Source organism: Vibrio sp. SCSIO 43132 (genome assembly GCF_019904195.1).
GTDB lineage: Bacteria > Pseudomonadota > Gammaproteobacteria > Enterobacterales > Vibrionaceae > Vibrio > Vibrio nigripulchritudo.
The window spans coordinates 1,326,443-1,441,785 of the sequence record NZ_CP063200.1; the positions used below are offsets into that span (position 1 = coordinate 1,326,443).

The following is a 115,343-nucleotide window of genomic DNA, read 5'->3' on the forward strand; positions in this document are numbered from 1 at the left end:
TAATAGTTCATACAAGGCCTGTTCCTGGTCATTAATACTGTGAATCACGCGCATATTTGCCAAAAGCTTTTCAACCAGATTCTGACGCTTTTCTTTTTCGAGTTGCCACTCAATTTCCTGACGTAATGGGCGTAACTCTGAACCAATATCCTGATGGATCCACCGGATTTCTCCGTTGAGCAAGGAAAGCGTCCTTTCCTTATCGATGTGTTCAAGAAGCATTTCACCAAACGTTTGGATTTGTTGAGACAAGACCTGATACCCCGCAAGAAGGGAGTCGGTTTCGCCATTGCGTGTCAGAGTCGCCAGAATGGATTCAATGGTTGTAAGCTCAGATTGGAGAGACTGCATGTAGTCTTCAAGAATCGATTTGCTTTCAATTTGAGGGGCATAATCAATGGCACTTCGAATTTGAGAACTGCTGCTTTCCACTTGGTAGCTTGCGTTGTACTTAGGAACATTATCTTTCAGTAAATCGCCAACCTGTTTATCAAGCAGGCTCCAGGTTCCCCAAGAAACCGCCATTACAACCGCAATTAAACCAGTTGATGCTGAAAACGCCAGAAGTAACTTAGTGCCGATGGTGTGGGAGCGAAGCTTCATTTCAAGCCCCCTGAAAGCATCCGTATCCTGTCTGCGACGATCTCCAGCGTATCTTCTCTAATCACCCTGATGTTGTGCTGCCATTGAGCGAGCAATGCACTGATTTCCGCGTTACTTTTTCCTGTATTGAAAATGTTATCCATTTGCTGGCTAAACATCTCAAGGGACACTGGTGGAGCAAAGAGCAGGCTTTCAATTGAATCCAGCTCGTGAAGCGCGGTGGTATCGAGATAGTACTTTTCCCGTGCGCTAATAACTCTTAACCACGCATCTTGCAGGGCAGGGAGCTGCTTGGTTACCGTAATATCAAAGAGAAGTTTTACCCCTTCTTCACGGGAGCTGATCGTATCCAGATTGAGTTGAACGTGATCGTTAGAAAGTAACTCCGTATTCAAAACGGAATACTTTGCAAAGGCATTTTCCTGAATAGAAGCCTGAACGTTTGGGGAAAGCAAACGCTCAACAAATGAGGTTAAGTAAGCATCCTGAGACTCTCTTTTTACCAGACCAATATAGGTAGGCATTAAGGTGAGTCTGGTGTCGTGAACAAAACCAACATAATCCAGCTTGCGCATCAGGATTTTCGCATAACTGTCTATGGTCGGTCCCAGACCTAAACTTCCGCTGGCAATGGCATCACTGACACCAAAGCTGCGTGACGACAGAGTTCCTAAATTCGCACCAATGTTGTTGATTACAGTCCAGCCTTTGTTCCAGCCGTAGTGTTCCAAGGTGCTTTCGATCATGAGCTGAGTTGTTCCTGAGCGGGAAGGTGTGCTCATCGTAACGTGGCCAAAATAGGCAGGATCTGCGAGGCTGAGAAACCCCTGAGGCTGGGGTAACTGATGGCTGTTTAAATAGTCGCTGTTCCAGACAACACCCGCCCCTGAATATCCGATAGTGACGACTGAGTCTGAACTAGGCAAGATGTAAGGTTTGAGCACTTCTGGCGCACGCATTTCATCCGGCACATTCGCCAGTTTTCCCTGCTTAGCCAAGCTGGAAATCACCAATGGCGATGAGGTAAGGACAAGATCAATGTCTTCAACATAACTCTTACTGAGTAACGTCATACTTGATGTTGTGGGGCGATGAATTACCTTAATTTTTGCGTTTTTATGTTCTTTACTGAACTGCTCCACTAAGGGGATCAAAGGCTCTCTTGAAAATGTAGTCAGGATCACCAGTTCATCCGTTGAAGCATGAACGCCAAACGGAGAAATACAGGTAAGCAGAAGAGCAATCTTACAAGCCAAAATCTGGAAATGACTTCTCATATCACAAATCCATTAAAAGTGTGCGTTTAATCAAATATGAGAAAACTTTTGGAAAAATGTTTTCTTTTCTTCATGGGTCATTTGTGACGCATTTACTTTGAGAATTCTATCAGCAAAAACTGAATTACCGACTTCGGAATTCCCATTATTGACCCGCCCGAATCATCGAAATGAGTCAAAACTGCCTCAATTCGCCATTTTTGAGCTTGAAACCGTGTTTTTGGATGATTCGCTCCGTCAACAGAATTTCGTCTGAAATCGACGACTCACTTGAACGGAGCACAATATGCTTAATTTCTTTAAAACTCGACCGGACTTACCGTTATCGGATGGTTCAAAAGAGGCAATGCAATCTCGCTTTAAGCGCTACCAATGGCAGGTATTCCTAGGGCTGGTATTTGGTTACGCCGTTTTCTACGTTGTAAGGATGTCCTTAGGCGTAGTGAAAAAACCCATGCTCGATGCTGGGATAGTATCCATAGAAGAACTGGGGATCATGGGGTCTGCGTTCTTCTTCACTTATGCAATTGGTAAGTTCTCTAACGGATTCCTGTCCGATTACGCCAATATTGGACGATTTATGTCGTTCTCTTTACTTCTTTCTGGTTTAACCGCCATTGTTATGGGGCTCAACACCACCGCCTTTTTCTTTGTTTTACTTTGGGGCTTAAACGGATGGTTCCAGTCTGTAGGGTCTGCACCTTCGTGTGTTTCTTTGTTCCAGTGGTTCTCGCCAAAACAACGAGGCAGCCGCTACTCCGTGTGGGGAGGCTCTCGTAACATAGGTGAAGGTATTACCTGGATCCTAACGGCAACGCTGGTGAGCTATCTGGGTTGGAGAGCCGGATTCATCGGTGCAGGTATCGCAGCCATTGCCGCCGCACTGTGTATGTTCCTGGCACTGAAAGACCGTCCTCAGACTTACGGTTTGCCGGATGCCGCAACGGCATTTGATGAAGAACCAGAAATCAAAAAGCAGAACGACCCGACTGAAACACGCCGCGCTCAGCTTTTCATTCTGAAACAACCAACGGTGTGGCTGATTGCAGCAGCGTGTGCGGCGATGTACATATCGCGCTACGCAATGTCTTCATGGGCGGTTCTCTATCTTCAGGAAAGCAAAGGCTATTCACTGATTGACGCAGGTTTTGCAATGTCTACCTATCCAATCGCCGGTCTGGCGGGAGCCATTCTATCTGGCATCGTTTCGGATAAGCTGTTTAACGCAAACCGCCATATTCCTACTTTGCTATACGGGATTGCCAACATCGCAGGCATGTGCTTGATGTTCTTCGGACCAGATAACCGTTTCATTGATGCCGTCGCATTGGGTCTTATCGGTTTTGCAATTGGTGGTCTTGTTGTGTTCCTTGCAGGTCTTACTGCTTGCGATCTTATGCCTAAAAACGCGGTCGGTGCGGTTAAGGGATTCATTGGATTGTTCTCTTACATTGCAGCATCTGGTCAGGAAGTGGTTTCGGCGTCTCTGATTAAAATCGAAGAGATTGATGGTGTGAAAACCTATGACTTCAGCCAGGCACAGTACTTCTGGCTTGCGGCTGGCGTTGTGTCGCTGCTGCTTGCGCTGACGGTGTGGAACGCGAAAAAAGTCACTGATATCGACTAATCAACCAAAGCTGGGAGGAGACTCCCAGCTGACTCATTTTATTTCTCTTTTAGATTATTCGGTTACAGGAACTCAAAGATGTGTAAAACAAAAATCGTCGCAACACTTGGTCCCGCCAGTCAGGATGAAGGTGTTCTATCGAAAATGCTGGATGCGGGCGTAAACGTTGTTCGTCTTAACTTTTCTCATGGTACGGCTCAGGAACATATTGAAAAAGCTAATCTAGTAAGAAAGCTCGCCAGGCAAAAAGGGAAAACCGTTGGAGTGCTTGCCGACTTGCAGGGACCTAAGATTCGAATTTCGACCTTTTCAGATTCAAAGGTCCATTTGGTGCAGGGACAGACATTTTTCTTGGATGCGTCATTAGGTGACCAGCAAGGCAACGCTGAGCGGGTTGGTCTGGATTATCCGGATCTAATCCGAGATCTCGAGACAGGGAATATTTTGTTGCTTGATGACGGTCGCATTCAGTTAAAAGTGCAGGAGCTTGATCCAAATCGTTCTTGGGTAAAAACCGAAGTGCAGAATTCTGGCGTTTTGTCAGATCGTAAAGGCATCAACCTTCTGGGCGGTGGTCTTTCTGCTCCTGCATTAACTGATAAGGACATTGCCGATATTGATATTGCGGCTGCTATTCAAGCAGATTTCATTGCGATTTCTTTTCCAAGAAACGGCGCAGATATCGATTACGCTCGCTCATTGATCAGAAAAGCTGGCTCCCAAGCTGATGTCGTTGCAAAAATCGAGCGCGCAGAAACAGTCGCAAGTAATGAAAGCATGGACGACATTATCGCCGCTTCCGATGCCATCATGGTGGCAAGGGGCGACTTAGGGGTAGAAATTGGCGATGGGCGGTTACCGACGATTCAAAAGCGCCTAATCAAACGAGCAAGGCTGGCGGGCAAACCGGTAATTACTGCAACGCAAATGATGGAATCTATGATTGAGAACCCATTACCCACGCGTGCTGAAGTGCTCGATGTTGCCAATGCCATCTTAGATGGGAGCGACGCCGTTATGCTCTCTGCAGAATCTGCGGCTGGGAAATACCCTGTTGAGTCGATTGAAGCGATGGTTCGGATTACAGTGGGTGTAGAGTTTGACTCCGGTTCTTCGCAAGAGCACTGGGATGAACTTGATTCCTTGTGCGATAACCCAAACAAAAGTTTTGCCATTTCATCCATCATCTCAGCGACAAAAGCAAACAGAAAACTGGGCGTCGCCATTTTAACGAGCGACGGTCAAACGCCAAGACTTATGTCCCGTTGCCAGAGTGATGCACAAGTATGGGGGCTATCTTCTAATGAAAAGGTGTTAGGGAAGATGACCTTACTGCGTGGCGTGATACCCACTCATTTTAACCTGGCGCAGCAAGACGACTTATTGGAATCTGTTACCCAAATGCTGTCCGACCATACCATTCAGTTCGATTTAGAATCGCTGCTTATCGCGAAACTGTCGAGCTTGGAAGGACAGGGGGAAGTAAACACATGCTGGATGGTCAATCTTGGCGCGACAAATGCAATACCAGCATAAAGAATTTGTAGTAAGTGTAGGGCTTTCTACAAATACGTTTTGCAGCGAGTACATGGCTCCCCCTAACACCATGTACTTGTAGCAAGACATTTGCATTGTTAAAGGCTCACAATGCGCAATAGCATCGTTACATTCCTAAAGTATTGATGTTTGAGTTAATGACACCCTTGCTCCACAAGGTTTGACCCGCATTTATGCGGGTCTTTTTTGTTTTTTCTCTATTCAAAGTTAAAACTCATATTTCATAGTCAAAAGTTTACACTTCTGTGAATTTATATATGCTTGAAAGGTAAGCATGCAACAGTAACTCTGTTTAAAACTTACCCAACCATAAAACTAAAATTACAGGTGATTTTACATGCAACCGTATTTTGCAGAAATTACAGGGTGGGGGAAATGCCTGCCTCCTGCCAAGCTCTCCAACCAAGACCTGAGTACATTCCTTGATACTTCTGATGAGTGGATCCGTACCCGTACGGGTATTGAAGAACGCCGCATCAGTCATGTTAATACGTCTGACCTCGCAACCGTAGCGGCTCAGCGAGCCATTGCGTGTGCAGGCATCAACGCTGAAGATATTGACTGCCTTATCGTCGCAACGTGTTCTCCTGATACGTTAATTCCAAATATTGCATCCAAAGTTCAGACCAATCTTGGCATCAAAAGCTGCGCTTCATTTGACTTAAATGCCGCGTGTACCGGGTTTGTATATGGGCTGGAAACGGCGACCCGTTTGATTCAGGCAGGCAACTATCAACACGCACTGGTGATCGGTGCTGAGCGGCTGACATTTTATTTAGACTGGACTCAACGCGATACTGCCGTTCTGTTTGGTGATGGTGCCGGTGCGGTTGTCTTAAGCAAAACCGATAAACCGTTGGGTTTGCAACAAGCGCAGCTTGGGTGTGACGCTGAAGGACGCGATATTCTGGCGGTTCCTAAGTACGGCACAGCAATGGATCGATTTGCTGCGGACAACGGGTACTGGGAATTTAATTTTGTAGGCAAAGAGATTTTCAAACGCGCTGTACGCGGAATGGGTGCTGCCGCTCAAACGGTATTAAAGCGCTCCCAACTGAATACCAATGACATAGACATCGTCATTCCACATCAGGCTAATGTGCGTATTATTCAAACCTTGTGCGATCACGCGGAAATCGCTCAAGACAAAGCATTTGTGAACATTCACAAGTACGGGAATACATCCGCGGCAACAGTCCCTATTGCATTATGTGAAGCTGTGGAATCAGGAAAAGTGAAGCCGGGCAGTGATATTCTGACAGCGGCATTCGGAGCAGGATTGACCTGGGGTGCCGGGCACATCAAATGGGGTGACAGGGTAACTCCATTGCAAGAAAGTAATGCAGAATTACCTGATTGTGATTCCACTGCACTAGAACTGCTTTCCGAAGCTATAGAGCATTGTAAAAACAAATAGCAGAATTAAAAAATCAGCCGCTTTAAGCGGCTGATTTTTTGGTACTCAATCTGACTTCAGGTTAATTTATAAACTCATTTAGTGCATCAATGGTTGGCAATGCCGTCATTGCGCCTTTTTGAGTGGTTGCCAGCGCTCCACACCCATTCGCCCATTTAACCGCATTTTTGGCATTGTCTAACTTAGACCAATCTTCAACCTGAGCCAGGTAAGACAGCAGCCCCCCGACAAACGCATCACCAGCTCCGGTCGTATCAACAGGAGACACGGCTTTTCCGCTTATCAGCTCTTTACCTTCTTCAGTAACCAGCAGCGCACCTTTTGCCCCCTGAGTCACCAGAATCATAGGTAGCTGATACGTCTTTAAGCTATCAAGCCCCTCAGAGATTGAGGCCTTCCCCGTCAAAAATGCCAGCTCATCATCAGAGAACTTCACAACATCCGACATTCCAATCGCTTTCAACACAGTTGGGATGATGTCATCCTGGTTTGCCCATACTTCGTGACGAAGGTTGGGATCAAAGCTGACATATCCACCAGCTTGCTTCATCTTTTCCATAGCAAGTAGCGTCGTACTTCTCGTTGGCTCGTTTGCTAGTGCGATAGAACAGATATGAAGCCAGTCTCCCTGCTGAAACGCTGGAATGTCTTCAGGTTGAGTGAACTGATCCGCACTGGGCTTCACCATAAAAGTAAAGCTTCGCTCACCGGAATCATCTAGATCGACAACGACTGTTGATGTTCTTCGGGCAGGGTCGAGCTTTAAAGGAGTAACATCGACACGTTCAGACTCAAGGGTTTCACTGAGGAACTTACCAAAAGGATCGTCACCAACCCGACCAAAGAACCCGCTATCCACACCAAGTCGAGAGATTGCTACAGCGACATTGGCAGGAGCACCGCCAGGGCACTTTAAGTACGTCATCTCAGTATCTGGAATCAAATCCACCACTGCATCCCCAGTAACCCAAACCTTACTCATTATCTATTCCTTTAAATAATTATTTTCATATTGAAGCTAACCAATTGGCTCAGCGCAAACAAGCAACAAAAATGTGTGATTAGCATTTAGCTTGTCTTTAAGAATATAAGGCAGGCGGAAGCGTGTTAAGGGCAGGAATGTATAAATATGACTCAGATTTTTTAAATTTTCCTGAAAAGCCATCCATATATGTGACACTGTCACGCATATCATTTAACCCTCATAGCCTTATTGATATTTAGGTAAAACTAATATTGATAAAACTATTTTAGTTTTTTCTCATATAAGTATTGACTACAAATATAATATTAGTGCAATCTAAATTAGATTTATTTGAAAGAGAAGGTTTAATATGAATCTTGACCAAATGAGAACAAATTCTGCTGAAGTTGCCGAAATTCTAAGAATCCTCTCTCATCCAGAAAGACTGTTGGTACTTTGCCAGCTAATGGAAGGAGAGTTGGGCGCAGGGCAATTGCAAAACAGCTCGACATTAAGCCAATCAGCATTTTCGCAGCACTTAACCGTTCTCAGGAAGCACAATCTGGTGAAGGTACGAAAAGAATCTCAGCAAGTCTTCTATTCCCTTGCCGATGAGAGAATAGCGGCACTCATTCATAACCTACATAAGGTTTTCTGCGAGTAATGGCGAGAAACATCTCAACCCACTCATCACCTTCAAGCGGAAATATTCAAAAGGACAGTCAATGAGAGCCAGTTCTTCGCAAGGCTTTGTTCATTCGGTAATGAACAGTTTTTTCCCGCCAATACTCATCGCATTTGCCTTGATACTTGGTGGCATCGCGCTGTGGCTAACACCTAAAGAGGAAGATCCACAAATAGTTGTTCCAATGGCTGACGTACTGATTGATGCCCCCGCTCTCAGTGCGAAGCAAGTTGAAAAGCAGGTAACAGAACCTCTTGAAAAACTACTCAGCCAAATCGACGGTGTAGAGTACGTTTATTCTGCGTCCATGGAGAATAAGGCGCAGGTCATTGTGCGTTTCTATGTAGGCGAGAATCGCGAAAATGCTCTTGTTAAACTGTATAACAAGCTGTATTCCAACCAGGATACAATCCCTGCTTCCGTCTCAAACTGGGCTGTTAAGCCGGTAGAGATAGATGATGTGCCTATCGTTGTCGCTGCACTCTACTCAACGGATCCCGATGAAATTGGAACCTATGAGTTAAGGCGGATCGCGACACAGGCAACCCAGCGCTTAAACTCGCTAGACGACACCAATATCGTGAAAGTCACCGGAGGTCAGTCTCGGGTTGTAGAAGTAGCACTGGATGCGTCGGCGATGGCGAGCCGAAAAACAACTATCGATGATTTACAACGCGCATTTAACGTAAGCCATGCCAAACAAAGTGCCGGGTATTTACATCAGCAGGGACAGGTCTTCTTACTAGAATCCGGGCAGTTTTTCCAAAACGCTCATGAGATCAGTCAGTTAGTCGTCAATGTCATTGATGGTAAACCCGTCTATTTAGGGGATGTGGCAACCATTACTGATGGTCCGGAAGAAGCTTCTACAGACACCTGGATTCAATACGGTCATGGCGATTTCCAATCCTATCCTTCTGTTTTTATCTCCGTAGCAAAACAAAATGGTTCCAACGCCGTAGGTGTTGCCAACGAAGTGCTTAAAGAGTTAAACACACTCAAAGCCGAGCAATTTCCAGAATCAGTTAAACTGGATATCATCCGAAACTATGGTCAGACAGCCAGCGACAAGGTCAACAACTTAGTATCGAGCTTAGGTATAGCAATTGTCACCGTTGTGGTGTTTGTCGGCTTATTCTTGAACTGGCGCAGCGCATTGGTGGTGGGTATTGCCATTCCTATCAGCTATGGTGCAGCAATTGGTATGGATCTCGCGTTTGGGTACTCCATCAACCGAGTTACGTTGTTTGCGTTGATTCTTGCTCTTGGTCTGATCGTGGATGATCCTATTGCCAGTATCGACAACATTGAGCGTTACCTAAAACGCAAAGACTTGTCGAAAACCAAAGCCATTGTTCTCGCAATGGGGGAAATCCGTTCAGCACTTTTGATGTCCACGGTGGCTATTGTTATCGTGTTCACGCCGATGTTCTTCATTACCGGGATGATGGGGCCCTATATGGCTCCGCTGGCGTTTAATGTGCCCATCTCAGTAATATTCAGTACCCTAGTTGCATTCCTAATCACGCCTTGGCTTGCCCGAAAGATCCTTCGTGCTGCGCAGGACAAGGGGACATACAACATTGAATCTACTTTGCTTTATCGCGGTTACAACAAGCTGCTTTTACCTTTGCTTGAATCGCGGAAAAAGAGCTGGGTATTCCTGGGAATCGTCGCGATGCTGTTTGTTGGAGCAGCCATGTTACCCGCACTTCGACTGGTACCCTTGAAGCTTCTACCTTACGACAACAAGAATGAGTTCCAGTTGATCGTCAACATGCCAGAGAGCACTGACTTTGTTACCACATCAAATGCTCTGCGTGATTTCTCAAGCTATCTGGTTGAGCAACCGGAAGTGTTGTCGGTTTCTGGGTTTTCTGGTGTTGCTTCACCAATGGATTTCAACGGCATGGTTCGTCATTACTTTATGCGAGACCTACCACACCAGGGAGAGCTACGAGTCGTTCTTGTTGATAAAAATGCACGCAGTTTTCAGTCGCATCAGATTGTGACCCGAATCAGAGATGACATTGAATCAATCGCTACCAAGCACAATGCGAAAATTCAACTGGTGGAAGTGCCTCCCGGTCCTCCGGTCATTGCGACCCTGACAGCCGAAGTATACGGTCAGGAAACGACGTCATACGAAAGACTGCAACAACAGGCTTTCAATGTTATCCAGCGTTTAGAGCAAGAGCCATTTGTATCCGAAGTCGATAGCAGTATTGAAGAGCCGACAGAAGTCTGGCAATTCATCGTAGATCGGGAGAAAGCAGCGTTGTCTGGCATTTCCACCGCTGACATCAACCAGACCATACTGGCTGCGAATAAGGGGATAAAACTGGCCAACCTGAAAATGGAGAGAGAAATCGATCCTCTGCCAGTAACCATTAAGCTTCCGATTTCGCAGCGTGATAATCTCACTAACTTAGAAGCGCTTTATGTTCGTGGGCAGACAGGAATTGCGAAACAGAATGTGAAGGGAAGTCTGGAAGATGCACCTCAACCGCTTGTCCAGTTATCCGAGCTGGGAAGATTTGTTAAGCGCACTCAAGATCAGCCTATCTATCACAAGAACCTTAAACCTGTGGTTTACGCTTATGCCGAATCCGCGGGGCGGGTACTGGGTGAAATCGTTGCTGATGTTATTGCAGACCAAGGCAAAGCCTACTCGAATGAATCAAGAGCGCTGGGCGAGAGAAGCTACTTAAGCAATGGTGGTAATCAAGGCTGGTCAGTGGATGACGATATTCAAGTCGTTTGGAGTGGCGAGGGAGAATGGAAAATTACCATAGATGTGTTCCGTGATCTAGGAATTGCCTATGGCGCGGCGTTGCTTGGCGTATTCATCGTCATGCTCATCCAGACTGGGTTGCCTGCGGTTTCTGGCATCATCATGCTCGCGATTCCTCTAACCGTTATTGGTATCATGCCGGGGTTCTGGTTCCTGAATCTTCTTGGAGATGACATTAATGGCTACCCAGATCCTGCTTTGTTTACCGCAACAGCCATGATTGGAATGATCGCACTTGCCGGGATTGTAGTTAGAAACTCCTTAGTTCTTATTGAATTTATTCAGCAATCTCTAGCGGCGGGTAAACCTCTTAAAGCGGCTTTAATCGAATCCGGCGCGGTTAGAATGCGCCCGATCTTACTGACGGCAGGCACAACATTGCTCGGAAATATCGTGATAACACTGGATCCGATATTTAACGGTCTGGCTTGGGCAATCATATTCGGAATAACGGCATCAACCATATTTACTTTATTAGTCATCCCAGTGGTTTATCACTTGGCGTATTCAAATGTAGAAGGGCATGGTCTGCCTGTAAGCAACGAGGAAGAATCATGAAATCATCAAAACTCCTGTTAGGGATCAGTCTTTTTTCAGTGCTGATCGTATTGTTTATTTTCATGGCTGGTGGTTTTACAGAAAAAGTGAATCAGAAAGCACTGACCACAACAGATACTTCTGACATAGAAACCGTCACCTTGAGGTATCAGGAAACGCCTCAAATCAGAGAATTTACGGGCACAGTGATTGCCGATCAAAAAGCTCAGCTTTCTGCACGTGTTACCGCGAAAGTAGTTGAGGTGTTGGTGGATATAGGTGACAGCGTTACCAAGGATGATGTCATTATGCGCCTTGAGAGTGACGACCTTGATGCCCGAGTACAGCAAACAGAGCAGGGGCTATCTTCCGCTCAGGCTAATCTGAATGCTACGCGTAAGGAGTTTAAGCGGATATCAGAACTGGTGGAAAGGAAGTTACTTCCGCAATCAGAATTTGACCGTGTGGAATCCCAGCTTGAAACGGCAAGAGCCGGTTTTAAGCAAGCACAAGCTGCGGTAAAAGAAGCAGAAACAACGTTTGGCTTTAGCATTATTACCGCACCTTTTGATGGCGTGGTAACTCAAAAGCCAGTCAATGAAGGGGATACTGCCACACCAGGTGCTTTGTTGGTTTCCTTATACAACCCAGAATCATTGCAACTTGAGGTCAATATTTCTGAGTCTTTGATAGCAAGTATTGCAGTGGGTGATCAGCTTAACTTTAATTTGCCAACTTCAAGGCATACAGGGCGGGCAAACATCGTTGAAATTTCACCTTCCGCAGATCAGTCCTCACGCAGTTTCTTGGTTAAGCTTGCGTTACCTGTAAGCCCTTCAGTTTACCCTGGGGTGTACGGAAAGGTACATGTACTTAGCCACAGTGAATCTGTTTTGACTCTGCCTGAAAACAGTGTGTATCAGGTTGGGCAGCTCGACTATGTACGAATTGTCGAGGAAGGAAAAATCAAAACTCAACTCGTTCAGCTTGGACAAAACAATCAGGTAAGAAAAGGACTTCATGAAGGGGATGAAGTGATTCTAAATCCATTGAAATTGAATTAGAAAGTAAAACGGAAGCGACCCAATCGGGTCGCTTTCTTGTTTAGTATCCAAAAAACCTTGCCCACTTACACCAGACTTTCTGTAGTCCTTCCAGATCGCCTTTTACAAACTGGATTTTCTGACCGGGCTTGGCTTGCGCAAGTCTGGGCAAATCAATTCGGGCAACGCAGCCTAGTTTTGGATAACCGCCCAGAGTCTGCCTGTCATTGAGCAGAATAATCGGATTTCCATCCGGTGGAACCTGAATGGATCCCAGAGCAATACCTTCAGATATCAGGTTTCCACTTGGAGGATTGATGGTATCTCCCTCCAGGCGATAGCCCATGCGGTTACTGTTCTGACTAATTGAAAACGATCCGCTATACAGTTTTCGCAACGAATCCGGATGGAAGCTTTTATTCTGGTAACTCTCGATAACACGCAAGGTCAACGGCAGGTTGTAGTCAGGGATGAACCGGAATGTGACCTGTTTTGAGGTCAACTTCGTTTGCTCATCGGAGAATTCAACTTGATCCCCGACTTCCAGCGCACTTCCATCTTGCTGCAATCCGCCAACCATTTCCCTTTGAACCGTCGAAGCACTCCCAAAGTGGGGGGTACATTTGAACCCACCTTTTATTGCAAGGTAAGCCCTCAGACCGTTACGTGGTAACGAAAAAGAAAGTGTCTGACCGCGTTTTATCCAATGCCTTGACCAGTTTGCCACGGGTATTTGGTTGATTCTTGGTTGCAAATCGCCGCCGCAGATGGCAATCATGGCGTCTTGCTCAAAAGTAAATAACGCCTGGCCAAGAGTGATTTCAATCGCAGCGGTGTTAAGGTCGTTACCCAGTAAGTAATTAGCCCAGCTAAAAGCATAGTCATCGACCGGTCCACCTTGCGTTAGCCCCAACTGGCTACACCCATATCGACCAAAGTCCTGAATAAGAGAAAGTTGCCCAGCTTTAGTAACCGCCATTACACCCATTGTTCACCCCCTAAAGAAACGAACTCTTTCTCTGTAATTGAGTAGAACTGAACAACATCACCAATATTGATGTCAGATGTTGAGTCCGGATTTTTGGAATCCCAAAGTGGTGTTGGACAGTTCCCGATAATGTTCCAGCCACCTGGGGAACGGGATGGGTAGACTGCCGTTTGATTAGATGCGATACCGACACTGCCTGAAGGAACAAATACTCTGGGAGTATCATGCCTGGGTTTGGCGATTTCATTCGGTACTTCAGCTAAGAATGCGAAACCGGGAGAAAAACCAATGGCACAAACCCGAAAGGAACTCTCTGTATGCAGCTTTATCACATTGTCAGACGTGATTGCGGCAAACTCGGCAACAGCCTTTAAGTCTGGTCCGGTATCTCCACCGTAATAGACTGGCAACTTATGTAGGGTAGATTTGCTCTCGATAGTAAAAGCCTGACTTTGCTCGTTCAGCAAACTTCGCAACTGAGTAATAAACTGCTCTTGATGGACTCGAAACGGAAGATAATCAATCAAAATAGAGGTGTAGGAAGGGGTGACATTCATAACCTGATCCGAAAATCTTCCCGCAATGCATTTCGCAGCCTCGCCAATAAAAGGGGCTAGCTTAGGGTCAATACGACTACCGAAATACACAATAAGACTGCACTCAGCGACAGGCTGGATTTCAAACTTTATCATTTCAGTCTCTCTTACAGCGCCGCTAAGCTTTGGGATATTCTTTGGACCATGGCAACGGATTCAGGGTTATCACCATGAACACAAACCGTGTCCGCTTCAATCTGAATCTTGCTGCCATTGATACTGGTGATGCTGCCGTAACGGGCAAGCTGCATCACCTGATGATAGATATCATCTTCCTTGTGGTACACGGCATCAGGGTGACTGCGAGGGACGAGAAGTCCGTTGTCTAGGTAGGCTCTGTCGGCAAATGCCTCAAAGAGTAGGGGAACATTAAACTGATCCGCAAGGTCAAGATATCTAGAATTATCGGTGCCAGCCAAGATCATAACAGGCAAAGAGAAGTTTTCAGCTGCCGCCAGAATGCCAACAAACACTTCTTCACTTTTCATCATGTCGTTATAAAGCGCGCCATGGGGCTTTATATATTCAACTTTAACGCTATTGAGGTTAGCGAGAGATTGAATTGCTCCAACTTGGTACACCACATTGTGTACGATTTCATCCTGTGACATGGGGATACTTCTGCGACCAAACCCATTCAGATCCGGGTAGCCCGGATGGGCACCAACGCTAACCCGGTATTGCTTTGCTAACTTTAGGGTGGTGGACATAACATTCGGGTCGGATGCGTGAAAACCGCAGGCAATATTTGCCATATCGACCCATGGCATTACTTCTTCGTCTAAGCCCATCTTCCATGAACCAAAGCTTTCGCCCATATCACAATTTAGTTTCAACCTTTCCTTGGTCATTTGTCTGCTATCCCACTGATGACTTACCGTTAAGGTTAATTGTATTCCATTAAATTGAGAAGCTTTAGAGCCCGAGTTTCATTTTTGCTAACAATTCAATAAATTTGCGGAAGCTTTTTCTATAAAATCCAATTACTTTGAGATATGAGACTACAAATCGCCATGCAGGTTAAGTAGAATTACGTTAATTACACCATTTAGGAAGAACCATGAAAGTACTTGTTACTGGTGGCATGGGCTATATCGGCAGCCACACTTGCATTCAAATGATCGAAGCTGGCATGACGCCAGTGATTCTAGACAACTTGTACAACAGCAAATCCAGCGTATTAGACCGAATTGAAAAGGTTTCTGGAACCCGCCCAGTTTTCGTAGAAGGTGACATTCGTAACAAAGACCTTCTTGTTAAAACCATGAAAGAGCACAACTTAGAATCCTGTATTCATTTTGCCGGGCTAAAAGCGGTAGGGGAGTCGGTAGAAAAGCCGCTGGAATACTACGACAACAATGTTCATGGCACTTTGGTCTTGGTTGAAGCAATGCGCGAAGCTGGTGTGAAGTCATTGGTATTCAGCTCTTCTGCTACTGTGTATGGTGACCCGGCTTCTGTGCCAATTACGGAAGATTTTCCAACTAGTGCCACTAACCCGTATGGTCGCAGCAAACTGATGGTGGAAGAGTGTTTAACCGACTTCCAAAAAGCAAACCCGGACTGGAGCATTACACTTCTTCGTTACTTCAACCCGGTAGGTTCGCATCCGAGTGGCGACTTGGGCGAAGACCCGCAAGGCATTCCAAACAATTTGATGCCTTTTGTTTCCCAGGTTGCAGTTGGTCGCCGTGAGTTTTTGTCTGTTTTCGGCAGTGACTATCCAACAAAGGATGGAACGGGTGTCCGTGACTACATTCACGTGATGGACTTAGCAGACGGTCACTTAGCAGCACTCAATGCCGTTGGCAGGAAAAACGGTCTGCATATCTATAACTTAGGCACAGGTAATGGCTACAGTGTTTTAGATATGGTTAAAGCCTTTGAGAAAGCAAGTGGTCAGGAAATTCCTTACAAACTTGTAGATAGACGACCAGGTGACATTGCAGAATGTTGGGCTGATCCAAAGAAAGCAATAGACGAGCTAGGCTGGAAAGCAGAACGTTCTTTAGAACATATGACTGTAGATACCTGGCGATGGCAGTCACAAAATCCGCAAGGCTATCAGGATTAGCAAAATTGATAAAAGAGGCTTTCGAGCCTCTTTTTTGATCTGAATCGATATTTTTCGTAAAAATCTCGTTAAGGGGTTTCGTACATTCTATAACCTGCTAGAATAAGTCCGAAGCTTATTTTTGAACGTTAAAAAACAGTTTGTTAACGATTCATTGAACATTTTCTAATACCACTTTCAGGGGACACTGATGGAGCTAGCGCTTATCATCACTTTCATCATTGCAGCAGCTGTAATGGTTAAGAAAGAGATGGCAGAAAACAAATAATATCGAAATAATTCAGTCACTTTTTGATAGCCTTTTTGAATATTTCGAACTTGATAAAATCCAGCTTAAAGCTGGATTTTTTGTATTTAGCCATTTGCAAATTTGTTCTTATAAACGCAAAAAAGACCGATTTCTCGGTCTTTTTCTTTTGCATCAAATATTAAGCTTAGAAATCGTATTTTGCAGTAATCGCAAAGTTACGTTCTGGTTGTGATCTATTCACATCTTCTGCAGATAGAGAGCGAACATCATTCCAGTTGTAGTACTGTCTGTCTGTTAGGTTAAATATGCCAGCTCGTAACGTTAGGTCTTGAGTAGGCTTATAGTAACCAGTTACATCGAAGATAGTTGCAGACGTCATATCAAACGAAGGACTTGAAGATGTTTTCTTACTTGCTGTGTAAACCATTTTTAAAGACGTACCCCAACTATCAGAAGGACTGTCGTAGTTTAACTTCGCCAGAGCTTGCCAAGGGTTCACAGAGTCAAGTCTTTCACCTTCGCCATCACTGCCTTCTGTATAAACACCCGCAATACCAGACTTGAAGCCTTCAGGAAGACCTAACACAGCTGACAGGTTTTGCTTTGAAGAAAGCTCCACACCCTTAATAGTCGCTTTATCAACATTTACGTGCTGGAATACGTGAGGAACCGGACCACCTCCAGCCTGAACAGTTTTAGACTCAATAAAGTTATCGTAGTCGTTGTAGAATACGACAAATTCAGTGTCAGCATTTTCAAAGCTAGATCTTAAACCTAATTCGTAAGAGATACTGGTTTCAGCTTTCAGATCAGGGTTAGGGATGTTTTTGTATTTAAAGAAAGGACTATTTAAGTTACTGAATGAGTAAAATAGTTCTTTGAAGTTAGGCGCTCTGAATCCTTGGCTTACTTGTGCAAAAGCTTTATGGGTCTGATTCAACTCATACACGGCTCCAACTCTACCAGTAACTGCAGAATCACTGTATTTAGTGTAACTATCTGGTGTGTATCCACCGGAGTTCCCAGTGGCGACATTGCCATTAGGATCCGTATTGTAAGAGTCAAATCTAATACCTGGAGTCAATCTCAGCTTTCCATCCAGCATTAACATGTCGTCTTGCAGGAATGCGCCATAACGTTGCTCTTTAGCATTTGGCATGTAATAAACTGTTTTATCCGCGCCAATACTATTAATCTCATCGTTTTGGTTATGGATGTCTTTGTTTTTAAATGACACACCGTAGACAATGAAATGATCAATGCTTTCACCTGAGATGAACTTATCGCCCTGTATCTCGCCTTGGAATCCGCGTTCACGATAAATGTAGTCTTTATGTTGGACGTTTCCGTTTGAGATCTTTGTACGGTGGGTGTCTGATTTCTCTTTTTGACTAACCCAATCCACATGCCAAACTAAATTGTCAAAAAGAGCTAAATTTGTATTCCATGTATGTTTGATTCCAAAGCTCTGTGAGTCAGAAACATCATGACCATTGTACGGTTTGTATGATTTATTGGTAACATCTGTCTTAGTGTCACCTTTCACATAGCTACCACGGACTTCGAATGAATGTGATTCATTCAGATCATATCCAAGCTTAACTAGAAGATTATCAGAAGAATAATCTTGGTTGTCTGGCTCACCGAAGTTGTTTAACTCATTACCATCTTTACGGGTATAAGCAACTAAAGACTCAAGGCTGCCAGAGCGATTTGCAAGAGCAACTGATTCACTGAATGTTTTATCAGCAGAGTGATAACCTAGTTTAACGTAGCCGCCAAAGTCATCACCTGTCGGCTCCAAAAAGTCGGAAGCGGATTTAGTTGAAAATGCAACGATACCCGCTATTGCATCACTACCATATAGACTTGACGCTGAACCCTTTACAACTTCAACAGATTTGAGCATTTCAGGGTCGAAGTTCAAACGCCCAGATCGGATAAAGTCACCGCCTGGATCGTACTGGTCTGGTTGAATTACACCATCAACAACAATCTGTACACGGTTGCCCGAAAGACCGCGGATATTAATACCTTGAATACCTTGGCGACCTGCGTTTTCGATCGTAACACCTGGTGTGTAGTCAAATACGTCAGCGATATTGTTGGACATATTTGATTCAATTTCGGCATCGGTAATCACTGCTACAGACGCTGCCACATCTTCAAGGGCCTGGTTTGTTTTTGTAGCAGTTACTACGACAGTTTCATCAACTTGCTCGTTTGCCAAAGTAGGCGCAGAAAGGGCAATTAAGATTGAAGCCGTGAGCAAAGGCTTCTTAAAGTTAGGTTGCGACATTTTTGTTTTTCCATGAATCGCTTTAAATGGTGCGAGGATTGTAATTGATCAAAATGATAATAACTATCATTACACTTCTCATTACGATACGAAAACAGCTAATAGAGGAAATATGCAAATACGCTAACTCTTTGTTTTAATTTCAGTATAAAGTTCGGTATTCGAAGTGTAAGAAAGCGTAAATTTTCAGTATTCGTGATCTTAATCACGCTTATCTAACGCGTTAAAACAATGAAAAGTAAGGTGTCGTATTGTAAATAGGATAATCCTCAAACAGAGATCTCTTCTTGAACAGCCCAATCACCTTAGAAGCATTGCATATTCTTGATGCAATTGACCGTCGAGGCAGTTTCGCAGCGGCGGCAAATGAATTGAACCGAGCGCCATCTTCTCTTAGTTATCAGATTCAGAAACTAGAACAGGATCTCGACTTAGTTATCTTTGACCGGTCCGGGCACAAAGCAACATTTACTCACGCGGGTAAGTTGTTGCTGGAAAGAGGTCGCATGCTTTTAAGCGCGGCAGAAGATATGGTCTCTGATGCGAATGTTCTGGCTCACGGGTGGGAGTTAGATCTTACCATCGCTCATGATGGCATTGTTCCAGGTAATACGTTTTTTCCATTGGTCGAGCATTTAGGTGCGGTAAGTAAAACCAGAGTAAAGTTACAGGAAGAAATTCTGGCGGGGTGCTGGGAATCACTCGCTTATGATAGAGCAGATCTTCTTATTTGCCCAAAACCAGAAGTTTACCCGCAGGATGTAAAAGCAGAGCCAATAGGCACCATGTCAATGACTTGGGTTGCGGCTTACGATCACTATATCCACCAGCGAAAAGGCGAATTCGACAATGATTCGCGCAGTCACTACAGAGCCATCGTAATTGCAGATACTGCCCGCGAAGCTCCGGCGCTAAGTAGAAACATTCTAGACGAACAGCCACGTTTAACCGTTACAAGCTTCCATGCAAAAATTGAAGCTCTGATTGCTGGATTAGGTATTGGTACAATTCCGACACATATCGCCAATGAAATGATCGAGAAAAAGCTGCTTCGAAAAATAGAAGGGACAGAAGATGCCCCTGTTGAAATTGTCCTTGCGTGGCGAAGAAACAAAATGGGCAAAAGTAAGTCCTGGTGTATTCAATACATCAAGAAGAACTGGAAAGTCGATTACTCGTTTAAAGGCAGCCTCATATCCGCAATGCCGTCTTCAAACTGAATATCGAGCTCGAATCCCATTTTTTGAGCCAACATGAGCATGCCTCGGTTAGTAGGCATGGTCATTCCGGACATTTGTTTGGTTCCACGCTCTTTGCAGTAGCTTATTAATTTTTCCATCAAAACTCGCCCCAGACCCATACCTTTCAGATCAGAACGCACCAAAATGGCAAATTCAGCGTCGAAGTTTTCTGGGTCAGAAAGTACCCGGGCAACGCCTATAATTCGCTTTTCTCCCTCAAAGCTTTGTTGCGCGACAAATGCCATTTCTCGGTCATAGTCGATTTGGGTGAAATTGGCCAGCGCCTCATGATTGAATTCTCCAACGTCGCTGAAAAATCGCTTGTACAAATCTTCTTTGGAAACATTGGAAATGAATTCAGCGTGGTCGGGTTCATCTTCTGGCAGAATAGGGCGGAGTAGTACATCGCTACCGTCTTTAAGCTTTACTTTTTCTTCATGCTCCACGGGATAAGGTCGGATGGCGAGTCTTTGATGAGAGCTTCCTTCAAATTCGCACAACGTCAGATCGGCATCCAAGATGGTAAAGTCTTCTCCATTCGCCAGCACTGGATGAATATCCAGTTCACGTATCTGTGGGCAATCTATGACCATCTGAGAAATGCGGACTAAAAACTCACTTAGCCCATCAATACTCATAGGGTTGGGTAGCTGCTGAACACGTAATTTGTTTCGTTTGATGGCTCGGATAATCAGATAACGAGCTAGCGTCATGTTTAGTGGAGGAATGGCTGCCGTGGCATCCAGCGCCTCGTTCCATTCCGATCCACCTTCACCGATCAGTATGACCGGACCAAAAGTCGGATCAGACTTCACTTTAATCCTGATTTCCTGAGCACCGGCGCGGCTTGCCATGCCTTGAACCAGCAGACCATGAATTCTGGCAGACGGGTAGGTGAGAGAAACTCGATCCAATATCGACTGAGCAGCCGAAGCGACCTCGGCACTGTTTCTTAGATTCAGCATAACGCCTTGCACATCGGACTTATGCGCAATATCTGGCGAACGCAGCTTAACTGCAACAGGATAGCCAATCTGCTCGGCGATATGCACAGCTTCACTCTGATCGCTGGCAAGCCAGGTTGGAAGCACCGTAAATCGATATTGTTTTAGTAAAAAGGCAATCTGGTGAGTATCGAGAGTGGTACTTCCTTCTGACAACTGTTCATTTATCCAGTTACGCGCCAAATCCACATCATTCAGTTCTATTTGCCCCGCAGAGGCTGGGGTTTCCATCAACTGTTTTTGGTTTCTACGGTATTCCACTAAATGCATGAATGCAGTGACGGCGCTTTCAGGTGTTCTGTAGGTTGGAATACCTGAAAGCGTAAACAGCTTTCTGGCTTCTTTTGTACTCTGCTCACCACACCAGTTGGTAAGAATATTGAATCGCTTATAATTGGGATGCGATTTGACGCAATCAATGATCGCTTTTGCTGTATCGGTTGAATGAGCGACAGCAGATGGACTGTGCATAATAAGCAGAGCATCAAACTCGTCGCCGTCCATCAGAGTATTGATGGTATCGATATATCTCTGGCTATTGGCGTCACCGATCATGTCTATGGGGTTACACCCCGACCAGCTTGAAGGCAGGTGACGGTTTAACTTTTCAGTGGTCTCCTGACTCAGTTCCGCGAGTTTGCCCCCTTTGTCCATCAGCGTGTCAATCGCCATGATCGCAGGACCGCCGCCATTGGTAACTATCGCAAGACGTTCCCCTCTGAGGGGGACTGAGTGAGTCAAGGTTTCTACGGCGGCAAACAATTCATGTGTATTTTTTACCCGCAGCATACCGGAACGTTGAATCGCAGCATCATAAATCACATCAAGGCTTGGGACACTTCCGGTATGAAGGGTTGCCGCTTTTTGCCCGGCGATAGAACGACCGCCTTTTAAGACCAGAATCCGACGGTTTCGACTAGCCGCACGAGCAGCTGACATGAAGCGTCTCGCGTCTTTTATGCTGTCTACGTAGAGCAATATGGCTTCGGTTTTACTGTCTGTACATAAGGTATCCAGCAGTTCATCGAAATCGACATCCGCTCCGTTCCCTATAGAAATAAAAGCTGAAAAACCAATCTGCTTGTCGTTCGCCCAGTCGAGTATTGTTGTACACACCGCCGCCGATTGCGAAATGAACGCGATTTTTCCGGGCAGCGCGGTTACTGGTGAGAAAGAAGCGTTAAAGTTATGCCAGGGTAATATCAGACCAAGGCTGTTAGGGCCTAGGATTCTTACGTTAAATCGTTTAGCAATCTCAAGACACCTAGATTCATAAGAGATGCCTTCGGCGTCTTTGCCATGCATATCGGAGGAAAGAATGACGACCGCACCTACACCTTTTCTTGCAATTTGCTCAAACAACTCGACATTACGATCAGCATGAGTACAGAGAATGGCAAGGTCGGGGACGATGGGTAAAGACTCAACATTCGGATAAGCTAGTACACCGCAAACCGATTTATACTTGAGCGTAACAGGCATGATTGCGCCCTGAAAACCGCTTTGGAGAAGGTTCTTCATAACGATTTCACCAGCTCGGTAGGGCTTCTGAGAAGCGCCAATTACGGCGACAGACGTCGGTTTTAGCAGCTTATCCAGTCGGTTCATTCACACCTCAAATACGTTTAAGCGGTTGATTAGACTCACCGCATAGTAAAGCATCCATGTTTATTATCGCTGATCTGAATACAGCGGATGTGATCTGTCACAGCAATTGGTGTTGTCGGTTCCACAATACTCGCAAAAAGTTTCAACACTTTGGTTTGACACGTGAATTATGTGGGAATCGTCACGAGATAGTTTACAATTAATCTAGAGCTGCACTTGATTCTCTTTGAATCAATGTGCATGATTTGGAAAGAATTAATTAGCGTAATAATGACCCATGAAAAAGATATCAATTATCAGTCTCTCTATGCTGCTAGCAGCTTGTGCATCGGACACGTATGAAAAAGAAGTGACATCTGAATCCTACAAAGAGGATTACAAGGTAGACTCAATACAAGCTCCGATTACTCAGCAAGCACAAATAAAAGAAGAAACGGTGAAGGAAATCATGCCTATGGCAGAAAAACCTGATACCGCTATGGTGGCTGCTGCACCAATGCAAGAAGAGAAAAAAGTGGTGAAACTTGCGCCAAAACCTCAAGTTCAAAAGAAAAAGATCAAGATTCTTCCTCCAACAGACAATCAGCTAAAATCGAATCCTCGTTACGGTTATACGATCCAAGTAATAGCATTGGACCGTGAAAGCAAGCTTGAGCACTTCGCAAAACGCCTGCCTGTGGGTCAGCCAATCTGGGGTAACTACAAGCAAGTGAAAGGCACTAACTGGTACACCATTCTTTATGGTGACTACGCAACATCAGCGGAAGCTAAAGCTGCCATCGCTTCACTGCCAGAAGAGTTCCAGAAGCTTAAACCTTTCCCGAAAAGTATTGATGCGATTAAAAACTCTGAATATCCGGTAATGGATAAGCTAAATTAACAAAGAAGGGCGTCAGCCCTTTTTTGTTGCTCATCACTTTGAATTTAACGTTTAATATTTACCCAACGTCGCGGGCTATTGCGCTAGCAGTAACCGTTTAGACGAGATTTGACTCAAAAATTACTGATAATTAATAGTCAAACTATTAGAATATTGGCATGCAGTTTTTCATGGAAAGAACCCATCAATGACTAGAAAAAACATCCTTTTGCTATGCGGCGGGGGCTCAAACGAACATGAAGTCTCGTTAGTTTCCGCAAACTATGTTCAGCAACAACTTCAGTTAGATCCAAGCTTCAATGTCATTCGAGTTGAAATGACTAAAGACGAGTGGCGCCTAAGCTCTGGAGAAAAAACTGAGCTGGACATTTCGCATTCAAATCTTAAAGGTGAATCTCACGAAATTCATATCGACTATATCGTTCCTTGCCTACATGGTTTTCCGGGCGAAACTGGCGATGTTCAGTCTATCTTTGAGCTGGCAAAAATTCCATATCTTGGCTGCGGACCAGAAGCGAGCATCAACAGCTTCAATAAAATTACCTCTAAGTTATGGTATGACGCATTAGGCATTCCAAACACGCCATACGTTTTCCTATCTTCAAACAATGAAGATGCTCATGAAAAGGCAAGAACAGCATTTGAAGAGTGGGGAGTTTTATTTGTAAAGGCTGCGCGTCAAGGATCTTCAGTCGGATGTTACAAGGTCACGGAATCAGCAGAAGTAAGTGAAGCAGTAAACAAAGCGTTCACTTTCTCGGATCAGGTATTAATCGAAAAAGCCGTGAGACCAAGAGAGTTAGAAGTCGCAGCGTTTGAACATAACGGCGAACTGATCATCTCAAAACCTGGAGAAGTCATCGCACCAGAGAATGGGTACTACACATACGAAGAAAAGTATGGAGCAGACAGCCATTCACTCACGGTAGTTGAAGCAGAAGGGCTGACCAACGCACAGATAGATGAAATTCAGTCATATTCCAGAAAAGTCTTTCTTCAAATGGGTTTGAAAGATCTCTCCAGAATTGATTTTTTCCTAACTGAAGATAATGAAATCTACCTAAACGAGGTGAACACCTTCCCAGGTATGACGCCAATCTCCATGTTCCCTAAAATGGTTGAACACCATGGCATCAGCTTCAAGGACTTCTTGAGTAACGCTATAAACAATGCCTTATCTAATCCCACGGCTTGATCGAGATAAACTTTAATTTTTCAGCACTGGATTTGCCCGTTCTTCCAAGATATTGAGCGGGCATAACCGGGCTCAACCAACGCCCAAAATCTTGAATATCTTTAAGGCGGTATCCTTGAGAAGCAAGTTCCTGCGCCGCACCAACTCGACTAGATTGCCCCGATAGCCTCTGATTTTCAGACAAGCCAAGCAAATCACTTGCCCTACGAAACACGCGATAGATTGAAGAATCGTCGAGCCTGGAGTCATAAAGGTTTTCGTGTTTATCGATACGACAAAAAGGGATGCCCGTCGTATTGTGGCTCAACCAACGTTTCAATGTCGTCGAAGCTTGAGAGCTCAATTCATACACTTTGTCTTCCACCTGTATATGAGCAAGACTATTAGCGTAAGAAATGTCTTCAAAACCGAGTTGCCTTAGCTCTGAACGCTTCAAAGCACATTCAAACATCACGTGATAAATCGCCAAGTCACGCATATCTTTAAGCAGAATTGAGGGGGAAAGCAGTGTGTGCAGTTTGTCTAGATACGCCTTGGTAAAGGCACTTGCGCTTTTAACGTCTTCACTTTTGGATGCGCGAAGCTCGTTCAACAGAAACTTTATCTGGCGATGGTTTGCCGGGTCTTTCAAGTCGTGAATTTTGTGGATGGTTCCAATCGTCAACGCGAATCTTTTAATGGATGGAAATTTTTTCTTTTTACTCTCAGTACTAAGAAACAACCTGGTGGCGGTGACAGAAGCGGGCAGGGGAGAAACATGTCTATCTTGGCAAAACGCTACGAACGTATTCCAATCGTTAAGCATGGATTTCAAGGAGTTAACCGAGTAACACCCTTGAGTCAAGCTGTCTAGCATATCTAAGTTAACTGCATCGGAAAATTGCCTTATGCTTGCAGTCTTAATTTCTAGATTTGTGATCGGAGTGATATTTTTTCTCAATTTAACGCACCATAACCATGCATTTGTTAAGTAATTCTACTTGCGAATCCAAGGATTACAATTATTATTAATAGAAACAAAGAACTAAGAGTTCACTATTATGGCAAATAGCATGCATCGCGGATTTACTTTGCAGTCATCTAATGGACAGGTCTGGCAAGTAAAGATTAAAAACAGAGTACTTTCTGGAAGCTTAGCATCTGTGAAAAAGAGCATTGACTGGTGGTGTGAAACTGCGTCACTGATTGATCCGAAGGAATTCGCTTCTCTTGAAGCGAAACCCGTGGCAGCTGGAACTGAAGAGAACTATAACGGTTTTCAATTAAAAAACGATACTGGTGCACCTAACGCATGGTACTGTTTTTTCAATGGTCGCCTAATCAAAGGTGGTAAGCTGGCTATTCAGAAACACATTGATGCGCACTTGGCTGCCGCCGCCAAAAAAGGCTAAAATACTCAACACTATTTGAAATCGAGAAATTGAAATGTCTCTTGTATATTCAACAGAAGTTGGAAGAATTAAAGCCGAAGAAGCCAAGCCAGAACGAGAAAAAGGAGACGGCATTGTCCGTATCCAACGCCAAACAAAAGGCAGAAAAGGCAAAGGCGTTTGCATCGTAACAGGATTGGACCTTGACGATGCACCTTTAAAACTATTAGCAGCAGAATTGAAGAAGGTTTGCGGATGCGGTGGCTCTGTAAAAGATGGCAACATCGAAATCCAGGGTGATAATCGCGATAAGATAAAAGCGCACCTTGAGAAAAAAGGACACACCGTTAAGTTAGCCGGCGGTTGATAGAATTCAGAAGAAGTTAGAGCCAAGCAAAGCGCTTGGCTTTTTTGTGCCTGACAAACAGTTAATAGTATGGACTCACAGCTAATAGTCATTGCTTAATCTCTGATTAAAGAAATGACTATTAGCTATTTTATGGTAAATAGGATTATGGTTAAATTGCATGGCTTTTGAAGGGAAAGGGAGAGCTGAATGCATCAGAATCGACGTAGACTGACACTCCATTTAACATAAGATAGATAATGCGCACTAAGAACACCAAAAAAGAAAGCTAATAACTTAAATAAATCAAATGATTAGCTTTACTTTCTGTCAGATACCTAAGCGGCATCATATTTCTCTAGAATCTTTTCTAATTTCTCTACGACGCGTTTATTCTTGGAGCGTTCTGCAATGATGGATAACAAAACCAATTCAACATCTAAACCTAACAAATCAGCCACTTCGCAAGCGACTTCTTCACTCATTGTTCCGCCGTGGCGCCATTTTTGAACGGAAGTATGGTTTAAGTCTAAAAACTTAGCTACCTGCCTATCGCTATCTAATTGTTTTTCAACACGTAATTTATTCAACAACTGTAATGTCGTTATCATATTTTCCACCTCCATCGATAGCATAATTGATCATGGCGGTTGGTTGCTACCAGCCTCCAGAAAGTATTAAATGCGGATGTCGAAACCGAGATGGTTCTGATATCTATCAAATCGCTCCTTTCTCTGCCTGACATGGTGAGATATGAACGGCAGTTTAAGGAGCACCCGACTGATAGATGAATGAAACTACGGTGAGACCGGGTAAAAATTTGTTAGAACACAATAAGTTGAAATGCTATCAACTTGTTCATGAATTAAACATGAACTAAGCATTACATTCCGACTCTCTGTCCTCGTTGGCTCTAACAGATTTCTTTTAAATACAACTCGCAGACAAGTCTAGCAGGCTTATAAGCCTTTGACTTACGATTTTTAAAGGAAACGTCATCATGGAATCACCAAATTCCCTCGACTGGTCAAGTGTAACCAGCATAGAAACCGGACGAAAAGAGCTCACTGCCAAACAAGCCGCAAGCCGTATACAGCAAGCTCGAAAGCTTGCAGACCGTTGTCTAAACATCACCTTAACCACTGAACACGATGTCTTTTTCCAGTTCTCAGCTCATGTTAAAGAGCTTTCATATACAATCCATGAAAATGGATACAAAACTGATGATTTTTGTCCTCGTATATCGGTTTATTTGGATGACGAGACTAAGAAAGTAACCGATTTTTTTAAAGCCGCGAATGCTGAACTTGATGCACTGCTAGAGCTTTAATTTTATATGCTTGTCAAGAACTTACATCCAACCTTTGAGCCGAATCAGCGGAGCGACACACGCCCCAAGCTGATAAAGGATGCATGTAAGTTCATTCAAAACAACCCTGTTCATCTTTGGTCTGGCTTCCGACTATGGGGTCAATACGCTAACCGCCAGCGTGGTTTTAACCTCCACCTAAAACGCTCAATCCAGGCAGGGTTTGAAGCCCTCGCCTACCATGCCAACCTGTTAACGGGCGTTGTCCATTCTTCTTGTACCGAGATGTCCGACATGTGCGGCTTATCGACCACCGGCCCAAGCGGTCAAAAGTCGATTTCACGCTTCACACGTATGATTAACATGATCGAGAAATACAACCTTGTGAAAACAGAGCGCATCTGGGACAGAGAACAAGGCATGTGGATACCCAAGCTAATTCAAGTCACCCCACTCTTCTGGGAAGTCTGCGGCATCTCTGAAACACGGCTAAATGGTGAACAGAGAAAAGCCTTGGGACGACTGCGCAAAGAGAAAAAACTGGCAGGGTTTAAACCCGACGAGATCGCTAAATTTGGCATCTCCGAAGCAGAACAGGAAGCGCGCCGAAGCTTTATCCGTTCTGCTTTCAAGGCACGCAAAGCCGACAGCGAGAAACGCGCGGCAAAACGCAGAACTAAGGCGCTCCAGGACAAAGATTACCACCAACAATTAGACGTCTACGCACGTGACATTTTGGCAAACGCCACACCATTAGAACTTGCCTCATTAACCCCGAAAGAGTTACGCCGTCAAGCTCAGTATCTACGCGGCAAACATCTCAATCAATCTCTTGAATAGCCCATCATTACACTGTAACGTCCTTAGCTGGGCGTGAGTCTATATGCCCGTTGTTTACCAGCGGGCTTTTTAGTGCCTATACAGGCGCTTACAGCGCATTTGAGGAGGCATTGAGAGGTATATTTCTTCTAATACGTGATCCAATTAGATCGTTTTCCCCAACTTTGTGCAAATGGATAAAAGACTTAGCTGCTCGCTAAGGCTTATATGCAAAATTACAGGGTATTAGTAGAGAACAGAAAAGACCTTACACGTCCACAAATTTTGTGGACAGGGTAATGAAGTGCCAATTCCTAGCTAAAGCTAGGGGCTACTTCAAGAATGAAACGGAGCATCTTGCTCGCAAGCGAGCTGGCTCCTTAGCCGCGCGGTAAAAGGTGGCATATTCCCTCCCCTCACAACGAACGCTGGCGAGACTCAAGACATAATATGTTCAGGTTCAAAGACAATAAGCTTTCACGCACTCAGAGAGTGTACAGGTCGTTTCTATCGCTTCGCGATGGCTTAGCAAGAAAAGGGGTTCGAATTTAACGAGGTGAAAAACAAAAGCCATATCGTGATGATATGGCTCTGTTGCATATGGGTATGGTAAAGTTCAGGTTCTCAATCAAAACAATCCATTACCTACAGGACAGTATGATCAATGACTACTGAATATGCAATCTATAAACATTTAAAAACAGGTTTTGAAATGTTCATATCATGGTTTAAAAAGAACGAATGCTTAGATCCAGATGCGATGGATGTTGAACTAGATTCAATACGCTTGGTCAATCATGGAACGGCTGTAGCCGTTACCCTAGCGATACGCAATCATGGTCACAGTGAATTGAAGATCAACCAGGTACACACTGAATTGAGTATCGCGAATTATGCTTGTGAATCAAATCCCGTTATTACCAATCTCGTTATCCCTTCAAAAACTCACCAGGGCGCAACACTTAAATTTATTGTTCCAACCCCCTTTTTAACCAGTAAAAGAGCCATCAAAGACATTAGCCAAGTAATTGAACACGACTTGGTGACATCTGATACGGACGTTCAGTTTGGGGTCAATTTTCTAGAGCTTAAAATATCCAGAGGCTACTTTAAGCACACGGTATTACTGGACGACATTCGCAACCATACGCATTGGAAACAGCCCGTTAGAGGTTTACATTACTATGCAGCTTAAACCACATTGGGTCTTTGATCTTTCTTTGACATGATAGTGAACACCAATTGAAATCGATTGCATATTATTGGTAATATTTACCCGATAGATAAAGAAAGTCCGGTTTCCTAGCTTTTAGTTAAGGAAACAACATGAAAGAAACTGTCCAAAGGATTGCTGAAAATGCTCAAGAGATTGAGCAATATTCGCAGTCCGATATCAAAGTCCCATCCTTTATCCCAAAAGGCTTTATTGACCAACTCACCAAACCATTCACCCAGGTGCGAAACTGGGCGAAAGCCGTTACCGATTTTTGCGTCGAGTCCAGTGACAACCAGGACGAAGCCAGCCGCGCAATCAGTAAATTGGAAACCGAAGTCCAAGACCTGGAGCAACGTTTGGCTCAACTTGAGCAAACCTGTGTCGATAAACTCCGCGATTTTGTGGAGGCGAACCAATGAAAAACCCCAAGTGTAAGCACCCTATCACCGCTTCGCTTATTACCGAAGCTCGCGCCGAAACGGGGCTCACTCAAGCTGAATTTCTAGAACAGCATGGCATCAACGTGACTCAAGCTACGTTGTCGCGCTGGGAAACAGGCGAAATCCAAGTGCCTTTGACAGTTCTGATTGAGCTGAATCTGGTGAAACCCGTCAAACCAGGGAAAGCCAGCCATGAATAAAAACCAGCAGCTTACGATCATATTAGAGCGCCTGATTGAGATGTCTTCACAGGTGTATGCAACCCCTAAGCAGCACGCGCAAATCATGATGAAAGCGTTAGAGCACGCGATTGCTGAAATCCGGTTCTATGACATCACCTGCGGCGAGCTTGTATCAACGCTTGAAGATTTCAAAGGTGAGTACACCAATCGTCAGTTTCTCAGTCAGGTGATAGGGAAAGACCTGGTTAATGAGCACTCAAGCGATTTGAGAGACTTACTGCAAACGTTTCAGCAATTTGACTGCCATTGGGATAAGACCGTTAGGCACCTCAAGATAAAAGCGGCGATAAAGCAATGTGTTAGCGAAATTCAGGGGACATGGCTATGACGGTAAGTAATAAGAATCCCATTTTGGGCTATATCGCCTGCCCTGATTGCTTAACACCAAAATCCATTCGCCAGGGAACGGGTAAACGCAAAGCGTATTACGTCGGCCGGTGCGAATGCGGGACAGACAACCGCACCGCTACAGTCCCACAGCAACTCATGAGCCAGTACAAACCGCTCGAAGAAGTGGAAGCCGAGCTGGCAATGATGCGCGCAAGGCTTGACCAGGACACACCCAAAGAGAGCGATAGCTCATCGACTGCGGATGATTCACCAAAAGGTGAACCAACCGATACCAAACCGTTGGCAAATGATAAGCCAAAAGATGAGCAAAACAGCGAGCCTCCCAAAGAAGAAAGCAAGCTATTAGTGACCACGCTCTGCGTGGGCATTGGCAGTGTATTGGGATGGGCAGTAGGCAAAACAATTACAGTAATCAGGGCGGCAGCATAATGAGCGTAGTAGACACAGAATTAATGGATCAGATGATTGACGAACACGAAGCGGTGGATACCCACAGCACCGATGAGGAGCTGGCGTTAATCCAGGCAATGGGCGCCGAAGACGACGAGTTTAACCCCGATGCGGCGGTCAGTGCAGCGGCGTCACCTCCCCCAACCAAAGCGCAACAAATCGAAGCGCTGGAAGAAGACGCCGCCATGTTGGTGGGCGGCGCGGAGTATTTGATTCAGCAAGCGGTACACCCTGCTTTGAGTTTTGGGGAGCCCCACTCCGCAGCCCTGGCAAAAGCGACGGCGCCAATTCTGCACAAATACGGCGGTGAGCTCCCTCCCTGGTTAAAGCCATACAAAGAGGAGCTGGGTTTTGTGGTGGCGCTGGCAACGGCCGGCGGCTCAATGTTCTTCCAGTACCGCGCCATTAAGCAGGCAGAAGAAGCCGCCAAAGCCAAAGCGAGCGAGGAAGAAAACCATGAGACCGATTAACGCCAACAATGCGTTAGACAATCACCATGTTTACGTGTGTGGTATGTCCGGTTGTGGCAAGACCTCAGCCGCTAAGAAACTCTTTATCAAATCGTCTGACCAGGTGGCGATTTTTGACCCGCTTGGTGACTACCACGGCGAGCTGTGCAACCGTGTGGTGCGCGGTTACACCAAGCTGCGCGACTTTGCGGCGGCGCTGATAGCCGGACGTAAGACCAATAAGAGCTTTAAGATTGCGTATCAGCCCAACCATGAGACCACACCGGAAGATTTTGATCGCTTCTGTCGTGTGGTCTGGGGCGTGGGCAATGGCAAGCGAAAGCCCTTGAAAATCATCTGTGAAGAAGTCGCAGAGCACAGTCTGAACGCAGGCAAGGCAACGGGGTATCACGGCAAAATACTGCGCCTGGGCCGTAAGTTCAATCTGCACAGCATCAACATGTTTCAGCGGGGCCAGGAGGTGTCCAAAACCATCATAGACAACTGCCATTTTGCTTGCATCATGATGCAAAAGACGGTCAAAAGCGCCATCTATCTGGAGAACATGACGGGCATTTTAGCCACGGACATCAATCAACTGAGCAAACTGGAGTATCTCCTGCAGGAAGGAAAGCCCTATAAGCCAGGCAAAATACGATGGTAGATGTGAACCAAAGCCCACTTATTACGAACCCTTAGCTAATCCCTATTAGGAATGATTCGCCAAGGTTAGGCAAAGATGAAACCGCCCTATTTCTGGGCGGTTTTTTATTTCACTAATCAGGACATCATTTTTATGAAAGTAACACCGAAAAACATTGCGATTGTGGGCGTTGTGGCGCTGGTCGTTTCCGTGGGCGTGGTTTGGGCATCCAACAACGTTGACGCCGTTGAAGACACCATTGGTTAAGGGGTGACTATGGAAATTCTAACGACGACGTTCGCTCCTCGCCCTAAAGAGCTCGACCCGATTGAGGGCGTTGGCTGGGGTAATCGTGCCTCTTTGCGCATGGTTGCCGGCCCTACCTATCACTCTATTGAGTTGATCACCAACATCACTAACCCCGCCGACATTGAGCGCGTGGAAGTGGCGCTTAATGGCTCCGCAAAATACAGCATATCAGGTGAATCCCTGGTGAAGCTCCAGGCACACCGCAAGAACTTTGCTGAGTCTGGTCGCTACATCATTTCATTTGGTGATCCGACTCTGCGCACCAAAGTCGGCGTCCGTCAGACTGACCTGGTCACTCTGCCTGGCGAAGTGTGGTTTGTTTACATTCAGCTTAAACAAAAAGCCGCTGACGCCAACGGAAATCTGCCAGCGGCGCCAGTGATGCGCGCTCGTGCTCACGTGCTGCCCTCACAATCCATCCGTTACTACATGCCTCGCCTGTATGAAATGACCTGGTTTGCGTCGGCGTCCGGTCGTACCCCGTTCGACTTTGCCGAGCGCAGCCCGGAATACTGGCTCAAGCGCATTCACTTCTTAAGCGACACCATTGATCGCGTTCGTGTGCTGCGTGACAACCTGGAAGAGTTGAACGTAACCAAAGAAGACAACGCGTTTGACCTGGCGCAGGCCAAGAAAGAGCAAAACGCCGGATGGTTCAGCCTGGACTTTATCCGCTACGGGTTTGGCTCGGATGGCATGCTCAACACTGCGGCGCAGTCCCAGCTCGCGTTTGAGCTCGACAAAAGTGCCATTGGCTCTGTTCCTGTCGTGGTCGAGTCGGTTCAGCAAGTCACGCCACTGCCAACCAAAGCCAAGAGCTAAGGAGGCGCCATGCTAGATGATTGGGGCGAATCCCTGGCAGGACTGACCGACTCCGTGATAAGCGGCGGCGAAAAGTTTGTTCATGCCTGGTTCGAAAATGAAGCCGACAAGGTGAAAAGCGCCGCTCCGGAGGAGCAGCGCCCTCACTATGTGCCTGCGCAGCAGCCCAACGGTCAGCCGATTGTTTACAAACAGACTTTGCCCATCAATACCACGCACATCCTCTTGGGTGTGTTGGTGGTTGGCGGGATTGTCTATCTCGCAAAACGGGGGTGAGTCATGCCATTGATTGTATTGCTTCCCCTCGCGGCGGGCGGCGTCGGTTTCGGGGCGGGTCTGTGGACAGGCTCCGGCGCCGGAAAGCTCGTCAAACTCGGCGTGATGGGCGGCGGGGCTTACCTGGCCTATCGCGTGGCTAAGGAGGTGACCGCATGATACCTCCATTTACTAACAACGGCGCCATGCCAATGGATTTAAGTGGCGGCCCAAGCGCTGCGAAAAGCTCCAACAGTATTGGCGGCGCATCTCAGGGCGCCATCAACATGGGGGGTAAGGCGTCAGCCCTGCCCTGGATTTTGTTGATCCTTGCTCTGTTCTACATAGGAGTGAAAAAGAAATGAAGTTCACTCTCATCAAACCAAACCGCGCCGACATTGAGGCGCAGTTTGAACACCTGCGGCCTGCGTTTGGCGGGCTGTCCGATGCCGATGTGGAATTTGAGCACACCACTCGCCTGGTCAGGGAGAAACGTGCCTGTTTCTACCACCTTGAGGGCGATGGTGTCTCACTGCGCTTTGTGGGTGAAGCCCAGCAAGACGGCAGTTACTACGTGTCAGCGCTGTGTGGTCAGGGTTTAGAGAAAGGATTACCCGTGTTTATCGATACGGTGAAAGGTCAGGGTTACGCTAGGCTAAAAGGTCAGGCTATCCGCCCAGGCATCATCAAAATCTACAAGAAAATCGGTTTCTCCGAAGTCGTCGAAGACGGCATCACTCATCTGACGCTAGAGCTGGGAGGTGACCATGGGCGGACGTTCTAGCAGCAGTAACACCACCAACACCGAACAGACCAACGGTCAGAACGCCATCCAGGGGGACAACCTGGGCGTGGCGGTTTCTGGGGTCAGCAATTCCAACATCAATGTGACGGCCACCGACCACGGCGCCATTCAGGCCGCCAAAGACTTGGGTGAAATGGCCATCAATGGCAATACGGAAGTGACCACCGCCGCCATTGATATGGGGGAAAACGTTGCCGAAGGCGCGATGGAGCTCAGCCTGGAAACGTCTGAAATGCTCAGCGATGCCCACAGCGAAAACCTGCAATACATTGCGGGGCTGGCGGGCAACCAGGCGGCGCAAAACAGCGAGAACCTCAAAATGATGGGTCAGCTCATCTCCAAGAAGATGGACGGCGGCGCGGAGACGCGCACCAAATACATCATCTGGGGTCTGGGTCTGGTTGTCGGTGCGGTTGTCCTGGTCACCGTTGCAAAGGAGATCAATTAAGTGAGCTTCAAACAAACCTTAGCGCCCCGTCAGCGGGCGCAATTTCAAGCGATTGGCGAATTTCTGTATGTGGCGAATTGCCCAGGAGAAGTCTCGATAGAAACTCAGCGCGGTAACTACCGTCTGCGCCGCGGTGCTCAGATTCTGGATAAAGCGCTGGGCGGTCTGATAACCGTTGAGAACCTGGGCGAACACGGTCTGATTGAAATCGAAGTGGGCATGGGTCGCTATGTGCCGCCCGCCGATGGGCAAGAAGTGATTGTGGGGCAAATGCCGCCTATGGTCATGGCGCCAAATCAAAGCGTAGCCGTCAGTGGTCTGCCCAAAATTGAGCTAGAGAGCGGGCAGCAAATTGACATCCGTTCCCTACCCGCCATTGAGCTGGCTAACGGGCAGCAGTTGGTCATTGCCAGCCTGCCGGCCGTTGAGCTGGCGCCAGGGCAAAAAGTCGGGATGTCTGGCGATGTCATGGTGCGCACTAAGCAGACATTCACCGTGCGCCAGCGTACAAGTACCAGCTACGCCACGGGCAAACATGCCCTCCCTTACACCATCCCTGCCAAAAAGCGCGGGCGCATTCTGGTGAAAGCCCCCAAAGCCAATACCGGAGCCATTCATCTGGGTGACTTTGAGCTGGATGCTGGGGAATCCGTCGAACTCTTTGTGGAAGGTGCCATCGCCGTCACTGGCGCAGCCACTGACCACGTTCAATTTCTGGAGTATTAATTATGGGTGAAGTGAAAGACAACCTCCCACAAGGCAGCAGCCGAAACAAAATTGAATATCTGGCCGACGCGATAGACAGCGCCAAAGCCGACGCAAAAGGCGCCTCTGCTCCTCCTAAAAACCTGCTTTGCAATCCCGACTTTACTCAGTCCACGGTGGAATGGGGCTCGGCGCTTTCGGGCATCGCTCACGATATGAAATATGACGGCATGGGATGGCTGAAAGAAGTGTTTGGGTATGAAAACCAAAGCGCCACACAGATGCACCTTGGGCGAAGCTTGGGGCGTCCGGCTCCGTTGGGCTGGGGTGTGGAAATCATTGCTCCGAGTTCCAAAGACTCCGTGTCTCTAATCGCCCCCATTTACGACTCGTTCAATCTGTTTGATCGTCAGCATGGCGTTAAGGCGACAGGGGTGATGACGGACTCCATGAGCCGCACCAGTAAAACGGTGCATTTCTCCGTGTTTACCACTGCTCGCAATGATGCGGCCAGTGATGGTAACCCAAACGAAACCCTGTCATGGGAAGAGCCCGAAGTGTTTTACAGTGCCTATTTCCTCGGGCGCAAAAAAGGCGGCGTACGTTTCGGTATTGTCGAGCTCGATGTGGATGGCAACGCCACTCAGATTGTGGCTCAGCAAAACATTGCGGCGAATGACTGGGATAAATTCACCGAGCAGTGGATACACAATATCAAGCTGCGCGCGGGTCAGCTTTATGCCTACTTTGTTGAGTCTGACAGTGCGAATCACCGTCGGTCGGCTCTGCCTCTGGAAACGGGCGTATTCATCAACACCGAAAAGCTCGACATTGTGCCGGACATGACGCCCCACGCTCGCCCCACACACAAATCGTGTGAAAGTCTTGGGCTGTTACCTAGTGCCGACGTGCAAGCAGGGGTTGTGGTGCCTATCAAGTCGTATCACTCGCCGTTTGGTGTGGAAAAACACTTTGTGTTTGCTCACTGCGGTCAGGCGCTTGGACAGTATCGCCTCAGTATGAACCCGCTCAGCATCACCCGAAACGATGCGACGAGCATTCGGGTGCAAGGTACACCGCCCACTGGCGACGCCAATGTCCACCTCATGGCGTTCTACTCTGAAACGCCCCTTTACATCAACTTCTCAAATGCAACAGGGGTATAGCCATGCGCTATGCCCTCGCCTTGATTATCGTATTAGGAGCCCTTTACATGGCAAAACAGCACACCGTTCGCGGCGTTCGCAACAACAACCCGCTTAACATTCGCATTGGCAACAACTGGCAAGGCGAAGCCGCCATTCCACGCGACAAAGCCTTTGAAACGTTCAAGCACCACAAATACGGCTTCCGGGCCGGCGCCAAATTGCTGCGCAACTATCAGCGCCTGTATCACCTTTACAGCCTGGAACAAATCATCCACCGTTTTGCGCCGCCAAACGAAAACGACACCAAGAACTACGCTGGATTCGTGGCAAAACGCCTGGGTGTGTCAGTTCATGATCATATCGATTTATTCGACGATGAAACCCTTGCCAAAGTTATGCACGCCATGAGCATCATGGAAGTGGGCCGTTATTACAGTCTGGATGACGCCAGGCAGGGAGTGGCACTCGCATGACCCGTGACGATTTGAAGAAAATCGGGATAACGGTGGCCGGCGCGATTGCCGCCGCCTACTCCCTCAAACTGCTGAAACACTGGGGGCTGATATGACCTGGTTGGCTGCCCTTTTCTCGCCCCTGGTCGGGTTGTTTCAGTCGCACCAGGACTCCAAGCACAAAGCCAAAGAGCGAAAAGATCGTTTAGACGAAGCCAAGACCGTCGCCACCATCAAGCGACTGGAGCAAGGTGACGCCAACGCCACACGCCTGGACGAGCTCAGCCTGGCAAACCGTGGCTGGGAAGCCGATTACCTGCTTTTCATCACCACACTGCCCGTACTGCTGGCGTTTATTCCTCAGTGTGTGCCGTTCGTTGAAGCAGGCTTTGAGGCCCTGGAGAGCACACCAGAATATTACTGGTACGTGCTCGCCATGATTTACATTGATACCTTTGGATTCCGGCGCATGTTGCGCGTGGGCTTTGAGCATTGGTTAGACAAACGATTTGGGAGGCAATAGTGGAAGACCCTTACATCATTGCAATTGTGACAGGCTTAATCTCCAGCGTGGGCACTATCGCCGCCATTAAAGTGGACATAGGCTGGATTAAGCTCACTTTGAAAGAGCACGCCAATCGCATCAAGCAGTTAGAAAAGCGACTGGCAGACATAGAAAAAGGCGCGTAATGCGCCTTTTTGCTATCAGTTTTTCCGTCTCGAGACGAACCGGTGTCGTTAATCTGCTATCAAATCCAACTGATCGAGCCGGTTCCCGGACGTCTTTTTGCTATCACTCGCCACCTTTAACTGCTCCAGACTGGACAAAAAATTGTTACTGGCAGAGCGAAGCTGGGAAAGCTCTCTTAATGCCTGGCTCAGTTCGCGCTCCAGCTTATTGATCTCATTCTGCATCACTGGCACATTTGCCGCCGCTTTCAACACAGCCTTAGTGCTGGCAGATTCGCGGTAGTGCTTTTTCAGTGTATCAATGACCTCTTCTTGCTTATCGTCGAGCCTAATCGTCAACGTTCCCATATTCCTCTCCCTGAAATGCCATCAAAATCAAACGATACCGGCTTAAAAATTTCGAAGAATGCTATCAAACCAGCCAGCTGCAGCAACCAGGCAAGACGAATTTTGCTATCAGGTTAAAAGCCACAATGAAACGCAATGATATTGACTAATTAATTGATATTGTTGAAATATCATGTAATCACGTAGAAAACAGGTGAAGCGCCTCGAAGCGAGGGTAATGACGATTTACACAGGTAAGAGCCAAAGCGCAGGATAACCCCTTACAAACCTCCTTGCCCTCGCTTGCTGCACGGATGGAATGAAAAAGGAGCCGTAGGGCTCCTTTTTCCTATTAATGTTGTATGTTCTCGCAAAGTCTAAAGATTTCTGATACCTAAATTACATGCATTGTCTATTCTGTCTTTGCGTTGCAGATTAGCTACGATTAAGGCGGCACGCTCTATTACTCTAAGCTTTTCAAGACAATCTTTTGGGTCTCCTTCTATCTCAAAACCATCCCCATCATTAGCAACATAAACTATGTGCTTATTATTTAGAAGAATTTCACCCACTCTAGAAGATTGGTCTGTATCTATTTCTCTAAAACTAAGAGTGAAATCAGCATACTTTGCGCCAAATTTCAGCGTGATATACCTTTCAGTGCAGGACATTTCAATGTTAAGTAGGAGATTCTCTGATAGCTCCTCACAGACGTTGTAAAACCTATCATTAATAAATGATTCTAATGTCGGTTTAAAAAGTCTAATTGCGCTGTATTCTTCTATTTGGTTCCTTACATTACTTACCGTCATATTTTCGTCCATATCGGTAAAGTCATTGCAAAGAGTTAAAATGGCTTGGAGCATTGATAGATCTTGATCGTGTTGAATGAAGAAGTCATCAGAATCACAGTATGGTTCCACTTGATAAAGTAGCAAATCAACCTCTATCAAACCACGTAAGGCAACACCCAAACTAGTGGATTCCGGATGAAGAAGTCTGAAAGCATAGTGAGAACTTAATAAGTTTAAATTCGAAATGAAAAACTCAATTACTTCAATTACTTTATTGTAGCGTTCTAACTGCGATTGGAATTCATCGCGCTCTTTCAAGCCCATAAGATCTTCATAGATATCAAAGTGCTGGACTCTGCTTTCTTCAATAACATTTCTAATTTTTTTGATAACAGTTGTATCAACTTTTACTTCTTTTATATCGGTTATCTTGTGGTAACCGTAGAGCACAGAAAATATTGCCTTCAAATCAGTTGACTGTATGTATTTCCATTGTTCAAGTTCGATTCTCCGTTCAAAGAAGTATTCAAAATAATCCCTTCGTTCAAAATATGAATCGTATAAACGCGTAACAGTTTGGTGCTCAATAGATCGCTGCTGATTCTCTAGGCTTTTAGCTTGAACATCCAACGCGGCAAGTGTTTGCTTAGAACGGTGATTAGCGATAATCCAAGCACCAATAGGTAACGATAGTGATGCGACAGCTATCGGAAACTTCATATGCCTCCAAAATGTCTCTATTGACTTCGTTCCCGTGAAACTAAAAACTAAATCCTCAGCATGTATAACGGCTAAACCAATCGATATACCAACAATTACCGGAAGAGATACAAAAAATCGAAAATGCCAAGTCTGAAAAATGGTTTTACGCATTTATTCTCCATAAACAATTAGGCTCATAAAATACCTTGCTATCATACTATTTAGGGCGCAAAAGCGCCCTATTTTTATATCTACGCAACATCAAGTTACTTTTTCTGACACGGTTTTTTTTACGCCTGAATTCAACGACGTTTTGACCCAGTGAGACTTTGATATCCAGCTCTTGGAGATCATATGCTGAAAGCTCACGCCCTCCTGGCGTATAAAGCTTATCTCCTCGAATTTTGAAACCTCGCCACGCCCTATCAGGGGGTAAATACCCTCTGTGCATAATCAGCAACAGCCTAATAACCGCGACCGACCATTTACGCTTGTTTCTCCAGGATTGGACGGTTTTAGGGGTTACACCGAAGAAATTGGCAGCTTGCTTGTCATCGTCAAAGTGCCAAATGAAAAGGTCTAGAATTTGGTTAGTGTAAAAGCCTGAATTATATAGATCTTCGTTTATGTCTTTATTCATGTGATCTGTGTCCCATACTGCGAATTGGAACACAAAATCATATTTTTACTACGTATAGATAAGATAGTAATCAAAGCACTCATTTATGTAAGACTTCTTGAAAATAGACGTCATTCAAAGTGCATTCAATTGCTTGATATTAATAGTAATATCAAAATAACAGTGGTTTAACATAAACGTCAGATAATGCGCACTAAAGGTATTATAAAAGCGAGCTCTACCACATAGAACTCATGACCAATCTCGTAATGGCTGTTCCCTTGGATTTCATTCTAATATCGAACTCTTAAAAGAATACATGATTTAAGTATGCATGCTGTCCGCAAGTAATTTTACTGACAAGAAAATAATTACTAGGACATATTTAAAGCACTTGGAATTCACGCCGTGAATTATTCGCACCAACATCACAGTTCACAGTTGAAATACCTATACATTTCTTATGGCGAATCGCATACTATTGAACGAATATCCACTTTTATACAGAAGCAATTTTTCACGAGAATTATATGGAATACCGCTGGGTTTTGGCTGCCGGCATTTTAGCTTTGCAAGGCTGTGCTACAACGATCTCGGAGAAAGTTAATAGCTTAAGTTTAGATAGCTATGCCTCCGAAACACTTCAAGAAAGTATTGAATACTATCCCCACTCATGGATGACACAAAGATATAACGCCTATTTAGAAAAACCTGGTAATAAAGCGTTTGCTGTTTACTGGAAAGGAAAAAGAGCGATGTCCTTTGGTTTTGCGACCGACAAAATAAGTCTGGAAGCGGCTAAGAAAGAAGCTTTATTTTTATGCAGCGCTCGTGCGACTAACCCTGAGGGATGTAAAGTCGTCGCTTATGAGGAAACTCAGGTTACTGTCGATACAAACGGTTATCCGAAAGAAGTTTCAAGCATGCAGGATATTGATGTATTTGAACGCTTTAGTCAGGCAACTACTCATTCAGCAATTGCTGGTAACAAATTAGGTTTGCTTGGCTATTCTTCAGATGAAAGCTCAAAGGTTGATGCAGAGGAAGCAGCAATAAGGCTATGCCTAACGAAAACCCATTACACCTTACCTAACTGCAAAATTATCGCCTCAAAATAGTCATTACACTCCGACTTAACTATTTCATTTAGAGACCTGCATTAAGCAGGTCTTTTTTTGGTCCTACCAAAATCAAAAAGCATAAAGGTCGATAACATCCTGTGGATAACTCGCGCAGCACTTCTCTACAGTCGCAGTAAGTGCTTACTACTTGAACTTAGGCAGAATATCCACCTGACATATAACCTATTGTTTTTAAATGCAATTAAGCCAAATACAGCACTAATCACTACATCGGAATCCGTTGTTTTACTTAAAAGCTCAGGGTGTCACATATCTTCCCTGTCACTTTTATTGGGTTAAAAATACCGCTTGAAAAAACTAAAGGATTCTTAGTAAGGGAAATGTTGGCGTGAAAAAGCGAATTGGTAGGAGGAAAGTTAAGTTTGGCTGGGTGGAATTTACAGGTGCAAGAAAACAAAAAAGCTAGGGTCTCCCCTAGCCTTTCTTTTCATTTCTAATTTCGTCGGCAATGATTTTAATTGCCTCTGCAGTACTCACACCCTGCTCCATCAATTTTTGAATGCGCTCTACCGCTTCTTGCTGTTCTTCATGTGTGAGATTAGGTAAATCTTGAAACATTTCTACCTCCGTTTAAAGGAGGCAAAATTTACAGGATATTTTAATAGTTGCCAAGGAAATTAACGTATACACCCATAGAGTTTGCGTTGGTATAGCTCGCGCCTATGTCCATAGTAATAATGCCCAGTGGAGATAATCCTATACCCGCTGTAAACGTACCTTCATCGTTTTCTTTGGCTAAGTTGGTGTAGTATCCGCCTCGCAATTGTAGCTGCCTCATTAGATCAACTTCCAACCCTGCTCGAAGCATTTGGGAATCGTCGCCGGACATTCCCTGGAATTTCTTACGAGTAACCAGATCATAATCAACACTGAACGTATAATAGTCACCAACTAAACCAGCACCAACGGTGTAATTTGGTCGAAGTTCATAGGTATCACCAATTTGAACATTGCGTCCACCTGCGCTAACCGTTTCCTGCGCGGTTTCGATATCTCTAGTCATAATGTTCATGGCTGAGGCGCCTACGCGAAAAGGACCGTAGAACCATACTGCACCCAAATCCAGGTTGAATGCGGTCTCGCCTGATGTGGAATCTGTGATTCGACCAAACCCAAAGTTAGAAAACGATGCATGGCTTGCGACGGTATAAACACGCTGAATTTTTGGTGAAGCACCTATCGATACATGCTGACCGAATAGCGTGTAATATTTTGCGAAAGTAATTCCGAGCTCGGTAACACCTATTCCCATCACTTTAATCAGAGATTGGTCGAGTTTGTCTATATCCGGCACTGAGCTAGGTGCCATATCCGCTGTAATGTATGACTCTGTGTAGACCTTGCCAAAAACATTCATCGAAACAAACTGATTGGGGATAGCGAAGGCACCGACTACACCAATATCAAGTGCAATCTCATCCCCGACAAGGTCATCGTAAACGGATAAGATTTGAGCAGGGTCATTGCCATCAATTGCATCAGCGGCATTTTTAATATCGGCTAGCATCTTGCCGTTGTCGACATAGCTGACACCGACGCCTGGAATGATCATCCCTGCATTGTCATCACGACGATATAACGCAGCAAGTGAAGGGTTATAGAATGGTGCTGACAGGAAATCAGCTGATACAACACCCACTCCTCCCATCGCGTCCCCTCGACCATCAACAGAGTAATTAGCCGCAGAAACTGATGAAGTAGCCAGAGCTAACGCAACCGCAGTGGATATAGATAAACTGATTTTTTTCATAATCAAACCGTAACTTTGTCCTTTTAATCATTATCGGCTTAAATTATCAGATCTTTAGAATTTTTAATCCACCGAAATGTCGTAGGTTTTACTAATTACTTGTTGATCTTCAATAGAAACTGCACCTTGCCAGCGTCTATGAGTTATTGAAACCGCCAAAACATATCTATCGGGGTCTAAGTCTCTTAACGGAATGGAATTTGGGTAATCGCTTTCATAGTCTTGAGTCCAAACTTTTTGATATTTGCCATCAAGGTAATCAAACAAAGAAATGTTCAAAACAGGTAGAGGGCAATGTTTGTTCAGGAGACTCGTTTTCTCCACCTTCCAGTTGTCTTTTGACTGCCAGCGTACAACTTGCTTCGCTTGGGGTTCAGCCATAACAGCCCACGTGACCCAAGCCTCTTCGTTGACAGGCTTAATTTTCAACAGATACAAACCACTCGTAAGGCGAGTATTTAAGCTGTATCTTTTCTGATAGATACTTTGCTCGGATGTTTCTGAACTCAACTTCTCAAATGTGGACTCATTTGAAATGTTTTGTTCTCCCCATCGCTCTAATTCAATGGACTCAACGTCTTTGTTGCTTAGTACATCAATGATCACACTTGAGTTGTTTCTGCCGGGAGACTGGATCATTTGTCTTCGAATGACCACTTCATCTAACCAATCAGGAAGCCCTTCACTATTCAGCGACCGCCCACAGTCTTTTTCAATCGACTTTAGAAACAGGTGATCAAGATGATCGGAAACGTACTTGGAAGGATTTTGCTGCCAGACTTCCACGATCGCATCAAAGGTGCCTTCAAGATCATCCTCCAGCAACTTTTGATGCGCACTCGTTAAAGAAGTCTGCTGCTCAAACCACTGATTGGTGGCATTTCCAGTCAGTGGCAGTAGACAAACCAAGCTGGCAATTAGGTGTTTTACCATTAGCTTTTCATCTTATATCCAACACCGCGAAGGGTTTCAATATCGATGCCAGGTAGCTTTTGTCGTAACTGAAGAACATGCGTATCAACTGTTCGTGTAGTTGGAAAATGGTTGTATCCCCATACATGATCAAGCAACTCATCTCGTGTAAATACGCGTCCTAAGTTGGTAGCCAAAAACAGAAGAAGATCGAACTCTGTGCGGGTAAGAGTAACCGACTCGTCTTTGTAGATAACATCTCGTGTATTTCTATCGATGATCAGGTTATCAGTGGTAACGCGTGCTTCGTCTAGTTCTTCGCCATCCGGTGCTCTCATTTGAGCCCTAATTCGAGCGAACAATTCCGCTTCCGCAAATGGCTTGGTTAAGTAGTCATTTGCTCCCGCATCTAAACCATTCACTTTATCTTTAACGGAAACCAAAGCAGTCAGCAGTATGACTGGCACCTGTTTTATCTTTTTCCACTCAGGTAAATGACCAACAGAATCACCATCTGGTAACTGTCTGTCCAGAATTACGAGGTCAGCTTTGTCCCACAATGGGCTAACTTCCGCGATAGTTTCTGCATGGTGACATTCATATCCTGCTTGCTCCAGGCTAACAAGCAATCCGTCCGCTAAGTTTTTATCATCTTCAACCAGAAGCAGTGTCTGTTTCACAGGGTATCTCCAATTTAAATGTTGTAGGTGGGCCTTGCAGAGACATCTTGCCTCCCATTCGCTCAACCATTGATTCAACAATGGTCAAACCCAGCCCTAATCCACTCTTACTCACAAAAGGCTTTCTGAGTGTTTTCCAATCTTTCTTGGTCAAGTTACCTTGGTCGGTAACACTAAAAATGACGCAATTCTTTTTGGTATCGACCTTAAGTGAAACTGGGGCGACACCGTATTTGATCGCGTTATTGACTAAATTATCTAGACACGTGCCCAACCAATAAATATTAACTTTGATTGCGCTGTCCCTATCGAGTTCAATTTCAATTGGCTGTTCGAGATCTTCGAACCTAAAATCTAACCATTCTTTGACAGAAGGTAGCCATTCCGTAGAGAGCTGTTGGGTATCAGACTGAAGATAGTCTTTGCTTGCTTCTGCCAATTGACGCAACCTTCGGGAATCTTCACACAAACGTCTAAACTCGTCGTATACGGATTCCGGAAGATTCTCAAACTCCCTTCTGAAACCTTCAACCGTCAAAGACAAGCTGGCAATAGGTGTTCTTAATTCATGGGTTAAGATCTGAAGAACCAACATACGGCTTTTCATCTCTTTCCGTTTACTATTCCATCGAGTGACTGCCCAACCTAAAATCAATGCTACATTGAAAACAGCCAGTCCAATCATGACGTGAAGCAACAAATCGGAATGATTTTCTACTTCCCAACAAATGTTCCCACTTTTGACAAAGCAGTTACCTTTTCCGTTGTAGAGCGACGCCTGGATTTGAAGCTCTTTGAGAAGAGGATTCCAAATGTTCTCCTGATACAGTAGATACTCATCCCCTTGCCTTAACCAAAGTTCATTTTCACTGATCAGCATCTCTGAACCAGATAGCAGAGCCTTCATCGCGATGTAATCCATTCTCTGAAGGCGACCTAGTAAGCTATTTGGACTGGCTTCAGGTCTTTCCTCAATGTGCATGTAGTCTTCAAGTTCATCATACATTGCAGGATATGTTACAGCGTAGCGTGCAGCATAAGTGCCACCACCTGGGTGAATCAACCCAGAACGCGCAAACCACTTGATAGGAAGCCTCGTGCCTTTACATATTGCACGTGTGAATACCAGTGGTTCAGTGATCAGAGGGCTTAAAGGTAGTTTCCCCTTACAGGATTCAGACAGTTTGTATAAGCGTTGAATATCGCGAAGAGGATAGCTGGCTGTTTGAGGAAGCATTGACTCTGGTGTCAACAGTTTGTTTGGGAAATCCGATTGGATTACTCGCATGTCATAGGAATCTATTGCTTTGGAAGTGTCAAATTGGCTTTTGAACTCCTCGATTCTTTCCGGCAAGCTTTGTGCGTAAGCGCCCGAAGAAACAAGGCAGCTTAAAGACAAATAAACAAGGTTCCTTAGCAAAGCGGGTTCGATCTCTATGGCATTTGTAAATGGAGAGTCAATATAACACTAATAACTTTGCGATTATAACTGCGGCTCGGCGTTATTAACCAATACCTGACATTTGCTGTGTTTATGGTCACCCTTCTTACATTCATCTAACATTGTGACGGCGTCACCTATTTCAATAAGAAAAAAGGGAACCCGATGGTTCCCTTCTATTAATAGAGGTTTTCAGCGATTTATAGGTGTGCTGAAATCTGTAAACAAGATTCCTTAGCATCTCCGAACAGCATCTGTGTGTTCTCTTTAAAGAACAACGGATTCTGAACGCCTGCATAGCCTGTATTCATCGAACGTTTGAAGACAACAACATTCTGAGCATTCCAGACCTCAAGGACAGGCATACCTGCAATCGGGCTGTTTGGATCTTCTTGCGCTGCTGGGTTAACAGTGTCATTAGCGCCGATAACCAAAACTGTATCAGTTTCGGAGAAGTCGTCGTTAATTTCATCCATTTCTAGAACGATGTCATATGGCACTTTCGCCTCTGCCAGCAAAACGTTCATGTGACCAGGTAAACGCCCAGCTACTGGGTGGATACCAAATCGCACTTCGACACCATGTGAACGAAGCTTTTCAGTAATTTCATACACTGGATACTGCGCTTGAGCTACTGCCATACCGTATCCAGGAGTGATGATTACTGACTTAGAGTTTTTCAGCATTTCAGCTACTTCTTCCGCTGATGCCTCTCTGTGCTCGCCCTGTTCTTCGTCGCCACTAGAAATAGAAACTTCTTGACCAAATCCACCAGCAATGACACTGATGAAGGAGCGATTCATCGCTTTACACATGATGTAAGAAAGAATCGCACCTGAAGAACCAACCAAAGCACCAGTTACAATCAGAAGATCGTTGGCTAACATAAATCCTGCAGCAGCTGCAGCCCAACCTGAGTAAGAGTTAAGCATGGACACCACTACTGGCATGTCTGCACCACCAATCGATGCGACTAAGTGGTAACCGAAAACAAAAGCAATCAGCGTCATGACGATCAACGCAAGCATGCTTCCGTCTGCCTGAACGAAGTGAATCATCAGATAAGCAGAAACCACGATAGCAGCAAGGTTCATTTTATGCTTGTGTGGAAGGTTTAAAGCGGCAGAGTTGATCACACCTCGTAGCTTACCAAACGCTACAACAGAACCGGTAAATGTCACCGCACCAATAAACACACCTAGAAAGACTTCAACTAAATGGATAACGTGTTTAGCGTGTGCATCAACATCTGTTACTGCTATCGCCGGTGGATCGATGTAGCTGTTGTAGCCAACGAGTACTGCAGCCATACCTACAAAGCTGTGTAGGATCGCCACCAGTTCCGGCATTTCAGTCATTTCAACTTTTTTAGCGTAGTGGATACCAATTGCACCACCAATGATCATCGCTAGAATGATCCATACAACACCTGAAGTGTCAGGGCCAAATATTGTTGCGATAAGAGCAATTGCCATACCGGCAATGCCATAGTAATTCCCTGCTTTTGCAGATTCTTGCTTAGAAAGCCCCGCCAGACTCATGATAAAGAGAACAGCGGCAACAATGTAAGCGGCTTGTACTAATCCTGCAGACATTTCTTTCTCCTTTAATCTTTACGGAACATTTCAAGCATGCGTTTGGTCACGGTAAAGCCACCAAATATGTTAATGCTTGCAATCAATACGGCAATAAACGACAGGAAGGTGACGACACCGCTACCCTGACCTATCTGCAACAGAGCACCAACAACAATGATCCCTGAAATCGCATTTGTTACCGACATTAAAGGAGTATGGAGTGAATGAGATACGTTCCAAACCACGTAATAACCCACCACACACGCTAAGACGAATACTGTAAAGTGAGCGAGGAAATCAGCAGGTGCGACAGATGCAACCCAACCGAAAGCAAGGACACCTGCACCCATGGCGACAAGCTTCTTGAAAGGTGAACTCGGTTCTTCGACTTTTTCAACCGCTTGTGGCTGAGGCTTAGGTTTTGCCTCTGGTTGAGCAGAAACCTGAATCGGTGGAGCTGGCCAGGTAATTTCACCCTCTTTAATTACGGTTACACCACGCAATACAACATCTTCAAAATCGATATCGATATTGCCGTCTTTTTCTTTACACAGAAGTTTGAGAAGGTTAACCAGATTGGTTCCGTAAAGTTGAGAAGACTGGGTAGGAAGGCGTCCAACCATATCGGTATAACCGACAACTTTCACACCATTTTCAGTGGTAATTACTTGGTCCGCAACCGTATATTCACAGTTACCACCGTTAGCCGCAGCCAAATCAACAATCACGCTACCCGCCTTCATACTGTCTACCATTTCTTTGGTAATCAGTTTTGGAGCAGGTCGACCAGGAATTAATGCGGTAGTTACAATGATATCGACGTCTTTAGCCTGTTCAGCGTAAAGCTCTGCCGCTTTCTTGTTGAACTCATCAGACATTTCTTTAGCGTAACCGTCGCCGGAACCAGAATTTTCTTTGAAGTCTACTTCGAGGAATTCTGCGCCCATAGACTGGACTTGCTCTTTTACTTCTGGACGAACATCAAACGCTCTTACGATTGCGCCAAGGCTTCCCGCTGCACCGATAGCAGCCAAGCCCGCAACGCCAGCCCCAGCAACAAGTACTTTAGCTGGTGGTACTTTACCTGCCGCAGTAATTTGACCAGTAAAGAAACGGCCAAATTCATGAGCTGCTTCTACCACAGCTCGGTAGCCCGCAATATTTGCCATGGAGCTTAAAGCGTCTAATGCCTGAGCTCTGGAAATACGAGGAACTGCATCCATTGCCATTACGTTAATTTTTTTGGAGGACAACTTTTCCATCAACGCTTCATTTTGAGCAGGCCAAATAAAGCTTATTAAACTCGCGCCTTCCTTGATCAAATCAAACTCATCGGTCCCTGTACTTGGGTCGATGTCAGGAGCATTCACTTTAAGAATCAAGTCGCTGGACCATACTTCTTCTTTAGTAACTACTTTTGCTCCGGCAGCTTCGAAGGCAGCATCATCAAAACTCGCCAGTACCCCAGCCTGGCTCTCGACTGAGACATCAAATCCCAGTTTTAATAACTGCTCAACCGTTTTCGGCGTTGCAGCCACTCGCGTTTCACCCGCGAGCGTTTCTTTAGGCACACCAATTTGCATAGCTATTCCCTACTAAATGCACAATTAATATTCATTTTTTATCTAACGACAGAGCTAAGTTCAAGTAAAGTGAAAGAAAAATACAGTTTTTCATTACATATAACCCTATGGAATGAGATTTCCCTGCCATTAGTTTGTTAAAAAACAACGCAATTCAATTTGTTTAAGACGCTCGTCACTCAAAAAGTTTTGAAAAATTCAAAAACAAATAAAAGAGCCATTAAGCATACTGCTTAATGGCTCGCAAAAAGGTGACTAAAATCAATTCGATGTGCTGCAAAAAAACTATTTTAGTTGAAAATGCTGTCGCCCATTTGGTCAATAAACATCTGAGCTTTCTTTAGCATGAACTCATTTGCATCTTGTTCACTGGCTAGAACATCTGATCGTATGAAGGTGTGTGTTTTCACTTCTCCAGATTCAAACACCTTGGTGATTCGACCTGCGATTCGGTATTGACCACCTTCCGCTTTAGGCTCCTGATAAATCAGGTAACCTTTGTATTCCACTGGCTCAGCTTCCTTAGCAACTTGTTCTTTCGAACCGCCAAATAAACGAGAGAAGAGTCCCACTACTTACTCCTTAATCATCTTTCTTTTTAAGAATAGGTACTTCGTACCACTCTAATTCATCGTCATCGTGGCGTCTAGGTTTGGTAAAGACAACCGGAACGTTGTCTTCGGTTCGTCTTCTGCGATCGTCTTTGATCATGCTTTCAGAGGCTTGAAGCGCGTCGTTCACCTGTTTTCTCAGAACAACCAGCCGCTCTTCGGGCAAGGCTGAAAGAAAATCAATGTCGTGTCTTATGTAGATGGGACGGAGTTGGTTAAGCGCAATACAAGCCAAATCCGCTAGCTGTTCACTGTCGTATGCGTCTGCGTAATCAGGATCACCCAGTCGATTTCCCACTAACGTTTCCATATAGTTATGCACATCAACGCTTATTTTCATCTATGTACTTCCCTATCCTTCATTGACAATATTCCCAGTAATCACAATAAGTTACTCAAGTAAAAAGAAATTGTGGCTTACTGACATCCAGAATTATTCACTTTGTATCATAAAAATTGAGGCAAATGCGCGCTAATACGCTATTTTTCATAATAAGTTTAGCAAAACGCTTGGAAATTATGGGAATAAAAGTATCCTATTCCTTTAAGCTGATCCGGCTGTATGTGGCTGCTGTCGACGGATTTTTTGAACAATAATGACTATCCCTGCAATTAATGCAAATCTGGTTCGATTTCTCTTTCCTCTATTCCTGGTAACAGGCGTTTTGTATGGCATCGACTACCTCACTCCTTTAGTCAGCCAGAATCAGGGTGCAATCGGTTTTCTCCCTTATGTGCTGTTTTCTATCGCTTTAGTGTTGTGCCATAGCTTCAATCAAGGGCGTATGGGCATGATAGCGGTCGCCATGATGCTCGCCTATCTTGTTATCCAGGAAAGATTACAAGTTCCACTAAATACTGGAACAACGAAACTGGAATTCTCAATCTTGGCATTTCTAATGCCCGTTTCTTGTATGACGGTCTATCTGTTTCCAAATAAACGTTTTTTTTCAAATACCGGGCTTGCCTATCTCGCACTGCTTGGTCTTTTTATTGGCTGGGCTTTTCTTACTGTTGAGCACTTTTCAGTAAATGGTATGGAAGAACTGTGGGATGGCGTTCTTTTCAGCCTCCCCCAAGTATCCAAGCTGCCTTTTTTGGCTGTGCTCTATAGCGTGATTTTCGTGGGAGTCTCTGCCATCATGGTGTTAACACGCCGTGAAGCATTGGACTATGCCGTTTACAACTGCCTTCTTTTGTCCACCGTTACCTTTGGCTTTTTCCAGATATCTTTTATCTCTGCTGTGTTCTTTTCACTTGCCGGAGTCCTTTTGATCTACAACATCATGTCGACAAGTCATTCTCTCGCTTTCATTGACCAGCTTACTGAAATTCCGAGTCGACGTGCGTTAGAAAATGAAATGGGACATCTGGGTCGGAGCTATTCAATCGCTATGCTGGATGTGGATCATTTTAAAAAGTTTAATGACACTCACGGACATGATACCGGCGATGACGTTTTACGACTGGTTGCGAAGCAATTGAAAAAAGTCGAAGGTAAAGCGAAAGTTTATCGTTATGGCGGTGAAGAGTTTACGGTGTTGTTTAAAGGAAAATCAGCAGAAGAAACCATGCAATTCTTAGAAGACCTTAGAGAAAGCGTTGCCGATTACGATATGATTGTGCGTAACCGCTCAGACAGACCAAAAGACGACAAGCTTGGCTCAAAAAAGCGCGGTTCCACCAGTTCAGAGAAAACCGTAAACGTCACGATCAGTATTGGAGTTGCAGACAACTCTGAAATCAAGCACCCGAAGAAAGTACTGAAAGCGGCAGACGAAGCCTTGTATAAGGCGAAGAAAAAGGGTCGTAACTGCGTAGTTTGTAGTTAACTCTTTTGATATCTCTCTTTTTTTTCGCACATTCTATAACATTCTTACCACTAACATGGTCTAAGATCACACCTTTAAATTGTTCATTCATTATTCACTAGCCTCTATTCCGACTTTATTGTAAGTTCGATTTTGCAGCTAACAATCTGCATCAATTTGTATATAGAAGAGTTTAATTATGAGTCAAAAAGTCAATGGCACGGTAAAGTGGTTTAACCAAGATAAAGGTTTCGGATTCATCACTCCTGAAGCGGGTGGTAAAGACGTATTTGTTCATTTTTCTGCTATTCAGGGTACGGGACGTCGTAATCTGGAAGACGGGCAGAAAGTATCGTTTGTTGTGACAGACGGACAAAAAGGACCTCAAGCCGAAGACGTCAGTGCCATCTGATTATTATTAGCTTGCTGCTAGTTAGAAGAGCCACCTTATTGAGGTGGCTTTTTCATATCCACAATATATCTGCGTTTTTCACTTGCTACCCCTATGCTACGATGACGTCATCAGACTTTGCATGAGACCGCAGTATGCACACCTATAAAGGCGCTAAGCTCTCACACCCATACACCCATTTGCCTTCTCACTTTTTTTCTAAGGTAACACCGACCCCTCTTGAAAACGTTCGGTGGGTTGATTGGAACGAAAAGCTGGCTGTAGAACTAGGACTACCTGAATCACCAGATGGCGAGCTGCTGGATCTGCTCTCAGGTAATTCTGTATTAGACGCTTTCCCGCCTTTAGCGATGAAATACGTCGGTCACCAGTTCGGTGCATATAACCCTGATCTCGGTGACGGGCGCGGACTGCTCCTCTTTCAAGTTGATACTGATGGTAAAAGCTATGATATTCACATAAAAGGCGCGGGGTTGACCCCATACTCACGGCAAGGTGACGGACGAGCCGTTCTTCGTTCCAGCATTCGTGAATATCTCATGTCAGAAGCCCTGCACGGGCTTGGAATTCCAAGCACTCGAGCACTGGCCTTATTTACAAGCGATACACCTGTTTACAGAGAAGAAATCGAAACTGGTGCAATATGCGTACGCGTTGCAACTACCCATATCCGGTTCGGTCACTTTGAATATCTGTACTACACCAATCAGATTGAAGACTTAAAGCAATTTACAGGTTTCGTTATTGACCATCATTTTCCCAACATTACGGACGAACCCAACCCATATTTGGCAATGTTTCAGGAAGTCGTCTCCAGGACTGCATCAATGATTGCAAAATGGCAGTCTATTGGTTTCGCGCATGGGGTTATGAATACCGACAACATGTCTATATTAGGGGAAACTTTTGATTTTGGCCCTTTTGGGATGATGGAAAATTTCGATCCGAGTTTCATTTGCAACCATTCTGACTATCAGGGTCGCTATGCTTTTGACAATCAACCGTCTATTGGTCTTTGGAACCTCACTGCATTAGCACAGGCACTTTCACCGCTTATCGCTAAAGAAGATCTTCAGAAAACGCTGGATACCTACTACACCACTCTAACTAAGGAATACAGCGTTTTAATGAGGAATAAACTTGGTTTACTGGAATCAAAACCAGAGGATACTGAACTCTTCAATCGTCTTTTCGCTTTAATGAAAGAAAACCAAGCGGATTACACAAATACCTTCAGGGCTCTGTCAAACGTAGATAAGGTGGGTAAAAGCGCATTCTTGGCAGAGTTTAAAGATAGTGACTCCGCTCTAGAATGGTTTAGCTCATACCTAGAACGACTTAGAAGTGAGGAAAGTAATGAAAAGTTACGATGTAACCAAATGCGAACTCACAACCCTAAGTACATCTTAAGAAATTACATGGCTCAAACGGCTATTGAACGCGCTCAGGAAGGTGATTTTTCAGAAGTGAAACGATTGAAGAAGCTACTAGACTTCCCATTTGATGAGAATTCAGGAACTGAGGAAGATACTAAGCCCGCTCCAGAATGGGCACAAGGGCTAGCGCTGAGCTGTTCTTCCTAACTCATTAGGATCTTTGTTCGAAATCCGTGAATCTTACCCTGTCGCATATCTGTCTCGTCCCTCCGCCTTGGCTTTATAGAGTAAGACGTCTGCAGCACTGTAGACGTCTTCAACCGTCTCTCGTCCGGTAGGAATAAAGGAGTACACACCTTGTGACAGGGTCACATAGTTACTTGTAGAAGACTTAGAATGCGGGATACCCAACGAATGAATAGATCGATGAATACGTTCAGCTTGCTTTAGCGCATCTTCTTGATCGGCATTACTGACAATAACGATAAATTCTTCACCACCATATCGCCCCACCAATTCTCCTGAACGCGCAAAGCATTTATCTAGGGTTGACGCTATTTGCTGTAAACAGTTGTCTCCTTCAATATGCCCATAGTGGTCGTTGTAAGCTTTGAAATGATCGACATCCAGCAAAATGACCGTGAGTGGTAACTGATGTCGACCATGCCAAGATACCATGTCTCTCAATTCCTTATCGACATAGCGACGGTTATAAACCTGGGTAAGTCCATCTTCATTGGCTTGCTGTTGCAAATGCATATTCACTTGTTCAAGCTGCGAAGTCACCAGTTTAAGTTCTCGCCTCATTTGGGCGATCCGCTGCATCGCATTCATCTTTGCGCCTAAAACCAGTTTGTTTACAGGCTTAACCAGATAGTCATCGCCCCCAGTTTCAATGGCTTTAGCGATAGTCTCTGGTTCTTCATGGCTACTTAGGAAGATGATAGGAACCCACTCTTCAAACCGACTCCGAATCTCATGGGCAACTTCAAACCCATCCATCTCAGGCATGTTGATATCAAGTAATATGAGTTCCGGGTCAAATGAGGTGTACATCTCCAAAGCTTGTTGTCCGCTTTCTACTACTTCCACAATATGACCCAACTGTTTGAGGCGAATGGCAAGTTGCATTCGCTCAAATTGAAGATCATCAACCAACAGTACCCGCATAGACGTATTCGGAGATTTCATAAACTCTTGCTGTTATAATTTCACTCGGTATGAAATGAATATAGCATGCGACGCGCAACGCCCCCTAGATATTGTCAGTAATTTGTTGACTTTTATCGCGATATTCCTAGGATGTGCCCTTTTGAAGTAACAGGAAATTTTTATGTCAAACGAAACACCAAATACTGAACAGAAAGTCGACTTGTCCGCAGTGTCTGCAGAATTACGCCAAGTTATTGAGTTTGACAATGTTCCTGAAGAAATGTACCTGATGGTGACATCTATACATGAGGTGTCCGAAGAAGCAGTAAGAGAAGCTTGGGATGCCCTTCCTGCAAGTGCACAAAATGTACTAGATAACTTTGAGCAGTTTCATGCCCTGATTTCTGTAAGTCAGGCATTCGCAGGCCTAAATGTTATGGAAGAGTTTCCAACTCTGAACCTTCCAAAGGACATGACAGAGGAAGAAAAAGAAGACTATCGCGCCTCTCTTTTGGATCAAGTACTTCACAATTGCGTTAAGGACATGACCAAACAACTTAAGAAAGCACGACGAGATGCCATACTTAAACGTGACTTCAATCAGGTATTTCTTAAGTAAACACTGAAAACTTTCATAAAAAGGTCGCAATTCGCGGCCTTTTGTCTATTTTGAGCTGTAGAACAAAAGCGTCTTGATTATGAGATTGAAAATACAATTCTCATTGGGAGTTTTGCTTTCCTGAAATTGGATTCTCATAATGATGCCTGATTATAACAATCTGTACACATAATCGCATTGTATATTATAAAAAGGAATTATCTATGAAAAAGCAGTTAGTTGTTCTTACGCTACTTTCATCGTTACCGTTTACTGCCAGCTCTCAAATCTACATTGGTGGTAAAGCCGGGGCATCCTCTTTAAGCAATTCCTGTGCTGTCGACAGTAATTGTGATGATGCTAGCTCAGCGTTTGGTGCTTATGTTGGCTACCAACTATTAGACAATGTAGCCTTAGAGTTGGGTTACGATGACTACGGTAAATTTGTTTCTAATTACCAAAATGGTGGCACTCTGGATGTTATTGATGGCTCTATGACAGCCATTACTTTCGCTCCAAAGTTCAACATACCTCTAACGGACGATCTGGATTTCTTCAGTAAACTGGGTGCAGGATACTCACAATACGAAGAAGCAAAAGACGATTTAAATCTTTTGGCTGGATTAGGATTTGAAGGAAAACTAACGGAAGCACTGCGTGCGCGTATCGAATATCAACTTATGACCGAAATAAATGCAGGTCCTGCTGACGATACAGTTGCAAGCATGTTTACACTGGGTTTGAACTACCACTTCGGTGTTAAAACACCAGAGCCGGTTGCTAAGGTTGAACCACGTCCGGCTCCAGAGCCGAAACCTGAGCCAGCGCCAGTTGTTGAAGAGAAAAAACCAGAGCCGCCTAAAAAGCAGACTATTACATTCCAGTCACAGCAAGACGTTAGCCTGTTTGAAACAGGTAGCAGCAAGCTAAGTGCTGCTGGTACTCGTCGCTTTGAGTCTGTTGCCACTCTGCTAACCACTTACCCTCAATCTAAAGTGGATGTAGTTGGTCACACAGATAGCCGTGGTAGCGCTAAATTCAACCAGAAACTTTCTGAGCAACGTGCTCAGGCGGTTGCTGACTACCTGATTGCTAAAGGCGTAGATCCAAGCCGTATCACTGTTAAAGGTGAAGGTGAAGCTAACCCGGTGGCATCAAACGACACAGCTGCAGGACGGGAACAAAACCGTCGTGTAGAAGTGACAATCGAAGAATTTACTGTTGAAGAGTAAATTGACCTGAATAAAGTAACGGCTCCCATATTGGGAGCCGTTTTTTATTGCTTCTTCAGACTCTTTCCCAGATTAGAACTGGTAAGCAACCGACAGCTTCACATTTCGTCCTGGTTCTAAATCATCCAAAGCGAACTCCGAACCATTTCTTAGTTTCGAACTGCCAGTGGTAGACGCATGAGAAACGTAAGCAGCATCGAATAAGTTATCGATTCCAAAAGTCAGTGCTAGCCCTTCTACCTGACTAGGTGCCCATTGTGCGTAGAGTTTATGAACGTTGTAGGCCTCTTTCGCTGGTTTACCTTCCAGTACATTGGATTCTTCAAATACAAAGTTAGAGTTCCAACCTACCAACAGATCCAAGTCATAAGCAGCATACTCAAAGTTTAATGAAACACTGTCACCGATATCGGTACTTCTCGCCGAGCGATCTTGTGTATTGATAGGCTCGCCAGATTCCAAAAACTTGTTGTTAGATCGTGAGTAAGACACGCGTGTTAGCAACGCATCGTATGCATAATTAACGCTGGCTTCGAAACCAGTGAATTCTGCGTCATCAACATTTTGGAATTCGTAGCTGACTGCTCTTGAAGGGTCTACGTCACGCTTAAGAATGTAATCATTTACCCTTGTCTGGAACAGAGTCAGGTTTGCACCCAATGTGTGAGCGCCAAATTCCTGGTTGAACTTAACACCACCCTGATGGTTGTAACCTGTTTCAGGTTTCAAGTCTTGAGCGAGTTTTGCTTCGTAATTGATGAAAGTTTCAATGAGTTCTGGTGCTTTGAACAGAGTCTTAGTACTTGCAAATAGAGTGATGTTACTCGTGACATACCAATCTACTGCTCCTGCCCAAGTAACCTTGTTGTAAGAACTATTATCGAGCTTAGTCTCGCGATCGATGTAGTCGTATCTGGCGCCAATGGTCACATCAACACTCTCAACCACCTTAGTTTTGTCTTCTAGGTAGATGGCGTGAGAACTCAGACTTGCCTCATTTGTGTCACCTTTCGCATACTCGTTCTCAGTATCTTGTTTTTTATACTCATAGCCATAGACGAGAGTTTGATCGAGACCAGACAGTGCCAGGTTTGATTGACCTTTCACCTGGGCACCAGTATTCGTATTTTTGCCGGTATTTTCGCCGACACGATCGGCTGGCCAGAAACCTGAAACACCGACTTCATTACGGTAAAGATCGATTTTGTTCTGATACAAAGAGGCTTCTAAAAGATGCTTTTCTGTAGTCCACTCATAGCCAAGAGTGTATGTGTGACGAGTATAGCGAGTGTCGATCAATGCGTCTTTTGAGCGAGTTGCGTTCCCCGCAGCGCCCCAGTTAGGCCGAGGGTTGTAGTCACCATGATCTTTGTAGTAATCGTATGAGAACTCGATACGTTGAGTATCGCTAAGATCCCAACCCGCCTTGGCTAGCAAGTTGTTCACTTTACCCTCTGCACCGAAAGTTTCGTCTCCGTTACCATCTTTGAAGTTGTCGCGTTTGATGCCGTATAGGTAAACCAAAGCGTCTGCATTTTCACCCAGCTTGCCATAGGTTGTTAAAGACCCAGTAGCAAAAGCGTTGGAGCCATAACCACCGTAAATACGCGCTCCAAAAGTTTCGTCGTAGCGCAGAAGATCTTTAGCATCTTTGGTTTCAAAATAAACTGCACCACCAAGGGCTCCGCTCGTTACTGAGTTCGCACCTACCTGAATGTCAGCAGATTTAATGATATCTGGATTGAGCGTGAGATTTCCGACGTGGTGGAACATGTTTGCATTCTGTGAAGCACCATCGAGTCGAATATCGAGATCCGTTTCACCCATTCCGCGAATGTTAATACGCTGGTTAACCGAATGCGTACCGCCCACATCCACACCTGGGATGTCACGCAATAAGTCAGACATATGATCAGCTTGCTTTAATGCAAAATCGTCAGAGCTTAGTGCTTCAGAGCTACTGTTTACGCTTGCTCCCCATACCATAACTTCTTCAAGGTGAGATTTAGATTCCTCTGCCAAAACAGCAGAAGGAGCACAAATACCTGCTACAGCGAGGCTTAACATCGTTCTACGCACTTTTATTGAACGAAACTTGTCCATGATTTACCACATCCTAGTTCATAAATGATAATTATTCGCAGATATGGTATTTGCTGATATTATTATTGGAAAGAATAAACCCTTATCCAAAATCGCTAAAATATTATTAGGAATATACAAGATGACATCCGCTAATGATGTTTCCAAAACACCGTTACGCGAGCCAGTTGCTATCACCCAATTCGTAGATTCAGGTTCCGAAAAACAGAGCGTTATTACGTGTAATCAGTCTAAGCCAGACGTGCTTGTAGAAGGACAATTTGTCAGTTACCAGTCCAAGGATGGTATAACCGTTCATGGAGGCGAAACTTTAGATCTTGCATCACGACATATTGTTGCCACCTCGCCCTCATCTGTCATTATTACCGTCCTTTTGAAAGGCAAACTGGTATTCGGCTACGATGATTTGCACTTTGAGCTTGATGCCATTAATACGCCTCAGGCTGTTGTTACCAACCTTAAAAAGCCTGCCACATTTCATAAGCGAACGTTGAAAGGCAACTGCGTTGAGAAGATCAATATCGTGATCAAACCAGAATGGTTTAACGCAAGGCTAGAGCTGTCTTCCGACGACTCGCTCTGGGCATTTTTAAACGCTGACAAGTCGCATCAAATCATCAATATCGATCAGAATATTTTGTCCTTGATTCAACCAATTTTAGACATGCGAAAACCTCAGTCTCTAACCGAAACTTTGATGTTTGAGTCCCACGCACTCCAGGTAATGTCTTTGGTTTTTGAGCAGGTAGCTTCGGGGGTTCACGCATCCAATCAGCGCGAACAACCTTTTCAGTTTAATGGGGACATCACACACCTTATTACGTATCTGGAATCCAAACTGGATGAAGATCTTACGCTTGAAACTATCGCATCTTATGCGGCAATGAGTGTTTCTAATCTACAAAGGCGTTTTAAACAAGAGGTGGGATACACGGTTCTGGGTTACATACGCTATAGACGATTAGCAAGAGCGAAACAGGCATTAGATCAAGGGTACAAAACCATAACAGAAGCGGCGTATGACGCGGGTTACCAACACCCTTCAAACTTTACCAACGCCTTCAAAAAGCAGTTTGGCTACTCTCCCAGTGATAGCATGTCACTGGTCAATGCTGGATAACATCCCTTTGAGTAACACTCACGCCTTTGATTTGGGCGTAGACGGTATCTCCGACTTTTAACGAGAGATCGTCTGCAGCCCATTGGGTTATGTTGCACCAAAGTGAGCACTCTTCATTAAGTAAAAGCCGTATTGAAACGCTTTGTCTGTCAGGTGCCGGGCTCTGGGATTCGATCTCTCCTACTTCTGCTCTGATCACATTTCGAATGGACGTATCTTTAGGCTCCGTTAAGCACACTGACACATCGTTTGCCCTTACCTGAACTCGAACAGACGCCCCACATTCGGCATCAACTTTTTGCACCCACAGAAATCGGTTCTCGCACAACATAAGCTGAGAAAGTGAATATAGGTCGTGATGTTGTTTTACTGTGGCATCAAACAGCGTGCTTTGCTCGGAAAAAGACTGCCACGGTCGCATGGCTTTCGAATCCCATACCGAAACCAGCGGTCCTGAGGCTTCTAACATTCCGTTATTAAGAAGAAGCATGTGATCAGCAAGCCTGATAATTTCACTCAAGCTGTGAGTAACATAGACAATAGGAATCTGAATATCCTGAGCAAGCTTTTCTAAGAATGGCATAACCTCTCGTTTTCGAGGTAAATCAAGCGAAGCCAATGGCTCATCCATAAGTAACAGCGCCGGTTTTGATAACAGCGCTCGACCTATTGCCACTCTTTGTTTTTCACCACCAGACAGTGAAAAAGGCTTTCTGTCTAGTAAGTGGTTGAGTTCAAGTAAATTACAGATTGACTGAAAATGACTATGATCTGATTCCTTTACACCATAAAGAAGATTGCCTTTAACAGAATAATGAGGAAACAGGCGTGCATCTTGAAACACATAGCCTATGTTGCGTTTCTCAATAGGAGTATTTATTCGTTCCTGACTTGAATAGACGATGTCCCCATTTATAGACACCTCCCCTTCGTCAGGATTGGTCAACCCGGCAAGAACATTGATAAGAGAAGTTTTACCCGCCCCAGAGCGACCAAATACAGCCGTAACCCCTTTTTTGGGTAATTGAGTATCTACGTTGAGTAACAAGTCTCCGAGCTGGTGCTTAATTTTAAGAACAATCATCGGTTTGCCCTGCCAGCGTTTCCGATTTTACGATTAGCGCTTCTGGTCAGCGCTTCTGAAATGAGTAGAGATCCTAATGCGACAACAATGGAGATGACGCATAAACGGGCAGCCTCATATTCCATTCCGGGTGTTTCAATAAAACTGTACATGGCTAACGGCAGAGTTTGAGTCTCCCCTGGGATACTAGATACAAAACTGATGGTAGCGCCAAATTCTCCCAGGCTTCGGGCAAAAGCAAGCATCATCCCCGTGATGATCCCGGGTAGAATCAGAGGTAACGTGATGGTAAAGAACACTTTGATTGGTGAAGCCCCCAATGTTCTGGCTGCCAGTTCTAGTTTCCTATCTATGCTTTCTAAATTTAGTCGGATGGCTCGAACCATGAGAGGAAGTGAAACCACAGCAGACGCCAATACAGCCCCTTTCCAGTTGAAACTGAAAACTATCCCGAAAGTTTCATTAAGCCAGCTTCCCACAACCCCCTGTTTACCCATGACAACAAGTAGCAAATACCCAATGACGACAGGGGGTAATACAAGAGGCAAATGAATACAGGCATCGACCACACTTTTACCAAAAAAGTGTTTACGTGCCAGCAGCCACGCTATCCCCACACCAAAAGGTGTGAGCCATACAACGGCGTATATAGCGACTTTTAAGCTCAGAACAAGCGCTTCTAATTCAAAATCTGTCAGCATTAGTGTGATATCAAGAAACCGTATTTAGTCAGTATGGCTTTACCTTCATCTGAAAGTAAGTAACTTTGAAACAATCTAGCATCGTTCGAACCGGATACGTTGACCAATGGGTAAGTAATGTTGCGATGAAGTTGACTATCGAAAGCCATCAATTTAGTGACAGTGTCACTCTGCAAGGCATCCGTCTGATATACAATCGCCAAAGGCACTTCGCCTCTTTCGGCCAACGCTAATGCAACTCTCACGTTATTTGTTTGTGCAAGCCTGTTTTTCACTTCATCCCAGACATTCAGTGACTGAAGTGCTTCTTTAGCGTATATCCCAGCAGGGACGGCGTTGGGGTTGCCGATGGCAATACGGTCACTTTTAAGCACGGATTGCCACCACTTTTTTGAATCCAACTCTGCTGTTTCTATATTGCTATTGGCAGGTGAAACTAACACAAGTCGATTTTCAGCAAAGTCTGACTTTCTGTCTTTTGCTAGCTCTAGCTTATTCATCACGTAATCTGCCCAATTGGTATTGGCAGACAAATAAAGATCAGCAGGAGCGCCCTGAACAATCTGGCGCGCCAAAGAAGAAGAGCTAGAGAACACAGGTTTGATACTCAGACCCGTTTGTTCTTCATAGTTCTTTGCTAATTCGTTGATGACATTTGTCATAGACGAAGCAGCTAATATTCTGACTTCCGCACTAACCGCTCCAGTTGTTAAACAAACAATAAGAGCGAGTAATAACCTTAAACGTGTTTTGACCAATCTTTGCCCCAAAGCTTTTCTAAATCCATGTGATCTTCAATAGCGTCCGCAATGCGGTCTATCGCTTGCTCTTTGAGCAATTCAAAGTCAACAGGTGTTATCTCTTTACAACCCGCCCAATCCAAAATCAGTTGCATCGCTTCAGATTCTTCGAATATACCATGCAGGTAGCTGCCAAATATCTGATCGCACTTACTGATAACACCATCACTTTCGTTATTGTCTAGAGTAATTGGCTGAGATTCGTTGACTTGAGTCACGCCGGCATGAATCTCATAACCAGACACAGAAACAGTCTTGCCATTAAGGCTAAGTTGCCCACTCACGTTTTTAAGCTGTTTTTCTGGTAGTAGTATCGTTTCGGAATCAATTAGCCCCAAACCGTTACTGCTTCCTGTTTTACCTTCTATACCCTCTGGATCAGACAGTGTTTTACCCAGCATTTGATAACCACCGCAAATACCCATTATCTTTCCTCCCAGACGAATATGTCTGAGAATTTCTTTATCCCACCCCTGAGAGCGCAAATACGCAAGATCTTGGCGCACCGATTTCGTTCCGGGCAAAATGATGAGATCGGCTCCCTGCAGTGACTCGCCTTTTCCTACGTATTCAAAATCAATATCTGGATTGAGTCGAAGTGGATCAAAATCGGTGTGATTGCTGATTCTGGTAAGAACAGGGACTTTTACTTTAAACAATTGCTGATCTGAGCCTTTCACCTGTTCTGCGGTAATTGCATCTTCTGCTTCGAGATTCAGTCCATGTAGGTAAGGCAAAACCCCCAATACAGGTTTGCCTGTTTTTTCTTCTAACCAGTCCAAACCGGATTCCAAAAGCTTTATATCACCGCGAAAACGGTTGATGACAAACCCAACGACTCTGTCCTGCTCTGATTGAGAGAGTAAAGCAAGCGTGCCATACAAATGAGCAAAAACGCCACCACGGTCAATATCTGCAACAATGATGACAGGAACATCAGCTTTTTCTGCAAAACCCATGTTCGCGATATCATTTGCACGAAGGTTAATTTCTGCCGGGCTCCCAGCGCCTTCAATAACTACTGACTGAAATTCCTGTCGCAATCGACCAAACGAGTCCATGACACTGTCCATGGCAACTTTTTTGTAGTCATGGTAGCCCTTTGCTTCCATGTTGGTGATCGCTTTTCCCTGCAGAATCACCTGAGCACCAGTATCCGAGTTCGGTTTTAGTAAAACCGGGTTCATGTGGACAGTCGGTTCAACACGGCATGCCAGTGCCTGAACAGCCTGCGCTCTGCCGATTTCTCCCCCATCTTTGGTCACCGCACTGTTTAACGCCATGTTTTGTGGCTTAAAAGGGGCAACTTTTATCCCTTTTCTGGTAAGCACGCGGCATAAGCCTGCCACTAGTACCGATTTGCCGGCATCAGATGTGGTGCCTTGAACCATTAAAGCTTCAACTGCTGGGATCATAATCGCTTCATTTTATTGTTAATTTTGAATTGGCTAATAGTAGCTTCATTACCTCATAAGCCCAACCTAAAATGAATTCAACATGAATCCTGCGCTCACAGTTGGTTAAAACAAACGCTGTTTTAATTAACTTCGAACTCAATAGGAAAAAAGGATTCCAAGATGAAAAACACTGTATTAGCCATTGCTGCCACTATCATTGCTTTCCCGACCATTGCTTTGGCGGGCGACAAAGACAGAGAAGATACCTGCTTAAACTACAATGGCCCCGTTGATCTCACGCCCGTATCGCAAATGCTAGAAGACACTAGCTGGATGACCGAAATGGATGTGGTGACTGAAGGTCATATCGTTAAGCAAATCAGTAAAGACACCTTTATTTTTACCGACGGACAAGCCGAAATTCAGATAGAGCTGGATGACATTACATTGACACAACCGCTGAATGCTGAGTCAAAAATCCGTCTTTATGGAGAATACGAAGGTGGTTCAACACCAGAAATTGAAGTTGATCATCTACAAATACTCTAAGATCTTATTGAAATCTCATCCGTTTTGAATAATTGGTCTGCTTTTTGCAGACCTTTTTGTATACCTGTATTACGGCACTTCGCCAAAGCACTAAAATGGATGGATTACATATGTTTGGACGCAAACACCGCCTAGCACTTTTACTTACTGCACTAACCCCTGCGGCTGCTCTAGCAAACAACTTTAATTACTCTTCTGTAGAGTTTCGCGTGGGTGCTAGCCCAACATCATACGGTGTTGAAGGTAATCTAACCTTTACTGAAAATACACATTTTATTGGTCGACTAGATTCCCGATTTGAAGGCGACTACGACATTGCCGCTGGCGTAGGTTTCAATGGACCTGCTACAGGTTTTGCCGATATCTTTGGTCAGATGCTGCTTCACAACATCAAAACCAGTGACGACAAGTTTGTTGGTAACCAGTTTGTTCCAGAGTTAAACATCGGTGCCAGAATCTGGGTACTGGATAACATCGAAGCAAACGTTAAAGTCGGACAGTTGGTATACAGTGATACTACTGAGCTAACATACAGCTTTGGCGGACGATTCCATTCCACCGACCAATTGTCCATTGGTGCCAATATTGCCGATAACGGTGTCTATGGCTCCCAACTTATCATGGGCGCGAGATTCATGTTCTAGGGTCTGTTGACCTTAAGTACAGGTCAAATAGAAAGAAAGCCTTCATTTTGAAGGCTTTCTTTGTTTAGTTTACTTTCTTTTGTACATACTGCTTGCTGACATCTACAACGGCAACGTCTCGGAAGAAACTTCTTCCCAGCAATACTGGGAACGTAAGGTGGGAACGATCTGCAAGTGTAAATTCCGTGGAGGTTTTTAAATCTCCAATCTGGATTTCACCCTCAACCACCGCTCTCCTCTGATAACCTTCTCTGCTGGACTGTTTAATCCGCACCCATCTTTGAACAGGCAAAGTCAAAAGCTGACTTTTGGTTCCGTCATGGGCAATTCGAAAACGAACGTAGTCTTGCCCACCACTTTTAAACTTATCGATATCGACAGCACTGATGGATGAAGTCGTTGCACCAGTATCGACTCGAGCCTTAAAGCTCTCATCCAATCCTGAAATGTAAACCCATTCTTTTTCGCCAAGGATCAGCTTTCCATCCTGTGTTTTTAGCATACCTGCTACCTTCTCTTCCGAAACCGTTGCATCATCTACAACCAGAGGGACTCCACCCTGCTGAATGTTGATACACGCACTAAGGACTCCAGTTATTGCAAGAAAAATGATAGGTCTGCTCGACTTCATCTCCACCCTCTTATCGGTCTGCTACAGTAAATATCGCATTCGCTACGTAAGGGATGTCTTTTTCAGTTAAACCAGCGATATTGATTCGCCCGTCACCGACACCATAGATCCCATATTCTTCTCGTAAGCGAAGCATTTGCTCGGAAGAAAAGCCTAACACAGTGAACATACCCTTGTGTGACTGGATAAAGTCAAAATGGTCAGAGTTATGTGTATTTTTTAGCTCCGCGCATAAGCCCGAACGCAGGGAGACAAGACGGTGCTGCATTTGCTGCAACTCTTCACGCCAAATCTGGCGCAAGTTGTCATCACTCAATACCGTTTTGACCAGTGCCGCACCATGGTCAGGCGGCATGGTATAGGTTGCTCGTGCCAGCTGAAGAAGCTTGCCTTTAGCATTCCCTGATTCCTTTGCATTCTTACCGACTACGATTGCCGCGCCTGTACGCTCACGGTATAAACCGAAGTTCTTTGAACAAGAGGTGGTGATCAACATTTCTTCAACGCTGTTTACCATAAACTGAAGACCTTTTGCGTCTTCCTCTAATCCGTCACCAAAACCTTGATACGCGATGTCGACGAACGGAGTAAAACCTTGTTTTACTGCCATGTCGGTTATCGCTTTCCATGCATCAAAATCGATGTCTGCTCCGGTTGGGTTATGACAACAACCGTGAAGCAGAACCACATCTTCTTTGCCTGCTTTTGAAATGTCTTCCAGCATGCCCGGAACATCAACTTGCTTGGTAGATGGGCTAAAGTAGCGGTAGTGTTTTACTTTCAGACCCGCCGCTTCCATAACAGGTTGGTGATTCACGTAACTCGGATTGCTTAGCCATACCGTTGTGCCCGGCTGAGCTACTTTAAGGAGATCTCCAAGCATTCTAAGGGCACCGCTTGCTCCGGGAGTCTGGATAGCAGACACTCTGTCATACGCCGAAGTGCCTTTCAAAAGTAAATCAACCATGCATTGGTTGAAGTCTTCGCAGCCCGCAAGACCAACATAGGCTTTTGTTGTCTGTGTTGACGTCACTTTTTCCTGTGCCAGAGAGATTGCTTTCATAATTGGCGTTGCTCCTTCGCTATTGCGATAGACACCAATGCCCAGATCCACTTTTTCATTGCGGGGATCATTTCTATAAGCGACAGAAAGCGAAAGAATCGGATCCTGTTTAGGCTCCGGAAGATGAGATAACATGAAATTCACAACCCTTTGAAAGTCAATAGTGGTAAGCACGTTAACACTGTTACAACAAAAAATCGAAAGGAAATTGTGTTTGGTTTGAGCAAGTTAAAGCCAGACGCTGAACATCTGGTTTTACACTTTCATGTAGTGAATGATTTGGTTAGAACTTCCTCGCCATTCCAGCCTTGGATCGGCAAGCGACTGTTCGAATTTTCCATCAATTAATACATCTACAAAATCAACCACTTCTTTTTGAAGCGCATCGAGTTCAGACAGAAGATACCCTGTCCACATCCAAATGTCTTTGGACGGGCATTCTTCTTTTACACGCTTCGCCAAACGTAAAACATCAGGTACATTTTTAGGATGAAGCGGGTCACCTCCCGACAGAGATAACCCTCTTCTTGGAATGCGTGTGTCGCACAGATCCTCAATGATTTTGTCTTCCAGTTCTTGTGTAAAGGGATGACCAGAACAGAGAGACCAGGTGGATTTGTTGTAACAACCGCGACACTGGTGCACACAGCCGGACACAAACAGTGTACAGCGTGTGCCCGGTCCGTTTACCACATCAATGGGGTGATATTGGTGGTAGTTCATTAAAGGTGTTTGACCCTGCGCTTCACTTCTTCTTGCTTGCCGAAGTTAAACGGTCTTGCATCAGGGCTTCCCAAATACCCACAAACGCGACGTGTCACTGACACGCGAGTGGAATCATGGTTACCACAACTTGGGCAGGTGAAGCCTTTGCTAGTGCACTCAAATTCACCAGTAAAACTGCAATCGTAGCATTCATCAATTGGCGTATTCGTACCGTAGTATGGAACGCGAGTGTAGCTGTAGTCCCAAACGTTTTCCAACGCTTCGATGTTTCGCTGCATATTCGGGAATTCCCCATAACAGATAAAGCCACCACTGGAGATTTCAGGGTAAGGCATCTCGAAATCGATCTTGTCGTACGGGTTAACCTTCTTTTGAACGTCCAGGTGGAAACTGTTGGTGTAATACCCTTTGTCGGTAACGCCATTGATCACACCGTATTCTTTGGTATCGATACGACAAAAACGGCTGCACAGATTTTCGCTTGGCGTGCCATATAAGCTAAAGCCATAACCCGTTTCATCAGTCCAGGCTTGGACGCGCTTCTTCATGAATTTAACAACTTCGATTCCCTTGTTTCTTAGAGTATCGCTGTCGTACATGTGTTGATTTTCGCCATATAGCGCGACCATGGTTTCATGGATACCGATGTAGCCTAGGGAAATGGATGCTCTTCCATTTTTGAAGATAGATGCGACGCTTTCATCTGCTTGCAAACGCACACCGCAAGCTCCTTCCATGTATAGGATTGGCGCAACACGAGCTTTCACGGACTCAAGTCTCGATATGCGAGTCTCAAGTGCACGTCGTGCAAGTGTCAGCTTGCCCTCCAGTAGTTCGTAGAAACGCTTTTCACAACCTTCCGCCTGAAGTGCTATACGAGGCAGATTTAGACTGACAACACCAATATTGTTTCGTCCTTCATGAATCAGTTCCCCATTTTCTTCATAAGTGTTTAAGAAACTGCGGCAACCCATCGGGGTTTTAAACGAACCTGTAACTTCAACTACTTTGTCGTAGTTCAGAATATCCGGGTACATCCTCTTTGAAGCACATTCAAGAGCAAGGGTTTTAATGTCGTAGTTCGGATCCGATTTTTTATGGTTCAACCCATCTTTAATCGCAAACACCAATTTAGGAAAAACCGCTGTTTTACGATTTTTGCCCAAACCAGCAATACGGTTTTTCAGGATAGACTGCTGGATCAGTTTGGATGCCCAACTTGTGCCGAGACCAAAACCAAAAGTGACAAAAGGGGTCTGACCGTTCGCAGTGTGGAGCGTATTCACTTCGTATTCGAGCGACTGGAAAGCATCGAAACATTCTTTCTCGGTTCGAGCTTTGGCAAAAGCTTCAGGGTTATGGATGTCCCATTCTTTCGCAATGTCTAAGTGTTTTTCAAAACTTGCCAGTACATAAGGTTCAAGCACTTCATCAATGCGATTAATGGTGGTGCCGCCATAAATGTGGCTGGCAACCTGGGCAATGATCTGCGCTGTTACTGCTGTTGCGGTAGAAATTGATTTAGGCGTATCAATCTCGGCATTACCCATCTTAAACCCATGGGTTAACATGCCTTTTAAGTCAATCAGCATGCAGTTAAACATAGGGAAAAACGGCGCATAATCGAGATCGTGATAATGAATGTCCCCAGCTTCGTGAGCCTGAACAATATCGCGTGGGAGAATGTGTGTTTTGGCATAGTGCTTTGCCACAATGCCAGCCAAAAGGTCACGCTGAGTTGGAATCACTTTGCCGTCTTTATTCGCATTTTCATTGAGCAAGTCGGCGTTACTTTGCTCGATGAGTCCTTCGATTTCCTTGTTTAAAGCACTCGATTTTTCACGCGCAATGTCGCGATCATGACGATATTCAATATAAGAACGCGCAAGCCCTTTATATGGACCTTGCATCAGTTCGTTTTCAACCAAAGTCTGAATGTCCTGAATGTAAATTTCGTCTCGTTCTTCTAGCGAATTGTATACCGCACTGGCAACTTGCTGGGCATAACGGCTTAAGGCTTCATCAACGGTATGTGAAGCACTTTCAACAGCGGCAACGATTCTTTCCTTATCAAAAGGCGCTTTCGCACCATCCCTTTTAATGACAACTGTATTCACCGTATCCCCTTGTATTCGAGTAGTTCAAAAAACACACTATATGCACAACATGAACGCATACAGACACAATATGTTGTGGCGTATTAAAAGGGATGCCCTATTCGACTGTTTTGATCCAAATCAACAAACGATGTCTACAGTGCAAGATCAAATCGATCTTAGTGGCGAAGATCGCACATTTGAATTCTTTATTAAATTCGAACCAAACGTCATACTTTATCTATTAAAATTTCGTTATTATCTTTGAAAAATACCAATAACAATCGAGTCTATTTTGAAACGCTTTTTACTCTTTTTGCTTACCGCCATTCACTGCCCAGCTTTAGCAACTGAACTTACTTTATCCACCTGGAATATCGAGTGGCTGACAACCAATCCAAGTAAGCGAATTGAACCAAGCCAGCGTAAAGATCGCGATTTTGTTGCATTAAGAGATGTTTTTTCCAGAGTATCGGAACAACCAATGCACATTTTTTCTTTTCAGGAAGTAGACAGTGAAGAAGCGTTAATGAGGGTAACAGGACCTGGGTACCAATATTATTTCTCAGACAGGGCGAGAAAAAAGCATCAGGATCTTCAGTTTGAAGACATCAACCAATACACAGGGTTTGCAGTATCAGAAGGTATCGAGGTCAGTGACCCTGACGATTTGAATCTCCTTCCCGGTCAGTTCAACAAGCTTAGGTTTGCTACCTACATAGTGGCAAAGCCAAAAGCAGGAAAACCAATACACCTACTCTCGATTCATCTGAAATCTGGCTGTTTTGCCGCCAAAAGAAAGACCGATGCTTGCCGAGTACTGGCTAAACAGGGAAATAGTATCAACGCATGGATTACAGAAAGGCTCACCAACAATCAATCCTTCGTCATTATCGGCGACTTTAATCACAATCTCGCCTACCCAAACGACTGGCTGTGGAAGATACTGTCTAAAGGAACCAATGGGCGAGTCGTGTTAAACAGTAAAAAGACACCCGCTGAATGCAGAGTGCGCTCCCGAACCAACCCAACTAAAACCCACCAATACCGAAACCTAATCGACCACGTGGTTTCCAGCTCAGATCTGAATTTAAGTCAGTCAAAGCAAATCACGTTCAGTAAAAAAGAAGCGTTAAGCTATCGTTTGAGTGATCATTGCCCCCTTACTTCAACCCTGAGCTTTTAAAGGTTTGGTGACCCAGCGCCGAATTTCATTAACAAAACCGTAACTTCGCTAGAATAAAAGAGCTAAAGTTGGTCATATAGAGCTCTGTTCGCTTAAGCAAGTTGCCGTTATGAAAATTCGATGGAAAGGTATGGGGTTGCGCCTTGCGTTGGCAATGGCGATGTTGTCTCTGACTACTCTCATCGTGTCAGCACTCTCCTCTTACACGTTTTCGGACATTAATACCCGGCTGGAGCATCTGAATAACACCGACCTAAAAGCACTCGACTACGCAGCAAAACTCAATGATAAAGTCCGTCTAATCATTTCCACGGCACCTCTCATCGGAACCGCAGATTCCAATGTTGCTCGAAATCGCGCCATGGACGACATCAACCAGGCCATTGGCGAGATGAACCAGGTCATGGTTCAGTTTCCCGACTATCATGCTTACTTCAAAGATGTCATTACTCAAATCGGAAATAGCCTGAGTCTGCTGTTTCAAAGTGAAGCTCAGTCAGAGCAGTTGTCCTCTCAACTCAATTTTCTGCTTGAAGGGCTTTTCCCATTATTAGAACTCGCTGGTGAATCGCTGGACGAACTTTCAGCTCAGGATAAGGCATCCATTGATTATGCCACCTTCCGCTCGCTCCTCTATTATCAGTCTGGTCTGGCTGAAAAGTTGTACAACGATAACAGCTTCAATGAATTGGATGACACAATTCAGAGGCTAGAGTCCATTGGGGATCAGTGGTGGGAAATATGGAAAAGCAGTTCTGTTTCCCTACAAAACCCGACTCTGGACGATCAACTTACCGTGATCCACAATCTTACGTCTCGGGGTGGGCGTTTGTTTGCCCTAAAAGACGAAATCATAGATAGACAATATCAGCAACAGTTCTTTCTTGAGAACAGTAATACCCACCTTCACCAATTAGCTGTCCAAATTGAGCGCTACACAAACACGGTCAATTCGGATATCGACCACTCTTTGAATACGGCTCGGCACTCTCTGGCAGCGAATCAACGAATCGCCTTATTTTTCTCTCTCATCAGCGTAGCGGCTGCCATTGCCGTCTCATGGTTTTATGTTCAGCGGAACATTCTGCAACGCATAAGACAGCTTCAAATGAATATGAAAGCAATTTCGAGCGGGCATCTGCTCACTCCAGTGGCCATTTCAGGGGGCGACGAAGTAACAGAAATGGCCAAAGATCTTCAGTTCTTCCAGCAAACCGCCATTGAAGTGGAGCAGACCAACAAGCGTCTAGAACAGGAAGTCATCGAAAGAACGAACGCCGAAAGAAAACTCAGGTCAACGCAAGACGAGCTTATTCAAGCTGGAAAATTAGCCGCCCTCGGAGAGCTCAGTGTTGGTATTACCCACGAAATTAACCAACCTCTGACTGCAGCCACCAGCCATGTAAGAAGCGCCAAACTGTGGCTCGATAAAAATTCCCCTGAAAAAGCCATCACTAACTTAGAAAAAATTCAGGTGCTTCTAGCAAAAACGGCGTCAATCACCAAACACCTCAGAGCCTTCGCCAGAAAAAGTGACGGGCATATCGAAAAAGTCGAGCTAAAGCGCACTATTTCCGATGCCATACAGTTACTAGAAAGCCGGACACCTTCCAACATCATTAAGGTAAAAGATTTACCTGACGTAATAGTCAGTGCCAATGCTATTCGTCTGGAACAAGTTTTTGTCAATATTCTGGGGAACGCACTGGATGCCGTTGCGACCACGCCCGAACCAGATATATCGATTTCCGGCTCCCTTTCAGAAAATGGCGACGTTGTCGTTTCCGTCAGAGACAATGGAAGCGGCATTAAAGAGAGCGAGATCCCCCATATCTTCGACCCTTTCTATACCAACAAAGAAACTGGGGATGGCTTGGGATTGGGGCTTTCTATCGCGTATAACATAATTAAAGACTTTGGAGGATCCATTTCTGCCGATTCCAACCAAACAACTGGAACCACTTTTACTTTAACTCTACGACATCAATAACGATTACAATGAAGCACGCTATCTTACTTATTGACGACGAACATGACGTTGTCGACGCTGTCAGCGAAATGCTGGAACTTGAAGGGTTTGACGTTGATTCTTATACCGACCCGGAACTGGGATTAAAACAACTCAAACCAGAAAGCAATTGTGCAGTTTTATGTGATATAAAAATGCCGACACTTGACGGGCTGAGTCTGCTCGCCGCTATTCAGAACCGAGCACCTGGCGTACCTGTGATTCTGATGAGCGGTCATGGCGACATTCCTATGGCGATTGAAGCCATGAAAAATGGCGCTTATGATTTCCTTGAAAAGCCTCTTGAGCCTGAAACACTGACTGAAAAGTTACTCATGGCATGTCAATCTCGTCAGTTACAACTTGAGAAACACCCCCTTCCATCTTCAACTCATATCGAGGACGTAATTATTGGTGACTCCAACAAAATGGAGTTGATCCGTTCTCAGGTTCTCGCACTGGCTAAATCCAATGTCGACACCATCATCAACGGTCAGACAGGAACAGGGAAAGAAGTCATCGCCAGAGCGCTTCATCTTTTCAGTAAAAGAAGGAGCAAACCCTTTGTGGCGATCAACTGTGGTGGCATGAGCGAAAGTATTATTGAGAGCGAATTGTTTGGTCATGAAGCCGGAGCTTTCACCAGTGCAAATCGAAAACGCATTGGTAAAATTGAACAGGCCAACGGTGGGACTTTGTTTCTCGATGAAATAGAAACCATGCCGATTGCTATTCAAATTAAACTGCTAAGAGTGATACAGGAGCGCGTGATTGAGCGCGTGGGCAGCAACGAATTAATCCCGGTCAACATAACCATTGTCGCAGCAAGCAAAGCAGACTTGGCACAGCTCAGTGATACAGGCTATTTTCGCGCGGACCTCTTCTACCGGCTTAACATTGCGAGCATTCACCTGCCCCCTCTAAAAGATCGAAAAGAAGATCTTCAGAGTTTGTTTCGCCACTTTGTACTTCAAGTTTGTGAAAAGTATTCAACCCGTGCTCCGAGCCTGTATCCAGAGCACATACAGCAACTTCACAGACATGACTGGGCGGGCAATGTTCGAGAACTCAGAAACGTAGCGGAGCGTTTTGTTCTGGGCATCGTAGGTGATGGTTTCGACCTTCAAGCTCCGATTAATCAATCTAAAACTCAACAAGCTCTTGGGTTTGAAGAGCAAATGGATCAATACGAAAAAGACTTGCTGACAAAAGCACTGGTTAGTTCGAATGGCAACATCACCCATGTATCTGAAATATTGGATCTTCCAAGAAAAACGCTCTATCGGAAAATGAAAAAGCATCAACTCAATAAGGAAAGCTTTAAGGTATCAAAGTGATTAAGGTCTGTTGACCCTAAGACATTTTTGACCCAAATCATTCGATGGAATTTTTATCTCATTGTTTTTCAATGAAATTAATTTTGGCATATCCTCTGCAATTCTCCATTTGCACACAAGGTGCTATTAAAAAATGGAGATAACAATGAATAACGTACTTAAGGGATCGGCGCTTGTTTGCCTGTGTTTAACTGCTGGAATAGCGCAGGCTAAAGTCACCGCCGATTTAGGACCTCGTCCTATGTACTTAGTCGACAACATGGATGAAAGCTCTCTAAAAACCAAGCTTCAAGCCTGTGAAGCTGGGCCATTTTACCGAAGTGATTTTTCGATAGGTCATCGTGGTGCCGCGATGCAGTTTCCTGAACACACAAAAGAGTCTTATCTGGCTGCAATTCGCACGGGTGCGGGCGTACTCGAATGTGACGTAACCTTCACCAAGGATAAAGAGCTTGTCTGCCGACATTCTCAGAGCGACCTGCATACCACGACCAACGTGTTAGCTATTCCTGAACTTGCAAAAAAATGTACCGTTCCTTTTAAACCTGCCAACCTTGAAACAGGAGAAAAAGCACAGGCTGAATGCAGAACCTCTGATTTTACTCTGGCGGAGTTCAAAACGCTTAAAGGTAAGATGGATGGCTTCAACCCTATGGCAACCACTGTTGAAGAGTACATGGATGGGACCGCAGGCTGGCGAACCGATCTTTATGCCAGCACCGGCACTTTGATGACACACGCAGAAAGTGTCGCTCTTTTCAAACAGCATGGTGTTAAAGTCACACCTGAACTCAAATCTCCCGCCGTCTCAATGCCATTTAATGGGTTCTCTCAGCAAGACTACGCACAGAAGCTGATCGATGAATTGAAGGCTGCTGGAATCAAAGCGCAAGATGCCTATGTTCAGTCGTTTAATTTAGAAGACGTTAAATACTGGATTAAGCACAACCCTAAGTTTGGTAAGCAAGCCGTCTACTTAGATGACCGCGTCTACAATCAAGAAGGTTTCAAACCAGATTTGGCTGATATGAAAGCGCTTAAAGACTCTGGAGTTAATATCATCGCACCTCCGATGTATGCGCTGGTAACTCTTGATGAAAAAGGACAAATCGTCGCATCAGACTACACCAAGCTGGCAAAAGAAGCAGGGCTAGACATTATCACATGGACACTGGAACGCTCCGGTCCATTGAATAATGGCGGCGGATGGTACTACCAGAGCGTTACTGACAGCATCAACAACGATGGTGACATGATGGTTATGCTTGATACGTTAGCACAGGATGTTGGCGTGTTGGGCGTATTCAGCGACTGGCCTTCAACCGTGACCTACTACGCTAACTGCATGGGTTTAAAATAATTATTCTGAGAAGGCTGAGCATTTTCAGCCTTCTCATAAAGTGAATGCCCGTTTCAAAAAACGACTGGACAGATTTGACCCAAAATAGAAGAACCCAAGGGACAAATGTGACACAAATGTAAAAAGCAAAATACCACGCAACTATATATCATTGATATTAAAGAAATAATTAATTGGCACACTCCTCGCTATTGCAATAGTGACCCTTTACAAATAAACAAACAAAAGGTTTCAAGATGAAATTAGCATATAAAGGACTGCTCATTGCTACCTCCCTACTCCTGCCTTCCGTTGCGCTGGCAGATACCTGTAATCACAAAGGCGTTCTCGACGACAGATACTGTGATGAGAACAATGACCTTGTGGCTGACACGCCAAAAAATAAAGACGACTGGCGAGACCCAAGTACTCTAGTATTTACCTATACTCCTGTTGAAGATCCCGCAATCTACAAAGATGCGTTTGCTGATTTTCAGGAGCACTTAAGTAACATTACTGGTAAGCGAGTGATCTACTACACGGTGCACTCTAATTCAGCACAGGTTGAGGCAATGCGTTCCGGTAGACTGCACGTCGCTGGCTTTTCAACTGGTCCAACGGGATACGCCGTAAACTTAGCCGGCTACGTGCCAATTGCGGTAAAAGGTGACGAAAACGGATTCCAGGGATACAACCTGATCACAATCGTGCGTAAAGACAGCGGTATCAACACCATGGATGATCTTAAAGGCAAACGTGTTGCGCATACTTCTGCGTCATCTAACTCGGGTAATCTTGCTCCTCGCGCCCTGTTCCCTAGCAAAGGCATAACGCCTGACAAGGACTACAAAGTGCTTTATTCAGGTAAACACGATCAGTCAATTTTGGGTGTATTCAATGGCGACTATGATGCGGCACCGGTTGCTTCAGATGTGTATGACCGAATGGTTGATGCCGGTCGAGTCGACGCCGACAAGCTGAAAATCATTTACCGCAGCCCCCGCTTCCCGACTTCCGCGTTCGGATATTCACACGATCTAAACCCTGATCTTGTTTCCAAAATTAAAGAAGCCTTTTCCACCTACCGCTTCACTCCGGAAATGAGCGCAACTTTTAAAGGTGCTGACCGTTTCTCTCCTATTACCTACAAAGAAGAGTGGGAAGTGATTCGAAACATTGCACACGCAACAGGTACCGCTTACACCAAAACCGGGCTTAAAAAGCTGGCGGAAAAAGAGGCCGCTAAGCGCGCTAAAAAGAAAGCCGCTGAATTAGCAAAACAGGCAAACAACTAACCCACTAATCCTATATTCATTTATTTCCTATGCCCTTATGGGTAGGGCATAGGCTTTCTCAAAAACAAGGAAATAACGATGACAATAGCGAGTCCACGTGGCATTGCCATCAATGAGTTGCAACATTCTTATATCCAAGGAAAACCTATTTTAAAAGGTATCGACATTCAGATCGACGAACCAGGCATTGTGGCGATTATCGGTCCGTCAGGCACAGGTAAAAGCACACTGTTGCGCTGTATCAACCGACTGAACGATCCAACTTCAGGCGAAATTCTTTTTGACGGCAAAGACTTAACGAAACTTCAAGGTACGCCATTACGCATGTTACGCCGTCACATTGGCATGGTATTTCAAGAATACAACCTAGTCGAAAGACTCTCAGTGTTAGAAAACGTGTTAACAGGTCGCCTCGGCTACATGAGTGCATGGAATGCCTGGAGACGAAACTACACTCAGAAAGACATCAACAATGCGTTTGAACTACTTAAGTTTGTTGGTTTATACGATTTTGCAAATCAGCGAGCAGACAGTTTATCTGGTGGTCAGAGGCAGCGAGTCGGTATTGCCCGGGCAGTAATGCAAGACCCTTATATTTTGCTTGCCGATGAACCCACTTCTTCTCTTGACCCTAAAACAGCGGTCGAAATCATGGAATTGATGGAACAATTAGCAGAGAAGAACCAGATCCCGGTTCTGGTGAATATTCATGATGTGAATCTGGCCAAACGCTTCGCCAAGCGAATCATAGGAATGTGTGGCGGAAAAGTGCACTACGACGGTCATCCCGACGGTATTACCGAAGAGGACTTAAAAATCATCTATGGAGGGGAATCATGGCTGGACTAACTCATGACCATGAGAACCCATTTAAAAGCCATTGGTCTAGCAAAGCCATTTGGATTGGGGTTCTCGCGTACCTCTTTTACAGCTTTTCTTCTTTAGGCATAAGTATTGATCGAATAGTGATTGGTATTGGTGAAAGTGAAAGACTGCTGTCTCGAATGTTTCCGCCAGACTTTTCACGTACGAACTTGCTGCTGAGTGGTCTTGCCGAAAGCTTGCAGATTGCGATTATTTCCAGCTTCTTCGGGATTGTTATCTCCCTCGTTCTGGGTTTACTGGCAGCCAGAAACATGATGCCTTTAATCATCAACGCACCCGTAAGAGGATTTATCGCACTTTGTCGATCCTTCCACCCTGTGATAATTGCCATTCTGTTTGTAAAGGCAGTGGGCTTCGGTCCGCTTGCTGGGATACTGACTTTAGTATTTGCATCAATAGGCTTCATCGCAAAATTGTTTGCAGAGGCAATAGAAGAAATCTCCTTCAAACAAGTGGAAGCCATTCGCGCTACGGGAGCAAGCTTCGCCAGCGTCGTGTTGTTCGCGGTTATGCCTCAGGTGTTTTCTCGGTTCATTGGTTTTTCAAGTTACCAACTCGACTCGAATCTTCGTAACTCCACCATGGTTGGGATTGTAGGTGCTGGTGGTTTAGGAGGAACATTGTTCTCCGCTTTTCAGCGCTTTGATTACGATTTTGTTGCGGCAATTCTTATCACCATTATTTCGTTGATTTTGATAGGTGAATTCCTGTCAAACATTGTGAGGAGAATTTTCTGATGACCACCCAGAATATCGATCATCACTGGCAAAGATTTACGCTATCAGAAAAACTGATGCGCTTTTCCGCCTACTTTTGCTTTGTACTGGCTTTGGTCTGGTCGTGGCAAACCGTGGAGGTCATTCCTGAGTTTCTGTACGACGCGCCAGCTCAATTTGCGGACATGTTTGAGCGAATGGTACCGTTGGATTATCCCTTCTACCCAGAAACTGTTCACGCAGCCCTAATCGAAACCCTGCACACAGCTACGCTGGGCACCCTATTCACCCTAATATTTGCTGTACCGCTGGCTCTGCTTAATGCGCCAAACATAACACCGAGCAAAACACTCAACTGGATTGCGCAATTCTTCCTGGTGTCTTCTCGCTCTGTTAACTCTTTAGTCTGGGCATTGCTTTTTATCGCCCTCTTTGGACCAGGCGTTCTAGCCGGAATAATGGCCATTGCGATTAGAAGCATCGGCTTTGTAGGCAAATTGCTCGCTGAAGCCATTACCGAAGTCAATATGGGAACCATAGAGGCTCTCCGAGCAACCGGGGCATCAACAACAAGTATTTTGCTAAAAGGATACTGGCCTCAAGTAATGCCAGCGTTCTATTCCATTGTGCTATTCCGTTGGGACATCAATGTTCGCGAATCGGCAGTACTTGGATTGGTTGGTGCAGGCGGTGTCGGCGTTGTATTGAACGACGCTCAGAACCTGTTTGAATGGCAGAAGGTTTCAGTCGTACTACTCAGTATATTTGTTGTGGTTGTACTCGCAGAAGCTCTAGTTATCCAAATTCGTAAAAAGCTGATTTAAAAAGTAAAACGAATAAGCCCGCTGTTGTAAGCGGGCTTATCAAGATCAGTTTAAATTAACTAAAGCTAGATAGGTTTAGACACCCCGGCAATAAGCGCGAGTTCATCAGGGTATTGTCTCATTTTAGCTAGCTCAATGGCTCTGCCGACAACATCCGACTCCTCGATACCATCCAAAATTTGCCAGTTGAAAGATTGTTCACCTCGACCAACAAAGCCTTGCTCAGTCATGTGTCGAGCAATTAGATCGGCAGCTTCCAAGGCTGATGATCCTTTCACAATTTCCATTCGGGCGTAGTTACTCCCTTCAAATGATACGTCTGCCGCCCTAAGCGTGACATCATTTCCGGGCACTTGCTGCGCTCCAAACAACGGCTTTCCTTCACTTTTAGCACCAGAAAATGAGGGAATAAATTTAGACATATGTTGAATCGCGCGGTTTGTACGTTCCGATTGTTGCTCTACTGTCCAACCGTATTTAATTTTGTTGGAAAGATAACTCGGCAACTCTGGCTGCGAACTTTTTTCGGTACTGGCAACCAACCCATCATTAAACAAAGTAATAGATTCCGTCATTCCGTGGAGCTGAAATACACCATTGGCGTAAGGCGTTAGTTGCGCCATTCCTGCCGGAGTTGCTCTAGGACCATGAAAAATGACCTCTGGCCAAAGTTGTTCACACTCTTCCCATCTCGTCACGTAAGCGGCCTTGAACTCCACCAGACGTTGCTTAGGTTTGTTCACCCAGTCGTCAACTGTTCCCGTTTCATAACCACTTGCGTTAATGAGGTAGTCAATTTCAACCACTTCAGGTTTCAATTCATTACGGTGTACGTACGCTAGCTCCCATCCCGTATTTGCCTGTTTCACAGACTGTACTTCAGTTTCAAGAAAAACCTTACAGTGGCTTGAAGACTCTAAAGCCAGGTCAACCGTAGATGAGAGACGGAATACACTCCACCCAAACTCCTGAACCGCTATGACTGGAAACTTGATTTGTTCAAGATCGGTGTGTTGGGCAAACGGAATCATCCAGTCATCGAAGGTCACAGGTTCTTTTGGCTGGGTTTTGTCTTTCAAGGAAAGCAATTTTTCCTTGGAGTATTCAACAAAGTAGCTTTCTGGCTCCCCAAGCACTTTATTTGTGGGGTCCTGATTTACCAGAGATTGGTAATAAGCTTTGATTGCATTTAGGCGAGGCAATATCTCTGTCGCACTGCCCGAATCGCTGTTTGGAACTGCGAGAACGGTAGGTCGGATATTGATGGTGTGACGATACAATTTTGCTGTATCTATAGATTGCCTAAGCAGCTCAATACACTGGGCTTCAGAAATCTCCCGGTATAAATTGCCACCTGCATGTAAATGGCAGATGGGTGGACCACTTACTAAACTGTCTCGCTTCTCAAAAAGCGATACGTCTAACCCCATCTCAGATAATTTCAGAGCGGCAGTTGAACCTGCTATTCCACCACCAATAATGCCAACTTTAACTGATTCGTGTTCTTTGAATGCTTTGAGGGTCATGTCTTTGCTAAGTATTTTAATTACCTAAGTATTTTACTCAGATATTGTTTTGAAGAAAATCACATTTTTCTTGTACTTATTAGTTATAAAGAAGGATCAAAAAAAACTTAAAAAATACTTGACCGATAGGCTTGAAGATAAGGACATTTCAGTTTTGTGAATAACAAATTGCTGCAAAGTTCCTAAGCTACTGGCTTGGGCGAATATCAAGTGATATTTCGCCCAAAGTTATCCCAATATTTATCCACCGATTTTGTGGATAAGTCACCCTTAGTTATTCACAGAAGGTCAGTATGCACCTTTATTCACAGGAATTAATAACCGTTTTATCAGGGTGTTAAGAACCAATCCAAGTGTCGCAAAACTGAGCACTGGAAGAATTAACCACAACCAAGGGTGTGCATTAGGTGTTAATTCGAATCCCCATTTCATTAAGCTTGCTACACTAACCTCGGCACCAAAGCTTGCAATTATTCCTGCAATAATTGCCATTAAACCAAATTCGCACCACAGAGTATTAGAAATACGCTTTTTCGACGCTCCGAGCGTGCGGTAGAGGCGTATTTCCTGCTGACGCTGTGAAAGGCTTAACCGTAGCAAAGTGAAAATAAGCATTAATCCCGCAATCACTCCTAGCGCAGCAAGCACAGTAATAGCCCAGACGATTTGTCTGAGGAGCTCTTGTATCTTGGCTCCCATAGTACTGATATCCATCACGCTAACCGTTGGATAGCTTCTGGATAGCTGGTTCAGGAATGGTTTTTGTTCATCATTGATGCGAAAACTAACTAGGTAAGTGGAAGGAATACTTTCCAACACATCAGGTGAGAAAATGAAGTAAAAGTTCGGTTTCATCTCACGCCATTCTACATGACGCACCGAATCCACTTTTGCTTCAACAGTAACTCCATTTATCACATACGTAAGAGTGTCTCCTATCTCCAGCCCAAGCTCTGACATGACATCGCTTTCAACAGATACAGAACCTTTCCCTACCCACTCACCTTCCAGCAAATCATTGTGCGCCGGAATCTGATCAGCCCAGGTAAAGTTCAATTCTCTACTCAGAGCATCAGTCTCTTCTTCAGCTCCCCGCTTACTAAGAACGTAATCCTTCGCCGGAATACCATTGATGGTGCTTACACGACCACGAATAATAGGATAAGCCTCAGATCGATCCTGAACATTTTCATCCAACGTGGTCAGATAGCTGTCGACTTCGGTAGAGGCAATATTTAACGCAAACACGTTTGGTGCATCATCAGGCAATGTTTGCTGCCAGTCCGATAACAAGTCTGTTCTGACCAGCCAAATCACTGAAAGTAGCATTAATGACAGAGCCAGAGCGGCAAACTGTACGCCACTTGCTACGCTGGTTCGGTTCAGTCGGCTGACTGCGAGCTTCATCGTAGTGTTCATAGGAAGCTTGCTGACCAGTCGAGTCAGCAATGAACTGACCAAGCCAAGCACCGCGAACAAAACGACAATACCGACGAGCACCATCCACACCATTAGGTTGCTACCATAAACCACAAGCATCGGAATCACGGGAACCAAAAGAAGCAATAGTGATTTTCTATTAACTTTCAGTGCCGAATCTTGCATTACGCTCAAAGCGGGTGTGTTTAAAAGATGCAGCAGAGGAATCCCCAGTGCGGGAACACTAATCAGTACGCAAGTCACGACTGAGTACAGGTATGGAGAAATACCATACGAAGGCAGTGGGTCTGGCAGTAAGTCTGCCATCGGCAATCGAAGTAAAACCTCTAAACCAATACCGATTGCTATACCAAAAGTGATTCCAATGGCAAACAAGACCCCTAACTGCACCCACAACCAACGAGCAATCCAGTTTTTGCTCGCACCAATACTCTTCAGCATTGCAATTGTCTGCCGGCGGTTAGAGACATAATGCTGGCAGGTCAATACCAACGTCGTTGCCGCCATCAATATTACAATGGCAACAGTCAGTGAAAGATATTGTTTTGTTCTGGAAAAGACATCAGACGTGCGGCTTTGGGTATTTTCAGTTAACCAACGATCGCTCGGTGTTAACTCTGTGCTGTCGACGATTGACTGAATTGCATTGGAATCGCCGTTTAGAAATAACCGGAACTGAACACGGCTACCAAGCTGTAACGCTCCTGTTTTCTCGATGTCAGCACTGTTGATCATCACAGACGGCATTTGCTGAAACGGGTTAAAAGACAGTCCTGGCTCTTCAGTAATCAGTCCAGTAACTTGTAAGTCAGCATCACCTATGGTGACGCTGTCACCAATATTTACATTCAGCTGATCCATGACTCGCTGTTCAAGCCAAAGTTCACCCTGCGACACAGATGATTTATTACCACTCTCATCGGTTAGGATAAGCTCACCACGCAGTGGGTAGGCATCGCCCACAGCCTTGACAGTCACAAGCTGCATGTCTTCATCACTGAACGCCATGGTGGCAAAGCGAGTAAGAGTGGTGGTTTCCAAATTGTTATCTCTCACCTGACCCAAAAGTAATTCAGGGATGGGATTGGCAGAGACAAACACAGAATCGGCGGTAAGAGCGTCTTTGCCTTGCTTTACGATTACCTGCTCCATGCGGTCTGCGAGCGCCGTCAGAGCAAAAATACAAGCAATAATAAGAGTAAGAGCAGCAGAAATAGGCCACAATTGACCCTGACGAATTTCTCTCAAACTCCAACTGAAAAGCTGCCGATTTGGCATTTTAATTTTAGGTTGAACAACCTGAGCTTGAATTTCTTCCATTACGCAACCTCCAACTGACCAGCTTGCATGTGGAAAATGCGATCGCATCGTTTTGCTAATTCGGGATCATGGGTAACCAGAATCAACGTGGTTCCATGTTGTTTATTGAGGTCAAAAAGACGCTCCACAATATTGGCGGCGGTGTGCTGGTCCAGATTGCCTGTAGGCTCATCGGCAAACAGAATCTGAGGTTTGATCATAAAAGCTCTGGCAAGGGCGACGCGCTGTTGTTCGCCACCAGAAAGCTGAGTAGGAAGGTGGTTTTCACGATGACCAAGCCCGACCGATTCAAGAAGGGAGCGCGCTCGGTCAATATCTTCCTCTTCACCTTTGAGCAAACAAGGTAACGTCACGTTTTCGATTGCCGTTAAACTTGGAATTAAAAGGAAACTCTGAAAAACGAAGCCGACGGTTTCGCTTCGCAAAGCGGCTCGTGCCTCATCATCTAATTTTGAAAGCGGCTTACCCAGTAAAGTGATTTCACCTGAAGTAGGTGTGTCAAGCCCCGCCAGTAGGGTCATGAGAGTGGATTTTCCTGCACCAGAAGTACCTACAATTGCGACGCTCTCACCACGATTAATTTCTAAATTTACGTTTTCAAGGATTGTTAAATGTTCTTGATTAGTAGTAACTTGTTTAGAAATTGAATCAGCTTTTATGACGGATGATGGCATGTTACGTTTCCTTTCGGTCTTATTTTGTTTTCTGTTTTCTACTATAGTGTCTGCACAGACCCTACTCATCTTGGGTGACAGCTTAAGTGCGGGCTATCAAATGAAAGCCGAACAAAGTTGGCCATCCTTACTTTCGCATTCTCTAAATGAATATGACCTGAATGTCTCAATACAGAACGGCAGTGTTTCAGGTGACACAACAGGTAATGGACTGGCGAAACTTCCAGGATTGCTTGAGGAACACAGTCCAAATTGGGTTCTTATTGAGCTTGGTGCCAATGATGGTTTACGAGGTTTTCCACCCAAAACGATCAACAAAAACCTTCGCAAACTGATTGAATTGAGCGAAGATTCTGGCGCGACCCCAATCTTAATGCAAATTCGTGTTCCACCTAACTATGGTACACGCTACAGCAATTTGTTCGCAGACATATACGTAGACCTCGCCGATGAGTATAAAATTCCACTCATTCCATTCTTTTTAGAACAGGTCATAATCAAACCAGAATGGATGATGAGTGATGGTTTGCACCCAAAACCAGAAGCTCAACCCTGGATTTCTGATTTTGTAGCACAACAAATCGCCCCAATTCTAAAAAATGACACCAATTACTAGCGGTTTGCTGTTCTAGCTCAATTCCATATATCCTCAAATAAGTTAAGGTTAAACAGTTGCCGATATAACTAGGATAAAAAAATGCAGAACAAGCCAATCATTGAAGGTGTTATCGCACGCTCAGCAAACTCCGAAGGTTGTCGTAAAGCGGTCGATAAACAAATTGAAAGTGTAAAAAGCAGTCAATCTGTAAACACTTCACCCAAACGTGTACTTATATTGGGCGGCTCATCTGGATTTGGACTTGCAGCTAGAATTGCGCTGACTTTTGGCGGTGCCAATGCAGACACTATCAGTGTTTCATACGAAAAAGCCCCTACCGAAGAATTCAGCGGCAGTGCTGGCTGGCACAATAATGAATACTTTAAACAGGTCGCTAGAGAAGAAGGTCGAGTCGCCGTAAACATTAATGGTGATGCGTTTTCTTCCCAAACCCGTGAACAGGTGGTTGAAGCCATCGAAACGTACTTTGAAGGTGAAGTCGACCTCATCGTATACAGTATCGCGGCAGGCAGAAGACCTGTTGGAAATGGCGATTTTTGGTGCTCCTCTATAAAACCACTTGATAAAGCTGTTGTCGGTGCCTCTATTCGCTTGGATAACGACACTTGGGAAGAGCAAACTATTCCACCAGCCACACCTCAAGAGCTAGAATCCACAGTTAAAGTGATGGGCGGTGAAGACTGGGAAAGCTGGATAGACACGCTGATTAACGCCGATTCCATAGCCCCTGGCTGTAAAACTGTCGCGTTCTCTTATGTTGGATCTGAGGTCACCCACCCTATTTATCTCGATGGCACACTTGGTCACGCCAAAATCGATCTGCATCAAACCAGCCACTCTCTGAATCTTAAGCTTTCACAGTATCAAGGTGGTGCCTATGCCTGTGTCTGTAAAGCACTTGTTACCAAGGCTTCTGTGTTTATCCCAACGTTCAGCCCTTATATTTTGGCGTTGTACAAAATCATGAAAGAAAAAGGAACACATGAAGGGTGTATCGAACAGATGCAGCGTTTATTCCGTGACAAACTGTTTATGGACACTGTACCCGTGGATTGCGAACGATTGATTCGCTTGGACGAGTTTGAGCTGGATAGTGATACACAAAATCAAGTTCAGCAAATACTTAAAAACATGAATGCTGACAATTTCAAAGAGCTTGGCGACTTCCAAGGGTATAAATCGGATTTTCTGGAGCTTAACGGTTACCTTTCTGAGCAAAGCTAAATTAAACGTTTGATCAGCCAGTCAGGCACTCTAACTCTTTGTTATTTGGGGAGAGTGCCTGTTAATTTCCAATGAAGTTCAAACAACATTTCCCATCAAAAAGCTCAGACTCAGATCTCAAACTTACGCATTGAACTGAAACCGTTGTGAAAAAATGGTGTACTGACTCTATTTTGCGACAATTCCACATCTAACCCGCTGTACGGCGATCCGCCGTCATATAATGATCATATGAAAGCAAGGTAATCGCAGTAACGGAAAGGACTCCATGTCGAAAATTGACGTCAGTCAGATAGAAATCCCAGCGTACATGCAAAAGAGCTGGCAGCAAGTCGTAAACTTAGTCGCGGAATTATCGGACGTTCCGTCTGCACTTATCATGAAAGTGCATCGACACTCTATCGAAGTCTACAAGGCCAACGATTCTACCGAATCACCCTACCGGGAAAACGAGTGCGAGCCTCTTAATGGTCAGCTTTACTGTGAAACGGTCATCACCGAGCAACGATCATTGAGTGTTCCCAACGCCTTGAAAGATAAAGAATGGGAAGACAACCCTGATGTGTCGCTCGGTATGATTGCCTATCACGGTCTTCCTCTAAACTGGCCTTGCGGCGAACCATTCGGAACTATCTGTATTCTGGATAACCAAGAAAATGCTTTCACTCCGACAATAATGGCACTGTTGGATTCTTTTCGGGAATCCGTTGAGTCTCAGTTGACGCTGCTCTACCAGCAATATCAGTTAGAACAAACAAACAAAGAGTTGAGAAGCCGGGTTCAGAGCAGGACGCAAGATCTCGCCAGCCTTAACTATTCTCTGGGAACTGAGATCGACCGACGTAAAGCCGCAGAACAAAAGGTGCTGTACCAACAGTCGCATGATTTGGGGACTGGCTTTTTGAATCGTCTTGCGCTTATCGACGAAGCTCAGACTTTGCTGGGTCAGATGAAATCAACGGATCACACATTGGCATTTGTGCATGTCGGCTTTACCAATGGTCGCCGCCTGCTTGCCAAGCATGGGTATGAAGTGTTTGATACGGTGCTCAAGGAGTATCGAAAGCGAGTTGGCTTCATCGATGTTTTACACAGCATAACCGCACGCACATCGACCATCGATCTGGTCTTTGCGCTTGAAATCGACGAAGCTCAGCATAACCTGGCGGCTCTCTGCCAAAGGCTAGTAGACATTGGGCAGTCAGAGTTTTTCATTAATGGGCAGCCTTTGCACCTACATGCGTTTATTGGCGTGGCAACGTCTTACGACGCAGACAATGCCAATCTGATGTTAAAGCATGCGGGAGAAGCCATGCTGGCATGCAAAGATTCCGGTAAAAAGTACGCGTTTTATGCCAACTCCAATATTACCACCCCTACCAATAATCAGCTTGAAAGCTACCTGCTACAAGCTGTGCGAAACGATGACTTAACTCTGTATTTTCAGCCAAAGGTTTCACCGAGAAATGGCTATTGGTTGGGTGCAGAGGCGTTGCTCCGGTGGAACCACCCTGTTCTTGGTCAGGTCTCGAACGACTCTTTAATTCAGCTCGCAGAGAAAAATGGTCTAATTTTCGAGGTCGGTAACTATGTGCTCCGCAGTGCCATTCAGCGTGCAGCTGAATGGACCAAATACATGAAGGATTTTCGAGTTGCGATAAACGTGTCAGCGGTGCAGTTGAGAGATCCTAATTTTGTCGACCAGATAGAACAACTCCTTGATTACTATAAGCTAAACCCTAACAGCTTAGAGCTTGAGGTGACCGAGTCCAGCCTGATAGCCGATGAATTTCTTGCCGGGCAGACACTAAGAAAGCTTCACGGCCTAGGTGTGACACTGTCACTTGATGACTTTGGAACAGGCTATTCATCCTTTAGTTACCTAAAAAAATACCCATTCGACTGCATCAAAATTGACAAAAGCTTCATCAATCAAATTTCAGGTAGTGAACAGGACAAGGAAATCATCCGTTCAATTATCCATGTTGCGAAGAAGCTGAAACTCAAAGTTGTGATGGAAGGTGTCGAAAGCCATGATCAAGAGCAATTCATTCTTGATGAAGGCTGTGATTATGTTCAGGGCTACTTGTATGGAAAACCAATGAACAGTCGAGAGTTTGAGAACAGCTTGATCAGCAAGAAATTCAACGGACAAAGAATCGCAGCGCGTCATTGATTTATCTTTAGTTGAACTCCGTCACGTTACCTCTAGAATCTCAAGGGTACTCAGGTATAATCTCGCCCTAATTCCTTTCTGAATAGTGACTCGTTCCATGGATCAACTGATCTCCAAACTGAAAAAAATAGAAAAACAAAACTATCGCAGTTACCAGCAAATAAAGGGCAACTACGATTTCGGAGATTTTGAGCTGTTCATAGACAACACTCAAGCCGATCCATATGCTCCACCTTCGCGTGTACGCGCTTTCCGAAAATGGTCTTTAACCGAACTTGCATGGCTAAAAGACACCTCATCAGCGTACCAAAGAGCCGCAAGGGATTTTATCGCTCGCTCCTTTTCCCATTTTGCTGCTCAGGAAAACAGCGTGACAATCGCGTTAACTGGTCAGACAGTGCTTGATCAAACTGCTGTGATTTTCACTGAAGAAGGCATTGAACTGAGATTTCGTGTTGATCTGCCGGCAGACGGTCGAACCGTGTTGGGTAAGAAAGCCATCAATATCCTAACCTTCCACCTGCCTAAGTTCATCCGCAAAGCGACCCTGAACCGCGAACTGGACATTGAAAGGTTAAAAGCACATTGTGAAGCAGTGGAAGATCAAGTTGCGCTGCGCAGTCAACTCGCAGAACATAACCTTCTTGCGTTCATTGCTAACGGCAGTGTGCTGCCGCGTAAAGCGGGCAACATCGATTTGCCAATGATTGACGCGGTTGCTTTTCAATCTCCTGACTCTTTGGAAGTTGAATTGGACACTCCAAATTCAGGAAAAATAAAAGGCATGGGTATCCCAAATGGAATTACGCTTGTTGTGGGCGGTGGTTTTCACGGAAAATCGACTCTGCTCAATGCGGTGGAGCGTTCCATTTATGACCATATTCCCGGAGATGGTCGCGAAAGAATCGTGACCGATGTCAATGCGATGAAAATTCGTGCAGAAGACGGTCGATGTGTTCACGAGCTTAACTTATCGAACTACATCAATCATCTGCCTCAAGGAAAAAGTACTGAGTCGTTTTCTACTCAGGATGCTTCCGGCTCTACATCGCAAGCCGCTTGGCTACAGGAATCTCTGGAGTCTGGAGCAACTGCATTACTTATTGACGAAGATACGTCTGCGACGAACTTTATGATTCGCGATGAGCGTATGCAGGCTTTAGTCAGTAAAGGCGAAGAACCTATTACCCCTTTGGTTGACCGAATTGGTCAGATCCGAGATGAGCTATCAGTTTCAACACTGATCGTTATGGGCGGCTCCGGAGATTATCTTGATGTCGCAGATACTGTGATTCAAATGCATGATTACCAAGCCATTGACGTGACTGAGAAAGCGAAAGAAGTGATCAAACTTCACCCGACGCAGCGCGTTCAGGAAGCCACTGATTCTCTGGAACGTTTGTCGCCACGCTCCTTCAATGCAAAAGCACTTCAGAATATTCTGGCTGACGGTAAGTTCCGAGTCGGTGCCAAAGGCAAGTCCAGTCTGCGTTTTGGCAAAGAAAGGGTCGATCTTAGTGCATTGGAGCAGATTGAATCCGAGAGCCAGCTTAACGCAGTAGGCTGGCTTTGGTTCCAGTTAGCTCAAATTCAGGGATGGTCTAAAAACCCCGGCAAAGATATAGAACAAATGCTCAGTAACCCTGAGTGGTTTAGCACCATGCCAAATAATGGCGATCTTGCTAAACCGCGTGTTATTGATGTAATGGCCGCACTCAACAGAATGCGTCAGTCACAATTCAAGTCTAACTAAAAAAAATAAAGGAGCCGAAAGGCTCCTTAATTGTATCTGCTCCAGAAACGTCTGGATTCGATACGCAATTACATTCCAGTCAAAGGAATAAAATAGACCAATGCAGACCAAGCAAAAATCCATACACACACCATAACGGTGTCTAGCCAGTCTCTACTCCACATAGGTACTCTCCCAATGCAAAAAAAGTGATGCTCATGGCTACTCTGTAGCCGGCAGTGAATCATCTCTCAAATTACATAAAGCAAAATACAGACCAACTGTTCAATTTATGATCAAATAAATATTTCTGGATTCTCTTGGATCAGTGTAATCATGCAATCTGCCATGGAATAATTGGAGACATATCCCTTGTCTTCCATCTTCAGCACGGCGTCATAGCCTTCTTTGCCTTTCATGGTGTAAGCCGTTGAACAGCCACGATATATTTTGTCGTCTTCAACTTCTTCCCACTGCTCGCCACGCCTGATTTCCAGTGTTGACATTCTGTTCCCAATCTCAGCGTCTGAGTCATATTCAAACCTAAGATTGTAGGTATACGGATAGCTGCCAGAGCCTGTTCCAACTACGCCATTGCTTAGTGCATTGTTAATTGCACCTTCCAACATTTGCCGCACATACTTGCCTTTAATGTCGTAATAGCCCACCGGAATGGCAAACGGCAAAAGTTTTCCTGCCACTTCATCTACCGTTATCTTTCCTTCAGGCAAAGAATTTCTAACCCCACCGGCATTATGAACTGCAAACTCGACGTTATGACCGTCATTATTCATCACTTCAACAAACGAACGACAAACTATTGGCGCTAATTCGCTAGGTCCCTCTTCGTCTGGGATACGCACATGGCGATAAGTTTTTGACGCTTCCCCTATGACTCTCGCTCTTATCTCGTTAACCTGAGGTCGGTACTTGTCATCCAGAATGGCTTTGATGGCTTGATCTTTTGTACAGCGAATCACATTAGGGTGTGAGTAAATGACAGATTGAGTTCTGTCGTACACACTGTCATCAACCAGTTCATCCAAGCTTGCATCCATTGCCAGTCTTCGACCAACAAGCAACTCATTCTTGCCTTCAAACCGAGTAACGTTGCCAGCTTCATCAAAGTCAATTTCGCAATGCCCCATAAACTGAGCATAGCAACCTGCCTGAACAACTCTGGTTCCGTTTATCAGGAGCCCGTAGTCATCGTGCTTGGTTAATCCGATATCCGTAAAATCACCCTGAATCACATGGGTGTGCCCACCTATGATCAGGCTTACCCCATCAATCTCTTCAGCTAACTGTTTGTCTTCTTCATAACCAAGATGACTAAGTAGAATGATCTTATTTATCCCAGAAGACTGAATCGCTTTGATTGTCTGCTCTGCCGTTTCTTTGGCATTCAGGAAAGGCGTGTCTGCATCTGGGTTTGAGATGTCTGCCATTTTATCTAGCGACAAACTGAAAACAGCAATCTCCTCTCCGTCCGCATCAAACGTTAACCAACTGCCGTAGCTTTTTTCTTTTTTGTAGGTATGAAGGTTAGCTCTCTCACTCAGACGGTTTGGCTTGTCCAGTTCAGAAGAAAGGTCCCAGTTACTGGCGATCATTGGAAAACTGATGTGATCCAGGAAATCGGCAACGGGTTCGTTACCCATATCCAGTTCGTGGTTGCCTACCACCATGGCATCTGGATTCAACGCGCTAAGCATTTCTGCATTCGCACGTCCTTTAAATAATGAAAAATACAGTGTGCCCTGAAAACAGTCTCCGGCATGGAAAAAGAGAAAACGCCGGTTTTGAGATTCTGCATTTTTGCGAATTTGGTGAAGCCGATTAGAGATTCGAGCAAAGCCGCCCACACTGATAAACGGAGACATTTGTCTGCCGCCGATATTTAAGTGAAGTTGAATGGTACTTGGTTCGAAATAGGAGTGCGTGTCGTTGATGTGCGCTATGGTAAGCGTGGCTTTTTTGTTTTGTTTTTTCATTCGTTTTTCTTTTTGTCTTTTTGCCATTCTATCATAGCTGTACCTTAATGACATATTTATGAACTATCTAGAAACTCTCGCTAAGTCATTGTTTATTAGATATTGTGATCCTATCACTGCTTCTAAAATTCGAAATGGTATAAGCTTAAAGCATAGCCTCTGATTCATGTATGGTGTGTATGCAGTTAGAACGAATTGAAATATCAGGATTTCGTGGAATTAAGCGCTTATCTTTGGCTTTTGATGAGCTGACTACCTTGGTTGGCGAGAATACCTGGGGCAAATCTTCCCTGTTGGACGCTCTGTCCATTGCTTTACCAAGTGACTGCGAACCCTACGAGTTTGTGATGCAGGACTTTCATGTCGACTACTCCATCTCTGAGCCTCAAACCCAGCACCTTCAAATTATTCTGAGCTGGAAAGCCAGTTTCGAGGGTGAAGAAAAAGCCGGAAGATACCGAAAAATCAAACCTGTCTGGATAACTGATGACGATGGGGTCAAGCGCATTATCTATCGTCTTAGTGCCACCAGAGACCAGTACAAGATCTCAACCAATTACATGTTCCTCGATAGCTCTGGTAACCAACTGCACCTTCACCATGCCTACAAGCTGGCTCAGGAACTCATGGCACTTCACCCAGTGATCCGTTTACGCGATGCCCGTAAGCAAATTGCCAGTCAGCAACAGAAAGAGATCAATTCACGCGCCGAAAAGCGTATCGAGAACACTTCCCGTCGACTGCTCGCTATGCCTGGGCACGTAAATAAGGGGGAAATGCGAAGCAGCTTAAATTCCATGGAAAACTTGGTAGAACACTACTTTAATGTGAAAGGCCAATCCCGAGGTAACCCCCGAAGGCAGCGTGACCGCATTTTCTTTGGCAGCACCAGCACGGACAAAACCGCGCTTTCTCAAATGGCAGATAAGAACAACAATAAACAGACTCGTCTTCTAATGATGGGGTTACTTAGTGCCTACCTGCAAGCAAAGGGACCCGGTGAGTTGCGCCGCTGCGCAAGACCAATTCTTATCATAGAAGATCCCGAAGGACGCCTGCACCCAACGCACTTAATACGTGCCTGGAGTATTTTTCAGCTTCTGCCGATGCAGAAAATCATTACAACAAACAGTGCCGAATTGCTTGGAGCCGTTCCGCTTTCCTCGATTCGTCGCTTGTCCCGACATTCTGACCGCACCGTTGCGCACGCTATTTCGCTAAAAAGACTTTCAGCTGACGAACTTCGAAAGATTGGATTCCACATTCGTTTTCATCGTTCAAGTGCACTCTTTGCGCGTTGCTGGCTACTGGTAGAAGGGGAAACGGAAGTATGGCTATTTAACGAGCTTGCCCGATTACTTGATTACAACTTGGCAGCCGAGGGGGTTCAGATTATTGAGTTTGCTCAGTCTGGGCTTAAATCGCTCGTGAAGGTCGCGCAGTCGTTCAATATAGACTGGCACGTGATTACCGACGGAGATGCCGCTGGTAAAAAGTACGCGGCTTCGGTAAGGAGCTTGCTCGATCACGAACAGGAACGACACCGGTTAACAGAGCTACCCGACAGAGACATAGAACATTTTCTTTATGCCAACGGGTTTGAACCTTTCTTTAAAGAGTTGGTTAAAATCCCTTTGGATCACCCTATTCCTCCTAAAAAAGTCATCGCTCGGGCACTCAAAAAATACGCCAAGCCAGATCTGGCACTCGCGATTGTGAGTTACTGTGAAGATCACGGCACCGAGCTGGTGCCTATATTGATTCGCTGGACGCTTAAACGTGTCGTTAGCCTTGCTAATGGCAATCGTTAGGAAGTGGTTTGGGCTTCACGCTTAAGGTGAGTGTGAAGCCATTGTCCACTGGCTTTCATGGAATAACCAAACACTCCACCTAAAATCAGTGATGGGATAACGATGCCCCAATCCCCGTTTGCTGCAAACGTTGCGCAGCATCCAATAAAGGTTCCAGGTATATAACCTAGCCAGCTTTTCTTGGCCTGAATACACATGATGAATGCTACAATTGAAGTGACAACGTAACCTAGAATTTCTACGCTCAGCAAATCAGAAAACGTGATGATAACCATTGCCCAGAAGACGCCAGAGAGATTGGTAAGAATTGAGGCTCCAAGCCCTTTCAATCCGTCTTGAGGAGAAGCGAAGTAGCTTGTACAACCCAGAAAGCCAGCCCAGCTGATTAAGCCGAGAGTAACCGATAACCAGCCCCATATACCCGAGAGAATGCCTGTTGTGATAGCAATGGCAAAAAGTACGCTCATTGTAAAACCTGTATTGCAGTCAAAAAGCGATGTTATATAAACCAATCAGCGCTTCAAACGACTTACATCACATTTATATATTACTCAATTAGGGTTATTGCATCATTCTGTTAAGGCAATCGAATACATCAATTCTTTTGATACAAAAAAAGCAGCAATTCAATGCTGCTCGGTTTTGTTACTTAAACATTCGAAACTACAAAAGCGCTGGTTTGTTTTTCATCATTCTCAAACCTTCGCGCTTGATGCAATCGATAAGTGGGTTATCAACCATGTCTGCTCGCCATATAAACGACAGTGTGCGTTCCATTTTAAGTTCTGGCACGTTCAAAGCGACCAGCTGCCCCGATTCGATAAACCTTTCTACATCTAGGTATGGCAAACAAGTTAAGTACGATCCATTGGCAACCATACTCCGCAACACGGGGACGTGCTCATACTCGCGCCATACATCCAGATCGGCAATTAAATTATGAATGTTGCTATCAAAAACTTTGCGTGTACCGGACCCGTGTTCTCGAAGCACCCATTTCGCTTGCTCCAATTGAGCAAGGCTCACCTTTTCTCTTTTGGCAAATGGGTGATGCGCCGCTGCTACTACCGTCAGATGATCGCGACACCAAACCTCTTGGTTGATTCGGTTGTCATCACAGCGCCCTTCTATGATTCCAAGGTCGAATTTATAGTCAAGAACACCCTCTATTACACTGCGCGTACTTTTCACTTTCAGCGAGATGCGCATCTCTGGAAAGTCGTTATCAATAATACTGATAAGGTCTGGAACAAGGTGTTCTGCAGGCGTCTGACTGGCGCACAACCTCACTTCCCCACTCAGCAAATGCTGGTCGAAAAAACCCAGCTCTATCTGCTGCGCGTCTTGTAATAGCTTTTTAGCTTTAGGGCGAAGCCACGTCCCCCAATGGGTGAGCATCATCCTTTTACCTTGCCTTTCGAACAAGGGACGACCAAGCATTTTTTCGAGTTGAGCGAGAGACATGCTGGTGGCGGATTGGGTTAAGGCAAGGTTATCAGCAGCCTGGCTAACACTACCTGTGTCTGCCACCGCATCAAAAACAGCCAACTGTTTGAGTGAGTATCTCATAGGTTTCCTTTGAAGAACTTTGTTTTTCTTATACCCAAACCACCTCAAAATGCTGAGTTCAGAGCTTCATCTTCTTTTTCAGTTCAAGGAGAAGAACGCAGTGTAATGACCAGTCCTTTCCAAGTTCTTAGACGATGAAATGGAAGAGAAGATGAGCTCCCAAGGGCGAGTTTGCTTGGCTTTCATACTTCGGTATCGATTTTTGATTTAGACCCACTAGACCTTCAAATCGATTTCTTGTCTGAAAACCAAGCAATTCTCGCTGAACCAGTATCTTGAGGTGGTTTGGGTATATCTTTTTTTGGCTATTTTACATGCATCCAAACGCTTATCAATAAAACTGATGTGGATCCTGAAAATTATCAATTTTTATCGAGTTACGCTTCGCCCTATTCTGGAGATGAGCCGTGCAGATAAGTGCATAGATTCATAAAGGAGAACACGTCATGAACACGAGTATAAGGAGCAAATATGTCTGCACCTGACTCTCATTTGAAGTTAATGAATACCCCACCTGAAATGATGGGGGAAGCAGAGAAATACGCAGTCAATAAGACAGCTAAGTCCACAAGCACCACTATTTACCTTGCCATGATGGCGGGCGCATTTATCGGTCTGGCTTTTCTCTTCTATATCACTGTGACAACAGGAAGTGAAAATTCGTCCTGGGGACTCAGTCGCCTGGCTGGTGGCATCGCATTCAGTTTGGGTCTTATCTTAATAGTAATTGGTGGCGGTGAGTTGTTTACCAGTTCTGTTTTGTCCGCGATAGCACTGGCAAATCGCCAGATTTCAGCCAAAAAGATGCTGGCAACCTGGGGCAAGGTGTACATAGGCAACTTCTTCGGAGCAATGCTTCTTCTGGCGCTGGTTACCGCAGCTGGTTTGTACCAACTTGACCATGGGCAATGGGGACTGAACGCCCTGAACATTGCCCAACACAAGGTACACCACACTCCGTTACAGGCTTTTGCCCTTGGCGTGCTTTGTAACCTTCTGGTTTGTCTGGCTATCTGGTTGTCTTTCTGCGCCACCAATGCAGCAACGAAAGCAGCCATGCTTATATTGCCTGTCGCCATGTTTGTCAGTAGCGGCTTTGAACACAGCGTTGCGAATATGTTCATGGTTCCGCTTGGAATGAGCATTCAGACTTTTGCTCCAGCGGAATTCTGGACGCAGGTTGGAACGTCTCCCGCTCAGTATACGGATTTGAACTGGGTGCAGTTTGTTACCGCAAACCTCATACCCGTGACGCTTGGCAACATTGTGGGCGGAGCAGTCCTGGTCGGGCTTGCAAACTGGTCTATTTACAGCCGTCCAAAACTCAAAGCCGCCCAGATTCACCCAATTACAACAACACTAACAACGTCTTCGCTTAAGGAAACCACTATGAACACTAACGTCACCATCAAGGAACTCATTACTCTTCCCGCTTTTTCTCTATCAGCAGAAACACCAACTGCACAAGCTATTGATACGTTGATTGAATCAGGGTTACAAGGTGCGGCAGTAACCGATAAAAACGATCGCCTTGTTGGTTTCTTCTCAATCCATGATGTACTGGTTGATCTTTGGTGTCAGGACTACATTCCACCAAAAGGGCAAAAAGTCGTCGACCTGATGAGCCGAGATGTGGTTGCGTTAGATGCTTCAGATTCTCTTCTCAACATTGCTGAGTATGTGTGTATAGACAAAAACCAGCTTTACCCAACAACCGATATGGGAATCGCGACCAGCTTTAGCACCCTTTCACTGGAAGAAAGAGCAAAAAGCATGAAAACACATAAGCCGAAATGCTACCCGGTTCTGGAGGGTGAAAAATACATTGGAATGGTGACAAGAATGGATGTTATCCAGGCACTACGCCCCATCTATGGTGAAAAGAAAGACGCCGAGAAAGCTAATTTAGAAATCGCCTAGCATTGTTGATTAAAAAAGCCCCCATTTCTGGGGGCTTCATTCATACACGAAGGGATGTGATATGAATTACTTACGGATGCCTTCTACATGCAGTTCCATGTCTACGTAGCTTGATGCACCCATGACAGCAATGTTGAAGTCTTTAAGCTCTAGACGAGTTGTTCCAACAAAACCAGCACGGTAACCGCCCCACGGGTCTTTACCTTCACCGATGAAATCAGCGTCGATAGTGATTGGGCTTGTTACACCATGAAGAGTAAGATCACCTTCGATAGCCAGTTTGCCATTACCTTTATCAGTTACTTTCGTACTCTTGAAAGTCGCCTGAGAAAACTTACCTGTATTGATGAAGTCAGAGCTACGCAAGTGCTTATCACGCTCTGAGTGGTTTGAATCAAGGCTAGTTGTATCAATAACAACGTTAACTTTAGATGCCGCAACATTGTTTGCATCGTAAGAGAAGTCGCCGCTAAACGTATTGAAACGACCTTTAATAAAGCTGTAACCAAGGTGCGGAACTTTAAAGTTCACTGATGCGTGTGCACCTTTAGTATCAATGGCGTAATCCGCTGCGCTTGCTCCGAATGGCAGTGCCATTGCCAAAGCTAATCCTGTTGCGAAAATCGATTTTTTCATTTTGAAACTCCTATCATTTTGCGTAGCGTGTCATCTTTATCGATGAAGTGATGTTTAAGTGCAGCAGCAGCGTGAATAACCACCAATCCGATTAAAGCGAAAGCTGCGTAATAATGGATTGCCCCTGCTATGTCTGGTTGATTGGCAAACAACTCGCCCATAGAAGGCACTACAAACCAATCAAATACTTCGATTCCACGACCATCGGCCGTTGAAATTAGATATCCTGATGCAAACAAGGTAAACAGTAACAAGTACATCGCTATATGAGCCAATTTAGCCGCAAGTACTTCAAACGCTTTCCCTTCAATAGAGGGCTGAGCGCTGACATGCTTCCATACCAAACGAAACAAGGTTACAACCGCGAGGATCAAACCGACAGATTTGTGCCAGTATGGGGCGGTCTTGTACCACTCGCTGTAGTAGGTCAGATCAACCATCCAGAGACCCACACCAAACAGCCCTATGACTGACAGTGCAGAGATCCAGTGTATGATCCTTGCAGTAAGCGAATAATTTTTTGGTTTGTTGCTCATTTTGCTACTCGTTATTATTTATGTTTGTCACATGTTAGCTAACCTGTGTCAGCTGCAACAAAGTATTTACCAAAATTTACTTACCAAAAAGTAGTACAAACTGATTGACTCATTCGAAAAATTTGAACGAAATTTGATGAACTATTGCAAATGATGAAGGTCGATACAGAATTTACAGTGTAAAAATTGGATGGGAATCAAACTTAATCTTCATTTTTCAATACCATACAGTTCATCATCAATGTCAGCCACTTTTCGTTCAATTACAGCTCTTGCGTCCGTCAAAGCCTGGTTATAAATTGCAGGACCTGCCTTTTCTACAAAAAAGTCTAGAAGAAATTCTGCTTCAAACTGACCTACTTCTGTATCCAGTTCATCGATCAGATACTGTTGAAGTTCTTCTACTAATTCATTTTTCTTGTCGCGTTCGATCTTAATATCGGTCATTGCCGTATTCTCCTATGAGTACTAGGGTCTGTTGACCTAATGAAAGTTTTTCTAATACCTTCAGGTCTATAATTGAAAGCATTGTATCAATACCAGGAGCCCACTATGCTAATCCGGATCGCAAAATCTTGGCAGCTGAAAGACAACGATATTACTTCCGAGTCAGTTTATAATGAACGCCGGAATATATTGAAAAAGATGGGTATTCTTGCTGCGACAGCTCCTATAGCAGGAACCGCAAACGCTGGGATTTTCGATGTATTTAAATCAAAAGAGCCGGAACCAGTTATTGATCCTCGTAAACCTCTGAAATCCGTTCCATCTAAGTACACCAATCGCACCCTGACTCTGACCCCAGAAGAAAAAATTCTTGCCTACAACAACTTTTATGAGTTTGGAACCGCCAAACATCAGCCGGCAGAAAATGCGAAGGGGTTTAAAACAGACCCATGGCAAGTGGAAATAGGTGGTGAAGTGCATGAACCTTATACCATCGATTTTGCTGATATTCTGAATCAATTCGCGGTAGAGGACAGATACTATCGTTTCCGGTGCGTAGAGGCGTGGTCGATGAACGTACCTTGGTTGGGCTTCCCCATCAGTAAATTGATAGAAAAAGCAAAACCCAAAGGCAACGCTAAATTTGTTGCGTTTCAAACCCTATATGATCCTGAAAGAATGCCCGGTCAGAAATCCCGCAGTATTGGCGGAGGCATCGATTACCCATACGTTGAAGGGTTGACCATTCAAGAAGCCATGCATCCGTTAGCGATCATGTCTGTTGGGCTTTACGGTAAAACACTTGCTCCTCAAAACGGCGCTCCGCTAAGGCTTATGGTTCCTTGGAAGTATGGGTTTAAAAGCATCAAATCCATAGTCAAAATTGTCCTGACTGAACATCAACCGCCCACAACCTGGAGTCAGCTTGCGCCGCATGAATACGGATTTTACGCGAACGTTAACCCCAATGTGGATCACCCTAGATGGAGTCAGGCGTCGGAACGCTTTATCGGAGAAGGGAAGATATTCAGTTCAACAAGACAGGATACGCTGATGTTTAACGGCTACGAAGACGAAGTCGCTAACTTGTACACTGGGCTTGATCTGAACAGGAACTATTAATGACGCTGAGCAATGCCCACATATTGATCGTCAAAACCCTGATTCATACTGTTCAATGGTTTTCTCTAGTGTGGCTTTTCATGGCTGCGTTAAATGGTCACCTAGGTGCGGAACCCGTGGACGAAATCATTCATTTTACTGGAAAAGCGGCGTTAAACTCCTTGATTGCTACCATGCTGGTGACTCCTATTGTTCGCTGGCTCAAAGCTGGTCAGCTGATTCGAACGCGTAGACTACTTGGCGTATTTACCTTTATGTGGGCAGCTCTCCATTTAATCACTTACATATCCCTTGATCTGGCTTATGAATGGGCGCTAATTTTTGATGAGATTATCAGCAGACCATATCTGATTGTCGGGGCGATTAGCTGGATTATTCTTTTAGTTCTTACAGTTACATCAACGCAACAAGCACAAAGAAAACTCAAAAAACGCTGGCAAGCTTTACATAATTGGGTCTATATCGCAGTCTTGTTGATTCCGATCCATTATCTTTGGTCTGTTAAATCAACAGGAATTGAACCTGTTTTGTATCTAACTTCTTCATTTTTACTACTATTATTTAGAAAAGATAAAGTAAAACGTTGGTTAGTTAAGTAAGGAGAGCGTCAATTCTCCTTACTCTGGGAGAATTTTGCTTGTTAAAAGACCTAGTCATTCAAGGACTGATTGATTTTCAGGAAGACTGCCTGAAACTGTGTGAGAGCCACTACCCTACTGTACATAACCGAGGCATGAGCGAGCATCATCTCGGTCTTGCATTCGCCCGTAGAATGGCAAGTAAGTTCACAGAATACGACCATCCAAATTACTTTGAATCCATAGAAAGCCTGCCAGTTCCAGACCAACCTTTCCACTTCAGGGTGTCGTCAGACATTGGTACCGTTTGGGTACACAGCCACCATTTGATCAGTGCAAATAAAAGCTGCCGTGAAAAACTGATGCGAGATATCCATCAATGGCAGGCAGAATACGGATACGCCATTCAACCGAACGATCTTCTGGTTGTGATCGCCGATCATTGGTTTACTAAAAGTAAGTGGAGCCGAGAAATATTCAGCTGGTGGAACACGGAATTGCCTGAAGATACAGACCGTTATAAACAACAGGGTGTGATGCTCTGGGAATCGGAGCAATCCATTTACAAAGAGCTGGAAAAACGGTTCTCCATTAGCCCCTGTTATATGAACTTTGCCCATCCACTACGAAGACCTAACAACCAAGACCCTATCCTCAAATACATCCATTTATACTCAATTCTCGAATGGCATAGGTAGACGATGTCATAAAGCTTTAATGAAACGCGTTCAAGCTAAAACAAAAACCTTGAAACGGTTGTGAAAAAACTTAAACGCTACCAGTACGAACGCTATGCCGTCCTATGCGAGCTTGCATATCCAAGGACATTCAAACAAACCCGCTACGGATTTGACCCTAACGGACAACGAATCGTCAATAATCGATTTGGCAAAGTTCTGATGAGGATACTTTGGAGCCGGGAGCGAGATGAAGTCATTATCGTCATTAAAGGCTCTCATAATCTATGGGACTGGCTTCTCAACAGTGTCATGTGGCTAAAGTCTTGTAAAAACTGGGGGCTCAATTACTCCATTCACGCCGGTTTCCACTACCTACTTGAACAGGAAAGTACACCCGCCCACAAAAAAGATACCCTTGGTCTCTCCGTTATGGAGAGAATTGAAGCCATAGTTAAACCCCTTATAGAAAACGACAAAAAGCGTATAACTATAACCGGGCACTCATCTGGTGGGGCGATTGGAAATGTAATTGCGGATTATCTGGAACAGCGCTATCCACACTGTATAAAGCGGGTTGTGACATTCGGGCAGCCTGCAGTCGGTAGCTTTAAGTTTCGCAAAAACTACCAACTTTCCAGGAGAACATATCGAATCTGTTGCGACCTGGATATTGTAACATTTATGCCTCCTCTCCCATTTGTTTACTGGCATGTTGGCAAGTTGCTCTGGCTTTATAACGGGAAAATCTATGAAAATACGCCTACAGGGATCCGATTTGTAAGATCTATCGTAAGCTGGTTGATCCGACCTTTCTCATACCATTTAATGAGGAAATACATAAGAAATAAAGATTTCTTCGATGAACGTTAATATTTGAAGATCTAAATAAAGATCCAGTATAGATCTTTCTAACAGATTATTTATTATTCTGGATCTAAATCGTAAATATGATCATTTAATAATATTAGAAAGGTAATGTTACAAATTTAATGCGACCAATATCTAATTATATGTGAGCTTCGTTTAATATTTAATACTTTTAAATATTTATAAATATTGTGATGAATACTGTATTTTCCACAAAAGCTTTAAACAAAACGGGGATATTTTATAATTATATTAGCAAATACTTTATACATTAAAACTTATGTATAACAGTCAATTAGAAGGTTATCTAATGTGAAGAACAGGTGTCATTAATTAGGTTATACATACGAAATAAATAGGCTTGACAATATTTAGTTTAGGACCAGAATAGTGAATAGTATTTAGGTAAATCCAAAGTTTAACTGTTTGCTCGCCGTTATATCGTGAGCTTGTATGAAAGTATGATCTTATCCAATTCAGAGAATTTTACGCTGTGTCTTAAACAGGATGAGTCCGGCGAACATTACGCAGAATACGAAGATTTCGTATTAAAAAGCGTATTCCAGCCTATTTTCAATGCAGGTAAAGACATTATTGGATTTGAAGCTTTGGTTCGGATTTCAAACCAACAAGGCGAAACCATAAGACCGGATTTATTTTTCCATACCAATACATTCAGTATTGAAACGCGCATTGATGTTGAAGCTCTCAGTCGCGCCATCCACATATTGAATTTTGCACAGTCAAAACATCGCAAGAAACAACTCTTTCTCAACGCCCTACCCGATCCTGAACACAATATGTTCCATGATCTGAGCAGTGCTTTGCTTGTTAGCCACCTAGACGAATTAAAAATTCGTACACGCCAGATAGTGATCGAGTTTGTGGAACTTCAGGTAAACGATAACAGCATGTTGTCCAGAGTAACCTCTCTACTGACTCAAAGCGGTTTTGGGATTGCCGTTGACGACTACGGTCAACAAGCTTCAACCAAAGACAGAGTGAAGTTACTTAACCCTTCGATTGTTAAGATTGATAAGAGTCTGATGGATGACTTCATGCGTGGTATCGCTTCACCACTACTGTCAGCCCTAAGCGTTGCGACTGAAGTTGGTGCAAAAACGGTAATTGAAGGTATTGAGTCTAACGAGCAGTTTGAAAACATGGTCTCATTAAACATCGACATGTTTCAGGGTTATCACTTGGCTCACCCTCAGCCGCTCTACTCAGTACGTTAACCAAACACCTGAATCAATACTTCCTTTACTCTCGCGGTTTTGCCTTTACAATGACCGCAAATTCAATATTTCTCTAGGTTCTCACTATGTCTATCCAATGGTTTCCGGGTCACATGCACAAAGCCCGCAAAGAGATCGAAGAAGTCATTCCACAAGTTGACGTGATCATCGAGGTTTTGGATGCCCGAATTCCTTTCAGCTCTGAAAACCCTATGATCTCTGCTTTACGCAAAGACAAACCATGCGTGAAAGTGCTTAACAAACGTGACTTGTCAGACCCTGATATGACGGAGAAATGGATAGAGCATTTTGAGCAGGAAAAAGGGGTGAAAGCCATGGCGATCACCACCACTAACCCTCAGGAAGTTCATAAGATCATGGAGCTCTGCCGTAAGCTAGCTCCACACCGTGAACAGATGGGTAAGAACATTCGCACTATGATCATGGGGATTCCTAACGTAGGCAAATCCACCATCATCAACACCCTTGCAGGCAGAACCATTGCTGTGACAGGTAACCAGCCAGCAGTGACCCGTCGCCAGCAACGCATTAACTTGCAAAACGGTATCGTGCTTTCCGATACACCGGGAATTTTGTGGCCAAAAGTGGAAAACCCTCACAGTGGATTCCGCCTTGCTGCGACCGGAGCAGTAAAAGATACCGCGATGGAATACGACGAAGTGGCGTTTTACACCGTCGAGTACCTTGCAGAGCAATACCCGAACCTTCTGAGAGACCGCTACCAGTTAGACGAGTTACCTGAGTCAGACGTAGAGCTTATGGAGGAGATCGGTCGTAAACGGGGAGCACTGCGCTCTGGTGGTCGTGTCGATTTACACAAAGCTTCTGAAATCCTACTTCATGAATTGCGCAGTGGAACCATTGGTAAAATTACCCTTGAGCGCCCAGAAATGATCACTCAAGAGCTAATTGAAGTAGAGAAAGAAGCGGAACGCAAAGCGGAAGAAAAAGCCAAGAAGAAAGAAGAAAGACGCAAGCGCTACCTCAAAAACAAGCGATAAGGCGTTATTAGAACAAGTAAAAGGCAGCCATGAGCTGCCTTTTTTCGTACTTTTTATAGGTACGCCACACCATTAAAAACAAACTTAAGTGCCACATTCGCCTCAAGTTTACCCCAACAAAACCTCGCAATTTACGCGAATAGTGCCATGCTTAACTAGAGTTACATTCACTAATGCAATCGGATATATGTAATCGATATCAATATTGAGACACCTCAGTGAGATACCGTTCAAACCTCAGTTAAGTATCAGTATCAAGTTGCTATTAATTTGATATAGTACTTAAGCTTATGGGAGAAAACTTTTCGCTGAGCTTTCGCTCCATGATGTAAAGCATGATCTACAAATGCAGGTCGCTTATTGGTTGTTGTTTAACCTTTAGTATTCGCCAGGTTGCCTATGATTTTAAATAGCCGGGAAGACTTTAACGCCCATTGTTTCATCGACAATGACGGCTTGCATTATGCCAAATATGACAACCTGCTGATAACCAGTGTTTACCAACCCATCATGAGTCCAGACCTGAAACCTTTCGCTTTTGAAGCGTTAGCGCGGTTTAAGTCGGAAGAAACTGGGGAAGCAATTCGCCCTGACTCCCTGTTCAATTCTGATCAGGTTTCTATCGCTAAGAAAATCAACATAGATCGCCTTAGCCGCGCCATACATGTACGTAATTTCGCGCAGTCTAACGTCACCCATCTCAAACTCTTTCTGAACGTGTTACCCGTGTCCGGTGAGTACAATGCTTTCATGGCGATTAAAGCCAGTTTGCTGGAAAAGCGAATCATTGAACTGGGAATGAAAACCGAACAGGTGGTTATGGAGATCGTCGAAAGTGCTGCTTTCGACAACCAATTGCTTGTCGACGCCACCGTTGCGATGCAACAGAGCGGATTTCAGGTAGCGATGGATGACTTTGGCGTACAGTCTTCAGACTTTAATCGGCTAAAAATGTTGAAGCCTGAAATCGTGAAAATCGACCGCTCTCTTCTTCTGAACTATATGAAGGGCGAGCAGTCTGATTTGCTGGATATTGTTCGGGTTTCCAAATTCATAGGTTCGAAAACCGTAATCGAAGGCGTGGAAGAGCCAGAACAGTACAACGCGATGAAAGCTCTGGGTCTCGATTTCTACCAAGGGTATCTGTTTGCGAAACCAGAGCCTTTACCTTGCGAGGTCAGGGTAAGATAACCCTATCGACAGGCTCTTTTAACAAGCTATTTGTAATTTTCCATTCCAGCAATTTTTAACAGAACCACTTCCAGTTGATCCCATGGCATTAACTGAGAATCGATCACTTCAATCCGCGTCTCAAATCCTTCCAGGCTCAGTTCGTTATAGGACATAACGCCATTTGCATTGTTAACAGCAAAACAACCTTTACTGGTGTTGATTACGCCCTTTACGCGCTCAGCGGTCAGATCGCTTAGCATGCTCATCAGCATATCGAAGTCGAATAGGTGCTCGGCACCAAATATCCATCCACAGCTGTAGTAACCCTGTCCTTTGTTTTCTTTTCTTATAAACGCCTGCCCAGGTTCAAGAATGAACTCTGGTTCGTCTATAGCGTGGTGATGAGAATGTGAATGGGAGCTGGATTGCTTAGGTTCTACTGGCTGAGTTGGTTGCTTATCGGTATCCAGTGCAGACAGGTTAATCTTGCCCAGAGAAGTAACAATGTAGTCAGAAAGCGCTTCTCTTTCTTTAGCCCAAGCTTCAAAGTGCTTGATGACATCTTCACTGCACTCGTCTGCCTTGTTGGCAACTATGATATCTGCGCTGTCTAGCTGGTCGACAAAATTCTGATTGCTCGTGTATTTTTCATCAAGAAGATTTCTAGGATCAACCAACGCAATCGTGGCTTTAAGATCAATATGATCTTTGTATTGGTCAGAAGTCAGCGTAGACACCACCTGCTTTGGATGACCTAACCCAGTGGGTTCAATAATCACTCGATCCGGCTTTTGTCTAAGTAAAGCAGTAATGCCCACAGACATAGGAACCCCCGCGGTGCAACACATACAGCCACCGGGTACTTCCTTAATCAATGCTCCCTGATCGGTCAGTAAAGCACCATCGATACCCACTTCACCAAATTCATTAACCAGTACGGCCCAGGATTCTCCTTCTGGCTTGTGTTTGAGCAGGTTCAAAATCGCGGTAGTTTTTCCTACACCAAGAAAACCTGTGATGATATTGGTAGGGACCATTGTTTCTCCTTGAGGGGCAATACAAAGCGGTAAGCAAACCCAGGATTATACCCAAATTGTTATATTGTTACACTTATCAAATTACCAACGTTCTGGCGCAACTCCACTTTGGCTCAAACTAAAAAGGCGCATCACTTACGTGATACGCCTCAGACCTCGTTCTCAATCGTGAGTTTGCGAATTAGCTACCAGTCGGGTACTAACAACTTACGAGGATTTCCTAATGTTTTTATGTTTCCTACCAAATTTTATGTAGGGCTGAAGTTCTCCTTCATGGAATTGGTCACGCGAGCCCTACTCCTTAAGTATTAACCAAATTCACACTTTTGCAAACGATTTCCTGAAAAAGATTCTGGAAAGATGTTTTTTCGATTATTTCACTTCCCTCAAAAAGCCTGATTGGGTTTAATACGTCAGTCTTACAACATCTTGCAGTATAAGGAATGACTTCATTGGACTGGAAACGCTTTATCTACTTCCACCACGTCCCAACCGCTCAAGCTTCACTCGCACTTGGTTTTATTGGTCTCGGTCAGGCATGGGCTCTCTACCTGCCTTCCTTTGGTGAATTTATCCGCCCTTTCTGCTCTGTTGTTGGCTCTTTGCTTCTTGCCCCGGTTTTGATGAGATACATCAGTGCTCCCCGGATTTTCCTGCAAGATATTAAACACCCGCTCCGGGGAAGCCTAATGGCGCCCATGAGCATGGCTTTGCTGGTGCTGTGTGATTACCTGGCCATACTGTTTCCCAAGATAGCTAACCCTCTGTGGTTTGCTGCTTTAACACTGCACATCACCATGATGGTGCTGTTCTTCGCCTTTCAAATCAGCAATTTCAAGTTCACCAACATTGTACCGAGCTGGTTTCTTTATCCGGTAGGCGTTATCAGTTCTACGCTGGCAGGTAGTGCGCTTGGGCATACGGTGTTTTCTCAGAACATGGCGATGGTGTGCATTGCAATCTACTTCGTCATGCTCCCTTTGGTGTTGTATCGACTGGTGTTTGCAGGAAAGCTACCCAGAGTCGCACGACCAACACTGGCAATCATGGCAGCCCCGGTTAACCTGTCACTTGCCGCTTATCTGGTGAACTTTCCCAACCCTGACCCCATTCTGGCAGGCGCGCTGTCGGGTATCGCAATTACCATGACGTTGCTGATTTATTTGTGTTACATCAAGCTGATGAAGCTCAAATTTCAACCTTCCATTGCTGCCGTTACCTTTCCTTCCGTAATCAGTGCAATCGCTATGCAAAGATTAACCACCTGGTTTGCCGAAGAACACCCTAATTGGGTCTGGCTACATTGGTTTGGTTTTTTCGAAATCACGATCGCGACAATATTGGTTGTCTGGGTTTCCGCCAATTACCTCAAAATGTACTGGCCTGAGCTACCCTTTAAATTACGCAAATCTTAAAAGGCTTTTCTGAAACTAATGGAATAAGCTCATTAAATTTTTTCAATTTTATTAAGTATCTACCCCCGAAAGGGTATTTTAGAAAATAAATAGATAAATAAAGGATAGCTATTTTTGCCACAAGCACCAAAAACATAAATATTGCATAATGACGACTGAGTTTCTCCGGATATTAATAAAAGGGTCAGCTGACCTCACAAATATCCACATAAGAGAAATATCATGAGTAACTTAACAGCTAAACCGCTGCCGAATTTTATTGAGAATAAACTTGAGAACTACCTCGAGAAGAACATTTACTCACGAAATAACGGCAAACACATCGTCCAGGGCTTGCTGCCAAACGATGATTCGATAGTACTTCGTAGTAACGACTACTTGGCAATCTGTAATCACGATTACATTAAGGAGAGACAAATCAGTGCGCTTACCCATGCTAAGCGCGAGCCGATCATGTCGGCGGTATTTCAGGACCAAACCATCGAAGAAGGTTCTTTCGAGCAGAAATTTGCTGATTTTCTAGGCTTTGACCACTGCATTATCACTCAGTCAGGCTGGGCGGCAAACGTAGGGCTTCTTCAGACCATCGCCGATGAAAACACTCACATTTACATCGACTTTTTCGCTCATATGTCCTTATGGCATGGTGCACAAAACGCAAACAGTAAGATCCACCCCTTCCTACACAATCGTCCTAAGAACTTACTGAAGCAGATAAAGAAATATGGACCCGGTATTGTGGTTATCGACTCGGTATACAGTACTCACGGAACGGTCGCACCATTGAAGGAGTTTGTCGAAGTCGCAAATGAGCAAGGCTGCGCGATCATCGTCGACGAATCTCATTCTATTGGTACACACGGACCACACGGAGCCGGTTTGCTAGCTGAGCTAGGGTTAACGGATAAAGTTGATTTTGTTACCACCAGCCTGGCAAAAACGTTTTCTTATCGAGCTGGCGCTATTTTGTGTCATCACAAAGTGCACGAATGTCTGCCCTTTATCTCACTTCCTGCCATCTTCAGTTCGGGCATCATTCCTTACGAAATGGAGGCACTCAAAGCAACGTTGGAATTGATTAAGGGAAGCGACGAAAGACGCGAGGATTTATTCAATAAATCTCATAGATTGATTGCTGGTTTGAAGTCTTTAGATATTAGTACAGACAGCGACTCTCAGATTGTTGCTATAGAAACGGGAACAGAGGAAAACACAGAAAAGGTCAGAGACTTTTTCGAACTTAATGGCATTTTCGGTGCGGTTTTTTGTAGCCCGGCAACGCCAAAAAATAAGAGTGTTATTCGCCTGTCTGTAAATAGCGATGTCAGTGATTCTGAGTTAGACAAAGTGCTTACTGTGTGTAGCTTGGCGAAAGAAAAAGGACTCTTACAATAGACAGATTTTTAAATAACGAAATCCTAAAATAAGCGATTTGAATTTTAAAATTCAGGCAGTTTAAAAGAATTTAAATTGCAAAATATATTAATCAGAGTGATATGCAAAAATATTTATATTGAAGTTTAAATATAATTAATTCACGCATTCACTCTGATATATTTTCAGGCTCACTACACCCAGGTCGATACCTTCTGGATCAGAACATCTTTGGACGCCGGCTTCAGAATGTAGTCGTTCATACCGCTTTCAGAGATGGACTTCAGGGTTTTTTCACATTTCTCACCAGTAAAGCAGATGATTGGAATGTCTTTCCCTTTGTACTGGTATTTTTTGTCTCTGATCGCAAGCGTTGTTTCAATGCCGTCCATTTCTGGCATTTCTAAGTCCATCAGAACTAAATGTACTTCGTTAGAGTTAAGCAACTGCAGTGCTTCTCTGCCATTTTCAGCTTGCAGTACTTTATACCCCTGCCTTTCTAGCAACGTCGAGGAATAAAGCCTTAGCGACGCATTGTCGTCCACAATAAGCAATGTCGTGTTGCCCTTGTAATTGGATGATCTTGTGACTTCGCCACTCTTCGATACTTTTTCGAAAAACAGTTTATCCAGCTTCACTGCCAGCCCTTTCACAAAGGCATTCACTTCTAACGTTTCGTAAGACAAAATACGATTAAGGGTCAGGTAATTTAAGATATTGCCTTCGTACAAGTAGACAATCTTTCCTTCAAAGCTACACAGCTTCTTCTCTAAAGAAATGAAACGCTTTTGGTCTTCCCTGTAACTGGCCAGATCCACCAAAATGACATCTTGTATCAACTTAGTATCCGTGATTTCCAGCGTTGCGGGTTCACTGTGAGTCAGCTCGTATCCAGTGAAGAATGCATGCGACTGGAGCGCATTCAATGTTTCACCAACACTACCGACATATAGCAGCGATTTCTCTTTGATGACACCGTCTTTCAGGTTAAACACACGTTCTGAATCGTACTTAGGAAAACGCAGCTCAAATTGCGTACCTTGGTTCACTTCACTTTCACATTGAATCGTACCGTTGAACGCTTTCATTACCTTACGACAGAAAGGCAAACCCAATCCAAAGCCACCTTTCTTCCCAGAAGTGTAGAAGTCGCTGAATATCTGATCGATGTTTTCGCTATCGATACCCGGACCATTGTCCCCGACAAAAATGGAATTGTATTCATCGCCGATATGAAGCTGAATGTCTATTCGAAACCCTACTCTGTGTTTGTAGTAGAGTGCATTTTTCAGCAAGTTGAAAATAACGTAGCGAAGCAGTACATCGCTACCGAAAAAGTCTTCCGACTTATCATAAGTCAGGCGAATCAAGCTTCGGTCGGATGCATTACTAAAATGAAACCCATCGATAGAGCTCTCCAGAGTTTCACCAAGCGAATGGCGACGGAAAGTTGAAGTAGACAAGCGATGTTCATCAATCGAAGTCAGCAGCAGATTGATTGTTTCATTGCCTCGGTCAATCACGTCCAGAGAATCATCAAGAATCCCGTTAATCTCATCAAGGCTCTTCGCATCCAGAGGGTAAAAATCTGAAAGCTGTTGCGCATTTCTCTCAGGGAGGAGGTGTTTCACTACTTCAATGGAGCTGTAAACCGCACTGAGTGGATTACGCATTTCATGGGCAATCCCTGCACCAAACGATTTTGCCAGAGACACTCTAGATTCGTTTTCAGTGAAATTTCGGTAGTAGAAAAGTGTGCCAAATGCATAAGTGAAAAAGAACACTGGCATCAGCGTCCATTCAAAATACGTGACCTGGTCACCTCCGATAAAGATCGCGAGATAGGCAGCGGCGTAGCCGCCCACACTTTGGAGGAAAACAATTCGAGTATCGTAAATCAGTAATATCTGGAGGAATATGCCAGACATCAGAGACATGCTCCAAACCATTGACCAGTCATTTTTAAGGAGCATGTACATAAAAAAGAAAGGAATACATACACCTAGTGAAATAACGTAATAAATATGGAGATAACGTTTTAAATATATGGGGAGCTTATTTCTCAGTAAAATCGGGACTAACAACAAGCCGCAAATAACACGAAAGCCTAGGTTTTCATAACTGTCTGGAACAAGCCAAGTCCAGACAAAATAGTAAGCGGGAAAACCAATAATTCCCATTAAAGCGACAATTGTTAAGTTAGGCTCAGCATATTCATAAATCTTTTTTGCACGTTCAAACTGCATCAGTTTCCCTAGCCTACGCATATTTTTCTAATTGATTTTTGACCGTTAAGTTATAGCACAGAACAGACCTCGTTTCATTGAAACTGGATGATTTATGATCTATGCCATAGATTTGTTACAAATTCAGTAACTCACTGTTCAAGCTAAAGAAAATCTACTGTTCAAAATTGGAAAAGCAAAAGATCAAACCACAGATCTTCGGATTTTCTCAGCAATGTAACCATTATCACGTTTCATGAATTCAAAGCTTAGAACCTAAGAAAAACTGATTTATTGATACTTTTATAAAACTACAGAATAAAGCTCACATTTTGTTTAGATACTTATGAAGGAAACTCAAGATTTTCAAATAAAAACCATGTGATATGTGCTTTGTTGATTAATAAATTACGTTGACTCCGCAAATTTGAATCCGGTGTAAATTGTTATGTGTCTTATTTAATATTTAAGAAAAATGTTTTAGCGCAATAACCGATAAAACACCTCTGTAATTTAGGGTATAGAGCTAATATTTGGAATTTCGGGCAACTCTTCATGGTATTTCCCTTTAGCTGCCATAAAACCAAAGGTATAAGGTGTCACTTTCAGCCCTTCTCTGGCACTCAATTCCTGACTTTCTCTTAGTTTGTTGAACATCCAGTCTTCTAACTTTTGATTGATCTCTTGAAACTCTTCTCTGGTGAGTTCCGCGCATAAGGAGATAAGAAACCCATCTTCCTCATCAGCTTTTAAAGCAAGAACTCTCTTTTGCAGGTTAGAGAGCCTTTGACCAGTAAAAAAGCTAGAAAAGCGCGACCCTTTCTCGAAAGCCGTATGTGCAGGCAAAGTCATTTTACAAGCGTTGTTAAGCCCGAGTTCAACCAGCTCTAGTTGCTCTAGTTTCCTTAAATAAAGGTGTATCGACGCATCTGTAAGTCGATATTTCTGACCAATATCTTCCACTGATAAATTTGCTGCCAGTTCACTCCAGAAAGTAAACAATGGGGGATACTGTACAAACGCTTCATCCTGTTCCTGAGAAAATAATGGAATCTGGTGGATGTTTTCCTCTGCTTCTTTGAAAAGGTTAGAAAGAGAACGCCCCACTACCTGGCTTATTGCAACAAGCCTCTGCATAGAGAGCGGTTGTCCGTCATTCAGCAGGCGTTTCACACTGACCTCTGAAATATCTAATTCAGCAGCTAACTGCGCATAGGATACGTTAGACTTTTTTAAGTCTCGCTTCAGGATTACGCAGATTTCTTTTGTTAGCCTGTCGTTCAAAATAAATTCTCAAGTCTCGTATCTTCTCACGCCCCCAAAAGTATCATATTTGCACCCAAGCCAAACAAACTTTGATACTTAAGGTCACTTTATGATTCTTTAGTGGTTTTTGAAGAACATATAACACCCTCTTATGAACAAAAAGCAACTAACAACGAGATTTGGCATACAACAAGCCTTACATTGGTTTGTCACAGGCATCACAATCCCAATTCTTACCTTGATGTTTCAGGCGAAAGGGTTAGATCTTTTCGATATTGGCATAGTAATGGCGATATGGATTGGGACTACAGCTTGCCTGGAGATACCACTTGGCGGCGTGGCAGATACTTACGGCAGAAAACGTACTTACTTTGCATCTCTTGTTGTAAGCGTTTTCGGAGTTTCGCTGTTGCTCATCGCCGATAACATCTGGCATATTTCTCTGGCGGCATTTTTTCTGGGTGGTGGTCGCGCCATCTACTCGGGCACATTAGACGCGTGGTTTTACGACGCTTATCAGATCGCTCAAGGCCAAGATAAATATCATGGTCATCTGGCTAAGGTTCAGGTGTTTGTGACGCTCGGCTTAGCCGCTGGTTCTCTGACCGGAGGTTATTTACCCCAAATCAGTAACTTGTTTATGGCTTCTTCCAATAACCCTTTTTCAGTCAACTTGGTGGTCGTCATCGCCCTGACCATTTTACTGGTTGGGATCACCGCAATGCTGCTCAACATGGAAAGCAATAACCAACCAAAAGAAGAGCCCGACCCCGTGAGTAGTGTTTTAAGTTTAAGCCTCAAAACGCTAAAACACTGCTTTCAGACACCGGTTCTTTTTCGGGTTATTCAGGGGACAGTTGTATTGGGTATGGCACTGAGCGTCGTCGAAAATCATTGGCAACCATTCCTTCACATCGTAATGGGTTCTGAAAACACGACATACATTCTATTTGGGATTATCTCAGCACTTTATTTTCTGATGGAAGCGTTCGCATCCCTAGCATCAGTACGAGTCGCAAAGTGGCTGCGTGGCTCTCATCTCTCAGTATTATTTTACAGTCGAATGGCAGCAGGCATTGTCCTAGCCTTCCTTGCTCTGTCGCAAGACACTATGATGTTTGCACTTGGTTACCTTGGGTTCTTTTTCTTATTTACATTAGGGTGTAACTCAGAAAACATTCTTCTAAATGAAAATACCGAGAGTTCTATGCGCTCCAGCATGCTTTCTGTCAGCTCTCTGGCAGTAACGCTGGGCGGCATGGCAGCGTCGCTAGGGTTTGGCTTGCTCTCGCACCACTATGGCATTCAAGTAAGCTTCATATGTTGCGGAATACTGCTCATCGTCACATCGTTTGTTTACGTGCTAAAACTCAACCACCAGCCTCAAACGGTAACCTAAACTGACGACAAAGCGAGCATACTGCTCGCTTTCTTAACCCTACACAATGGCATTACGTTAGCTTATGTAATTCTCAGCTTCTGACTTACAGACTGCTGGTAATTCTGTATACACTCCGCGCCAATTCCTCGTAATACGGGTTCCAGGTTAACCTAGCGTGTACCTTGCCTTTTTCTTCATACCCCCAGGCAGATAACCAGACATCTCCTCCCTGTTTGCAGTACTCTGTCGCGTCTTCATCTAAACTGTTCATGCACATCCTGTGTTCACCGTTTCGACCGTAATATGGGTTTTCCGGGGCAAACAAAGGGCTCATATGAGAAGCGGTGCTGATCTGGAAAGAATCGAGCTTCATGGTCAATGAAGTAACCGACCCAGCGTCCTCAGAAGCCTCGCCGTACCAAAGCAACTGGTTATCCGGGTGTGTGAAATTTTCCTTATAGAGTGCCTTAACTGCGTCAGGGTCAATAATGCTATCAGCTTCGCTAACCGCTATGAACGTTGGGATAGTCACTTTATTGTTTGAAAGCAAATCCCTCACCTTATTTGCACTGGAAGTGTAGGCAATAGCACCATTGATGGGCGCTGAACTGTAACGAGCCAGATTATCCTCTTCAGTATTGAAACCATCAAAAAACAGAGACGCTAACGGCGCAAGCTTCTCTATGAAAGGAGTGCGAGACTGAAACCCGGGAGAAAACAAAATCAGCCCATCAATGTCCCCTTGCTCAAGACTATGAATTGTCACCAGGTTTCCACCAGTCGAAAAGCCGCCTAACCAGACTTCGTCATACTCTGTTTTCAACATGTTCGCGTAATGATCAACCAGAAATTGCCAATCTGAATAGTTTGGCAGCATCAAATCTGCTGGTTTGCTGCCGTGCCCAGGAAGTAACACAGTCTGAACATAGAACCCTTGTTCCCGAAGCGTTTTGCCAATGTCAGAAAAGCTGTATGGCGAATCCCCTAAACCGTGAACCAGAAGAATGGCTCTTTCCGTTTCCTGTTCTGGCTTCAACTCAAACGGCATATTCATGGCGAGTTCTTTCTCGCGATCGGAGCTTATGAATTCGCGATTCTTGACCAGAAACTCTTCGGTTGTTTGTAAGTAATCTGTAAAAGTTGGCTGAATGAAGTTGTAGTACTGCGAAGACTGGTTAAGTGATATTTGACTGCTTGAAGAACAGCCTGC

General features: G+C 44.6%; 111 protein-coding genes (2 of these 111 running past the window's edge). 66 read left to right on the forward strand and 45 right to left on the reverse strand.

The genetic code is table 11. The features are described from left to right. A protein-coding gene (locus INR79_RS24160; protein ID WP_223097295.1) for an ATP-binding protein crosses the window boundary here: on the reverse strand, window positions 1-603 show its beginning. 1,746 nt of this gene lie to the left of the window's left edge; only the first 603 of its 2,349 coding nucleotides appear in the window; its start codon is at window positions 601-603; its stop codon lies off the left edge, out of view. Next, window positions 600-1,880, reverse strand: coding sequence for an ABC transporter substrate-binding protein (locus INR79_RS24165; RefSeq protein ID WP_223097296.1), 1,281 nt, complete (start codon window positions 1,878-1,880; stop codon window positions 600-602). Before INR79_RS24165 ends, INR79_RS24160 begins: the two co-directional genes overlap by 4 nt. Before the next feature lie 286 nt (window positions 1,881-2,166). Here INR79_RS24165 and INR79_RS24170 point away from each other — a divergent pair, with 286 nt between their 5' ends. The 3 genes from INR79_RS24170 to INR79_RS24180 all read left to right on the forward strand — a co-directional run bounded on the left by INR79_RS24170 (window position 2,167) and on the right by INR79_RS24180 (window position 6,481). Continuing rightward, window positions 2,167-3,507 carry an MFS transporter gene (locus INR79_RS24170; RefSeq protein ID WP_022590575.1) on the forward strand — a complete coding sequence of 447 codons (1,341 nt, stop codon included), beginning with the start codon at window positions 2,167-2,169 and terminating at the stop codon, window positions 3,505-3,507. 78 nt (window positions 3,508-3,585) lie between these two features. Beyond that, window positions 3,586-5,043 (forward strand): pyruvate kinase, encoded by a 1,458-nt coding sequence (pyk, locus tag INR79_RS24175; RefSeq protein WP_223097297.1) that lies wholly within the window; start codon window positions 3,586-3,588, stop codon window positions 5,041-5,043. Window positions 5,044-5,401: 358 nt separating this feature from the next. Beyond that, window positions 5,402-6,481 carry a ketoacyl-ACP synthase III gene (locus tag INR79_RS24180; protein WP_223097298.1) on the forward strand — a complete coding sequence of 360 codons (1,080 nt, stop codon included), beginning with the start codon at window positions 5,402-5,404 and terminating at the stop codon, window positions 6,479-6,481. A gap of 61 nt (window positions 6,482-6,542) precedes the next feature. Here INR79_RS24180 and INR79_RS24185 read toward each other — a convergent pair whose 3' ends face one another. Then, on the reverse strand, window positions 6,543-7,463 hold the full coding sequence (locus INR79_RS24185) for an aminoimidazole riboside kinase (protein ID WP_223097299.1): 921 nt from the start codon (window positions 7,461-7,463) through the stop codon (window positions 6,543-6,545). 352 nt (window positions 7,464-7,815) lie between these two features. On the opposite strand from INR79_RS24185, the gene INR79_RS24190 reads away from it, so the two are divergent. The 3 genes from INR79_RS24190 (at window position 7,816) to INR79_RS24200 (ending at window position 12,525) form a co-directional block, all read left to right on the forward strand. Next, entirely contained in the window at window positions 7,816-8,109 is a 294-nt protein-coding gene (locus tag INR79_RS24190) for an ArsR/SmtB family transcription factor (RefSeq protein ID WP_004398956.1), read from the forward strand. Window positions 8,110-8,170: 61 nt separating this feature from the next. Next, window positions 8,171-11,482 (forward strand): efflux RND transporter permease subunit, encoded by a 3,312-nt coding sequence (locus INR79_RS24195; protein WP_262415421.1) that lies wholly within the window; start codon window positions 8,171-8,173, stop codon window positions 11,480-11,482. Next, complete coding sequence (locus tag INR79_RS24200) at window positions 11,479-12,525, forward strand: efflux RND transporter periplasmic adaptor subunit (RefSeq protein ID WP_223097300.1); 1,047 nt, start codon at window positions 11,479-11,481, stop codon at window positions 12,523-12,525. The genes INR79_RS24195 and INR79_RS24200 overlap by 4 nt, the downstream gene beginning before the upstream one ends. A 40-nt stretch (window positions 12,526-12,565) precedes the next feature. Here INR79_RS24200 and INR79_RS24205 read toward each other — a convergent pair whose 3' ends face one another. Genes INR79_RS24205 through INR79_RS24215 form a run of 3 tightly spaced genes read right to left on the reverse strand, consistent with a single transcriptional unit; the run spans window position 12,566 to window position 14,939 of the window. Next, window positions 12,566-13,492 (reverse strand): biotin-dependent carboxyltransferase family protein, encoded by a 927-nt coding sequence (locus INR79_RS24205; RefSeq protein ID WP_223097302.1) that lies wholly within the window; start codon window positions 13,490-13,492, stop codon window positions 12,566-12,568. Further along, entirely contained in the window at window positions 13,483-14,184 is a 702-nt protein-coding gene (locus INR79_RS24210) for a 5-oxoprolinase subunit B family protein (RefSeq protein ID WP_223097304.1), read from the reverse strand. The genes INR79_RS24205 and INR79_RS24210 overlap by 10 nt, the downstream gene beginning before the upstream one ends. Window positions 14,185-14,195: 11 nt before the next feature. After that, complete coding sequence (locus INR79_RS24215; protein ID WP_022561429.1) at window positions 14,196-14,939, reverse strand: 5-oxoprolinase subunit PxpA; 744 nt, start codon at window positions 14,937-14,939, stop codon at window positions 14,196-14,198. A 209-nt stretch (window positions 14,940-15,148) separates the two neighbouring features. On the opposite strand from INR79_RS24215, the gene galE reads away from it, so the two are divergent. Further along, on the forward strand, window positions 15,149-16,162 hold the full coding sequence (gene galE / locus INR79_RS24220; RefSeq protein ID WP_022590586.1) for a UDP-glucose 4-epimerase GalE: 1,014 nt from the start codon (window positions 15,149-15,151) through the stop codon (window positions 16,160-16,162). Between the two features lie 434 nt (window positions 16,163-16,596). Here galE and INR79_RS24225 read toward each other — a convergent pair whose 3' ends face one another. After that, window positions 16,597-18,711, reverse strand: coding sequence for a TonB-dependent hemoglobin/transferrin/lactoferrin family receptor (locus tag INR79_RS24225; RefSeq protein WP_223097306.1), 2,115 nt, complete (start codon window positions 18,709-18,711; stop codon window positions 16,597-16,599). A gap of 287 nt (window positions 18,712-18,998) precedes the next feature. Here INR79_RS24225 and INR79_RS24230 point away from each other — a divergent pair, with 287 nt between their 5' ends. Continuing rightward, on the forward strand, window positions 18,999-19,931 hold the full coding sequence (locus INR79_RS24230) for a LysR family transcriptional regulator (RefSeq protein WP_004401238.1): 933 nt from the start codon (window positions 18,999-19,001) through the stop codon (window positions 19,929-19,931). Here the strand turns inward: INR79_RS24230 and INR79_RS24235 are convergent. Further along, the gene (locus tag INR79_RS24235) at window positions 19,883-22,564 is read right to left on the reverse strand and encodes a bifunctional acetate--CoA ligase family protein/GNAT family N-acetyltransferase (protein ID WP_223097308.1); all 2,682 of its coding nucleotides are present in this window, start codon (window positions 22,562-22,564) and stop codon (window positions 19,883-19,885) included. The genes INR79_RS24230 and INR79_RS24235 overlap by 49 nt on opposite strands. Window positions 22,565-22,841: 277 nt before the next feature. On the opposite strand from INR79_RS24235, the gene INR79_RS24240 reads away from it, so the two are divergent. Both INR79_RS24240 and INR79_RS24245 read left to right on the forward strand, forming a co-directional pair. Continuing rightward, window positions 22,842-23,444, forward strand: a complete 603-nt coding sequence (locus tag INR79_RS24240; protein WP_022561434.1) for an SPOR domain-containing protein — start codon at window positions 22,842-22,844, stop codon at window positions 23,442-23,444. 187 nt (window positions 23,445-23,631) lie between these two features. After that, the gene (locus INR79_RS24245; RefSeq protein ID WP_223097310.1) at window positions 23,632-24,639 is read left to right on the forward strand and encodes a D-alanine--D-alanine ligase; all 1,008 of its coding nucleotides are present in this window, start codon (window positions 23,632-23,634) and stop codon (window positions 24,637-24,639) included. Here INR79_RS24245 and INR79_RS24250 read toward each other — a convergent pair. Further along, the gene (locus INR79_RS24250; protein ID WP_262415422.1) at window positions 24,623-25,303 is read right to left on the reverse strand and encodes a tyrosine-type recombinase/integrase; all 681 of its coding nucleotides are present in this window, start codon (window positions 25,301-25,303) and stop codon (window positions 24,623-24,625) included. The two genes, INR79_RS24245 and INR79_RS24250, sit on opposite strands and share 17 nt — an antisense overlap. Window positions 25,304-25,679: 376 nt before the next feature. On the opposite strand from INR79_RS24250, the gene INR79_RS24255 reads away from it, so the two are divergent. Beyond that, window positions 25,680-26,030, forward strand: a complete 351-nt coding sequence (locus INR79_RS24255) for a DUF3319 domain-containing protein (RefSeq protein WP_022561437.1) — start codon at window positions 25,680-25,682, stop codon at window positions 26,028-26,030. Window positions 26,031-26,064: 34 nt separating this feature from the next. Then, on the forward strand, window positions 26,065-26,376 hold the full coding sequence (gene yciH, locus INR79_RS24260) for a stress response translation initiation inhibitor YciH (RefSeq protein WP_004404856.1): 312 nt from the start codon (window positions 26,065-26,067) through the stop codon (window positions 26,374-26,376). A 317-nt stretch (window positions 26,377-26,693) separates the two neighbouring features. Here the strand turns inward: yciH and INR79_RS24265 are convergent, their stop codons facing one another. Then, complete coding sequence (locus tag INR79_RS24265) at window positions 26,694-26,966, reverse strand: hypothetical protein (RefSeq protein ID WP_223097314.1); 273 nt, start codon at window positions 26,964-26,966, stop codon at window positions 26,694-26,696. Between the two features lie 389 nt (window positions 26,967-27,355). Here INR79_RS24265 and INR79_RS24270 point away from each other — a divergent pair, with 389 nt between their 5' ends. From INR79_RS24270 to INR79_RS24370, 21 genes are all read left to right on the forward strand, one after another. Further along, window positions 27,356-27,685, forward strand: coding sequence for a hypothetical protein (locus tag INR79_RS24270; RefSeq protein ID WP_223097316.1), 330 nt, complete (start codon window positions 27,356-27,358; stop codon window positions 27,683-27,685). Between the two features lie 6 nt (window positions 27,686-27,691). Next, window positions 27,692-28,504 (forward strand): plasmid replication initiator RepA, encoded by an 813-nt coding sequence (gene repA / locus INR79_RS24275; protein ID WP_223097318.1) that lies wholly within the window; start codon window positions 27,692-27,694, stop codon window positions 28,502-28,504. 643 nt (window positions 28,505-29,147) lie between these two features. Then, window positions 29,148-29,678, forward strand: a complete 531-nt coding sequence (locus tag INR79_RS24280) for a hypothetical protein (protein WP_223097320.1) — start codon at window positions 29,148-29,150, stop codon at window positions 29,676-29,678. A gap of 131 nt (window positions 29,679-29,809) precedes the next feature. Then, complete coding sequence (locus INR79_RS24285; protein WP_223097322.1) at window positions 29,810-30,118, forward strand: hypothetical protein; 309 nt, start codon at window positions 29,810-29,812, stop codon at window positions 30,116-30,118. Further along, window positions 30,115-30,339, forward strand: coding sequence for a helix-turn-helix domain-containing protein (locus INR79_RS24290; protein WP_223097324.1), 225 nt, complete (start codon window positions 30,115-30,117; stop codon window positions 30,337-30,339). Before INR79_RS24285 ends, INR79_RS24290 begins: the two co-directional genes overlap by 4 nt. Next, window positions 30,332-30,709 carry a hypothetical protein gene (locus INR79_RS24295; RefSeq protein WP_223097326.1) on the forward strand — a complete coding sequence of 126 codons (378 nt, stop codon included), beginning with the start codon at window positions 30,332-30,334 and terminating at the stop codon, window positions 30,707-30,709. Before INR79_RS24290 ends, INR79_RS24295 begins: the two co-directional genes overlap by 8 nt. Continuing rightward, window positions 30,706-31,161 (forward strand): hypothetical protein, encoded by a 456-nt coding sequence (locus INR79_RS24300; protein WP_223097328.1) that lies wholly within the window; start codon window positions 30,706-30,708, stop codon window positions 31,159-31,161. Before INR79_RS24295 ends, INR79_RS24300 begins: the two co-directional genes overlap by 4 nt. Continuing rightward, the gene (locus INR79_RS24305) at window positions 31,161-31,652 is read left to right on the forward strand and encodes a hypothetical protein (RefSeq protein WP_223097330.1); all 492 of its coding nucleotides are present in this window, start codon (window positions 31,161-31,163) and stop codon (window positions 31,650-31,652) included. The genes INR79_RS24300 and INR79_RS24305 overlap by 1 nt, the downstream gene beginning before the upstream one ends. After that, window positions 31,639-32,295, forward strand: coding sequence for a type IV secretory system conjugative DNA transfer family protein (locus INR79_RS24310; RefSeq protein ID WP_223097332.1), 657 nt, complete (start codon window positions 31,639-31,641; stop codon window positions 32,293-32,295). The genes INR79_RS24305 and INR79_RS24310 overlap by 14 nt, the downstream gene beginning before the upstream one ends. A 75-nt stretch (window positions 32,296-32,370) precedes the next feature. Next, window positions 32,371-32,541, forward strand: coding sequence for a hypothetical protein (locus INR79_RS24315; protein ID WP_200767493.1), 171 nt, complete (start codon window positions 32,371-32,373; stop codon window positions 32,539-32,541). Between the two features lie 9 nt (window positions 32,542-32,550). Then, complete coding sequence (locus INR79_RS24320; RefSeq protein ID WP_223097334.1) at window positions 32,551-33,405, forward strand: major capsid protein P2; 855 nt, start codon at window positions 32,551-32,553, stop codon at window positions 33,403-33,405. A gap of 9 nt (window positions 33,406-33,414) precedes the next feature. Beyond that, window positions 33,415-33,681 carry a hypothetical protein gene (locus tag INR79_RS24325; RefSeq protein ID WP_200767257.1) on the forward strand — a complete coding sequence of 89 codons (267 nt, stop codon included), beginning with the start codon at window positions 33,415-33,417 and terminating at the stop codon, window positions 33,679-33,681. Window positions 33,682-33,684: 3 nt separating this feature from the next. Further along, a complete protein-coding gene (locus INR79_RS24330; protein ID WP_223093877.1) occupies window positions 33,685-33,840 on the forward strand; it encodes a hypothetical protein in 156 nt (51 codons plus the stop codon). After that, window positions 33,837-34,025, forward strand: a complete 189-nt coding sequence (locus INR79_RS24335; RefSeq protein WP_200767255.1) for a hypothetical protein — start codon at window positions 33,837-33,839, stop codon at window positions 34,023-34,025. The genes INR79_RS24330 and INR79_RS24335 overlap by 4 nt, the downstream gene beginning before the upstream one ends. Then, window positions 34,022-34,444 (forward strand): hypothetical protein, encoded by a 423-nt coding sequence (locus tag INR79_RS24340; protein ID WP_223097336.1) that lies wholly within the window; start codon window positions 34,022-34,024, stop codon window positions 34,442-34,444. Before INR79_RS24335 ends, INR79_RS24340 begins: the two co-directional genes overlap by 4 nt. Further along, on the forward strand, window positions 34,428-34,913 hold the full coding sequence (locus INR79_RS24345; protein WP_200767253.1) for a chemotaxis protein: 486 nt from the start codon (window positions 34,428-34,430) through the stop codon (window positions 34,911-34,913). The genes INR79_RS24340 and INR79_RS24345 overlap by 17 nt, the downstream gene beginning before the upstream one ends. Beyond that, window positions 34,914-35,639 (forward strand): hypothetical protein, encoded by a 726-nt coding sequence (locus INR79_RS24350; protein WP_223097338.1) that lies wholly within the window; start codon window positions 34,914-34,916, stop codon window positions 35,637-35,639. It abuts the gene before it with no gap. Between the two features lie 2 nt (window positions 35,640-35,641). After that, window positions 35,642-36,784 carry a hypothetical protein gene (locus INR79_RS24355; RefSeq protein ID WP_223097340.1) on the forward strand — a complete coding sequence of 381 codons (1,143 nt, stop codon included), beginning with the start codon at window positions 35,642-35,644 and terminating at the stop codon, window positions 36,782-36,784. 2 nt (window positions 36,785-36,786) lie between these two features. Beyond that, window positions 36,787-37,239, forward strand: coding sequence for a structural protein (locus tag INR79_RS24360; RefSeq protein WP_223097342.1), 453 nt, complete (start codon window positions 36,787-36,789; stop codon window positions 37,237-37,239). A gap of 130 nt (window positions 37,240-37,369) precedes the next feature. Continuing rightward, entirely contained in the window at window positions 37,370-37,741 is a 372-nt protein-coding gene (locus INR79_RS24365; protein ID WP_262415423.1) for a hypothetical protein, read from the forward strand. Continuing rightward, entirely contained in the window at window positions 37,741-37,908 is a 168-nt protein-coding gene (locus tag INR79_RS24370; RefSeq protein WP_200767248.1) for a hypothetical protein, read from the forward strand. The genes INR79_RS24365 and INR79_RS24370 overlap by 1 nt, the downstream gene beginning before the upstream one ends. 48 nt (window positions 37,909-37,956) lie before the next feature. On the opposite strand, the gene INR79_RS24375 is transcribed toward INR79_RS24370, so the two are convergent. The 3 genes from INR79_RS24375 to INR79_RS24385 all read right to left on the reverse strand — a co-directional run bounded on the left by INR79_RS24375 (window position 37,957) and on the right by INR79_RS24385 (window position 40,371). Beyond that, window positions 37,957-38,256, reverse strand: coding sequence for a hypothetical protein (locus tag INR79_RS24375; protein WP_223097346.1), 300 nt, complete (start codon window positions 38,254-38,256; stop codon window positions 37,957-37,959). A gap of 356 nt (window positions 38,257-38,612) precedes the next feature. After that, window positions 38,613-39,902 (reverse strand): hypothetical protein, encoded by a 1,290-nt coding sequence (locus INR79_RS24380; RefSeq protein WP_223097348.1) that lies wholly within the window; start codon window positions 39,900-39,902, stop codon window positions 38,613-38,615. A 46-nt stretch (window positions 39,903-39,948) separates the two neighbouring features. Next, window positions 39,949-40,371, reverse strand: a complete 423-nt coding sequence (locus INR79_RS24385) for a DUF3653 domain-containing protein (protein ID WP_223097350.1) — start codon at window positions 40,369-40,371, stop codon at window positions 39,949-39,951. A 509-nt stretch (window positions 40,372-40,880) separates the two neighbouring features. Between INR79_RS24385 and INR79_RS24390 the strand changes: the two genes are divergently transcribed. Further along, the gene (locus tag INR79_RS24390) at window positions 40,881-41,468 is read left to right on the forward strand and encodes a hypothetical protein (RefSeq protein ID WP_022561439.1); all 588 of its coding nucleotides are present in this window, start codon (window positions 40,881-40,883) and stop codon (window positions 41,466-41,468) included. Between the two features lie 438 nt (window positions 41,469-41,906). Here the strand turns inward: INR79_RS24390 and INR79_RS24395 are convergent, their stop codons facing one another. From INR79_RS24395 to INR79_RS24435, 9 genes are all read right to left on the reverse strand, one after another. Continuing rightward, a complete protein-coding gene (locus INR79_RS24395) occupies window positions 41,907-42,050 on the reverse strand; it encodes a YoaH family protein (RefSeq protein ID WP_004404854.1) in 144 nt (47 codons plus the stop codon). 40 nt (window positions 42,051-42,090) lie between these two features. Further along, window positions 42,091-43,242 carry a conjugal transfer protein TraF gene (locus INR79_RS24400; RefSeq protein WP_022591935.1) on the reverse strand — a complete coding sequence of 384 codons (1,152 nt, stop codon included), beginning with the start codon at window positions 43,240-43,242 and terminating at the stop codon, window positions 42,091-42,093. A gap of 63 nt (window positions 43,243-43,305) precedes the next feature. Further along, window positions 43,306-44,175, reverse strand: coding sequence for a DUF2861 family protein (locus tag INR79_RS24405; protein ID WP_223097355.1), 870 nt, complete (start codon window positions 44,173-44,175; stop codon window positions 43,306-43,308). Next, window positions 44,175-44,834 (reverse strand): response regulator transcription factor VxrB, encoded by a 660-nt coding sequence (gene vxrB / locus INR79_RS24410; RefSeq protein ID WP_004404848.1) that lies wholly within the window; start codon window positions 44,832-44,834, stop codon window positions 44,175-44,177. The genes INR79_RS24405 and vxrB overlap by 1 nt, the downstream gene beginning before the upstream one ends. Next, on the reverse strand, window positions 44,809-46,254 hold the full coding sequence (gene vxrA, locus INR79_RS24415; protein ID WP_064669190.1) for a sensor histidine kinase VxrA: 1,446 nt from the start codon (window positions 46,252-46,254) through the stop codon (window positions 44,809-44,811). The genes vxrB and vxrA overlap by 26 nt, the downstream gene beginning before the upstream one ends. Before the next feature lie 221 nt (window positions 46,255-46,475). Then, window positions 46,476-47,870, reverse strand: coding sequence for a Re/Si-specific NAD(P)(+) transhydrogenase subunit beta (pntB, locus tag INR79_RS24420; RefSeq protein ID WP_223097359.1), 1,395 nt, complete (start codon window positions 47,868-47,870; stop codon window positions 46,476-46,478). A gap of 11 nt (window positions 47,871-47,881) precedes the next feature. Next, window positions 47,882-49,435: a Re/Si-specific NAD(P)(+) transhydrogenase subunit alpha gene (gene pntA, locus INR79_RS24425; protein WP_004404841.1), complete on the reverse strand. Its 1,554-nt coding sequence runs from the start codon at window positions 49,433-49,435 to the stop codon at window positions 47,882-47,884. Window positions 49,436-49,725: 290 nt separating this feature from the next. Continuing rightward, window positions 49,726-50,007: an HlyU family transcriptional regulator gene (locus INR79_RS24430; protein ID WP_022604929.1), complete on the reverse strand. Its 282-nt coding sequence runs from the start codon at window positions 50,005-50,007 to the stop codon at window positions 49,726-49,728. Between the two features lie 10 nt (window positions 50,008-50,017). Further along, window positions 50,018-50,386 (reverse strand): late competence development ComFB family protein, encoded by a 369-nt coding sequence (locus INR79_RS24435; RefSeq protein WP_004404837.1) that lies wholly within the window; start codon window positions 50,384-50,386, stop codon window positions 50,018-50,020. 256 nt (window positions 50,387-50,642) lie between these two features. Here INR79_RS24435 and INR79_RS24440 point away from each other — a divergent pair, with 256 nt between their 5' ends. The 3 genes from INR79_RS24440 to INR79_RS24450 all read left to right on the forward strand — a co-directional run bounded on the left by INR79_RS24440 (window position 50,643) and on the right by INR79_RS24450 (window position 53,852). Then, window positions 50,643-51,878 (forward strand): GGDEF domain-containing protein, encoded by a 1,236-nt coding sequence (locus tag INR79_RS24440; RefSeq protein WP_022561447.1) that lies wholly within the window; start codon window positions 50,643-50,645, stop codon window positions 51,876-51,878. 178 nt (window positions 51,879-52,056) lie between these two features. Continuing rightward, window positions 52,057-52,269, forward strand: coding sequence for a cold-shock protein (locus INR79_RS24445; RefSeq protein ID WP_004404830.1), 213 nt, complete (start codon window positions 52,057-52,059; stop codon window positions 52,267-52,269). A 134-nt stretch (window positions 52,270-52,403) separates the two neighbouring features. After that, window positions 52,404-53,852 carry a protein adenylyltransferase SelO gene (locus tag INR79_RS24450; protein ID WP_223097361.1) on the forward strand — a complete coding sequence of 483 codons (1,449 nt, stop codon included), beginning with the start codon at window positions 52,404-52,406 and terminating at the stop codon, window positions 53,850-53,852. Window positions 53,853-53,885: 33 nt separating this feature from the next. On the opposite strand, the gene INR79_RS24455 is transcribed toward INR79_RS24450, so the two are convergent. Next, on the reverse strand, window positions 53,886-54,836 hold the full coding sequence (locus INR79_RS24455) for a diguanylate cyclase (protein WP_004404823.1): 951 nt from the start codon (window positions 54,834-54,836) through the stop codon (window positions 53,886-53,888). Window positions 54,837-54,978: 142 nt separating this feature from the next. Between INR79_RS24455 and INR79_RS24460 the strand changes: the two genes are divergently transcribed. Together INR79_RS24460 and INR79_RS24465 are read left to right on the forward strand one after the other, a co-directional pair. Continuing rightward, entirely contained in the window at window positions 54,979-55,416 is a 438-nt protein-coding gene (locus tag INR79_RS24460) for a DUF3069 domain-containing protein (protein ID WP_004404821.1), read from the forward strand. A gap of 203 nt (window positions 55,417-55,619) precedes the next feature. After that, entirely contained in the window at window positions 55,620-56,627 is a 1,008-nt protein-coding gene (locus INR79_RS24465; protein ID WP_223097363.1) for an OmpA family protein, read from the forward strand. A gap of 72 nt (window positions 56,628-56,699) precedes the next feature. Here INR79_RS24465 and INR79_RS24470 read toward each other — a convergent pair whose 3' ends face one another. Next, on the reverse strand, window positions 56,700-58,730 hold the full coding sequence (locus tag INR79_RS24470; protein ID WP_223097365.1) for a TonB-dependent siderophore receptor: 2,031 nt from the start codon (window positions 58,728-58,730) through the stop codon (window positions 56,700-56,702). A 121-nt stretch (window positions 58,731-58,851) separates the two neighbouring features. Here INR79_RS24470 and INR79_RS24475 point away from each other — a divergent pair, with 121 nt between their 5' ends. Next, entirely contained in the window at window positions 58,852-59,850 is a 999-nt protein-coding gene (locus INR79_RS24475) for a helix-turn-helix transcriptional regulator (protein WP_223097366.1), read from the forward strand. Here the strand turns inward: INR79_RS24475 and modC are convergent. Genes modC through INR79_RS24495 form a run of 4 tightly spaced genes read right to left on the reverse strand, consistent with a single transcriptional unit; the run spans window position 59,837 to window position 63,850 of the window. Beyond that, window positions 59,837-60,934, reverse strand: a complete 1,098-nt coding sequence (gene modC / locus INR79_RS24480) for a molybdenum ABC transporter ATP-binding protein ModC (protein ID WP_223097367.1) — start codon at window positions 60,932-60,934, stop codon at window positions 59,837-59,839. The two genes, INR79_RS24475 and modC, sit on opposite strands and share 14 nt — an antisense overlap. Beyond that, window positions 60,931-61,635: a molybdate ABC transporter permease subunit gene (gene modB / locus INR79_RS24485; protein ID WP_022561453.1), complete on the reverse strand. Its 705-nt coding sequence runs from the start codon at window positions 61,633-61,635 to the stop codon at window positions 60,931-60,933. Before modB ends, modC begins: the two co-directional genes overlap by 4 nt. Further along, a complete protein-coding gene (gene modA / locus INR79_RS24490; protein WP_410482904.1) occupies window positions 61,635-62,405 on the reverse strand; it encodes a molybdate ABC transporter substrate-binding protein in 771 nt (256 codons plus the stop codon). Before modA ends, modB begins: the two co-directional genes overlap by 1 nt. Continuing rightward, window positions 62,375-63,850, reverse strand: a complete 1,476-nt coding sequence (locus INR79_RS24495) for a cobyric acid synthase (RefSeq protein ID WP_223097369.1) — start codon at window positions 63,848-63,850, stop codon at window positions 62,375-62,377. The genes modA and INR79_RS24495 overlap by 31 nt, the downstream gene beginning before the upstream one ends. A 162-nt stretch (window positions 63,851-64,012) precedes the next feature. Here INR79_RS24495 and INR79_RS24500 point away from each other — a divergent pair, with 162 nt between their 5' ends. Then, a complete protein-coding gene (locus INR79_RS24500) occupies window positions 64,013-64,381 on the forward strand; it encodes a YgiW/YdeI family stress tolerance OB fold protein (RefSeq protein WP_223097370.1) in 369 nt (122 codons plus the stop codon). A gap of 110 nt (window positions 64,382-64,491) precedes the next feature. Beyond that, window positions 64,492-65,025 (forward strand): hypothetical protein, encoded by a 534-nt coding sequence (locus INR79_RS24505; protein WP_022591918.1) that lies wholly within the window; start codon window positions 64,492-64,494, stop codon window positions 65,023-65,025. 64 nt (window positions 65,026-65,089) lie between these two features. Here INR79_RS24505 and INR79_RS24510 read toward each other — a convergent pair whose 3' ends face one another. From INR79_RS24510 to nrdD, 4 genes are all read right to left on the reverse strand, one after another. Then, entirely contained in the window at window positions 65,090-65,656 is a 567-nt protein-coding gene (locus tag INR79_RS24510; RefSeq protein ID WP_223097371.1) for an ATP-dependent zinc protease, read from the reverse strand. Between the two features lie 10 nt (window positions 65,657-65,666). Continuing rightward, entirely contained in the window at window positions 65,667-66,854 is a 1,188-nt protein-coding gene (locus INR79_RS24515) for an aromatic amino acid transaminase (protein WP_223097372.1), read from the reverse strand. A 120-nt stretch (window positions 66,855-66,974) separates the two neighbouring features. Continuing rightward, the gene (gene nrdG, locus INR79_RS24520) at window positions 66,975-67,442 is read right to left on the reverse strand and encodes an anaerobic ribonucleoside-triphosphate reductase-activating protein (protein WP_045964371.1); all 468 of its coding nucleotides are present in this window, start codon (window positions 67,440-67,442) and stop codon (window positions 66,975-66,977) included. Beyond that, complete coding sequence (gene nrdD / locus INR79_RS24525; protein WP_223097373.1) at window positions 67,442-69,562, reverse strand: anaerobic ribonucleoside-triphosphate reductase; 2,121 nt, start codon at window positions 69,560-69,562, stop codon at window positions 67,442-67,444. Before nrdD ends, nrdG begins: the two co-directional genes overlap by 1 nt. A gap of 274 nt (window positions 69,563-69,836) precedes the next feature. Here nrdD and INR79_RS24530 point away from each other — a divergent pair, with 274 nt between their 5' ends. The 8 genes from INR79_RS24530 (at window position 69,837) to phnE (INR79_RS24565) (ending at window position 79,131) form a co-directional block, all read left to right on the forward strand. After that, the gene (locus INR79_RS24530; protein ID WP_223097374.1) at window positions 69,837-70,727 is read left to right on the forward strand and encodes an endonuclease/exonuclease/phosphatase family protein; all 891 of its coding nucleotides are present in this window, start codon (window positions 69,837-69,839) and stop codon (window positions 70,725-70,727) included. Between the two features lie 109 nt (window positions 70,728-70,836). Then, on the forward strand, window positions 70,837-72,717 hold the full coding sequence (locus INR79_RS24535; RefSeq protein WP_223097375.1) for an ATP-binding protein: 1,881 nt from the start codon (window positions 70,837-70,839) through the stop codon (window positions 72,715-72,717). An 8-nt stretch (window positions 72,718-72,725) separates the two neighbouring features. Then, window positions 72,726-74,072 (forward strand): sigma-54-dependent transcriptional regulator, encoded by a 1,347-nt coding sequence (locus INR79_RS24540; protein ID WP_223097377.1) that lies wholly within the window; start codon window positions 72,726-72,728, stop codon window positions 74,070-74,072. Window positions 74,073-74,217: 145 nt separating this feature from the next. Next, complete coding sequence (locus tag INR79_RS24545) at window positions 74,218-75,432, forward strand: glycerophosphodiester phosphodiesterase family protein (RefSeq protein ID WP_223097379.1); 1,215 nt, start codon at window positions 74,218-74,220, stop codon at window positions 75,430-75,432. A gap of 236 nt (window positions 75,433-75,668) precedes the next feature. Beyond that, entirely contained in the window at window positions 75,669-76,706 is a 1,038-nt protein-coding gene (phnD, locus tag INR79_RS24550; RefSeq protein ID WP_223097380.1) for a phosphate/phosphite/phosphonate ABC transporter substrate-binding protein, read from the forward strand. A gap of 78 nt (window positions 76,707-76,784) precedes the next feature. Next, a complete protein-coding gene (phnC, locus tag INR79_RS24555) occupies window positions 76,785-77,555 on the forward strand; it encodes a phosphonate ABC transporter ATP-binding protein (protein ID WP_223097381.1) in 771 nt (256 codons plus the stop codon). Continuing rightward, window positions 77,543-78,328: a phosphonate ABC transporter, permease protein PhnE gene (phnE, locus tag INR79_RS24560; protein WP_223097382.1), complete on the forward strand. Its 786-nt coding sequence runs from the start codon at window positions 77,543-77,545 to the stop codon at window positions 78,326-78,328. Before phnC ends, phnE (INR79_RS24560) begins: the two co-directional genes overlap by 13 nt. Further along, a complete protein-coding gene (phnE, locus tag INR79_RS24565; RefSeq protein ID WP_223097383.1) occupies window positions 78,328-79,131 on the forward strand; it encodes a phosphonate ABC transporter, permease protein PhnE in 804 nt (267 codons plus the stop codon). Before phnE (INR79_RS24560) ends, phnE (INR79_RS24565) begins: the two co-directional genes overlap by 1 nt. Window positions 79,132-79,196: 65 nt before the next feature. Here the strand turns inward: phnE (INR79_RS24565) and INR79_RS24570 are convergent, their stop codons facing one another. The 3 genes from INR79_RS24570 to INR79_RS24580 all read right to left on the reverse strand — a co-directional run bounded on the left by INR79_RS24570 (window position 79,197) and on the right by INR79_RS24580 (window position 84,091). Then, complete coding sequence (locus tag INR79_RS24570) at window positions 79,197-80,657, reverse strand: NAD(P)-binding protein (protein ID WP_223097384.1); 1,461 nt, start codon at window positions 80,655-80,657, stop codon at window positions 79,197-79,199. 288 nt (window positions 80,658-80,945) lie between these two features. Next, entirely contained in the window at window positions 80,946-83,417 is a 2,472-nt protein-coding gene (locus tag INR79_RS24575) for an ABC transporter permease (protein WP_223097385.1), read from the reverse strand. Further along, on the reverse strand, window positions 83,417-84,091 hold the full coding sequence (locus INR79_RS24580; protein WP_223097386.1) for an ABC transporter ATP-binding protein: 675 nt from the start codon (window positions 84,089-84,091) through the stop codon (window positions 83,417-83,419). The genes INR79_RS24575 and INR79_RS24580 overlap by 1 nt, the downstream gene beginning before the upstream one ends. Between INR79_RS24580 and INR79_RS24585 the strand changes: the two genes are divergently transcribed. The 4 genes from INR79_RS24585 to INR79_RS24600 all read left to right on the forward strand — a co-directional run bounded on the left by INR79_RS24585 (window position 84,090) and on the right by INR79_RS24600 (window position 89,863). Then, entirely contained in the window at window positions 84,090-84,707 is a 618-nt protein-coding gene (locus INR79_RS24585; protein ID WP_223097387.1) for a GDSL-type esterase/lipase family protein, read from the forward strand. The two genes, INR79_RS24580 and INR79_RS24585, sit on opposite strands and share 2 nt — an antisense overlap. Before the next feature lie 81 nt (window positions 84,708-84,788). After that, on the forward strand, window positions 84,789-85,934 hold the full coding sequence (gene fabV / locus INR79_RS24590) for an enoyl-ACP reductase FabV (RefSeq protein ID WP_223097388.1): 1,146 nt from the start codon (window positions 84,789-84,791) through the stop codon (window positions 85,932-85,934). A 268-nt stretch (window positions 85,935-86,202) separates the two neighbouring features. Continuing rightward, the gene (locus INR79_RS24595) at window positions 86,203-88,110 is read left to right on the forward strand and encodes a putative bifunctional diguanylate cyclase/phosphodiesterase (protein WP_022604875.1); all 1,908 of its coding nucleotides are present in this window, start codon (window positions 86,203-86,205) and stop codon (window positions 88,108-88,110) included. Between the two features lie 97 nt (window positions 88,111-88,207). Continuing rightward, on the forward strand, window positions 88,208-89,863 hold the full coding sequence (locus INR79_RS24600) for an ABC-ATPase domain-containing protein (protein ID WP_223097389.1): 1,656 nt from the start codon (window positions 88,208-88,210) through the stop codon (window positions 89,861-89,863). A gap of 275 nt (window positions 89,864-90,138) precedes the next feature. Here INR79_RS24600 and INR79_RS24605 read toward each other — a convergent pair whose 3' ends face one another. Further along, window positions 90,139-91,836: a bifunctional metallophosphatase/5'-nucleotidase gene (locus tag INR79_RS24605; RefSeq protein WP_223097391.1), complete on the reverse strand. Its 1,698-nt coding sequence runs from the start codon at window positions 91,834-91,836 to the stop codon at window positions 90,139-90,141. Between the two features lie 179 nt (window positions 91,837-92,015). Here INR79_RS24605 and INR79_RS24610 point away from each other — a divergent pair, with 179 nt between their 5' ends. Continuing rightward, on the forward strand, window positions 92,016-93,647 hold the full coding sequence (locus INR79_RS24610; protein WP_022561474.1) for an ATP-dependent endonuclease: 1,632 nt from the start codon (window positions 92,016-92,018) through the stop codon (window positions 93,645-93,647). On the opposite strand, the gene INR79_RS24615 is transcribed toward INR79_RS24610, so the two are convergent. Next, a complete protein-coding gene (locus INR79_RS24615) occupies window positions 93,644-94,114 on the reverse strand; it encodes a DUF1097 domain-containing protein (protein ID WP_223097393.1) in 471 nt (156 codons plus the stop codon). The two genes, INR79_RS24610 and INR79_RS24615, sit on opposite strands and share 4 nt — an antisense overlap. 196 nt (window positions 94,115-94,310) lie before the next feature. After that, complete coding sequence (locus INR79_RS24620) at window positions 94,311-95,216, reverse strand: LysR substrate-binding domain-containing protein (protein WP_004408961.1); 906 nt, start codon at window positions 95,214-95,216, stop codon at window positions 94,311-94,313. Window positions 95,217-95,687: 471 nt separating this feature from the next. Here INR79_RS24620 and focA point away from each other — a divergent pair, with 471 nt between their 5' ends. Next, entirely contained in the window at window positions 95,688-97,136 is a 1,449-nt protein-coding gene (focA, locus tag INR79_RS24625; RefSeq protein WP_223097395.1) for a formate transporter FocA, read from the forward strand. Window positions 97,137-97,202: 66 nt separating this feature from the next. On the opposite strand, the gene INR79_RS24630 is transcribed toward focA, so the two are convergent. The 3 genes from INR79_RS24630 to INR79_RS24640 form a co-directional block, all read right to left on the reverse strand. Next, window positions 97,203-97,772 (reverse strand): YceI family protein, encoded by a 570-nt coding sequence (locus tag INR79_RS24630; RefSeq protein ID WP_004408965.1) that lies wholly within the window; start codon window positions 97,770-97,772, stop codon window positions 97,203-97,205. Continuing rightward, the gene (locus tag INR79_RS24635; RefSeq protein ID WP_223097396.1) at window positions 97,769-98,308 is read right to left on the reverse strand and encodes a cytochrome b; all 540 of its coding nucleotides are present in this window, start codon (window positions 98,306-98,308) and stop codon (window positions 97,769-97,771) included. Before INR79_RS24635 ends, INR79_RS24630 begins: the two co-directional genes overlap by 4 nt. Before the next feature lie 210 nt (window positions 98,309-98,518). After that, on the reverse strand, window positions 98,519-98,755 hold the full coding sequence (locus INR79_RS24640; RefSeq protein WP_022599420.1) for a DUF2164 domain-containing protein: 237 nt from the start codon (window positions 98,753-98,755) through the stop codon (window positions 98,519-98,521). Between the two features lie 105 nt (window positions 98,756-98,860). Here INR79_RS24640 and msrP point away from each other — a divergent pair, with 105 nt between their 5' ends. The 7 genes from msrP to INR79_RS24675 all read left to right on the forward strand — a co-directional run bounded on the left by msrP (window position 98,861) and on the right by INR79_RS24675 (window position 105,453). Further along, a complete protein-coding gene (msrP, locus tag INR79_RS24645) occupies window positions 98,861-99,877 on the forward strand; it encodes a protein-methionine-sulfoxide reductase catalytic subunit MsrP (RefSeq protein ID WP_223097397.1) in 1,017 nt (338 codons plus the stop codon). Beyond that, entirely contained in the window at window positions 99,877-100,476 is a 600-nt protein-coding gene (msrQ, locus tag INR79_RS24650; protein WP_022591892.1) for a protein-methionine-sulfoxide reductase heme-binding subunit MsrQ, read from the forward strand. Before msrP ends, msrQ begins: the two co-directional genes overlap by 1 nt. Window positions 100,477-100,514: 38 nt before the next feature. After that, window positions 100,515-101,153 (forward strand): hypothetical protein, encoded by a 639-nt coding sequence (locus INR79_RS24655; protein ID WP_223097398.1) that lies wholly within the window; start codon window positions 100,515-100,517, stop codon window positions 101,151-101,153. A 60-nt stretch (window positions 101,154-101,213) separates the two neighbouring features. After that, window positions 101,214-102,005, forward strand: coding sequence for a lipase family protein (locus INR79_RS24660; RefSeq protein WP_022561479.1), 792 nt, complete (start codon window positions 101,214-101,216; stop codon window positions 102,003-102,005). 458 nt (window positions 102,006-102,463) lie between these two features. Next, on the forward strand, window positions 102,464-103,240 hold the full coding sequence (locus INR79_RS24665) for an EAL domain-containing protein (RefSeq protein ID WP_223097399.1): 777 nt from the start codon (window positions 102,464-102,466) through the stop codon (window positions 103,238-103,240). Between the two features lie 86 nt (window positions 103,241-103,326). Continuing rightward, window positions 103,327-104,262 carry a ribosome biogenesis GTPase YlqF gene (gene ylqF, locus INR79_RS24670; protein WP_022599423.1) on the forward strand — a complete coding sequence of 312 codons (936 nt, stop codon included), beginning with the start codon at window positions 103,327-103,329 and terminating at the stop codon, window positions 104,260-104,262. Between the two features lie 399 nt (window positions 104,263-104,661). After that, on the forward strand, window positions 104,662-105,453 hold the full coding sequence (locus tag INR79_RS24675) for an EAL domain-containing protein (RefSeq protein WP_022591889.1): 792 nt from the start codon (window positions 104,662-104,664) through the stop codon (window positions 105,451-105,453). A 26-nt stretch (window positions 105,454-105,479) separates the two neighbouring features. On the opposite strand, the gene INR79_RS24680 is transcribed toward INR79_RS24675, so the two are convergent. Then, window positions 105,480-106,472, reverse strand: a complete 993-nt coding sequence (locus INR79_RS24680) for a CobW family GTP-binding protein (protein WP_223097400.1) — start codon at window positions 106,470-106,472, stop codon at window positions 105,480-105,482. A gap of 443 nt (window positions 106,473-106,915) precedes the next feature. Here INR79_RS24680 and INR79_RS24685 point away from each other — a divergent pair, with 443 nt between their 5' ends. Beyond that, on the forward strand, window positions 106,916-107,887 hold the full coding sequence (locus INR79_RS24685; protein ID WP_080564084.1) for a TDT family transporter: 972 nt from the start codon (window positions 106,916-106,918) through the stop codon (window positions 107,885-107,887). A 222-nt stretch (window positions 107,888-108,109) separates the two neighbouring features. Further along, the gene (gene cqsA / locus INR79_RS24690) at window positions 108,110-109,282 is read left to right on the forward strand and encodes an alpha-hydroxyketone-type quorum-sensing autoinducer synthase (RefSeq protein ID WP_004408985.1); all 1,173 of its coding nucleotides are present in this window, start codon (window positions 108,110-108,112) and stop codon (window positions 109,280-109,282) included. 173 nt (window positions 109,283-109,455) lie between these two features. On the opposite strand, the gene INR79_RS24695 is transcribed toward cqsA, so the two are convergent. After that, window positions 109,456-111,507: a hybrid sensor histidine kinase/response regulator gene (locus INR79_RS24695; protein ID WP_223097401.1), complete on the reverse strand. Its 2,052-nt coding sequence runs from the start codon at window positions 111,505-111,507 to the stop codon at window positions 109,456-109,458. A gap of 492 nt (window positions 111,508-111,999) precedes the next feature. Next, a complete protein-coding gene (locus tag INR79_RS24700) occupies window positions 112,000-112,770 on the reverse strand; it encodes a helix-turn-helix domain-containing protein (protein ID WP_223097402.1) in 771 nt (256 codons plus the stop codon). 133 nt (window positions 112,771-112,903) lie between these two features. Here INR79_RS24700 and INR79_RS24705 point away from each other — a divergent pair, with 133 nt between their 5' ends. Next, on the forward strand, window positions 112,904-114,151 hold the full coding sequence (locus tag INR79_RS24705; RefSeq protein WP_223097403.1) for an MFS transporter: 1,248 nt from the start codon (window positions 112,904-112,906) through the stop codon (window positions 114,149-114,151). An 85-nt stretch (window positions 114,152-114,236) separates the two neighbouring features. Here INR79_RS24705 and INR79_RS24710 read toward each other — a convergent pair whose 3' ends face one another. Then, a protein-coding gene (locus INR79_RS24710) for an alpha/beta hydrolase (protein WP_223097404.1) crosses the window boundary here: on the reverse strand, window positions 114,237-115,343 show its 3' portion. 51 nt of this gene lie beyond the right edge of the window; 1,107 of the gene's 1,158 nt are visible here — the last part of the coding sequence; the start codon falls outside the window, past its right edge; it ends in the stop codon at window positions 114,237-114,239.

What these genes read in the sequence shown, in the direction of transcription:
- phnD (WP_223097380.1), top strand. Translation starts at nt 75,669, where the DNA reads ATGAAATTAGCATATAAAGGACTGCTCATTGCTACCTCCCTACTCCTG.
- INR79_RS24465 (WP_223097363.1), top strand. Translation starts at nt 55,620, where the DNA reads ATGAAAAAGCAGTTAGTTGTTCTTACGCTACTTTCATCGTTACCGTTT.
- INR79_RS24180 (WP_223097298.1), top strand. Translation starts at nt 5,402, where the DNA reads ATGCAACCGTATTTTGCAGAAATTACAGGGTGGGGGAAATGCCTGCCT.
- INR79_RS24615 (WP_223097393.1), bottom strand. Translation starts at nt 94,114, where the DNA reads ATGAGCGTACTTTTTGCCATTGCTATCACAACAGGCATTCTCTCGGGT.
- INR79_RS24675 (WP_022591889.1), top strand. Translation starts at nt 104,662, where the DNA reads ATGATTTTAAATAGCCGGGAAGACTTTAACGCCCATTGTTTCATCGAC.
- INR79_RS24170 (WP_022590575.1), top strand. Translation starts at nt 2,167, where the DNA reads ATGCTTAATTTCTTTAAAACTCGACCGGACTTACCGTTATCGGATGGT.
- INR79_RS24600 (WP_223097389.1), top strand. Translation starts at nt 88,208, where the DNA reads ATGGATCAACTGATCTCCAAACTGAAAAAAATAGAAAAACAAAACTAT.
- nrdG (WP_045964371.1), bottom strand. Translation starts at nt 67,442, where the DNA reads ATGAACTACCACCAATATCACCCCATTGATGTGGTAAACGGACCGGGC.
- INR79_RS24385 (WP_223097350.1), bottom strand. Translation starts at nt 40,371, where the DNA reads ATGAATAAAGACATAAACGAAGATCTATATAATTCAGGCTTTTACACT.
- INR79_RS24435 (WP_004404837.1), bottom strand. Translation starts at nt 50,386, where the DNA reads ATGAAAATAAGCGTTGATGTGCATAACTATATGGAAACGTTAGTGGGA.
- INR79_RS24375 (WP_223097346.1), bottom strand. Translation starts at nt 38,256, where the DNA reads ATGGGAACGTTGACGATTAGGCTCGACGATAAGCAAGAAGAGGTCATT.
- pyk (WP_223097297.1), top strand. Translation starts at nt 3,586, where the DNA reads ATGTGTAAAACAAAAATCGTCGCAACACTTGGTCCCGCCAGTCAGGAT.
- INR79_RS24510 (WP_223097371.1), bottom strand. Translation starts at nt 65,656, where the DNA reads ATGAAGTCGAGCAGACCTATCATTTTTCTTGCAATAACTGGAGTCCTT.
- INR79_RS24695 (WP_223097401.1), bottom strand. Translation starts at nt 111,507, where the DNA reads ATGCAGTTTGAACGTGCAAAAAAGATTTATGAATATGCTGAGCCTAAC.
- INR79_RS24610 (WP_022561474.1), top strand. Translation starts at nt 92,016, where the DNA reads ATGCAGTTAGAACGAATTGAAATATCAGGATTTCGTGGAATTAAGCGC.
- INR79_RS24205 (WP_223097302.1), bottom strand. Translation starts at nt 13,492, where the DNA reads ATGGGTGTAATGGCGGTTACTAAAGCTGGGCAACTTTCTCTTATTCAG.
- modC (WP_223097367.1), bottom strand. Translation starts at nt 60,934, where the DNA reads ATGATTGTTCTTAAAATTAAGCACCAGCTCGGAGACTTGTTACTCAAC.
- INR79_RS24455 (WP_004404823.1), bottom strand. Translation starts at nt 54,836, where the DNA reads ATGAAATCTCCGAATACGTCTATGCGGGTACTGTTGGTTGATGATCTT.
- INR79_RS24190 (WP_004398956.1), top strand. Translation starts at nt 7,816, where the DNA reads ATGAATCTTGACCAAATGAGAACAAATTCTGCTGAAGTTGCCGAAATT.
- INR79_RS24400 (WP_022591935.1), bottom strand. Translation starts at nt 43,242, where the DNA reads ATGAAAAAAATCAGTTTATCTATATCCACTGCGGTTGCGTTAGCTCTG.
- INR79_RS24285 (WP_223097322.1), top strand. Translation starts at nt 29,810, where the DNA reads ATGAAAGAAACTGTCCAAAGGATTGCTGAAAATGCTCAAGAGATTGAG.
- INR79_RS24315 (WP_200767493.1), top strand. Translation starts at nt 32,371, where the DNA reads ATGAAACCGCCCTATTTCTGGGCGGTTTTTTATTTCACTAATCAGGAC.
- INR79_RS24280 (WP_223097320.1), top strand. Translation starts at nt 29,148, where the DNA reads ATGACTACTGAATATGCAATCTATAAACATTTAAAAACAGGTTTTGAA.
- INR79_RS24360 (WP_223097342.1), top strand. Translation starts at nt 36,787, where the DNA reads ATGCGCTATGCCCTCGCCTTGATTATCGTATTAGGAGCCCTTTACATG.
- INR79_RS24390 (WP_022561439.1), top strand. Translation starts at nt 40,881, where the DNA reads ATGGAATACCGCTGGGTTTTGGCTGCCGGCATTTTAGCTTTGCAAGGC.
- INR79_RS24685 (WP_080564084.1), top strand. Translation starts at nt 106,916, where the DNA reads ATGACTTCATTGGACTGGAAACGCTTTATCTACTTCCACCACGTCCCA.
- cqsA (WP_004408985.1), top strand. Translation starts at nt 108,110, where the DNA reads ATGAGTAACTTAACAGCTAAACCGCTGCCGAATTTTATTGAGAATAAA.
- INR79_RS24325 (WP_200767257.1), top strand. Translation starts at nt 33,415, where the DNA reads ATGCTAGATGATTGGGGCGAATCCCTGGCAGGACTGACCGACTCCGTG.
- INR79_RS24575 (WP_223097385.1), bottom strand. Translation starts at nt 83,417, where the DNA reads ATGGAAGAAATTCAAGCTCAGGTTGTTCAACCTAAAATTAAAATGCCA.
- INR79_RS24440 (WP_022561447.1), top strand. Translation starts at nt 50,643, where the DNA reads ATGACTATCCCTGCAATTAATGCAAATCTGGTTCGATTTCTCTTTCCT.
- repA (WP_223097318.1), top strand. Translation starts at nt 27,692, where the DNA reads ATGCTTGTCAAGAACTTACATCCAACCTTTGAGCCGAATCAGCGGAGC.
- modB (WP_022561453.1), bottom strand. Translation starts at nt 61,635, where the DNA reads ATGCTGACAGATTTTGAATTAGAAGCGCTTGTTCTGAGCTTAAAAGTC.
- phnC (WP_223097381.1), top strand. Translation starts at nt 76,785, where the DNA reads ATGACAATAGCGAGTCCACGTGGCATTGCCATCAATGAGTTGCAACAT.
- INR79_RS24405 (WP_223097355.1), bottom strand. Translation starts at nt 44,175, where the DNA reads ATGGTAAAACACCTAATTGCCAGCTTGGTTTGTCTACTGCCACTGACT.
- INR79_RS24235 (WP_223097308.1), bottom strand. Translation starts at nt 22,564, where the DNA reads ATGAACCGACTGGATAAGCTGCTAAAACCGACGTCTGTCGCCGTAATT.
- INR79_RS24320 (WP_223097334.1), top strand. Translation starts at nt 32,551, where the DNA reads ATGGAAATTCTAACGACGACGTTCGCTCCTCGCCCTAAAGAGCTCGAC.
- INR79_RS24495 (WP_223097369.1), bottom strand. Translation starts at nt 63,850, where the DNA reads ATGATCCCAGCAGTTGAAGCTTTAATGGTTCAAGGCACCACATCTGAT.
- ylqF (WP_022599423.1), top strand. Translation starts at nt 103,327, where the DNA reads ATGTCTATCCAATGGTTTCCGGGTCACATGCACAAAGCCCGCAAAGAG.
- INR79_RS24665 (WP_223097399.1), top strand. Translation starts at nt 102,464, where the DNA reads ATGATCTTATCCAATTCAGAGAATTTTACGCTGTGTCTTAAACAGGAT.
- INR79_RS24210 (WP_223097304.1), bottom strand. Translation starts at nt 14,184, where the DNA reads ATGATAAAGTTTGAAATCCAGCCTGTCGCTGAGTGCAGTCTTATTGTG.
- INR79_RS24580 (WP_223097386.1), bottom strand. Translation starts at nt 84,091, where the DNA reads ATGCCATCATCCGTCATAAAAGCTGATTCAATTTCTAAACAAGTTACT.
- INR79_RS24605 (WP_223097391.1), bottom strand. Translation starts at nt 91,836, where the DNA reads ATGAAAAAACAAAACAAAAAAGCCACGCTTACCATAGCGCACATCAAC.
- INR79_RS24620 (WP_004408961.1), bottom strand. Translation starts at nt 95,216, where the DNA reads ATGAGATACTCACTCAAACAGTTGGCTGTTTTTGATGCGGTGGCAGAC.
- INR79_RS24355 (WP_223097340.1), top strand. Translation starts at nt 35,642, where the DNA reads ATGGGTGAAGTGAAAGACAACCTCCCACAAGGCAGCAGCCGAAACAAA.
- yciH (WP_004404856.1), top strand. Translation starts at nt 26,065, where the DNA reads ATGTCTCTTGTATATTCAACAGAAGTTGGAAGAATTAAAGCCGAAGAA.
- INR79_RS24705 (WP_223097403.1), top strand. Translation starts at nt 112,904, where the DNA reads ATGAACAAAAAGCAACTAACAACGAGATTTGGCATACAACAAGCCTTA.
- INR79_RS24585 (WP_223097387.1), top strand. Translation starts at nt 84,090, where the DNA reads ATGTTACGTTTCCTTTCGGTCTTATTTTGTTTTCTGTTTTCTACTATA.
- galE (WP_022590586.1), top strand. Translation starts at nt 15,149, where the DNA reads ATGAAAGTACTTGTTACTGGTGGCATGGGCTATATCGGCAGCCACACT.
- INR79_RS24635 (WP_223097396.1), bottom strand. Translation starts at nt 98,308, where the DNA reads ATGAGCAACAAACCAAAAAATTATTCGCTTACTGCAAGGATCATACAC.
- INR79_RS24165 (WP_223097296.1), bottom strand. Translation starts at nt 1,880, where the DNA reads ATGAGAAGTCATTTCCAGATTTTGGCTTGTAAGATTGCTCTTCTGCTT.
- INR79_RS24300 (WP_223097328.1), top strand. Translation starts at nt 30,706, where the DNA reads ATGACGGTAAGTAATAAGAATCCCATTTTGGGCTATATCGCCTGCCCT.
- INR79_RS24595 (WP_022604875.1), top strand. Translation starts at nt 86,203, where the DNA reads ATGTCGAAAATTGACGTCAGTCAGATAGAAATCCCAGCGTACATGCAA.
- INR79_RS24195 (WP_262415421.1), top strand. Translation starts at nt 8,171, where the DNA reads ATGAGAGCCAGTTCTTCGCAAGGCTTTGTTCATTCGGTAATGAACAGT.
- INR79_RS24340 (WP_223097336.1), top strand. Translation starts at nt 34,022, where the DNA reads ATGAAGTTCACTCTCATCAAACCAAACCGCGCCGACATTGAGGCGCAG.
- fabV (WP_223097388.1), top strand. Translation starts at nt 84,789, where the DNA reads ATGCAGAACAAGCCAATCATTGAAGGTGTTATCGCACGCTCAGCAAAC.
- INR79_RS24540 (WP_223097377.1), top strand. Translation starts at nt 72,726, where the DNA reads ATGAAGCACGCTATCTTACTTATTGACGACGAACATGACGTTGTCGAC.
- INR79_RS24290 (WP_223097324.1), top strand. Translation starts at nt 30,115, where the DNA reads ATGAAAAACCCCAAGTGTAAGCACCCTATCACCGCTTCGCTTATTACC.
- INR79_RS24305 (WP_223097330.1), top strand. Translation starts at nt 31,161, where the DNA reads ATGAGCGTAGTAGACACAGAATTAATGGATCAGATGATTGACGAACAC.
- pntA (WP_004404841.1), bottom strand. Translation starts at nt 49,435, where the DNA reads ATGCAAATTGGTGTGCCTAAAGAAACGCTCGCGGGTGAAACGCGAGTG.
- pntB (WP_223097359.1), bottom strand. Translation starts at nt 47,870, where the DNA reads ATGTCTGCAGGATTAGTACAAGCCGCTTACATTGTTGCCGCTGTTCTC.
- INR79_RS24255 (WP_022561437.1), top strand. Translation starts at nt 25,680, where the DNA reads ATGGCAAATAGCATGCATCGCGGATTTACTTTGCAGTCATCTAATGGA.
- focA (WP_223097395.1), top strand. Translation starts at nt 95,688, where the DNA reads ATGTCTGCACCTGACTCTCATTTGAAGTTAATGAATACCCCACCTGAA.
- INR79_RS24245 (WP_223097310.1), top strand. Translation starts at nt 23,632, where the DNA reads ATGACTAGAAAAAACATCCTTTTGCTATGCGGCGGGGGCTCAAACGAA.
- INR79_RS24330 (WP_223093877.1), top strand. Translation starts at nt 33,685, where the DNA reads ATGCCATTGATTGTATTGCTTCCCCTCGCGGCGGGCGGCGTCGGTTTC.
- INR79_RS24215 (WP_022561429.1), bottom strand. Translation starts at nt 14,939, where the DNA reads ATGACCAAGGAAAGGTTGAAACTAAATTGTGATATGGGCGAAAGCTTT.
- INR79_RS24380 (WP_223097348.1), bottom strand. Translation starts at nt 39,902, where the DNA reads ATGCGTAAAACCATTTTTCAGACTTGGCATTTTCGATTTTTTGTATCT.
- INR79_RS24240 (WP_022561434.1), top strand. Translation starts at nt 22,842, where the DNA reads ATGAAAAAGATATCAATTATCAGTCTCTCTATGCTGCTAGCAGCTTGT.
- INR79_RS24640 (WP_022599420.1), bottom strand. Translation starts at nt 98,755, where the DNA reads ATGACCGATATTAAGATCGAACGCGACAAGAAAAATGAATTAGTAGAA.
- INR79_RS24335 (WP_200767255.1), top strand. Translation starts at nt 33,837, where the DNA reads ATGATACCTCCATTTACTAACAACGGCGCCATGCCAATGGATTTAAGT.
- INR79_RS24445 (WP_004404830.1), top strand. Translation starts at nt 52,057, where the DNA reads ATGAGTCAAAAAGTCAATGGCACGGTAAAGTGGTTTAACCAAGATAAA.
- INR79_RS24545 (WP_223097379.1), top strand. Translation starts at nt 74,218, where the DNA reads ATGAATAACGTACTTAAGGGATCGGCGCTTGTTTGCCTGTGTTTAACT.
- INR79_RS24680 (WP_223097400.1), bottom strand. Translation starts at nt 106,472, where the DNA reads ATGGTCCCTACCAATATCATCACAGGTTTTCTTGGTGTAGGAAAAACT.
- phnE (WP_223097382.1), top strand. Translation starts at nt 77,543, where the DNA reads ATGGCTGGACTAACTCATGACCATGAGAACCCATTTAAAAGCCATTGG.
- INR79_RS24460 (WP_004404821.1), top strand. Translation starts at nt 54,979, where the DNA reads ATGTCAAACGAAACACCAAATACTGAACAGAAAGTCGACTTGTCCGCA.
- msrP (WP_223097397.1), top strand. Translation starts at nt 98,861, where the DNA reads ATGCTAATCCGGATCGCAAAATCTTGGCAGCTGAAAGACAACGATATT.
- INR79_RS24570 (WP_223097384.1), bottom strand. Translation starts at nt 80,657, where the DNA reads ATGACCCTCAAAGCATTCAAAGAACACGAATCAGTTAAAGTTGGCATT.
- INR79_RS24225 (WP_223097306.1), bottom strand. Translation starts at nt 18,711, where the DNA reads ATGTCGCAACCTAACTTTAAGAAGCCTTTGCTCACGGCTTCAATCTTA.
- INR79_RS24185 (WP_223097299.1), bottom strand. Translation starts at nt 7,463, where the DNA reads ATGAGTAAGGTTTGGGTTACTGGGGATGCAGTGGTGGATTTGATTCCA.
- INR79_RS24500 (WP_223097370.1), top strand. Translation starts at nt 64,013, where the DNA reads ATGAAAAACACTGTATTAGCCATTGCTGCCACTATCATTGCTTTCCCG.
- INR79_RS24630 (WP_004408965.1), bottom strand. Translation starts at nt 97,772, where the DNA reads ATGAAAAAATCGATTTTCGCAACAGGATTAGCTTTGGCAATGGCACTG.
- msrQ (WP_022591892.1), top strand. Translation starts at nt 99,877, where the DNA reads ATGACGCTGAGCAATGCCCACATATTGATCGTCAAAACCCTGATTCAT.
- INR79_RS24270 (WP_223097316.1), top strand. Translation starts at nt 27,356, where the DNA reads ATGGAATCACCAAATTCCCTCGACTGGTCAAGTGTAACCAGCATAGAA.
- INR79_RS24505 (WP_022591918.1), top strand. Translation starts at nt 64,492, where the DNA reads ATGTTTGGACGCAAACACCGCCTAGCACTTTTACTTACTGCACTAACC.
- INR79_RS24345 (WP_200767253.1), top strand. Translation starts at nt 34,428, where the DNA reads ATGGGCGGACGTTCTAGCAGCAGTAACACCACCAACACCGAACAGACC.
- INR79_RS24295 (WP_223097326.1), top strand. Translation starts at nt 30,332, where the DNA reads ATGAATAAAAACCAGCAGCTTACGATCATATTAGAGCGCCTGATTGAG.
- INR79_RS24395 (WP_004404854.1), bottom strand. Translation starts at nt 42,050, where the DNA reads ATGTTTCAAGATTTACCTAATCTCACACATGAAGAACAGCAAGAAGCG.
- INR79_RS24535 (WP_223097375.1), top strand. Translation starts at nt 70,837, where the DNA reads ATGAAAATTCGATGGAAAGGTATGGGGTTGCGCCTTGCGTTGGCAATG.
- phnE (WP_223097383.1), top strand. Translation starts at nt 78,328, where the DNA reads ATGACCACCCAGAATATCGATCATCACTGGCAAAGATTTACGCTATCA.
- INR79_RS24310 (WP_223097332.1), top strand. Translation starts at nt 31,639, where the DNA reads ATGAGACCGATTAACGCCAACAATGCGTTAGACAATCACCATGTTTAC.
- INR79_RS24265 (WP_223097314.1), bottom strand. Translation starts at nt 26,966, where the DNA reads ATGATAACGACATTACAGTTGTTGAATAAATTACGTGTTGAAAAACAA.
- INR79_RS24475 (WP_223097366.1), top strand. Translation starts at nt 58,852, where the DNA reads ATGACATCCGCTAATGATGTTTCCAAAACACCGTTACGCGAGCCAGTT.
- INR79_RS24450 (WP_223097361.1), top strand. Translation starts at nt 52,404, where the DNA reads ATGCACACCTATAAAGGCGCTAAGCTCTCACACCCATACACCCATTTG.
- INR79_RS24515 (WP_223097372.1), bottom strand. Translation starts at nt 66,854, where the DNA reads ATGTTATCTCATCTTCCGGAGCCTAAACAGGATCCGATTCTTTCGCTT.
- INR79_RS24200 (WP_223097300.1), top strand. Translation starts at nt 11,479, where the DNA reads ATGAAATCATCAAAACTCCTGTTAGGGATCAGTCTTTTTTCAGTGCTG.
- INR79_RS24470 (WP_223097365.1), bottom strand. Translation starts at nt 58,730, where the DNA reads ATGGACAAGTTTCGTTCAATAAAAGTGCGTAGAACGATGTTAAGCCTC.